The sequence below is a fragment of the Streptomyces sp. NPDC002520 genome (assembly GCF_053595235.1).
Window position 1 is genome coordinate 1 of record NZ_JBSFXG010000034.1, and the last position, 89,950, is coordinate 89,950.

At 67.8% G+C, this 89,950-nt stretch carries 99 protein-coding genes and 4 pseudogenes; 57 read left to right on the plus strand and 46 right to left on the minus strand.

The window, feature by feature from the left end; genetic code table 11:
- The 3 genes from ACWD5D_RS34055 to ACWD5D_RS34065 form a co-directional block, all read right to left on the minus strand.
- On the minus strand, positions 1–232 hold a 232-nt coding region (locus tag ACWD5D_RS34055), incomplete at its 3' end, for a hypothetical protein (RefSeq protein WP_451376662.1).
- Positions 225–626 (minus strand): hypothetical protein, encoded by a 402-nt coding sequence (locus ACWD5D_RS34060; protein WP_451376663.1) that lies wholly within the window; start codon positions 624–626, stop codon positions 225–227. The genes ACWD5D_RS34060 and ACWD5D_RS34055, both read right to left, overlap by 8 nt.
- A gap of 259 nt (positions 627–885) precedes the next feature.
- Positions 886–1,674, minus strand: coding sequence for a hypothetical protein (locus tag ACWD5D_RS34065; protein WP_451376758.1), 789 nt, complete (start codon positions 1,672–1,674; stop codon positions 886–888).
- Between the two features lie 345 nt (positions 1,675–2,019).
- Between ACWD5D_RS34065 and ACWD5D_RS34070 the strand changes: the two genes are divergently transcribed.
- The 16 genes and pseudogenes from ACWD5D_RS34070 (at position 2,020) to ACWD5D_RS34145 (ending at position 13,551) form a co-directional block, all read left to right on the plus strand.
- Positions 2,020–3,297 carry a hypothetical protein gene (locus ACWD5D_RS34070; RefSeq protein WP_451376664.1) on the plus strand — a complete coding sequence of 426 codons (1,278 nt, stop codon included), beginning with the start codon at positions 2,020–2,022 and terminating at the stop codon, positions 3,295–3,297.
- 416 nt (positions 3,298–3,713) lie between these two features.
- Positions 3,714–4,130, plus strand: coding sequence for a hypothetical protein (locus ACWD5D_RS34075; RefSeq protein WP_451376665.1), 417 nt, complete (start codon positions 3,714–3,716; stop codon positions 4,128–4,130).
- Positions 4,131–4,246: 116 nt separating this feature from the next.
- Positions 4,247–6,034, plus strand: coding sequence for a type IV secretory system conjugative DNA transfer family protein (locus tag ACWD5D_RS34080; RefSeq protein ID WP_451376666.1), 1,788 nt, complete (start codon positions 4,247–4,249; stop codon positions 6,032–6,034).
- Positions 6,035–6,276: 242 nt separating this feature from the next.
- Positions 6,277–6,522: a hypothetical protein gene (locus ACWD5D_RS34085; RefSeq protein WP_451376667.1), complete on the plus strand. Its 246-nt coding sequence runs from the start codon at positions 6,277–6,279 to the stop codon at positions 6,520–6,522.
- Positions 6,519–7,685, plus strand: coding sequence for a DnaB-like helicase N-terminal domain-containing protein (locus ACWD5D_RS34090; protein WP_451376668.1), 1,167 nt, complete (start codon positions 6,519–6,521; stop codon positions 7,683–7,685). The genes ACWD5D_RS34085 and ACWD5D_RS34090 overlap by 4 nt, the downstream gene beginning before the upstream one ends.
- Before the next feature lie 62 nt (positions 7,686–7,747).
- Positions 7,748–8,332 (plus strand): hypothetical protein, encoded by a 585-nt coding sequence (locus ACWD5D_RS34095; RefSeq protein ID WP_451376669.1) that lies wholly within the window; start codon positions 7,748–7,750, stop codon positions 8,330–8,332.
- Between the two features lies 1 nt (position 8,333).
- Positions 8,334–8,516, plus strand: a pseudogene (locus tag ACWD5D_RS34100) (DNA cytosine methyltransferase); the annotation flags it as partial.
- A gap of 121 nt (positions 8,517–8,637) precedes the next feature.
- Positions 8,638–8,910, plus strand: a pseudogene (locus ACWD5D_RS34105) (DNA cytosine methyltransferase); the annotation flags it as partial.
- Positions 8,855–9,382, plus strand: coding sequence for a hypothetical protein (locus tag ACWD5D_RS34110; RefSeq protein WP_451376759.1), 528 nt, complete (start codon positions 8,855–8,857; stop codon positions 9,380–9,382). The pseudogene ACWD5D_RS34105 and the gene ACWD5D_RS34110, both read left to right, overlap by 56 nt.
- Before the next feature lie 11 nt (positions 9,383–9,393).
- The gene (locus ACWD5D_RS34115; RefSeq protein WP_411147522.1) at positions 9,394–9,531 is read left to right on the plus strand and encodes a hypothetical protein; all 138 of its coding nucleotides are present in this window, start codon (positions 9,394–9,396) and stop codon (positions 9,529–9,531) included.
- Between the two features lie 153 nt (positions 9,532–9,684).
- Positions 9,685–10,281: a DUF4913 domain-containing protein gene (locus tag ACWD5D_RS34120; RefSeq protein ID WP_451376670.1), complete on the plus strand. Its 597-nt coding sequence runs from the start codon at positions 9,685–9,687 to the stop codon at positions 10,279–10,281.
- Complete coding sequence (locus tag ACWD5D_RS34125) at positions 10,278–11,045, plus strand: glycosyl hydrolase (RefSeq protein WP_451376671.1); 768 nt, start codon at positions 10,278–10,280, stop codon at positions 11,043–11,045. Before ACWD5D_RS34120 ends, ACWD5D_RS34125 begins: the two co-directional genes overlap by 4 nt.
- Positions 11,042–11,530, plus strand: a complete 489-nt coding sequence (locus ACWD5D_RS34130) for a hypothetical protein (protein ID WP_451376672.1) — start codon at positions 11,042–11,044, stop codon at positions 11,528–11,530. The genes ACWD5D_RS34125 and ACWD5D_RS34130 overlap by 4 nt, the downstream gene beginning before the upstream one ends.
- Entirely contained in the window at positions 11,527–12,195 is a 669-nt protein-coding gene (locus ACWD5D_RS34135; RefSeq protein WP_451376673.1) for a hypothetical protein, read from the plus strand. Before ACWD5D_RS34130 ends, ACWD5D_RS34135 begins: the two co-directional genes overlap by 4 nt.
- Before the next feature lie 170 nt (positions 12,196–12,365).
- Positions 12,366–12,671, plus strand: a complete 306-nt coding sequence (locus ACWD5D_RS34140; RefSeq protein WP_451376674.1) for a hypothetical protein — start codon at positions 12,366–12,368, stop codon at positions 12,669–12,671.
- A 19-nt stretch (positions 12,672–12,690) separates the two neighbouring features.
- A complete protein-coding gene (locus ACWD5D_RS34145) occupies positions 12,691–13,551 on the plus strand; it encodes a DUF317 domain-containing protein (protein WP_451376675.1) in 861 nt (286 codons plus the stop codon).
- Between the two features lie 527 nt (positions 13,552–14,078).
- On the opposite strand, the gene ACWD5D_RS34150 is transcribed toward ACWD5D_RS34145, so the two are convergent.
- The gene (locus ACWD5D_RS34150) at positions 14,079–14,345 is read right to left on the minus strand and encodes a hypothetical protein (protein ID WP_451376676.1); all 267 of its coding nucleotides are present in this window, start codon (positions 14,343–14,345) and stop codon (positions 14,079–14,081) included.
- Positions 14,346–14,562: 217 nt separating this feature from the next.
- On the opposite strand from ACWD5D_RS34150, the gene ACWD5D_RS34155 reads away from it, so the two are divergent.
- The 7 genes from ACWD5D_RS34155 (at position 14,563) to ACWD5D_RS34185 (ending at position 17,044) form a co-directional block, all read left to right on the plus strand.
- Complete coding sequence (locus ACWD5D_RS34155) at positions 14,563–14,904, plus strand: DUF317 domain-containing protein (protein ID WP_451376677.1); 342 nt, start codon at positions 14,563–14,565, stop codon at positions 14,902–14,904.
- A gap of 96 nt (positions 14,905–15,000) precedes the next feature.
- A complete protein-coding gene (locus tag ACWD5D_RS34160) occupies positions 15,001–15,213 on the plus strand; it encodes a hypothetical protein (protein ID WP_451376678.1) in 213 nt (70 codons plus the stop codon).
- Positions 15,214–15,304: 91 nt separating this feature from the next.
- The gene (locus tag ACWD5D_RS34165; RefSeq protein WP_451376679.1) at positions 15,305–15,634 is read left to right on the plus strand and encodes an esterase; all 330 of its coding nucleotides are present in this window, start codon (positions 15,305–15,307) and stop codon (positions 15,632–15,634) included.
- A 94-nt stretch (positions 15,635–15,728) separates the two neighbouring features.
- A complete protein-coding gene (locus ACWD5D_RS34170; protein ID WP_451376680.1) occupies positions 15,729–16,001 on the plus strand; it encodes a MarR family transcriptional regulator in 273 nt (90 codons plus the stop codon).
- Positions 15,998–16,150: a hypothetical protein gene (locus ACWD5D_RS34175; protein WP_451376681.1), complete on the plus strand. Its 153-nt coding sequence runs from the start codon at positions 15,998–16,000 to the stop codon at positions 16,148–16,150. The genes ACWD5D_RS34170 and ACWD5D_RS34175 overlap by 4 nt, the downstream gene beginning before the upstream one ends.
- Before the next feature lie 148 nt (positions 16,151–16,298).
- On the plus strand, positions 16,299–16,463 hold the full coding sequence (locus ACWD5D_RS34180; RefSeq protein WP_451376682.1) for a hypothetical protein: 165 nt from the start codon (positions 16,299–16,301) through the stop codon (positions 16,461–16,463).
- Between the two features lie 191 nt (positions 16,464–16,654).
- Positions 16,655–17,044 (plus strand): hypothetical protein, encoded by a 390-nt coding sequence (locus ACWD5D_RS34185; protein WP_451376683.1) that lies wholly within the window; start codon positions 16,655–16,657, stop codon positions 17,042–17,044.
- A 260-nt stretch (positions 17,045–17,304) separates the two neighbouring features.
- On the opposite strand, the gene ACWD5D_RS34190 is transcribed toward ACWD5D_RS34185, so the two are convergent.
- From ACWD5D_RS34190 to ACWD5D_RS34235, 10 genes are all read right to left on the minus strand, one after another.
- Positions 17,305–18,549: a DUF6236 family protein gene (locus ACWD5D_RS34190; protein WP_451376684.1), complete on the minus strand. Its 1,245-nt coding sequence runs from the start codon at positions 18,547–18,549 to the stop codon at positions 17,305–17,307.
- A gap of 109 nt (positions 18,550–18,658) precedes the next feature.
- The gene (locus ACWD5D_RS34195; RefSeq protein ID WP_451376685.1) at positions 18,659–19,063 is read right to left on the minus strand and encodes a hypothetical protein; all 405 of its coding nucleotides are present in this window, start codon (positions 19,061–19,063) and stop codon (positions 18,659–18,661) included.
- 105 nt (positions 19,064–19,168) lie between these two features.
- Entirely contained in the window at positions 19,169–20,938 is a 1,770-nt protein-coding gene (locus tag ACWD5D_RS34200) for a relaxase/mobilization nuclease domain-containing protein (RefSeq protein ID WP_451376686.1), read from the minus strand.
- Complete coding sequence (locus tag ACWD5D_RS34205) at positions 20,938–21,396, minus strand: plasmid mobilization protein (protein ID WP_451376687.1); 459 nt, start codon at positions 21,394–21,396, stop codon at positions 20,938–20,940. Before ACWD5D_RS34205 ends, ACWD5D_RS34200 begins: the two co-directional genes overlap by 1 nt.
- Before the next feature lie 203 nt (positions 21,397–21,599).
- Positions 21,600–21,824 (minus strand): hypothetical protein, encoded by a 225-nt coding sequence (locus ACWD5D_RS34210; RefSeq protein ID WP_451376688.1) that lies wholly within the window; start codon positions 21,822–21,824, stop codon positions 21,600–21,602.
- A 103-nt stretch (positions 21,825–21,927) separates the two neighbouring features.
- Positions 21,928–23,004 (minus strand): DUF2637 domain-containing protein, encoded by a 1,077-nt coding sequence (locus tag ACWD5D_RS34215; protein WP_451376689.1) that lies wholly within the window; start codon positions 23,002–23,004, stop codon positions 21,928–21,930.
- A complete protein-coding gene (locus tag ACWD5D_RS34220; protein ID WP_451376690.1) occupies positions 23,001–23,567 on the minus strand; it encodes a WhiB family transcriptional regulator in 567 nt (188 codons plus the stop codon). Before ACWD5D_RS34220 ends, ACWD5D_RS34215 begins: the two co-directional genes overlap by 4 nt.
- Before the next feature lie 117 nt (positions 23,568–23,684).
- Positions 23,685–24,392 (minus strand): ATP-binding protein, encoded by a 708-nt coding sequence (locus ACWD5D_RS34225; protein WP_451376691.1) that lies wholly within the window; start codon positions 24,390–24,392, stop codon positions 23,685–23,687.
- Complete coding sequence (locus tag ACWD5D_RS34230) at positions 24,392–25,411, minus strand: hypothetical protein (protein ID WP_451376692.1); 1,020 nt, start codon at positions 25,409–25,411, stop codon at positions 24,392–24,394. The genes ACWD5D_RS34225 and ACWD5D_RS34230 overlap by 1 nt, the downstream gene beginning before the upstream one ends.
- 1 nt (position 25,412) lies before the next feature.
- Positions 25,413–25,742, minus strand: a complete 330-nt coding sequence (locus ACWD5D_RS34235) for a transcriptional regulator (protein ID WP_451376693.1) — start codon at positions 25,740–25,742, stop codon at positions 25,413–25,415.
- A 348-nt stretch (positions 25,743–26,090) separates the two neighbouring features.
- On the opposite strand from ACWD5D_RS34235, the gene ACWD5D_RS34240 reads away from it, so the two are divergent.
- From ACWD5D_RS34240 to ACWD5D_RS34255, 4 genes are all read left to right on the plus strand, one after another.
- On the plus strand, positions 26,091–26,600 hold the full coding sequence (locus tag ACWD5D_RS34240; RefSeq protein ID WP_451376694.1) for a helix-turn-helix domain-containing protein: 510 nt from the start codon (positions 26,091–26,093) through the stop codon (positions 26,598–26,600).
- Positions 26,601–27,059: 459 nt separating this feature from the next.
- Positions 27,060–27,347: a hypothetical protein gene (locus tag ACWD5D_RS34245; protein WP_451376695.1), complete on the plus strand. Its 288-nt coding sequence runs from the start codon at positions 27,060–27,062 to the stop codon at positions 27,345–27,347.
- Complete coding sequence (locus ACWD5D_RS34250) at positions 27,344–28,540, plus strand: MAB_1171c family putative transporter (protein ID WP_451376696.1); 1,197 nt, start codon at positions 27,344–27,346, stop codon at positions 28,538–28,540. The genes ACWD5D_RS34245 and ACWD5D_RS34250 overlap by 4 nt, the downstream gene beginning before the upstream one ends.
- Positions 28,537–29,139 (plus strand): hypothetical protein, encoded by a 603-nt coding sequence (locus ACWD5D_RS34255; protein ID WP_451376697.1) that lies wholly within the window; start codon positions 28,537–28,539, stop codon positions 29,137–29,139. The genes ACWD5D_RS34250 and ACWD5D_RS34255 overlap by 4 nt, the downstream gene beginning before the upstream one ends.
- Positions 29,140–29,515: 376 nt before the next feature.
- Here the strand turns inward: ACWD5D_RS34255 and ACWD5D_RS34260 are convergent, their stop codons facing one another.
- The 8 genes from ACWD5D_RS34260 to ACWD5D_RS34295 all read right to left on the minus strand — a co-directional run bounded on the left by ACWD5D_RS34260 (position 29,516) and on the right by ACWD5D_RS34295 (position 38,944).
- Complete coding sequence (locus ACWD5D_RS34260; protein ID WP_451376698.1) at positions 29,516–30,004, minus strand: hypothetical protein; 489 nt, start codon at positions 30,002–30,004, stop codon at positions 29,516–29,518.
- 7 nt (positions 30,005–30,011) lie between these two features.
- Complete coding sequence (locus tag ACWD5D_RS34265; protein ID WP_451376753.1) at positions 30,012–32,114, minus strand: RNase A-like domain-containing protein; 2,103 nt, start codon at positions 32,112–32,114, stop codon at positions 30,012–30,014.
- A 318-nt stretch (positions 32,115–32,432) separates the two neighbouring features.
- A complete protein-coding gene (locus ACWD5D_RS34270; protein ID WP_451376699.1) occupies positions 32,433–33,086 on the minus strand; it encodes a hypothetical protein in 654 nt (217 codons plus the stop codon).
- Between the two features lie 279 nt (positions 33,087–33,365).
- Positions 33,366–35,327, minus strand: a complete 1,962-nt coding sequence (locus tag ACWD5D_RS34275) for an ABC transporter ATP-binding protein (protein WP_451376700.1) — start codon at positions 35,325–35,327, stop codon at positions 33,366–33,368.
- Positions 35,328–35,504: 177 nt separating this feature from the next.
- Positions 35,505–36,557 carry a phosphotransferase enzyme family protein gene (locus ACWD5D_RS34280; protein WP_451376701.1) on the minus strand — a complete coding sequence of 351 codons (1,053 nt, stop codon included), beginning with the start codon at positions 36,555–36,557 and terminating at the stop codon, positions 35,505–35,507.
- Complete coding sequence (locus tag ACWD5D_RS34285) at positions 36,548–37,360, minus strand: class I SAM-dependent methyltransferase (protein WP_451376702.1); 813 nt, start codon at positions 37,358–37,360, stop codon at positions 36,548–36,550. The genes ACWD5D_RS34280 and ACWD5D_RS34285 overlap by 10 nt, the downstream gene beginning before the upstream one ends.
- The gene (locus ACWD5D_RS34290) at positions 37,357–38,241 is read right to left on the minus strand and encodes an aminoglycoside phosphotransferase family protein (protein WP_451376703.1); all 885 of its coding nucleotides are present in this window, start codon (positions 38,239–38,241) and stop codon (positions 37,357–37,359) included. The genes ACWD5D_RS34285 and ACWD5D_RS34290 overlap by 4 nt, the downstream gene beginning before the upstream one ends.
- Before the next feature lie 508 nt (positions 38,242–38,749).
- Complete coding sequence (locus ACWD5D_RS34295) at positions 38,750–38,944, minus strand: hypothetical protein (protein ID WP_451376704.1); 195 nt, start codon at positions 38,942–38,944, stop codon at positions 38,750–38,752.
- 806 nt (positions 38,945–39,750) lie between these two features.
- Here ACWD5D_RS34295 and ACWD5D_RS34300 point away from each other — a divergent pair.
- From ACWD5D_RS34300 to ACWD5D_RS34320, 5 genes are all read left to right on the plus strand, one after another.
- A complete protein-coding gene (locus tag ACWD5D_RS34300; RefSeq protein ID WP_451376705.1) occupies positions 39,751–41,196 on the plus strand; it encodes a helix-turn-helix domain-containing protein in 1,446 nt (481 codons plus the stop codon).
- Positions 41,197–41,198: 2 nt separating this feature from the next.
- Complete coding sequence (locus ACWD5D_RS34305) at positions 41,199–41,918, plus strand: HAD family hydrolase (RefSeq protein WP_451376706.1); 720 nt, start codon at positions 41,199–41,201, stop codon at positions 41,916–41,918.
- A 96-nt stretch (positions 41,919–42,014) separates the two neighbouring features.
- Positions 42,015–43,487 carry a helix-turn-helix domain-containing protein gene (locus tag ACWD5D_RS34310; RefSeq protein WP_451376707.1) on the plus strand — a complete coding sequence of 491 codons (1,473 nt, stop codon included), beginning with the start codon at positions 42,015–42,017 and terminating at the stop codon, positions 43,485–43,487.
- Entirely contained in the window at positions 43,484–44,359 is an 876-nt protein-coding gene (locus ACWD5D_RS34315) for a phosphotransferase family protein (RefSeq protein ID WP_451376708.1), read from the plus strand. Before ACWD5D_RS34310 ends, ACWD5D_RS34315 begins: the two co-directional genes overlap by 4 nt.
- A 471-nt stretch (positions 44,360–44,830) precedes the next feature.
- Positions 44,831–45,331: an NUDIX hydrolase gene (locus ACWD5D_RS34320; RefSeq protein ID WP_451376709.1), complete on the plus strand. Its 501-nt coding sequence runs from the start codon at positions 44,831–44,833 to the stop codon at positions 45,329–45,331.
- A 52-nt stretch (positions 45,332–45,383) separates the two neighbouring features.
- Here the strand turns inward: ACWD5D_RS34320 and ACWD5D_RS34325 are convergent, their stop codons facing one another.
- The 6 genes from ACWD5D_RS34325 to ACWD5D_RS34350 all read right to left on the minus strand — a co-directional run bounded on the left by ACWD5D_RS34325 (position 45,384) and on the right by ACWD5D_RS34350 (position 49,835).
- Positions 45,384–45,935, minus strand: a complete 552-nt coding sequence (locus ACWD5D_RS34325; protein WP_451376710.1) for a class IV adenylate cyclase — start codon at positions 45,933–45,935, stop codon at positions 45,384–45,386.
- A complete protein-coding gene (locus tag ACWD5D_RS34330; protein WP_451376711.1) occupies positions 45,925–46,584 on the minus strand; it encodes a class I SAM-dependent methyltransferase in 660 nt (219 codons plus the stop codon). Before ACWD5D_RS34330 ends, ACWD5D_RS34325 begins: the two co-directional genes overlap by 11 nt.
- Position 46,585: 1 nt before the next feature.
- On the minus strand, positions 46,586–47,497 hold the full coding sequence (locus ACWD5D_RS34335; RefSeq protein WP_451376712.1) for a radical SAM protein: 912 nt from the start codon (positions 47,495–47,497) through the stop codon (positions 46,586–46,588).
- 65 nt (positions 47,498–47,562) lie between these two features.
- Positions 47,563–47,988 carry a hypothetical protein gene (locus ACWD5D_RS34340; protein ID WP_451376713.1) on the minus strand — a complete coding sequence of 142 codons (426 nt, stop codon included), beginning with the start codon at positions 47,986–47,988 and terminating at the stop codon, positions 47,563–47,565.
- The gene (locus ACWD5D_RS34345; RefSeq protein WP_451376714.1) at positions 47,963–49,288 is read right to left on the minus strand and encodes a diaminopimelate decarboxylase family protein; all 1,326 of its coding nucleotides are present in this window, start codon (positions 49,286–49,288) and stop codon (positions 47,963–47,965) included. Before ACWD5D_RS34345 ends, ACWD5D_RS34340 begins: the two co-directional genes overlap by 26 nt.
- The gene (locus ACWD5D_RS34350) at positions 49,281–49,835 is read right to left on the minus strand and encodes a hypothetical protein (protein ID WP_451376715.1); all 555 of its coding nucleotides are present in this window, start codon (positions 49,833–49,835) and stop codon (positions 49,281–49,283) included. Before ACWD5D_RS34350 ends, ACWD5D_RS34345 begins: the two co-directional genes overlap by 8 nt.
- A gap of 622 nt (positions 49,836–50,457) precedes the next feature.
- Here ACWD5D_RS34350 and ACWD5D_RS34355 point away from each other — a divergent pair.
- The 3 genes from ACWD5D_RS34355 (at position 50,458) to ACWD5D_RS34365 (ending at position 52,971) form a co-directional block, all read left to right on the plus strand.
- Entirely contained in the window at positions 50,458–51,690 is a 1,233-nt protein-coding gene (locus ACWD5D_RS34355) for a helix-turn-helix domain-containing protein (RefSeq protein ID WP_451376716.1), read from the plus strand.
- 5 nt (positions 51,691–51,695) lie between these two features.
- Positions 51,696–52,250: a flavoprotein gene (locus tag ACWD5D_RS34360; RefSeq protein ID WP_451376717.1), complete on the plus strand. Its 555-nt coding sequence runs from the start codon at positions 51,696–51,698 to the stop codon at positions 52,248–52,250.
- A gap of 202 nt (positions 52,251–52,452) precedes the next feature.
- Entirely contained in the window at positions 52,453–52,971 is a 519-nt protein-coding gene (locus ACWD5D_RS34365; protein ID WP_451376754.1) for a helix-turn-helix domain-containing protein, read from the plus strand.
- 378 nt (positions 52,972–53,349) lie between these two features.
- Here the strand turns inward: ACWD5D_RS34365 and ACWD5D_RS34370 are convergent, their stop codons facing one another.
- The gene (locus ACWD5D_RS34370) at positions 53,350–53,763 is read right to left on the minus strand and encodes an NUDIX hydrolase (RefSeq protein ID WP_451376718.1); all 414 of its coding nucleotides are present in this window, start codon (positions 53,761–53,763) and stop codon (positions 53,350–53,352) included.
- Between the two features lie 130 nt (positions 53,764–53,893).
- Between ACWD5D_RS34370 and ACWD5D_RS34375 the strand changes: the two genes are divergently transcribed.
- From ACWD5D_RS34375 to ACWD5D_RS34435, 13 genes are all read left to right on the plus strand, one after another.
- Positions 53,894–54,388 carry a DUF6415 family natural product biosynthesis protein gene (locus ACWD5D_RS34375; RefSeq protein WP_451376719.1) on the plus strand — a complete coding sequence of 165 codons (495 nt, stop codon included), beginning with the start codon at positions 53,894–53,896 and terminating at the stop codon, positions 54,386–54,388.
- A 337-nt stretch (positions 54,389–54,725) separates the two neighbouring features.
- Complete coding sequence (locus ACWD5D_RS34380; RefSeq protein WP_451376720.1) at positions 54,726–56,123, plus strand: sensor histidine kinase; 1,398 nt, start codon at positions 54,726–54,728, stop codon at positions 56,121–56,123.
- Between the two features lie 66 nt (positions 56,124–56,189).
- On the plus strand, positions 56,190–56,675 hold the full coding sequence (locus ACWD5D_RS34385) for a roadblock/LC7 domain-containing protein (RefSeq protein WP_451376721.1): 486 nt from the start codon (positions 56,190–56,192) through the stop codon (positions 56,673–56,675).
- A complete protein-coding gene (locus ACWD5D_RS34390) occupies positions 56,672–57,106 on the plus strand; it encodes a DUF742 domain-containing protein (RefSeq protein WP_451376722.1) in 435 nt (144 codons plus the stop codon). Before ACWD5D_RS34385 ends, ACWD5D_RS34390 begins: the two co-directional genes overlap by 4 nt.
- A gap of 55 nt (positions 57,107–57,161) precedes the next feature.
- A complete protein-coding gene (locus ACWD5D_RS34395) occupies positions 57,162–57,725 on the plus strand; it encodes a GTP-binding protein (protein WP_451376755.1) in 564 nt (187 codons plus the stop codon).
- Positions 57,722–58,360 (plus strand): GAF domain-containing protein, encoded by a 639-nt coding sequence (locus ACWD5D_RS34400; protein ID WP_451376723.1) that lies wholly within the window; start codon positions 57,722–57,724, stop codon positions 58,358–58,360. The genes ACWD5D_RS34395 and ACWD5D_RS34400 overlap by 4 nt, the downstream gene beginning before the upstream one ends.
- Before the next feature lie 83 nt (positions 58,361–58,443).
- Positions 58,444–59,700 (plus strand): acyl-CoA dehydrogenase family protein, encoded by a 1,257-nt coding sequence (locus ACWD5D_RS34405; protein WP_451376724.1) that lies wholly within the window; start codon positions 58,444–58,446, stop codon positions 59,698–59,700.
- A gap of 149 nt (positions 59,701–59,849) precedes the next feature.
- On the plus strand, positions 59,850–60,329 hold the full coding sequence (locus ACWD5D_RS34410; RefSeq protein WP_451376725.1) for a hypothetical protein: 480 nt from the start codon (positions 59,850–59,852) through the stop codon (positions 60,327–60,329).
- Complete coding sequence (locus ACWD5D_RS34415; protein ID WP_451376726.1) at positions 60,326–60,952, plus strand: hypothetical protein; 627 nt, start codon at positions 60,326–60,328, stop codon at positions 60,950–60,952. The genes ACWD5D_RS34410 and ACWD5D_RS34415 overlap by 4 nt, the downstream gene beginning before the upstream one ends.
- The gene (locus tag ACWD5D_RS34420) at positions 60,952–61,542 is read left to right on the plus strand and encodes a DUF6624 domain-containing protein (RefSeq protein ID WP_451376727.1); all 591 of its coding nucleotides are present in this window, start codon (positions 60,952–60,954) and stop codon (positions 61,540–61,542) included. Before ACWD5D_RS34415 ends, ACWD5D_RS34420 begins: the two co-directional genes overlap by 1 nt.
- A 1-nt stretch (position 61,543) precedes the next feature.
- Positions 61,544–62,182, plus strand: coding sequence for a response regulator transcription factor (locus tag ACWD5D_RS34425; RefSeq protein ID WP_451376728.1), 639 nt, complete (start codon positions 61,544–61,546; stop codon positions 62,180–62,182).
- A gap of 451 nt (positions 62,183–62,633) precedes the next feature.
- A complete protein-coding gene (locus ACWD5D_RS34430) occupies positions 62,634–62,843 on the plus strand; it encodes a hypothetical protein (protein WP_451376729.1) in 210 nt (69 codons plus the stop codon).
- 601 nt (positions 62,844–63,444) lie between these two features.
- Entirely contained in the window at positions 63,445–64,008 is a 564-nt protein-coding gene (locus ACWD5D_RS34435) for a dihydrofolate reductase family protein (RefSeq protein ID WP_451376730.1), read from the plus strand.
- Between the two features lie 41 nt (positions 64,009–64,049).
- On the opposite strand, the gene ACWD5D_RS34440 is transcribed toward ACWD5D_RS34435, so the two are convergent.
- The 4 genes and pseudogenes from ACWD5D_RS34440 to ACWD5D_RS34455 form a co-directional block, all read right to left on the minus strand.
- Positions 64,050–64,442, minus strand: coding sequence for a LysR family transcriptional regulator (locus ACWD5D_RS34440; RefSeq protein ID WP_451376731.1), 393 nt, complete (start codon positions 64,440–64,442; stop codon positions 64,050–64,052).
- A gap of 292 nt (positions 64,443–64,734) precedes the next feature.
- The gene (locus ACWD5D_RS34445; RefSeq protein ID WP_451376732.1) at positions 64,735–65,286 is read right to left on the minus strand and encodes an ATP-binding protein; all 552 of its coding nucleotides are present in this window, start codon (positions 65,284–65,286) and stop codon (positions 64,735–64,737) included.
- Positions 65,287–65,478: 192 nt separating this feature from the next.
- Complete coding sequence (locus ACWD5D_RS34450; protein WP_451376733.1) at positions 65,479–66,126, minus strand: non-canonical purine NTP pyrophosphatase; 648 nt, start codon at positions 66,124–66,126, stop codon at positions 65,479–65,481.
- An 80-nt stretch (positions 66,127–66,206) separates the two neighbouring features.
- A pseudogene (locus tag ACWD5D_RS34455) lies at positions 66,207–66,669 on the minus strand (glutamate--tRNA ligase); the annotation flags it as partial.
- A gap of 221 nt (positions 66,670–66,890) precedes the next feature.
- Here ACWD5D_RS34455 and ACWD5D_RS34460 point away from each other — a divergent pair.
- The 5 genes from ACWD5D_RS34460 (at position 66,891) to ACWD5D_RS34480 (ending at position 73,951) form a co-directional block, all read left to right on the plus strand.
- Complete coding sequence (locus ACWD5D_RS34460) at positions 66,891–67,382, plus strand: hypothetical protein (RefSeq protein WP_451376734.1); 492 nt, start codon at positions 66,891–66,893, stop codon at positions 67,380–67,382.
- Positions 67,379–68,038, plus strand: a complete 660-nt coding sequence (locus ACWD5D_RS34465) for a hypothetical protein (RefSeq protein WP_451376735.1) — start codon at positions 67,379–67,381, stop codon at positions 68,036–68,038. The genes ACWD5D_RS34460 and ACWD5D_RS34465 overlap by 4 nt, the downstream gene beginning before the upstream one ends.
- 14 nt (positions 68,039–68,052) lie before the next feature.
- Positions 68,053–72,762, plus strand: coding sequence for a putative T7SS-secreted protein (locus tag ACWD5D_RS34470; RefSeq protein WP_451376736.1), 4,710 nt, complete (start codon positions 68,053–68,055; stop codon positions 72,760–72,762).
- A 26-nt stretch (positions 72,763–72,788) separates the two neighbouring features.
- Entirely contained in the window at positions 72,789–73,226 is a 438-nt protein-coding gene (locus tag ACWD5D_RS34475) for an SMI1/KNR4 family protein (RefSeq protein ID WP_451376737.1), read from the plus strand.
- A gap of 266 nt (positions 73,227–73,492) precedes the next feature.
- Entirely contained in the window at positions 73,493–73,951 is a 459-nt protein-coding gene (locus tag ACWD5D_RS34480; RefSeq protein WP_451376738.1) for a helix-turn-helix domain-containing protein, read from the plus strand.
- A 45-nt stretch (positions 73,952–73,996) separates the two neighbouring features.
- Here ACWD5D_RS34480 and ACWD5D_RS34485 read toward each other — a convergent pair whose 3' ends face one another.
- The 6 genes from ACWD5D_RS34485 to ACWD5D_RS34510 form a co-directional block, all read right to left on the minus strand.
- Entirely contained in the window at positions 73,997–74,770 is a 774-nt protein-coding gene (locus tag ACWD5D_RS34485; protein WP_451376739.1) for a hypothetical protein, read from the minus strand.
- The gene (locus ACWD5D_RS34490) at positions 74,767–75,477 is read right to left on the minus strand and encodes an RNA polymerase sigma factor (protein ID WP_451376740.1); all 711 of its coding nucleotides are present in this window, start codon (positions 75,475–75,477) and stop codon (positions 74,767–74,769) included. Before ACWD5D_RS34490 ends, ACWD5D_RS34485 begins: the two co-directional genes overlap by 4 nt.
- A gap of 30 nt (positions 75,478–75,507) precedes the next feature.
- Positions 75,508–76,065 carry a hypothetical protein gene (locus ACWD5D_RS34495; RefSeq protein WP_451376741.1) on the minus strand — a complete coding sequence of 186 codons (558 nt, stop codon included), beginning with the start codon at positions 76,063–76,065 and terminating at the stop codon, positions 75,508–75,510.
- A 111-nt stretch (positions 76,066–76,176) separates the two neighbouring features.
- Positions 76,177–77,031 carry an SCO2400 family protein gene (locus ACWD5D_RS34500; protein ID WP_451376742.1) on the minus strand — a complete coding sequence of 285 codons (855 nt, stop codon included), beginning with the start codon at positions 77,029–77,031 and terminating at the stop codon, positions 76,177–76,179.
- A 378-nt stretch (positions 77,032–77,409) separates the two neighbouring features.
- A complete protein-coding gene (locus ACWD5D_RS34505) occupies positions 77,410–77,763 on the minus strand; it encodes a hypothetical protein (protein WP_451376743.1) in 354 nt (117 codons plus the stop codon).
- Positions 77,764–78,541: 778 nt separating this feature from the next.
- Positions 78,542–79,831 (minus strand): protein kinase domain-containing protein, encoded by a 1,290-nt coding sequence (locus ACWD5D_RS34510; RefSeq protein ID WP_451376744.1) that lies wholly within the window; start codon positions 79,829–79,831, stop codon positions 78,542–78,544.
- Between the two features lie 980 nt (positions 79,832–80,811).
- Here ACWD5D_RS34510 and ACWD5D_RS34515 point away from each other — a divergent pair.
- The gene (locus ACWD5D_RS34515) at positions 80,812–82,062 is read left to right on the plus strand and encodes an acyl-CoA dehydrogenase family protein (RefSeq protein ID WP_451376745.1); all 1,251 of its coding nucleotides are present in this window, start codon (positions 80,812–80,814) and stop codon (positions 82,060–82,062) included.
- 93 nt (positions 82,063–82,155) lie between these two features.
- Here ACWD5D_RS34515 and ACWD5D_RS34520 read toward each other — a convergent pair whose 3' ends face one another.
- The 5 genes from ACWD5D_RS34520 to ACWD5D_RS34540 are packed head-to-tail and all read right to left on the minus strand — an operon-like array spanning position 82,156 to position 85,758.
- The gene (locus ACWD5D_RS34520) at positions 82,156–82,737 is read right to left on the minus strand and encodes a GAF domain-containing protein (RefSeq protein WP_451376746.1); all 582 of its coding nucleotides are present in this window, start codon (positions 82,735–82,737) and stop codon (positions 82,156–82,158) included.
- A gap of 31 nt (positions 82,738–82,768) precedes the next feature.
- The gene (locus tag ACWD5D_RS34525) at positions 82,769–83,371 is read right to left on the minus strand and encodes a GTP-binding protein (RefSeq protein ID WP_451376747.1); all 603 of its coding nucleotides are present in this window, start codon (positions 83,369–83,371) and stop codon (positions 82,769–82,771) included.
- Positions 83,349–83,726: a DUF742 domain-containing protein gene (locus tag ACWD5D_RS34530; RefSeq protein ID WP_451376748.1), complete on the minus strand. Its 378-nt coding sequence runs from the start codon at positions 83,724–83,726 to the stop codon at positions 83,349–83,351. Before ACWD5D_RS34530 ends, ACWD5D_RS34525 begins: the two co-directional genes overlap by 23 nt.
- Positions 83,727–83,728: 2 nt before the next feature.
- Positions 83,729–84,157: a roadblock/LC7 domain-containing protein gene (locus ACWD5D_RS34535; RefSeq protein ID WP_451376756.1), complete on the minus strand. Its 429-nt coding sequence runs from the start codon at positions 84,155–84,157 to the stop codon at positions 83,729–83,731.
- 50 nt (positions 84,158–84,207) lie between these two features.
- On the minus strand, positions 84,208–85,758 hold the full coding sequence (locus ACWD5D_RS34540; protein WP_451376749.1) for a sensor histidine kinase: 1,551 nt from the start codon (positions 85,756–85,758) through the stop codon (positions 84,208–84,210).
- 373 nt (positions 85,759–86,131) lie between these two features.
- On the opposite strand from ACWD5D_RS34540, the gene ACWD5D_RS34545 reads away from it, so the two are divergent.
- Complete coding sequence (locus ACWD5D_RS34545) at positions 86,132–87,172, plus strand: FAD-dependent oxidoreductase (protein ID WP_451376750.1); 1,041 nt, start codon at positions 86,132–86,134, stop codon at positions 87,170–87,172.
- 114 nt (positions 87,173–87,286) lie between these two features.
- Here the strand turns inward: ACWD5D_RS34545 and ACWD5D_RS34550 are convergent.
- Together ACWD5D_RS34550 and ACWD5D_RS34555 are read right to left on the minus strand one after the other, a co-directional pair.
- Positions 87,287–87,490, minus strand: a pseudogene (locus ACWD5D_RS34550) (IS630 family transposase); the annotation flags it as partial.
- 85 nt (positions 87,491–87,575) lie between these two features.
- On the minus strand, positions 87,576–88,088 hold the full coding sequence (locus ACWD5D_RS34555; RefSeq protein WP_451376757.1) for a DinB family protein: 513 nt from the start codon (positions 88,086–88,088) through the stop codon (positions 87,576–87,578).
- A gap of 325 nt (positions 88,089–88,413) precedes the next feature.
- Between ACWD5D_RS34555 and ACWD5D_RS34560 the strand changes: the two genes are divergently transcribed.
- Complete coding sequence (locus tag ACWD5D_RS34560; protein WP_451376751.1) at positions 88,414–89,124, plus strand: hypothetical protein; 711 nt, start codon at positions 88,414–88,416, stop codon at positions 89,122–89,124.
- A 6-nt stretch (positions 89,125–89,130) separates the two neighbouring features.
- Positions 89,131–89,643, plus strand: coding sequence for a hypothetical protein (locus ACWD5D_RS34565; RefSeq protein ID WP_451376752.1), 513 nt, complete (start codon positions 89,131–89,133; stop codon positions 89,641–89,643).
- Positions 89,644–89,950 lie beyond the last annotated feature (307 nt).

The following is an 89,950-nucleotide window of genomic DNA, read 5'->3' on the forward strand; positions in this document are numbered from 1 at the left end:
ACATGTCGTTTCGCTCGACACTGTCCGCAGCCACCTCAAAGGCAGCAAGGAACTGCTCCCGGGTTACCACGCCATCTGACGCTCCGCCTAGACAGTCCAGCTGATCGAAGCCGCCAAGGCCATCCGCGCGCAGAACATTCTCGAAGGCCGCCACGTCATTCGGAGGGGCAGATAGATCCCCGAAATCCACACCGTACCGCCCCACACCAACCAGCAACCCCAGCTTACGCATTCCCCTCTCCGTCAGACGGTTCCCCCTCGCTTTCCTTAATCAGCCGTTCAATCATTGCTTGCTGATCAGCAGTAAGTGGACCATCGAATTCAAGCTCGATGTCGCGGACCTTTAGGGTGATGCGACTGACGTGGCGGCGCCTCATACTCAAGCCGATGATTTTGACCAACTCGACACCGACACGCGCATATGGGGAGAGACCGATCAGCAAACTCAGAGTCTCACCCCATCCACTCTTGGCGCCGACAGCTGTTTCGGCACCCTCAGCGCGCCTAACACTGTCGTTTCCTGCCGCGCGGGAAGCCATCTCCATGTTCGTCAGAACGCGGTCTGCTGTTTCCTCGTCGCCGTCAACAGGCATCACGGTGATGGTGAGGAGATCGGTTTTCGACATAACGTTACCCCCTAAGCGTGCAACTCATCCAAAGCTAAGCAATGACGGGTGAACCATCACGCTTCGATGCAATCTGACACGACTCACCGTAAGCGGATGATGTTCGCATGTTAGATATATTCGGGCGTTTTGGCTGAACCGATTGAGTGCCGAGGCCATGGGCACCCCCCTTCGTGGCAGCTGGCGTGCACTCCGACGCAGCCAACCGTCAAAAAGTACCCGAGGACGGGGATGATCCCCAACCTGCCTTGCCAGCTTGTCAGTTGATGTGCCGAGTGAATCGGCATTGCCGCTCCAGGGTGAGGATGGCCTTGGCGATTGCCGTCATGCGGTTGGGGCTGCACCGGGATCTGCGGAAGATCTGCCAGGACTTCAGACGGGCGACGCCGCGTTCGACGGGTGCCCGCGCCGCGGCCAGGGCACGGAATGTGACCAGCTCGGTGCCTGACAGCCCGTTGTTCTGGGTGTTGTTGACGCCCACCACGTTCGTGCCACCGTTGACGGTCACGTTGAACACCGGCGCCGCTGGAGGCGGAGTCAAGAATTCGGACACGGTCTTCCCACTCTCTGCGCAGTCAATGCCCTGCGCGGTCAGTCTCGGGTCGAAGAGCTGGCCGACACCCCAGTCCGTGAAGTCGATCAGACCTTTGCCGCCGAGGTAGTTGGCTGCCTCGCCTATCTCGACGGGGCGAAGACGCTCGCCGAGGTAGATGCTTCCGGGCACCTTGACGAAGTCGACGGACTGCATGGGCCTGGCTTTGTACAGCCAGCGGACGAACGCCGTGCGGGTGTAGTCCCGCCTGGGCTTCAGAGCCCGTCGGCGACTCCGAGCGCTGACGATCTCCGCCTCGCCGAGTTCGGTCAGGCTGACCTCCAAGCCCGATCCGGCCCGGGTGAGATGCCCTGTTTCGACGCGCAGGTCCACTACCTTCTGCGCAGCCCCCCGCGGCATTCTCTCCTCCGTCTCCCAACGCATGGCATCGAATGCGGTGTTCCCCTGTCTCTTCCCCCAGTCCAGGAGGAAGAGACCGATGTGGCCGACGGTCATGGCCTACAAGGTACAGGTGGAGAAAGGCGACGTCGGGGTGAGCCAACTTGGCCTTCAAGAGGGCGCTTGAACAGGACGGCAGTCGCTCGGCGTCCGACACTTTGCGCGTCGAGTTCACGCCGCCAACCTCTCGGCAGTCGCGAGCCCGCGCGCATTCAACGATCCGTACTTCGCGCGCTCCACCCGCGGGCTTCACCTCCACCGTCAGGGCCTCGACGAGCCGCAGTGACCTCAGGCGTCTATCACCCATCTCCGGCCGGGCCAAATCGCGGATTCTGCGGATCCTCTCTCCCCGACGGCCCGGCACCCGGGCTCCCGTTCGCCACTCCCTTCGAGGTAGACGCCGTGATCGCCCACCTGCAGCGCGCCAGCCACACCGTCAGCCTGCTTGAGTATCTGTACGGGCCGGGCGAGCGCGGCAATCACACCAACCCACGCCTGATCGCGGGGGACGGCCACGGCGCCCCGCTCGAGATGCCCACCCGGCCCGACGCGCCGACGTACCTGGCCCGCGTCCTCAACGCACCCGTCGAGCGCCTCGGGGCCCGAGCGCCCGAGCGGCCAGTGTGGGCCTGCTCGGTCCGCTCCGATCCCCAGCACCCCGACCTGACCGACTGGCAGTGGGCCGAGGTGGCCCGCCGGGTGGTGGCGGCCACCGGCATAGGCCCGGAGGGCGATCCGGACGCCTGCCGGTGGATCGCCGTGCGCAACCAGGCCCGTCTGGTGCACGTCGTGGCCACCCTCGCCCGCGAGGACGGCGGTGTCCACCACGCCTACCGCGACGCCTTCCATCTCCAGACCGAGTGCCACCGCATCGCCACCGAAATCGGCCACCTGCCCCCGGCCTCACGCCCAGCACCCCGCGCCCAGGAGACCCACGTGACTGCCCCCTACATCACCATCAGCAAAGAGCCCAGCGGCAGCGTCTTGGCGAAGGGCGCCAGCGACGACCTGTCCGCCACTCTTCTCAAGCACGCCGGCTTCCAGCAGATCGAGGACTGGTACGGCCGCCGCCACCGCTTGGCGACGACCACCCCGCAGGCTGAGCGCGTCGCCATCGCCTCTCACGCAGCCGAGATGCTGCGCGCCGCCCGATACAGCGTCGACCTGGACCCCGACCTCGACACGAGCCGGCTGACCACGCCGGCCAACCCTCTCGGGCTCTACACCGCCGGGGCCGAAGTCCTCCGGCTGACCGACCAGATCAGGGCTGCCGGGAACGGTGCTGGCCTCGCCCAGGCTGTCGATCACCTCCTTCATCCCGAGCACGGCGTCCTGGAACGCCTCCGGGAGGCTCTGGAGACGGCAGGGGAACAGGTCACCGACCTCGACGACGAGGCGTACGCGCTCGCCGACCGGTTCGGCTTCGCCGCGGAGTTCGTCAGCGCAGCGCAATCAGAACTCGTCGGAGTGGGACGCGAATTGCACCGTGCCAACGACTCGCGGCAGGACCACGCCGGGGCGCAGGCGCAGTCCCCCGCGCCACCCGACGCCCGAAGCGCGGCTCTCGCCACGTCGCCGGCGGCGGACAAGGTGAAGGCGTCTTCGGCGCTCGGAACTTCGTCTCAGGGGGTCGGTACAGCCGTGGGTCAGCCGCAGGTTTCCAGCTCTCGGGCCCGGTGATCCCGATGCTCTCTTCCCGTACCCCTCCGGCGGTCTGACACGCACCGACCTCATGTGGACAGCCATCGACGCGCTGGCCAGTGCATCTGCTGTCAGACCGACCAATGTCCGAGGGGTCTGTCCCACGCACCCGGCACCGACCCAACACCGCGCCCAAGGAGGAACAGTGCCCGAGTTCTACCCGAGCATCGGCGAGGCCATCGGCGCCGCGATGCAGCACAACATCCGGCTTGCCTACGGCGGCAAGGCGTCCGGCCCCGACGCACCCCTGCAGGCCCGGCGCCTGCCCCACCCGTCGGCCGACCCGTACTCCGTCTCCTGGATGATCGCCCGGCTCACCGAGACGGCAACTCCCCATGAGGTCGCCGGAATCATCGAGGAGGTCAACGGAGCGCTGGTCGGAGCTGACCGAACTCGTGGCCGCAGCGGCCGACTGGACCCGAGCCCGTCTGAACTTCGAGAACCCGCACCACAACCCGACCTTCGAGACGTGGACACGGCTGGCCGCCGTCACCCGCATGCTGCGGGACGTCCAGGAGGAGCTGGAGGTCGCCGAGGACATGATCGCCGCGTGCCCTGCGGAGCTCGGCGACCCCAGGTACCGCGACGAGGTGCCTGCCCTGCGGACCAGGGAAGTGCTCAGCGACGGCCTCGGCGACGACGCTGTCGCGGACAACCAACCGTCCGCCGCCCCGAGCCCGGAAGCGGGCCGGCAGCGGGCCGACCGCGCCTCCTCACCGCACGCCGCCATCCAGCGGACCGCGCCCTCCGCCGGCGCGGCATCCGAGCCACCCACCAGCGCCTCACCGCCCCGGCCGCCGCGCTCCCGGTGACCTCGTCCTGATCCCCGACCGCTGTCCTCTGCCCCAACAGGAGCTGCCCCGATGACCAGAAGAAGCGCGCCGCGCGCCCCGCCTCGCCTTGTCCGCTCTCCCTCCTTGGACCCGCCATGCCCACCCCGCGTACCAGCGCGCCCTCGACCACCACCGGCTCCGACGCGCTTCTCTACCTCCTGTTCGGCGTCGTCGGCGCCGCCATCGCCTTGGGCTCCCTCGCCTGGCTGACCGGCAACCTCACCAACGCTCTTGTCAGCACCGGTCCTTGGGCACCGTTCGAGGCCACCACCGCGCTGCTGCACCCCGCCGTGCTGTGGCCGCACCTGAGCCCCACCGCTCTGCTGGTCGGCGCGCGGCTCGTCCCCGGGCTGCTCTCCGTCTGCCTCACCATCACCGGCCTGGTTGCGTGGCTGCGGCTGCGCGGCGGTGCGAAGAACGGCCTCGCCCGCAAGCAGGATCTCGCCCCTTTGATGGGCAAGGAGATAACCGCCAAGGCGAAGAGCCTGCGTCCGAGCCTGTCCGGTCTCAAACCGAAGGAGGTCGCTCCCGCTGACCGCGGAATACTCGTCGGCACGCACTCCCCGGGCCGAGCCGAGGTCCGCGCCTCCTGGGAGGACGTGATCGTCGCGATCATGGCCCCGCGCTCCGGCAAGACGTCCGGGCTGGCGATCCCCGCGATCCTCGCCGCTCCAGGCCCGGTACTGCTGACCTCGAACAAGGCGGCGAACGACGCCTTCACCGCGACAGTGGACGCCCGCGCCGAGGTCGGTACGATCTGGACGCTCGACCCGCAGCAGATCGCCCACCACCCGCGCGAGATGTGGTGGGACATCCTGGCCGACGCCCGCGACCTGGCCGGGGCGAAACGCCTTGCCGGGCACTTCGTCGCCGCCAGCGTCGACGAATCCAGCGGCGCCGACTTCTGGTCCACCGCCGCGAGCAACACGCTGGGCGCGCTGTTCCTGGCCGCCGCCAGCCACCGGCGCCCGATCACCGATGTTCTGGCCTGGCTCGCCTCCCCTGCCGACCGCACGCCGGTGGACCTGCTCACCGAGGCCGGCCACGAGGCGGTCGCCGCCCAGCTCCAGGGCACCGTCAGCGGGGCCACGGAAACGCGGGACGGCATCTACGAGACCGCGCGGCAGTACGCGAGCTGCCTGCTCGACCCGGACGTCGCCGCCTGGGTCACCCCCGACAAGCAGCTTCCCGAGTTCAAGCCCTCCGCGTTCGCCTCCTCCCACGACACGTTGTACCTGCTCAGCAAGGACGGCGGCGGCTCGGCATCGGCGATCATCGCGGCGGCGGCCGACGCGGTGATGCGCGCGGCCGTGGTCGTCGCCGAGCGCTCCGGAGGGCGGCTCGACCCGCCCGCCCTGTGCGTCCTCGACGAGGCTGCCAACGTCTGCAAGATCTCCGATCTCCCGGACCTGTACAGCCACCTCGGCTCACGAGGCGTGATCCCGATGACGATCCTCCAGTCCTACCGACAGGGCCAGCGGTGCTGGGGCGAGGCCGGCATGGACGCACTCTGGTCCGCCGCCACGATCAAGATCATCGGAAGTGGCATCGACGACGCCGACTTCGCCGACCGTCTGAGCAGGCAGATCGGTGACCACGACGTACAGACCACGTCGGTGTCGACCAGCGACGGCGGCAAGTCCACCTCGGTGAGCATGCGCACCGAGCGGATCCTGCCCCCCGACGCGATCCGCGCGCTCCCCAAAGGGAAGGCGCTGCTGCTCGCCACCGGCATCCGGGTGGCAATGCTCGACCTGCGGCCCTGGTACAAGGAGCCCGCCGCCAAGGTGGTCGGTCCGGCCTCGGCCCGCGCGACGAAGGCCATCACCGAGCGGGCCATTGCCAAATCCCTGGGCCGCGACGGTTACGGGCTGTCGGCATGAGCGCTGCAACGCGTAACTGCACCTCAGTCGCCGGCCTCTGGACCAGGCACCGATCGACCGGGTCACCGCCCACGAGTGGTCCGGACGTCAGGGCGACATCTTCGACGCGCTCGCGGACGCCGAACTGGAGAACGGCGATCCGGACGGCTGCTCGCCCTGGTCCTGCCCCTCCGGCACCTCCGTCCAGGCCGACGTCGACCTCACGGCCTGCCCCTCCCCTCTACCTGCTCAGGAGTCCCCTCGTGTCCTCGCGTACTCCGTCCCTTCCTCTGGCGCGTTCCGAACGCCTCGCCCGGTCACCGGTCGTCCGACAGGGTGGCCTGTGGTGGCTGGTCACCGGTTCCGGATCGATCCTCGCCACCGATCCGACGTTCACCGGCGAGCTGGACCGCTTCGCCGACGCGATGACCGCCGCCGACCAGGCCGTCGCCGATCTCCGCTCGCGGCAGGACGACCCGCCGACTCCCCGCCCCGGGTGGCAGCGATGAACCCGCTGCTGAGTGCCGAGCAGGCGGTGCTCGGCTCGGTGCTGCTCGACCCCGGCCAGCTCGCGCACCTGGACTGGCTCGCGCCCGATCACTTCTACCGGCCCATCCACCAGGCGCTGTTCGCCGCCTTGCGCAAGCTCCGGACCGAGAGCCATCCCGCCGTGGCGACCGGAGAACGTGTGCCGCTGTCCTGGGTGACGGACGCCGTCGCCGAGGCCAGCAAGCATGTCCGAGGGCTGACCGCCGCGTATCCCCACATCCTGATCTCGGCCTGCCCGCGACCCGAGCACGCCCCGGTGTACGGCCGGATGGTGCTGGAGGGAGCGATCCACCGCAGCGTGACCGCGCACGCGATCCGCCTCCATCAGGCAGCCCGCGCCGCCGCCCTCCAAGGTGAGGTGGAAGGAGCGTTGCACCATGCGGACGTCCTGGCCGGGGTGCTGGAAGACCTCGCGCGCCGCTGGGGGTCCGAACCGCGCCCGGTCGCCCCGGCGACACCGCCCCCCACAGCTCCCGTCGCGCCGCCGGCACGAGCGGACCAGGTCGCCGAGGACGAGCAGTTCCTGCTGGCGGTCCTGGTCGAACAACCGAAGGCGATGGACGAAGTCGTCGGCTGGCTGCGACCCAGCGACTTCGCCGACCCCGCCCACGGCCAGCTCTACCGCTGCGTGGGAGCGCTGCACCACCGCGGCGAACCCATCGACCGGATAACCGTGCTGTGGGAAGCCCAGCGGCGCGGTCTGCTCGCCGACGGCACGCTGACCACCGAACAGCTCACCGCCATCTGCGACGGCGCCGGCGCCGGCAGCGCCGAGTGGCTCGGCGAACAGATCATGCGCTCCTCCGTCGCCCGTACGGCCGCCGCCTCCGCCCGCGCCATCCGCGCCCTGGCCGAGAACGAGACCCTGGCCCCCGGACGGCTCATCAGCCACGCCCTGCACGCGCTCGGGCCGCTCGACAACGTGCGCGCCCGCTGGCAGACCGCGAACGGCCACCCCGCTCCGGCGCCGCCCCCCGCGCCACCGACCGAGGGGCCCCCGGCGGCGCAGGTCCACGCCGCCCTCGCCCGCAGCACGGCGCGACCGGCCGCACGGCCCTCGGAATGCCCAGGCTCTGCCTCCACGTCATCAGCCGCACGACCGCCCTCGCGCGCCCACGGCTGAGCCGTCCTCACCCACCCACCCACCAACCCAGCCCATCCGACCGTCCCCCCTTGGAACGCCCCGTGGACAACACCCCACTCTCCGACGCCCTGGCCCTGCGCGCCACGGCCTTCGCCTTCGACGCCCAGCGCGGCAAGCTGCCTGTGCTGGGAGACCCCCACCGCTCACCCGACGTCGTCGCCGTCGCACGCCAGATCTCCGAGCTCGGAAAGCTGGTCACCGATCTGGGCGACGAGGTCCTCTTCCGTGTCACCGACCAGGACCAGGCACCCCACACCGCTCGCGTGATCACCAACTTCGCCGCCGCCGTCGAGCCCGCGGGCGAAGCGGCTTCCGCCCTGGGAGCGGTGGCCCACCAGCTCGCCTTCCTGAACCAGACCGAGAGTCTGCGCGGCCAGCCCGACGCCAGGGATGCCCGGAAGGCAGCAGTACGGGTGCTGGAGGAAGCACTCACCACCGCCGACGCGGCCCTGCACGACGGGGCCAACTCGCTGCACGCCGCATCGGCAACCGTCTCTCCCCCGTCCGCACGGCACCAGGCAGCCCACAGCCGGTCCGCGACCACCGCGCGTTCTCCGGGGCCTCCGCCGCCCAACGTCACCACGGCGGTGGCGGCCCCCTCGGACCGAATCGCACGTGGCCGGTGACATGGAACCCACCACCTTGCGAACGCCGTTGATCGGCTCGCTCTGCTCGGGTTACGGCGGTCTGGACCTCGGGGTCCAGGCCGCGCTCGGCGGCACTCTGGCCTGGCACGCCGAGATCAACCCCGACGCCGCGCGCATCCTGGCCCGGCACTGGCCCGGCGTGCCCAATCTGGGAGACATCACGGCCGTCAACTGGGCCTATGTGCCTCGGGTGTGTGTCCTGACGGCCGGTTTCCCTTGTCAAAGACGTCTCCGTCGCCGGCCGCCGGGCCGGACTCAACCCCCACACCCGCTCGGGGCTGTGGCTGCACGTCGCCCGTGCGGTCGAAGCCCTCCGCCCCTGCTTGGTGGTGATCGAGAATGTCCGAGGTCTCCTCACCTCGCCCGCCGGTTCCCCTGGCGACGTGGAATTCTGCCCGTGGTGTCTGGGAGACGACCCAACCCAGCCTCCTGTGCGGGCACTTGGTGCCGTACTCGGCTCCCTGGCCGACCTCCGGTACGACGCAAGGTGGCTCGTGCTTCGTGCCTCCGACGTCGGAGCACCCCATCGTCGAGAGCGCACCTTCCTCACTGCTTGGCCCGCCGAGCACCCTGCTCAAGACCCCGACGAGCAACATCGGCAAGAACGGCGGCTCCCAGCACCCGTCGAAGAGGAAGAGCGGCGGCCACGGCCCGAACCTGGCCGACGAGGTGGAGTGGCTGCTGCCCACACCGAAGGCGTCGGACGGGATCAAGGGCTCGCCGAACCAGCGGCACGGCAACGGGGACATGACGCTGCCGAGTGCGGCAGCGTCGCTGCTGCCCACCCCGAGGGCGAGCGACACCGGCACCCCGGGCCGCCGTCCGGGCAAGGGCTGGCGCCCGCCCCTGTCGGCAGTGCTCCTGCCGCTGTGGGCGGAGGCGGCCCCGGAAGCGGAGGAACCGACGGGCGATGGGGAGCGTACGCCGCCGCCATCGCCCGATGGGAGAACCTCACCCGTCCCGCGCCGCCGCCCACCGACGCCGCCGGACGTCTGCGCGCCGACTTCGTCGAGTGGATGCAGGGCCTAGCCTCCGGCTGGGTGACCGCCACTCCGGGACTCGGCCGACCGGCTCAGCTCACCGCGCTCGGCAACGGCGTGGTCCCCCAACAGGCCGCCCGAGCCGTGCAGTTGCTGGCACCGCCCTTCCCAGGCTGCCCCCGCTGCACCGCGCCGTAGCGCCCCACTACCCGGTTTCCCCGGCCGCACCAAATCGCGGAATCTCCGCATCCTCCTACCCATGCCGACCTGCGAAGGGAGCACCGCCATGACCTCCAGAAGAGCGCGCCGCACTTCGCCCCCGCCCTGCTCGCTCACTCCCTTGGATCCGCCATGTCCGACCCCAGCAAGGCCACCACCGAGCCCGAGCCGTTCCGCGTTCCCGACGGCGACCTCGACGATCTCGCCAGCACCCTCGCCAAGACCATGGCGGAGGTACGCCAGCACGGCGTCATCCTGGACCGCCTCGGCTCCGAGCCCGTCTCCACCCCTCAGCCCACCGCGGGCACCTCCACCGCAGGTGCCGCCGGCGCCGACCAGGCCGACGCCCCGGCCTCGGTGTTCATCCCCGCCCTGGGCGGCGAGGCGTACGCCGTCGAGCTGGCCGCGCTCAGCGACTGGGTGAACTACCTGTTCCTTCCCGTCTACGGACGGGAGATCAGCACTACCCGACCGTGGTGCGACCAGTGGCACGAGCACCCCGAGGCCGTTGCCCGGCTGCACGCGCTCTGGCTCGCGTGGCAGCAGCTCACCGACGCCGAGGCCGGCCTTTCCGGTCCCTCGACGTGGCACCGCGACCACCTCGACCAGGCCCTGGTTCATCTCCGTGCCCCCGACGGCCCCTTCGCCGCATGCACGACGAGCCCGACCCGGCCCAACCACCGCGTGCTGGCCACCCCGGCGCCCGAGCTGACGGGAGCCACCCAGTGATCGCCGAACCCGACTTCCGCCTCGCCGACTTCGAGCCTGCCGACGCCGCCTCCGAACTCGCCGAGAGCAGCATCTGGGCCGGAGACCTGACCGTGCTGGCCGAGCACCACACCACCCCAGCGGGGACGCACAGCTACCTCGTCGCCCACGACAGGTCGATGACCTGGGGCGTCCCCGGTGATCCGGCGCTCGTTGCCATCAAGATCACGCGGGACCTACGCGAGCGCACGTTCACCTTCGAGACCGCGAACCACGCCAGCCTGGCGTTCGCCCAGAACTGGCTGATCGAGCACGGCTGCCCGCCCGATCGGATCGCCCAGGCCAAGGGGGACTCCCTGAAGCCCGCCGACGATCTCACCCTCTGGGTCGAGCGGCAGATCCGGGAGTCAGGCTCTCGTTACAAGGTCCTCGACAGCTGGACCTCGGACTACGCCCCGTCCGAGACCTGGACGTTGACCCGTGACTCCAGCGCCGCTCAGGCACCGATTCGTGTCTTTCTCGAAGAGGGGAACCCCGACGCCCACACGTACACGATGCGCGAGGGCGCCTTCGCCGACGAGGCCGCCGCCCGCCACTGGCTGGAAGACCGCGGCAGTCCGCTGCCGCAGCCTCCGGACTATCGCGGTGAGGCCGCCGCCCGGCTGACCCGCGCCGCCCTCACCCGGTCATCGGGTGCCTCCGCAGTCCCGAAAGCCGGCATCGACACGGGCAACGCGCCGTCGGCAGGAACGGGTCAGCGTCCGAAGCCTCGGAGGCCGATGTGAGCCGCGCCCGCTTCGCCTTCGCCGCCCACCCGGACGCCATCGCGGACCTGCGCCAACTCCCCGACGAGATTCGCGACCTGGCGCTGCTGGAACTGCAGAACCTGGTCCACGGCAGCGACGACTGCCTGCCGCTGACCGGCCGCCTCGCTGGCTTCCACAAGGTCTACGTCGACCCGGCCGTCTCCTACCGGATGGTCATCCAGTTCCGCCCGGCCCCGCCCACCTCGACCCACAAGCGCGAGATCTACCTCGTCGCGGCCGGTGCCCGGGAGGACTACGCGGTCTACCGCACGGCCCAGCTCCGCACCAACCGCACCGGCCTCAACCGGCACGAGGGCACCAACGCGGCGGCCGAGGCCCGAGTCCAGGCGGCCCGGTCCCGATCCCCCCACGCGATCGACCCGACCGCGTCCCTCCCGGCCACCGCACCGGCGGCAGCCAGCCCCGCCGCCCCGGCCGCCTCCCGAAAGGCCTCCATGCGATGACCGCCGCCCGTGCGTCCCTCGACCGCACCGAACTGGCCGGGCTGCTCACCGACGCCGCGCGGAGCGTCTCGGAGGTCCTGACGACCGAGTACCCCACCTCCGCCAGCCGCTCCTACCTGCATCCCGTCCTCGGTGCGCTGTCCGCCGGTCCCCGGGTGGTCCGCGAACTGAACGACCGGCTCGAAGAGTTCGTTGTCGAGGAGCCGCTGCCTTCCACCCCCGCCGGTCTGTTCACCCTGGCGTCCTACGCTTCCGCGCTCGGCTGGCTCACCGAGTCCCTCGCCGAGCTGACCGCATCCGTGGACCAGATCTGCACGCGCGTCGGCCTCCCGGCCGAGCCGCCGGACCCGGCCTTCGTCGCGCCCTCGCCGACGGACCAGGACTACGAGTTCGACTTCGCGTTCAGCGCGCTGGAGTTGGCCGCCATCCGCACAGCCGCCGAAGCTGCCGACCTCAGCCCCGGCGACTACGTCGAGGTGCTCTCGCGGTCCCTGCTCGCCGCTTCCCGGATCACCGACGCCTGCATGGAGATCTCCAGCGGCCTCCTCGAAGACGCCGCGTACGTCCTCGGCGAGGCAACCGATCATGTCTGCATCGGCGAGGGCCCCGACAGCCTGCCCACTCTGGTGCGCTCCCTGCTCGCCCGGATGGACGCTGCCGAATGAACCCCCATGACATGGCGATGCGGCCCGGCGTGCACCTGGTCGCCGAGGAGTTCTGCGACGAGGACCCCTTGCGTTGAGCGACGACCATCCACCCCGCGGCCCGCGTTCCCCCGCTGGCACGACCGCCAAGCCCTCCCGCTCCCGCTGAAATCCCCAGGAGGAAGACACCCATGTCCACCGTGATCTACACCCGCCACCTGGTCGAGCACCGGTACGGCCGCCCGCTGGAGGACCTCCAGCGCCACAGCGTGCATGGCGGATCGGTAGATCCTGCTCTGCCGATCGCGCTGCGGCGGCTCAACGGCCTGGCCTCGACGAACGCCCATGCCCGTGCTGCCCGCCGCAATCTCGACGCGGCCTGGCAGCGCTGCCGCTCCGGCGAACACGCGCTCGACGACCTCGTGCTGCGGTACGCGGCGCCCGTTGCCTCGGCCGCCGCCAGCATGCCCGCTCCTGGCTCCTCCCGCCGCCGCTGACCACGCCCTTGGAGGAGCCGTGCCGTACAACCCGAAAGACGAGCAGGGGCGCGAGTACCACGTCACCCCCCGATACCTGGCCGGATCGACCTTCACCGGCGATCCCGCCCTCCAGCCCCTCCTCGACGCGGGCTGGAACCTGACTCACGACGAGATGGGCAACGCGTACGTCAACGCACCCGACCAGACGGTCCGCCTGGGCTACCTGCCCGAAGGCGACGACGACGCGCTGTGGAAGATCACGGCGTACTCCGACCCTTTCGCGATGCCCCGCTGGCTCGTCACCTTCCAGGACAGCACCCCCACCGAGATCGTCCAGGACTTCTCCACCGCGCTCGCCGCCGCCTACGTTGAGGGCCCCGACTCCTACCTCTACTACGGCAACAGCGAGCTGGCGGCCTTGGACGTCGGCACACCTCTTGCGGCAGCAGGCTGGAGCCACCGCTACGGCGCGACCGACATCTCCTTCGAATCCCCGGACGGCCTGGCCAAGGTCCACCTACGCCGCAACCGCCTCGACCACGCCGCCGAGATGACAGGCCATCAAGAGCGCTGGCTCATGCTGGCCGGACTGCCCGGCAGCCAGTGGTACGCCACCGCCTCGTCCTTCACCCCGGAGGGCCTCGTGGCCGCGATGAACACCGCTCTCACCGACCCGGCACCGGTCATCCGTTACGGCGACGACCTACGCCGCCTTCCCCCGCAGGCCACCGCGACCCCGGTGAGGCCCCCGGTACCGACGCCGCTGGACGTACGCCGCGCCCAGGCTGCCAACGCTCGCTCCACCGTGGCGCCCTCCCCCGCCAACGCGCGGCCGTTCATCCCGGCACCGCGCCCGCCGTCGGCTCCGCAGGTCCCGCGCCCGGGGCAGAGCCGCTGACCACCGTTCCCTTTCTCACCCTCCGGAGCCACCCTTGTCCGACGCCACTGCCCTCGACCAGGCCGACGCGATGATCGAGAAAGCCTGGGGCCGTCCCATCGACGCGCTGGAAACCCTCGCGGTTCGCCGCCCCGTCGAGGATCCGCTCCTGCGCTCGACGATGCATATCCGTTCGAGCCTCGTCGTCTCGAACAACGCGGTCGCCGTCCACCAGGACCGTCTGCACGCCCTCACGCGGCCTGGTCATGTGCCGGCCTTCTACGACCTGGAGCGGATCACCAGCTCGGCGGTGGACCTGCGCGTCGCGCAGGCCGAGAGCCGCATAGCCCTGCAGGCGATCAGCCACGTGATCGAGGCCCGCGAAGCCGCCGTGACCGCGGACCGGGCACCGTCGCTCAGCCTGGCCCAGGCCGCTGTCGCCCGCTCCGCGCACGCGTCGCGTGCCCTGGGCCAACCACCGGACCAGCCTGCCCCGTCGGCCGCTGTCCGCCCCACGGTGGCCACGGCCGGGCCCGGACGGTACCCGGTCAGCGGGAGTCTTCGTCGCGATGGGCCGCGCCGAACCGGGAGTCCATCGCGCCGGCCAGCTCCACCAACGTCAGCTCGACGCGCCGCCCGTCCGCGATCCGACGCTCCACCACGGCTTCCCCGTCACGCTGCCTCCGAGCCTGGGTGCCCACGGCCCACTGCCCGTCGGCCACCATCGCTATGTCGCCCACTGTCCACGGCCGCCCGGCGCCACGGATCTTGCGCTCCAGCCCGGCACCGTCCCAGTGTCTGCTCGACTCCGCCACGGCCTGTCCCTTCTGCTCTGTACGGCCCTGTGCCGCAACCGGGTTACGACAACCGGTCGCGCCGATCCATTCCCCGGCCTGCCGGCCTCCTCCCCCTCGCCGGCCAGTTCGCCCACGGCAGACCTCACCTTCCCGGAAACGACTACGTACTTCGGCACACCGCATGTCAACGTACGGACGTCGGAAAACCGCAGGTCAACGAAGGGACCACCCACTCGTGAACGCCTCCAGCACCCTCCTGCCAGCCGTCGTCCGCCCCGCCGTGGAGGAACGCGCCTGGCTCTCCAGCGACCACTGTGCGAGCCCGGTACTCGAACTGCTCGGCGGGCTCGGTTGGGCGATCGTCGACACCCCGGAGGCCAATGTGTACTGCACCAGCCCGGACGGCCGCGTCTACGTTGGCTGGCTCCCCGAGGACACCACCGCCTGGAAGCGCGGCATCGTCTGGCAGGTCCGGGTCCTCCCCGCCGACGCCGAGCCCTGGATCCAAGAGTTCGGCCCCGACACCCCCTCCGAGGCCGTGGCCGGTTTCCTCGCGGCGCTCATCGCAAGCCGCTGAACCACCCAGCAACCGGTCTTGCGCGACCAACTCTGCCTCGAGACCCCTGACGCTCTATCACCACACCGCTTCACCCTCGATCCCGGAGGCTCCCCGTTGCCCCAGCACCTGACCGTCGGCCACCTGCTCCGCCAACTTCAGGACCTCGACCCCGACCTGCCGATCCGCCTGGCCGTCAACCCCGACTGGCCCTTTGCCCACTACCTCGGCACCGACGTCGTCGTGGGCGACGGCATGGCGTTCATCGCCGAGGACGGCCAAGAGGGCTACCTCCCGGCTTCGGTCCGCAACGCCCTCGCCTGGGCCTGACCCGCCGTACGGACCTGTCCAGGAGGCCCCGATCTCACCGCGACCCCAACCTTCCACCGCCTACCCGCTGCACACCCTCGCCGTGCGGCCCATGCCGCCGGGAGTGCGCGGCGCACTGGTCCAGCGCGTCTCCGCCCTCCCGGAGGGACCGCTCGACGTCTCCTGGCTCCCGGCGGGCACCCCTGAACTCCCGGTCGGCCGTCTCCGCCTGCACTGGGAGCCCGCCTCCCGCGCGGGCTGGGACGTCACCGCCCACCTCGGCCTGGCCACCACCGAGGTCCTCCTCGCCTCCTGGCCCGCCGCCCCCGACGACTGGCCGCGCCTAGTCCACCCCACCATCCACGAGGTGACCGGCCTGTGCGCCGCCCTCGCGGTCGCCACCGTCGCCCTCGACCTCTCCAACCGCCTCGCCGAAGTCTGACCGCAACCGCAGAAGGCCGCCCCTCGCCGAACCAGCAGGGGCGGCCTTGCCGTACGCCCGCCCACGCTCATCACCGACGAACGAGGAGGACACGATGGCCGACGACCAGCAGCTCTGGGGGTATCCGGAGGTCGCCGCCCACCTGGGCATCAGCGTCCGGGCCGCCCGCAGCCGCAAGAGCCGGGGCACTCTGCCGGAGCCCGACGACACCAGACTGCCGGACCGGCCGCGCCGGAGGCCCGCCACCTTGCAGGGCTGGCAGCCGGTCGGCCGAGGGTTCCGCAGCGACCTGCACGGCACCGCCCGACCCGACGGCACCGCATCCGGCCGACCGGCAGTCGGTCCCACCCATAGGCTGCGGCCATGACGACCGACTCGCCGATGCCGTCCCCGCCGTTCCCCTCGCCCGACAGCGCCGTGCTCCGGCTGATTGTCGGCAACGCCATCGCGTCGGTCCGCAGCGGCGAAGCCTCGGTGGAGGAGGCGATCCTCCACGCAGCCGTCCACGTCTGGTAAGAGGGCCATGTCCAGGGCGAGGACGAGTGCTCCGGCTGCGACTTCCGGGGCGAGCTGCCCAAGCACGGCAACCGCGGATGAGCGCGGCTAGATCCGTTCACTCCCGTCTTCGTGCAGGACAACAAGAGGGTCGCCGCACTGGTGACGGGTGATCTGCCTGGCCCTGTTCGTGTTCTGCCATCTCTCCGGCCTGCGGCTGCGCGTCGTCGGCGCCACCGACCCGCCCATCATCGTCATCAGCAGCGACGTCCAGCTCCATCTCCTCGACCTCCTCGGCCTGGAACCGACGCATCCCCGCTGGCCAGAGACCTGAACGAGCTACCCGTGGCGCACCATGGGCCCTCCTGGAGCGTTGACGGCATAGCCCAGAACCAGCCGGCGCGCACGCCCGTGTAGGTACGTGTCGTTCCCTCAGCGTCGGTGGGCGTGCGAAGGATGACCAAGTGGGCGCCGGAGGCACGTGACCTGTGGCAAGCTCATCTCCCTGGGGGAGAGGAACGACTGATGACCCATTACCAATGCGGATCGTGCTCGTTTCAGAGCGACCATCTCGGCGAGGCTCAACAGCACTCGCAGCAGACGGGCCACGTTTGCATCGGCAAGGAGGGTGCCGGGCCGGCCGGAGGTAAGTTCGGCAAAGCCAGGGTCGTGGTTAAGGCCGGCGCCAGCGTTCTGGCCGCCACCACCATCGGGGTCCTCGCCTGGAAGTACAAGGGGCTTCAGGAAGAGCACGAGGAGCTCCAGACGAAGCACGAGGGGCTCCTGTCCATGGCTGCCGGACTGGTCACGCAGTTGGCGGAGTCGACGGCGGAGAACGAGAGCCTGAAGTCGGAGAACGACTACCTGAAGTCGGCCACCGGTGCCTCGAAGACGCTCAAGAGCTACGACTGCTGAGTGAGGGCTTTCTGCGGGTAGTGCCACTGGTGAGCAGGTGCCCCGGCGCTCGATGCCGTTGGAAGGGCGAGCGGGCGCCGGTGCCCAGCCCGGCGCTAGCCCGTTCTCCACAGGTCACCCATTCGAAGATCAACTGATCGCGGCGGGTCAGCCATCGGTCAGCGCGGCGGTCCGAGTTGCAGCACCCGCCGAAGCACGATCACCTGAGGACCGTGATCAAGCTCGGAAACTGTGCAAAAGAGTGACCGGCGAAGTACGAGCTAGATTCCGGAGCCGGCAGCTCGGCCAAGCGTTCGCGCCACCCGCCGTACCAGTGTGGTGGGCTTCAGGTTCCGTTCCACCCTGAGCAGGTAGCTGACCGGAGAGCCAGCGAGCTGAGCGTCGCGTGCCTCCGCCGTGGCCTGGCGCAGGGTCGCGGCGGCGATCGCAAGACTTCCTCCGGCGATCGGCACGTTGCCTGCCCAGCCGCTTGCCGCCGCAGCGAGGGCGGGCACTTCGAACTTGTAGTTCAGCGCGCTGTAGAAGGTTTTGAGGTTGAGGCTGCTCATAGCCTTGCGCAGGTCCTCAAGTGGCTGGGCGATGCTCTCGTCGAATGTCATCCGAAGGTGGTGTTCGAAGGCTGCGCGGTCTTCGATGCCGCCCACCTGCTCTCGCAGGTCTGCCGCAGCCTTGTCGACTGCTTGCGTGAAGGCACTGAATTCTGCCCGGTAGTCGTTCCGAAGTTGGATGACCTTCCCCACCGGCACCGAGCGCAGGCCGTCCGGGAGGACGCACTGCACGGCCATCAGCCCGAGTCGTGTTGTCTCGTCGGAGCTTGCCGGTCGGGGCGGCTCGCCCAACATGGCGGCAGCGATCCGGTCGCTGTCCCAGCCGTCCGTGGCGCTGTGGGCAGCGACCTGGTCGGTGATCGGCGCGTACCGCGTACGGCGGGCCAGCTCCTCGGTGAGCACACACTTGTAGATCCAGGCCAGGACCGGGTCCATGGCCAGCCACGTCACGTCCGCGGATCTGGCGATGCGCGACCGCATGGCCGACACGGCGAGACCGGCACCGCGTAGGGCGTCGGCAAGCCCTGGGGCTACCTCGTGCGGGTAGAGGCCGGCGAGGGGGCGTTCGTCGCGCGGAAGCGTTCGCAGGTCGTCGGGCGAGGTCGGCTCGGCGTTGATGATGCGCTGTCCCATCATCAACGGCTCGGGCCGATTCCCCTGTTGCGTGTGGAAGGGTCGGGTGTCGGCAGTGGCCAGAAAGCGCTGCCGCAGTTCGCCGCCGTGGTCCTCGACAGCCTTCAGGAAGGCGGGGGCGACAGCGGCTGCCGCTTCCCTGGGGTCCACGTCGGTGAGGAAGTTGTCCAGCCCGTCGCGCAGGGCCTTGACCAGGTCCGGGTCGCTGACAGGAAATCCGCGTGGGACGACTCGGGCCAGGCCCGGCCAGTAGAGGGCGGCGGCCTTGATCCACTGCTCCTTGCGGAAGTGCACGTACGGGTAGTAGAGGCCGATCCGCTGCACTGCTGCCCTTTCACCGCGTCCTGTCGGCCTCGCCGGATGCGTCCGGGGGCCGACAGCATGCTACGCAAGCGGTGTTCGCTGCTGGTGCATAGAACGGAACCGCGCTGCTCTACTCCAGGTAGGTGCCGGCGAAGGCGCCGTCGAAGCCGAGTGCGATCAAGCCCTGTTCGACGCTGGGGTAGGTCGTCCCGTCCGGGATGGCGATCATGGCGTCGAAGAGGCCGCGGCTGATCTCGGGCTCGAGCCACTGGTTGCTGCAGCGGCAGCGGACCCAGACGTCACGGCCGTGGTTGATGAGCAGCCAGTCGCGCCGGGCCCGGCAGGCCGAGCACATCACGGGGATCCCGCGGAGGGACAGCTCCGATGGGTGGCTGAGGCAGCGCGTTGCGCCGGGTCCGCTGGGCGGCTGCGTCTCGTACCGGAGTTGCGGCAGCGGATAGCTTTCGGCGGGGGCGGCGGGCAGGACGGGGATCAGCTCTACGTGGTGGTCGGTCGTTCTGAGCACGAGCGTCATCTCCCGGTCGAGGGCCTTCTCTTCATCCGTAACAGCCGGTGGAGCCGGTTGTCCAGGTGTTTCGCGCAGTCCGGCAGGCCGGTGGCGGGCCTGCCGGACTGCTGGTCAGCGGTGCGGCGGGCGGCTGCGCGGATCCGGTGCGGCGGGCCTCGGCGAGGCCGGGGGCGTGGTCCGGACGCCGGTCCGGTTGGCCGGAGGCGTGGCGCGACTGGTGCCGACGTGCGGGCGTCGAGCGGCTTCGCCCGGGTGGGCGGGGAGCTGGGCGAGGCGGCGCAGTCGCCAGACCAGGACGTCGTTCACGTCCTCGGCCGTGTCGAGTTCGCGCATGGCGATGGCCTCCTGCAGGAGGGCCTTCGGGTCGTGGCCTGCCTGCTCGGCCTGGGCCAGGGTGGCTGCCAGGGCGTCGTTCTTCGTGTTCGTGTTGGATCGCGTGCCGTTCTCGGGCAGGGCGGCGCGGATGGTGGTCTCGTAGGTACGGCGCTGGGCTTCGGGCAAGGCTCGGCCCTGGTCGCGCAGGGCCTGCATGGGTGCGGCGGCGGCCTGGCGGTAGGCGGCGCGAAGGTGCTCGGCGGCCTGCCAGGACGCTTCGGCCTGCTGGGCGTGACCGCGTGCGGAGTGCCAGCGTGCTGCGGCCAGCGCCACCAGGACGAGGGTGGAGACGAGCATGGCGGTGGTGCCGCCGTCTTCTCCTCGGCCGAGCGCGCCTCCGGCCTGGATGATGCCCCGGGCCGCCGAGCGGATCGCCCGGGTGTCGGCGCGTTCGGCTCGGACGTGGCTGCGGGTGGCGCGTTCGAAGGAGCGTGCGGCGGCGCCAAGTTCGGCGCGGGTGGCGGCCGGGGAGGTCTGGGCGACGGCGTCCAGGAGTTCGCCGACTCCGACGAGTTGGGCTGCGGCTTCGTCGTCGTCGCTGTCCAGGAGGACTGCGGCGCGCTCGGCGATCCCGGTCGCGGTGCGTCGCCCCCGTGCGGGAGGCGACCAGTTCAACCGGCCGCTGTCTGCTTCCGGCAGCGGGGCCTCGTCGGGGGTTCCGTCGGCGAGGCGGCGCTGGATCTTCGGATAGGAAAGGTCGGGGGCCAGGGTCGAGCCCGCGAACCAGACCGGCTCGCGGTCACGGTTGCGGTCCCCGGGCAGCGCGACCGTGTAGCCGAGGACGTCACCGAAGGGGGCGTGCCGGAGCTTGACGCGCAGGCCCGCCTCACGAAGGCGGGTAAAGAACTCGGCTTCGCTGGCGGCTCCGGCGACGGCCTGGCGGACGGCTTCGCGCAGCGTCTCGCGCGGTGTCTCGGGTCGGCCGACCCGCTCCGCTTTGAAGCGCTCGGCGCTGGTGGGCGTCTTGGCTCCGGTGCCGTCGCCCGGCTTGAGCCGACGCAGGCCCATCTCCTGTTCGATGCGGCGGCATTCGGCCTGGGCCTTCTTGAAGTCGTAGTTCATCCTCGGGCGGCGCAGGTCGCCTCGGACCATGGTGGCGAGGATGTGGATGTGGTCGTCAGCGTGGCGCACCGCGACCCAGCGGCAGCCGTCAGGATCGCCTTCGGGGGCGAGGTTGACCGCGTGGACCAGGCGGCGGGCGACCATGTTCCACTCGTCGTCGGTCAGGGTCCGGTCGCCCGGGTCGGTACGCACCGAGCAGTGCCAGACGTGCTGGGCCGGCGCCTTGTCGCCGGCCTGCTTGACCCGCAGGTCCAGAGCGGCGGCAAGCCGGGCCAAGGTGACCTTGGGGTCGGGGTCGGGGCTGGTGTCACGGCCGGGGTCAGGGGCGAAGCCGTCCCAACTGCCGACGAGATGGGGGTCGGTGTGCTCGTCGCGCTTCCCGGGGCCGTACAGGTAGACGAGCAGCCCATGGGTGCGCGAGCCGCGTCGGATCTTGGGGACCATCAGAGGCGCTTCTTCACCAGGATGTCGGCCGCGTCGTCCACGCGGGTCAGGACGCGGTTCACGGTCGTCAGGGCGCGGTCGAGTTCGCCGGGAAGGGGCTTCCCTCCGGCGTTGTAGACGAAGGCGATCTGGTTGATGTTGTTGCCGACACGGGAGATGGCGGTGCGCAGGGCGACCAGCTCGTCGATGGCGGCGTCGAGCTGTTCGTTGGTGTGCACGGTGGTCGAACCGCGGGCGACAGCGAGGCCGGCGGCGGCGAGGAATCGGGCGACGGTGACGGCGCGCTGCTTGGCGGCGGCGGTGATCTCGGTCTTCTCGGTGTCGGAGAGCCGAGTCGTCGTCTTGTGGGTGCGCTGGCTCGGGTTGCGGGTGCGGCGGCGTGGCTTTCGGTCGGGGAACGCAGGTTGGCTCGGGCTCGGCTGCTCGCGCGGGGCGCGGTCGTCTGCTTCTCCTTCCACGACCGGCGCCCCCTGGTGCCGGGAGTCCGGCTGGTCCCCGTGCGCCCTCGCTCGGGGACCAGCCGGACTTCGCCCGCCCCCCTGGGCGGGGGCAAGTGCATACGACGGGCCGTAGGACCGTCGTATGCGACAACTTGCTCCGCCAGGAGCCGTCGTGGGGTCACGCTGCTGTCCGGACGTGGTGGCTGCCGGGTCGTCGGAGGTCACGGGCTCGTCTCCGGGTCGTGCTGGTGGACGTCGCGGACGACTTCCTCGATCCAGTCCATGGCGAGGACCGGGTGGTGGAGGGTCCAGGGGCGGGTGTGTGGGCGTCGTTGCACGGTCCAGGTGTTGTCGGGTCCGGCTTCGGCGCGGTGGAGGTGGCCGAGCTGGTGCAGGACCGTCAGCCAGGAGTCGACCTCGGCCGGTGTGGCAGGGTTCGTGCGCATGGCGGTGCTCTCCGGTTCGCTTCAGGAAGTCGTGGGGCGCGTGACCGAGGTCGGGTGACCGGCCGAGGTGTCCGGCTCGGTCACCCGACCCCGTGCTGTCCGGTCAGCTCCGGGAGGAGGAGGCGGGCTGTCCGTGCTGTTGGCGGAGCTGGACCATCAGGGCGGTCAGCGTGTCGCTGGACAGCGGGATCTGCTGACCTCGGATCGCCTGGGCGACCACCTTGCGGGTCAGTTTGTCCTCGGCCCTGACCGCTGACCGGGCGATCTCCAGCAGCGCCTCGGTGTCCGGGTCAGATCGCCGGCCACCAGTCGTCCGGGTGTCCGGGTCAGTTACCGGCGAGGGGGTGACCGACCGGTCAGTGGCCGGCGGGAGCCTGTCCGGGTGACCTGTGACCGGCTCGGTGCCAGCCGGTCGGTCGCTGACCGCCGGGACGGTGTCCGGCTGTCCGGCCAGGTCAGCGGCCTTGGTCCCCCTGTCGAGGCGACCGATGTCCGGGCGGGTGGTGTCCGCCGGGGCGCGGTCCACGGTCGATGTCCGGGCTGCCGGGTGACCCTTGTCCAGGGACAGCCGGGGCCTGTCGGTCAGGGCGCTGACCGGCTGTCCGGCGCTGACCTGACCGGGGTGGGTCTGCGGCTGACCGGCCCGGTCAGTCCGAGTGACCGGGATGCGCTCGGCCTGACCGCGCTGACCGGCCTGACCGAGGTCATCGCGGTCACCTCGGCCACCTCGGCCACTGTCCTTGACCGGCCCCCGTGCGATGAGGATGTAGAGGTGGACCGCTCCGGCCAGGGCGAGCGGGGCGATGGTGGACAGCACCGCGACCACTGTGTCCCCGAGCCTCAACCCGGTGACCGAGGAGGATTCCTCGTTGAGCCTGACCGCGTGCAGCGCGTTGGCCCAGATGCTGGCGGCGGTGGCCGTACCGAAGAGCGTCCAGACGTAGAGCCGGGCGCGCAGGGACGCTTCTCGCAGGACCAGCAGGGCCCGGACGCCGTAGGCGATGAACCCGTCGATCACCAGCGGGAAGAGGTAGGTCAGGAGACCGCGAACGTGGATGGCAACGGCCATCTGCTGGAGAGCGTCGTAGCTCAGGGCACATCCCGCGCCGCCGAGGGCGATGACGACCGCGCGGTCCCATCCGGTGATGTGCGCCGTCTTGGGCGTGCTCGCGATGGTCACGCCGCCGTCCCGAAGTCGTCGCGGCCCAAGCGCTCGCCGTCGGTCTCGGGGGGCGCGGTGGCCTTCGTGGAATTCTTCAGGTCTCGGTTGCGAAGGGCTCGGCGGGTCTCGCGGTACAGCTTCTGGGCGTGTTCCTCGGTGATCTTCAGGAGCCAGGCCAGGCGCTGTTCGGACAGGCCGTGCCGGTAGGCGGCGTGGACCACCGCGCGGCGTTCGGACTTGGTGAGGTGGACGTCGCGCCCGGCGACGGTGGCGTTGACGCGGCTGTAGTCGAGGCGGCTGGCGAGCTTCTCGTGCAGCGGCGCGCGTTCCTCCTCCGTCATTCCTCCCCGGATGCCGTGGGTGTCGCCGCCTTCGAGAGCGGCGTCGAGGCAGGTGCGGCGGACCGGGCACTGGCCGCACAGTGACTTCGCAGTGGTGATCTTGGCGGTCTCGTCGGGCTCGGGGAAGAAGATTTCGGGGTCCACCGGGTTGTACTCGGTGCTTTGGCAGACGGCCTGGTCCTGCCAGGTGTGGTCGCCGAGCAACCGGTGGCGGGCAGGGGGGATCGTCGTGGGGGTCATGCGGATTGCTCCGATCGCTCTCCGCGCGCAGGGGCGTCGGCGGAGGGGTGCGCTGGGTCGGGAGGTGCGAGGGGCGGCGCGTTGGGGCGCGGCCCGGCGTGGCGGCCTGCGGCCAGGTCAGGCGGCCGTGCGGTGGCGTCTGCGGTCGACCGGCTCGAACTCGACCCGGGTGGTCATCTGCGCGAGTCGGGAGGTGACGCGGTCGCCAAGGTAGGCCCGGAGGTCTTTGATCGCCAGGTTGGTGGTGATCAGCGTCGGGAGCATGTGGTTGTACCGGCGGTTGATCAGCCGGTACGTCACTTCCTCGACCCATTCGCTGGCCTTCGCCGCGCCGAGGTCGTCGATGATCAGCAGCGGGCAGCGGCTGACGGCCGCCAGCTCCCGCTCGCTGTCCACCCCGGCACGGGGGCGCAGGTCGGCGTACAGGTCAGCGGCGGTGGTCGCGCGCCAGCGCACGCCGACGCCGCTCTGCACCAGTCGTCGGACCGCGCCGTACGCCTGGTGGGTCTTGCCGACGCCGACCACCCCGGCCATCAGCAGGCTCGGGCCGGTGGTCACCTGCCGCCGGGCTCCCAGGCTGGGAGCCGCAGCCTGCCGGGCGACGTCGCGGACCCAAGCCAGGACCTGCGGATGGTCGGCCACCGCGCCCTGGTAGCGCGGCGGCATCCCGGCCAACAGGGCGTCCAGCGGGGAGAAGGGTTCAGGTTCGTCTGCCAGCGCAGCGATGGCGGCCGGGTCGATGTCTCGGGCGGCCAGGATTCGGGCCATCCGGTCCAGGGTGCCGGCGTTGCCGAGGGTCTGCGGGTCGCGGGTTTGGGTGCGCATCACAGCTCCTCGGCGTAGGCGGCGACAGCGTCGATCGGGTTGGTCCACGCCTGGTGAGCGGGCACGGTAGGCCGGATTCCCGGCCGCGCCAAACCGGCGGAGCGTGAGTTCATGGCCTCGTTGACCATGCTGGCCAGCACGCTCGGGTGCTTGGGGTTGGCGGCGAAGTTCTGCAGCCCTGCCCTGATGTACTCCGGGGCGATCCCCTCTGCCAGGAGCTTCTTCGCGATCCGCCCGAGGTGACCGATCACCTCGCTGGGTGGGCGCTCGTCGCAGGCGGCGATGTACTCGCCGACGAGCTGGTTGGCTGAGACGGGGGTGGCGGGCGCTGTGCGCCCCGTAGGGAATGAAGATCCAGGATCCAAGATCCTAGATCCAGGCGCCAAGCCCTCTCCGAGGTTTCGGGGAGCCTTCAGGGAGTCTTCGGGGAATGCCGTCTGACCTCCGGTTTTCTTGCCGATGTGGTCAGGGGTGCCGGCTGGGCCGACGACGGCGTCCTGTTGGGCTGTCGGGGCCTCGCTTCGGGGGACGGGCGGCATGGGAGCGGGATGTGCGGGCAGATCGAGGGCTCGGGGAGTACTCGGCGAAGTCTCGGCGAGCCCTCGGGTAGGGATCGGCGACGCCTCGGTGCGCTTGGCGCAGGTCCCCTTGCAGGGGCCGCAGCGGTCCGCCGTGTGATGCTGTGGGCAGGAGGGCAGTCGCGACTGACTGGGCTTGTCGATCTTCTGATGCTCGGACCAGGTCACGACGTGGAGGTAGCGCCTTCCGTCGCAGCCGGTGTACCGGCAGAGCAGTCCGGCATTGGCGAGCTGCTGAAGGTCATCCTCGACGTGGACCGAGGTGTGCTCGGCCCGCAGGGGCCAGAGCAAGCCCGCGACGATCGCGGCGTTGTCGCGATGGCGGCCCTGGTCGTCGGCCTGGGTGAGGAGGCCGAAGAAGGTCCGTTCGGCCTCGACGCTCACCTCAGCGAGCGACTCGGAGAAGAATGCCTCCGGCTTGATGGTTCGGATCCGCGCCATGTCAGCAACCCCGGCCGACGGCGGCGACGAGGTCGCTGCGGGTGAGAGGCGCGGCGGCGAGGTCGAAGGTGCGGGGCCGGCTCCAGTCCACGCCCGGCCACACCCGCAGGACCCAGCGGGCCGCGACCCTGGCCGTCGTCCGGCTCAGCTCGATCGCGTCCCCGTCCACGTCCTTCACGATGGCGTTCAGGTGGGGCCACGCTTGCCTGGGTTCGGTGAGGCTGACGCGGACGGTGGCCGCTCCAGGGATCATGTCGGCGAGCTGGGCCGCGAGGCGGTGCTGGCGGGCTGCGTCCGGGCATGCCGGGATTCCGCTCGGCATGACGTGCATGCGATACTCCGTTGTTCGTAGGAGCGCGGTGCGGCGGTTCTCGTGCAAAAGCCCCGCCGCCCGCGAGATGTGAATCGGTGTCCTTCGGGGTGCCGGTCCGGCGCCCAGGAGTCGCAAGCTCCCGGGCGCCGGTCACACGAGCACCCCTATGGGCGTCAGCCCGATCGGGCACTAAGCGCCATCGATACCCCCCTCTTCCATCACTGAAGTGTCCGACAGGGAGAACATACACTCCAGTGATCGAACCAACCAACCACTAAAGTGCAACCAACACAGTGGCTGGGGTGCATCATGGAATACACTTCAGTGCCGAAGCTTCGGCATCAACGCGACAGAGGACCTACAGGCATGGCGAGAACCCACAGCAGCGCCGGGCGCTCCTCGGTGGCCGCCAAGCTGAACCACCTCATCGCAACCAGGCTCTCACCGAGCGGCAAGCCCTACACCAACCCGCAAATCGTCCAGGGGGTCGCCGACGCGGCCGGCCCCGAGGGAACCACGATCTCGCTCAGCGCCATCGCGCAGTTGCGATCGGGCGCCAAGCCCAATCCGACGGTCAACACACTCAAGGCGCTGGCCCGGTTCTTCAAAGTGCCTGCCACCTACTTCCTGGACGACGAAGGCGAAGCCGCCAGTCAGCGGCACGACATGGAGGACAGCCCCGCCGCTTCGGTGGCCAGCGACGAGAACGATCACCTTCAGGCGGCCCAGGAGCTGCTGACCGCGATCAAGGACAACGACGTACGCGGCATCGCTTTCCGAGCGAATGGCCTGTCGGCCGACAGTCTCCGAATGATCAAGACCGTCATCGAGCAGGCCAGAAAACTGGAAGGGCTGGACAGCCAACAGTCCGAGTAATTTGCCCACTTGGGAAAGATGATCATTTCCCGAACCCTCAGCAACGAGGGGGCGATTGGCATATGAAACCATCTGTCGTGTTCACTACTCCTGGCACCCAGGGATAGCCCTGGGTGCCAGCTTCGTGTGCGATTTTACGAACCTGCCTTCTTGATCATGCTGCTCAGAGGGCAGCGGCGGCAGGATAAGGAACGACCCATGTTCAGAAGGCGCCGAGCCCGGCACGAGGAACAGCTGCGGGCAATATGCGAAACGCAGCTCAGGGGAATGATCTTCCCCAAGCCGTTCGACATCGATGAATTCCTCCGGCGCCTCTCAGTGCACCGCAAGCGCCCCCTTCACGTGCATGAGCTACCTGACGTGGACGTAACAGGCGCCCCGTGCGGAGTGTGGCTGGCTTTCGAGAGCGAGGACCACCTTTTCCACCTCCGAGGCATCAGCCGGCGTCATCGCGCTCAGGTGCTCAAGCACGAGACCGCGCATATCCTGCTCGGCCACCGCATGAGCATGGACATCCAGGCGTTCGCCGACGTTCTGCCGAGCGAGATCGACCGCGAGGCGGTCCAGAGCGCGTTCGGCCGCACCAGTTACGACACGGCCCAGGAACGCGATGCCGAACTCGCCGCCTCCCTCCTCGACGAACTCATCGAGGACCTCTCCCCTGATCCATACGCGAGCGGCCGGAACGACGTGCTGGCCCGCCTTGACGACGCTCTCGGTCACCCCGTGAAGGACCGCCGCTCATGAACCTGTCACACCAGACCGCGACCGCCGGTCTGCTCTGGGTGGTGGCTATTTGGCGCCTTCCTTCCGCGACCAACTCACGGAAGCAGCGCACGCTGTGGGGCGCCTTCGCGGCCCTCGCGGTTGCCATGACGTTCGCGATTCCCGCGCTGGCCCATGCCGTGGACAGCGCCACGGGGGTGAACAGTCTGGCTACCTTGATTAAGCACCTCTTCGGTGTAGTGGCCTCCAGCGCCGTCCTGGAATTCGTCATCGCAGTGGTTCGCCCGCGCGGCTTCCTACCCGGGAGCGTGCGGCGCAGCATGACACTCAGCGCCATGGCCGCCATGATCGTTTTCTTCGCGTTGTCCCCGCGTATGCACGAATCCATGGACTTCTTCGAGGAGAGCAGCGGTTCCGCTTCCCCCACGATCTACATGACCGTCTTCGTCCTGTACATCGGTACAGCCATGACGGTAGCGACATGGCTCTTTCTCAGTGCGAGCCGAATCGCTCCATCAGGATGGCTGCGTAGTGGGCTCCGCATCCTGGGAGCGGGAACTGCCGTCGGTATCGCCTACTCCGCCCAACGCGCCGTCTTCCTGGTTCTTCTGGCCCTCGGCCACGACCAAACCGACAGCAAGAACACGGAAAACGCTCTTTCGACGGTGCTGAAGACGGTCGCCATCCTGCTCATCCTTCTCGGTAGTTGCCTCCCACCCATTCCAGTCATGCTGCAGACCCTCCACAACGTGTGTGCCCTGCGCCGCCTCGCGCCTCTGTGGCAGGGCCTCTCCGCGAGCACCCCCCACGTTGTACTCAAGGCCCCGATCCAAAGGCACCGCATCAGCCTTCGCCTACACCGCCGGATCATCGAGATCAACGACGCTTCCGTCACCTTGCGGGAGTACGTTCCCACCGCGCTCAAAACCGAGGCCCGCAAAAAGGCCGCGGCATCCGGGCTAGCCGATGAGGCTATGGAGGCAGTCGCTGAAGCGTGCTGGCTCGCCGCCGCGTCCAAGCGAGCGCAGCTGGGTTACGGCCCACTCAAGGGGCTACCCCACCCCACCCCCGGTGCCGTCGACCTCGATCCGGACAACGAGCTGCGCTGGCTCTCCCAGGTCAGCGCGGCGTACCACACACACCCACTCGTCCAAGCTTTCGCGGATGCGCACGCCCACGCCACGCCGCACCCCCAGCACCAGGAAGCAGCATGACCAGCGCCACCGCCCCCCGCACCACCGCCGAGTCCCGCATAGCGCGGGTGCTCACCGATGGGCTCGAACCGAAGAACTGGATCATCGCGGTCACCGTGTTGATCGGATGGCATGCCGGACGCTTCGCCGGAGTCGGCTGGGGACTTCTCGGCGCCGTGTTCTGCGGCGTCATCCCCATCCTCTTTATCAAGTTCGGCGAGCGCCGAGGGTATTGGGGCGACAGGCACGTACGCAGAAGGCAGGACCGCCTGATCGTCATCCCCGGCATTATGGCCTCGGTCATCATCGGCATGACGCTGATGATCGTCTTCAGCGCCCCGCAGGAGATGATCGCCCTGACAGCAGCGATGCTCGCTACTCTGGTGGCCATCCTCGCCATCACCACCGCCTGGAAGATCAGCGTGCACGGCGCCGTCTCCGCCGGAGCCGTGATCATGCTCGCGCAGGCATACGGCCCCTGGATGCTTCTCGGGTACGCCCCTGTGGCACTCGTCGGCTGGTCGCGCATCGAACTGCGCGACCACACCCCCGCGCAAGTCATCGCCGGTACCGCCCTCGGAACCCTGGTCGCCGCCACCACCTTCGCGACACTGCGCTGACAAGAGCACGAGTCCACGGACCGTACACGGAGAGGATGACGGGCGCGCGGGGGAACTCGGCGCTGATGCGGGCCTACGTGAAGGCCGCTACAAAAACCCCGTCCAGTGCCACGGACGCAATCCGCTGTGACCGCGGAGGCAGTCAACGCGGTGCTGAGCCTCGGCTTGCCACTGCTGGTTGCTGGCCGCGTGCTGGGCGGCATAGGTCACCATGCGCAACTCCCGGGCACCCGCCAGGGGTTTCGTAGCCGGCCCACGTGGTCACGTCGTGCCCGTAGATGTCGCAGCCAGGGAGCTTGCGGCCATCGTTTCGTCCATGGTGGCGACGCCGCTGGCGGCCAGGAGGCTCGCCGTTTTCAACTTGCCGTCCGGCAGATCAAGAACGGTCGCGTCGGATCAGTGCATCGTAAGCACCGAAGTTGGGAACTGACTCCCAGTTGCTGGCGACGTCAATGCCCTGACGGCTTTCCTTTGATTCCTCGCCATCGACCTCTACAGTGCGCCGCATGATTCCGTCGGTGGTGAACTCGTAGGATTCCGTGCGTTCCGCGTCCGCATATCCGCCTCGCTCCGGCGAATCGCCGTAGCCGTATGAGGTTGCTGTTTCCAGGAAGAGAGAGCCGTTGACGAGAGTGAACGTGTAGTCGAGGGAGTCGCGGCCCTGCTCATCCATGAAAATGACCGAGGTGTACCCCGTTTCCAGGCGGACTTCCACGCGCAACGTCGCGACGGGGTGATCGTCGGGGAAGGCAACAGCGGTGTACAACTGGCCGGACGCATGCCTGGCTTGCGCCTGTTCGGGCGTCAGCGGGTTCATGGGCGCCTCGGTGAGGTTGTTCCACTGCTCGCAGTAGGTCCAGTTCATTGCTGATTCAGCCCGTGCCCTTCGGTAGCCGGTAGACGAAGCCCTGCACGTCCCGGATTATCACGTTATGGTCCACCGCTTCCTTGAGTGCCCATTCTGGCACAGGCTGGGACTGAACCGGGACTTCCAGATAGTACTTACCCTTCAGGGGTTTTCCGATCAGCTGCGGGTATTCCCTGCGCGCCTTTGGCGTGTCCGGGATCTTTGTTCCCGCCTTGTACTTCTGGTTGATCTCACGCAGATAGTTCCTGAACGTGTCCGGCTTGATCTTCCATATCTGTGTCTGCTTGCGCGATACGATCTCCTTTCCGGGCCGGTACGAGTCCAGGACTTTCCCGTTTTCCAGGTAGACCTCGTTTGCCGGGTAGCGCGGCCAGTTGTCTTCGTTGAACTGCCGTCCCTCGTTCCACTTGTCACGCAGCCACTGCGGGACTTCGCCGCGCTTCCCTCCGCTCGACTCACCAGGACCGGCTTCCCCTGCCCCGACCGCCATCAGCACGACACCGGCCGTCCCGAGGACGCCGGCGTTGAGGATGGCTTCGGCCGTGACTGCACCGGCAACTCCGCCCCCAGCAAGCGCGAGGCCCGCGGGAGGGAACAGGGCGAGCAGGGAGAGCAGGAGGAGGGCGAAGCCGAGGTAGACCAGGAACGTGTTCAGCGCATCGAGGAGATGGAACGTGTGGATCGCCCTGCCGCCGGGGCCCGCGCTGCCGAACCCCCGCCACAGCAATAGCGCGCCGGTGGTCGCCGCCCCCAGCGCGGTCGCGACACGGAAGCGGTGCGCCGCCAACAGCTCCCCCATCGGCTGGACCGACGCTGTCCGCCAGGTCCGCAACAGGGTGATGAGCTGGTAGGCGATCCAGGCCAGGGCGATGATGCCGAAGCCCATGAGAATCTTCGGCCCTGGACCGGTGCTGAAGAACTTCTGAAGGCCGGCAGTCGGGGTGAACGAACCGACAACCAGGAACAGAACCGAGGGAAGCACGAGCACGCACGGAATCAGCAGCAGCCATCGTCGTCGAGAACCGCGGACCGCTCGGATGCCCTTCTGCAGTTCCCGGATGTCCACCCTCTGCCAGGCACGTTGGTTGTCGGACGCGTCCATCCGGGCAGTGATCCCGGCGACCGCGCGGCGGAGTTCCTCGGTGGCGTCGGGCGGCGCCGACGCGGCTGCATACAGCAATGAACGCCGGACCCTGACATAGCGCAGTGCGATCAGCGCGCTCCACGGCAGACGCCAGGCCGCGTACCGCAGCAGTGCTCCCGCGCTGTCGCCGTCAGCTCTTTCAGAAGCAAGAAGTACGCCCGGCATGGTGCGCTTCCCGCGGTAGATCTGACGCAGGTCGACGACCATGGCGATGGCCAGGCACACGAGCGGCGCCGCCCACGCCCTCGTGTCCAGGGTTTCGAGCCACTGCGTGGCGTGACTGGTGGGCTTCTGGGCCGCGTAGTTGTTCACCGTGTGAGGGATGACAGCGGCCGTGATCGGGAGTATCGAGAACAGACGCGTCCAACCCCGTCCGCGCCACAGAAGCCCAACCCCGAAGCCGGCCAGCGCCGTCCACACCAGGTGAGAGAAGGTCTGAGTGCCGGGAGGTCCCGTCAAGTCCGCCTGGCTGAACGGCGCCGGGAGCCAGGCCGTGAACACCTGTCCTGGGCCCGGCACATAGGGCGGGGACAGACTGTCGGGGATGATCCAGCCCCCATCACGGACCAACGCCCTGTGTGCGTCCAGGCCGTACCGCAGTACCGACTCCAGCAGCCCGAACCCGCCGCCGAGAGCCGCGCCCAACACCACGAAGTCGGTCAGCCCCCACTGGCGGCGAAGCTTCGGACTCAACCCGACCAGCAGCAGCGGGGAGACCTTGATCAGTTCCTCCACCCAGGGAGCCACCGTGTAGCTGGTGGTGTTCACCACCGTCGCCAGGGACTGTCCCGACTGGTCCGCGTAGAGGCGGGTGTAGGCAAGTTGCACCAACGCTGTCGCCACGCCGCACCCGTACACGCCCACCGCGAGTGCCAGCAGCACGGTCGATAATCGCACCGAACGCGTCGGCCCGGAAACGGCGAACAGCTGCAGCACACCCCAGACGGCTGCCACCGCCATCATCAACGTCACGCCAGGCCCCCGATGCGCCGAAGCAACATTAAGTTCGCGATAGTGAATGAGATGCTATTCATGTGACTGCTTTGGCGGCAAGCGAGTTGCCTCGCCGGACAGGATGGTTACAAGCAAGATGCAAACGACCCCTCTGTGGAGATAAGCCATGAGGGCGAGGTGCCCGCCGCCGACACGACGTTGACCGTCCGCGAGTACGTCTGGCACTCCTACGGCGCTTCCGGGCCAGGGGCGCGAGGTCCAGCCGAACAACGCGATCCACTGTCGACCTGTTGCGACACCGACGTACCAGCGCACTTCGAGTCACCGCTACTGCACCTCAACAGGGGCCGCCGAAGCGTTGCCGAGCCCGATCCCGGTTTGGTCGACGGCCTGGCGGAGGGAAGCAGCCGCTGCTGCGATCAACTCGCGGTCACGCAAATGGATCGCGTGAACCAGGTCCTCGCCCGCAGCCAGCACCGACATGTGCTCGAGAACAAGCAGCTCGGACTCCGAGAGCACCCGACAGTACCCCTTGAAGAACCAGTCACGCAGGTTTGGCTGCCGGGCCCACAACAGTGCCGGCCGCGCGAAATCGATGACGGCAGCCATGATCTGCGACCGGCCGAACCCTGTGAGGGACAGGGCCTGGGACTGGCTTCTCCACTCCCAGGCTGCGGGACCGAACGTGCCATGGCAGAAGGCGGCCGGCAACTCCCGAACGTGTTCCAGCACCATGGACGCGGAACTCTCAACGGCGCTGGCTTGTGCCATGGTCGGCATTCCACTGATTTGGCGGACCATGGCACGGATGCGCTGCACGTACAGCTCGGTCGCCCGTCTCGCTTGGATGCACGCTTTCTGAGTGCGACCAGCACTGTCGTGCAGCACTCGCAGTAGCTGACCTGCGTCCTCGTGAACTCGCGGCAGTTGCTGGAGCTTTGCGTTCTCGACACGCCATCCCCTGGGCTGCACGGTCAGCAAGCTCCTGAGTCTGGGCTCGCCAGCGAGCAGGCGTGAGCTGTGGCTGGGACCGAGACGACGGATGGCGTGCCGGTGTGCGTAGATCTCCCGACGGAAGTCGTTGTCCGTGCGCGTGAGCCGGAGGTCGATGAGGCCCTGTGGCGAGGACATGCGCCACGTCCGAGCCCCGCTCAGATCGGTCGGCAGCGGCCAGGCGGCGTGCCTTCCCACATAGCCTCGGGCCCAGTCCGCGGCCTCAGCCGGTATGACGGTCGATGTCATTGCACTCTTCCAGAAGGGTCAAAATAGGACGTGCTGGTTGGGCGCCACAGTGCGTTCCGGAGACGTCGGGGCAGGGACCTGTCCCGTTCGCTCGTTCTGCAGCTCCCACAACTCGCGGAACAGGCCGCCGTGGTCCGCCAGGAGTTCGGCGAACGTGCCGCTCTGGACGACCCGCCCCTTGTTGAGGACCACGATGCGGTCGGCGACGGCCACATTGGTGAGGCGATGGGTGACGAGGACGACGGCGCGGTCTGCGGCGTGACTGCGTAGGCCGGAGAAGATGCGGTGTTCGGCTCTCGGGTCCAGTGCCGCGGTCGGCTCGTCCAGGACAAGCAGGCCGGCCGGGCGGTGGAAGGCTCGCGCGATCGCGATGCGTTGCCACTGTCCGCCGGACAGTTCCTGCCCGCCCCACCACTCCTTGGCTAGTAGCGTGTTCAGGCCGCTGCGGAGATCGTCAATGACCTCGTCGGCGCCAGCCGCCCGAGCAGCGTTGAGGACACGCTCGTCCCCCTCGTCCGTAGGCTGACCCAGGTTGATGTTCTCCCGCGCGGAGAGTGGCCAGCATGCGAAGTTCTGCGGCACTACGGCGACCCGTGACCAGGCGGCGTGTGCGTCGATGGTCCTGGTGTCGGTGCCGTCCCAGGCGATCAGTCCGTGATCGGGAAGGTACAGCGCCGACAGGAGTTTGCTGAGGGTGGTCTTGCCTGATCCGTTCTCGCCCACGAGCGCCAGGACCTCGCCACGTCGGACTTCCAGGGAGACCCCGTCGAGGGCGGGCCGGTCGGCGCTGGGGTATCGGAAGGTGATGTTCTCGGCGCGTACGACCGTGGGGCCGGTGGGGGTCTCGGTACCACGGTTGATGCGGTGGCCGCCGGCTTCGTCGATGAAGTCGGCCCAGTCATCCAGGTACATACCGGTGCGGAAGAGTTGGGCGCCGTAGCCGATGACCCCGTCGAGGCTGGTACTGACGCGGCCCAGGGCGAGGAACGCGGTGCCCAGGGCAGCCACGGTGATATGTCCAGTGACCACGAGCAGGCCGAGGGCCGCCCAGACCACTGCGCTGGCGAAGCCGCCCGCGGCGCCGCCAAGCAGCGAGATCTTGGCGCTGTGCAGGGCGGCCTCGTCGGTGGTCTTGTCGATCTCCTCTCCGGTGGCGCGGTATCTGCCGATCAGGAAGTCGGCCATCGTCCCGGACCGGATCTGGTCCGAGGTCTGCTTGTCGACGAGGTACCAGCGCAGCATCCCCAGCAGCCGACGGTCCTTCGCGGTGGTACGCGACGCGATGTACGTGACGCGTGCTGCCCGGACACTCGCCAAGCCCTTGGGAAGCGCCGCGAGGATGAGCAACGGCAGCAGGATCGGATGCACAGCCGTCAGGGCACAGAAGGACGCGATCAGCGAAGCGGCCGCTCCGAGGATGTACTGACACTGTGTGAGCAGATCACGGGATACCTCCACGCCACGGTCAGCGGCATCCCAGCGGTCGTTGTACCCCGGGTTGTCGTACGCGGACAGCTCCGCATGCGTCGCGGCATCCAACAACTTCAGTTCGGCTTCGCGGGAGATCCTGGGAGCGAGTCGTGCCGAGAGCGCCGTGCTCGCGATACCAAGCAGAGCACGCAGTCCAATGGCTCCGACCACCACAGCCAGCGAGGGAGCCGCAGCCCGAAGTTGGTCCGCAGACAGGTGCCCGGACGCGATCACGGGCTTGATCACGCCAGTAGTGGCGACCAGCCCGAAGGCTTCCAATACCCCGGAAGCCACCTCACAGAGAAGCAAAGCGATCACGGAGTTGCGATCCACCTGCCAGCCGAGTCCCAAGGCTCGCCGCATCAGTTGCGGCATACGGCGGGCCATGGCACGCGTCGTGATCGCGTTGGCCACCTCGAGGCGACGGTCCCCTTGTCCGAAGAACTTCAGCTGCTCATCCGGTTGTTCTGTCTCTGTCACGGATGGGGTGTCTTCCATCGACTGTGTCATCAGCGCCTTCCCTCCTGCACCTTGGCGCTCTGCGGCATGGGCATGGCGTGCACGCCGACGGTTGAGGACGATTGGCGTAGACCGATCACTGCGTGGTCCAAGACGTCTCCGTGAGGGTGGGTAGGGGTAAGCCGACCTTTGGCGTGCATGTGGACGTGGCTGAGGTGAGGGAGTTCGTCACGAGCCGCTTCCGCCCGCTGAGAGGTCGGATAGAGCGTCTTCGAGTTCGTCGAGGTGGTTCAGCAGCAGCCGGATCGTGGTCTGCCGCTCCCGCCAGTGCTGCTTCAGGTCAGCCTCGGCGGCTGGCGGGAGCCCGTATTCGGCGGTCGTGGCGCCGTAGAAGCTGAACAGCATGTACAGCAGCGCGATCCGTGCACAGGACCGCACCTCCCCCACGGGGAGGCCCGGGTTCTCGGCGAGATATGCGCGGACCATCGCCAGCGCGCAGGCGATCCACTCCGGGCTGTTGGCCACAGTGCGGGGGTCGAAAGCGGCCCTGCCCAGTTCCCAGGCCGGCATGGCACGTGTGCCACGGAAGTCGATGACACCGGTGACGGCATCGGCGAGGACGATCAGATTGGTTCGGGAGAGGTCCGCGTGCAGGGCCTGCTCCACCAGCTCGTTCGGCAGCCGCTCCCGCAACCGGTGCGCATGCTCGTACAGGTCTTCTCGCCGCTGATCGAGGTCCATCTGTAATTGGTCAAGATCACCGTGCCCCTGTCCGAGCGCCGTGGTCAGCACACCGCTGCACCTCTTCGCGGCGTCTTCCACGCTGCCCGTCCGCCAACGGGAGTGCTGCACCTTCTGCGGCATCGGGTAGGCAGCGAGCGCACGGTGCATACGCCCCATCACGACACCGAGGTGTTCAGCCAGGGCAACTGACATCGCGGAACTTGACACCCCTCCGGGCGCCTCCTCGGTCACCGCCCAGGCACAGCCCTCGGCGATCGTGACGAGATCACCGTCCACGTCCGGCCATACGCGTGGGACGGGGATCCCGGCGGCCCGACAGTACTCCGACATGTCCCAGGCGTTCCGTGCCGCAACCAGGACTGACGTGGGTCGGTACTCCTTGACGTACAGCCGCCGTCCGTCCTCGGTCAGGACCCACCGGTTGATCGTGTCAGTGCCCATGTGCACCGGCTCGACCACGCCGACAACGAGCCCGTACCTGTCCTCCAGCACATCAGCCATCAGTGCCGCGCCGAAGTCGGGGTCGTTCACGTCCATTGCCGATCCTTGGTAGATGAAGGTCGACGAGCGGTGAGCACCGTGAAGGCGTTGTCCTCCAACAGGTGCCCGTCGTCCGTGAGCGGGGTGAGCCTCTCGGTGAGGCCCGCCTCGAACGCGCGGCGGTCGTTGCCGAACAGGCGCGGTGATGCGAACGAGGTCGAGTACAGGTAGCCGATGACCTGCGTGATCGTCCATAGTCGGCGCACAGGGATGACCGTGCTGGTCACGTCCGAGAAGGCGGAACTGCGCAGCACCTCCTCGTACGGTGGGCCAGGTGAGCCGAAGGTGCCGTCACCTGCGCGCCGTTCCTCGCCGAGGAACTCCTGGACGACATCCCGTGCGGCCCGTTGCCAGGTACTGCCGGCGGTCCACAGACTGCGGTCGCTGAACACGGCGACAGCGCCGTCCGGGGCAACGTACTCATCGAGCCGTTCGAGCAAACGGGGCTGGTCCAGCCAGTGGAAGACACGTCCGCAGGTCACGAGTTGCGGAAGCCATCCGCCCGGAGGCGCGAAGTCCTCGGCAAGGCCGTGCCAGAGGCGCAGCCGATGTGTCGGGGGGAGGCAGGGGCGGAGCACTCCTTCGGCCTCGGCGAGCATCGCGGCGTCCGCGTCGATCGCGAAGACGTCATCGAAGTAGGGCATGAGAGCGTAGGCGACGGTGCCCGGACCGGTACCGATGTCCAGCAGGCGTCGCGGCGAGGTCTCGGGAGCCGCCTCATCGAGCAGCCGTGCCAGTTCTTCTGGGATCACGGGGCGGAAGCGCCGGTAGTAAGAGGCAGTTCCGGAGAAGGCGTTCATGCCCGCCACCCACTCCACACGCGGCCGGGATGCTCAAGGCGCAGGTTGTCCAGCATGGTGTGCGCTTCGTCGACGAGACCACGGTCGTGGTGTTGGACGCCCCAGGTCAGCGAGTCGACCGCATCCAGGGCTCCGTACACCCGGCACGCGGCCAACTCCTCCTCGCTGAGAGGCCGGCCGTATCCGTGGTGAAACGCGGCATCGAGATCAGGGTGCTGAACGAGGACCCGGTAGCGGAGACGGCTGAGGTCCCGACGACATGCGGGCTGCATTTCGGCTCGCTCGAAATCGATGATCCGCAGCAGTTGCTCCGCCTCGTCCCACATCCAGTTCTTGGGCATGTAGTCGCCGTGTCCGGCGACCTGCGGCAGGCGCGGCGGAGCCTCTCCGAGGAGCGCACGTGCCACCGAGCTCTCGTGCTCCGGCATGTACGGGGCCGCAGAGTGCAGCAGGCGTGCGACGGTCTCGTCCCACTGCTCTTGAGGCACGTCTGCGCCAGGTTCGGCAGCCGCCGCAGCATGTTGCCGGGAGAGGAGCTCGCCCGCCTGCCCATAGGCCTTCCGCTCCTGCTCGGTCGGCAGTCGGAGCGTGTCGAGGCTGTGCCCGGCCACCGCGGTGAGGAGGACGGTGCGTGACTCGGCGTCCGAGGCGAGGAGCTCGGGCGCCCGGCCCGTCTTGAGAGAGACTGTCCACTTGCGGTAGGCGTTGACCTCCCTGGCGTGCAGTTTCGGCCCCGCATGCACCTTGGCGAACCACCTCTCGCCGCCTGGCGCGTGGATCTCCCATACGGACGGACGAATATCCCCCGGCCTGGGATGTTCCCGCGCCACGGTGTAGGTGTCGGTTACCGACCCCACCAAACGGTGGAGTGCGTCAGGCATATCGGTCACCTTGATGCCCTTTCACTCGCCGAGCCACTCATCCCGTAGTAACCCACTGTGATCACCTGCATGCCGTGGGTGCTCATCAGTGCTCGCGTAGCTTGCCAGGGACCACTGACAACGGGCGCTGAGCTGGGCATATGGGAACCAGATCAGCGCAGCACCGGCTCAGCGGCACCGGCCCGAATCAGCTCGGCCGACGCCGGGGTTCCAGATGGACGGGCAGCGTCCGGCTCCCGTTGATCAGGAGGCCCCGGCGAAAGTTCAGGCCGCGGGGGTCGATGTGGTGCAGGGCCTGATCCCGTGCGGCGACCTCTTTGTTGCCAGTGGGCGGCACGGGCTCGGAAGCACGCGGCCAGTCCGACGACGGCGACGGACACAGCGGCCCAGACCAAGGGCACCGCGACGGCTATCTCGTGTCTCATCAGTTCTTTCACTGAGATCGAAGGAGTTGCGAAGCAGAGTGGGGGCGGCCTGCCAGCGTGGGGCTCACCGATGGGGGGGCCGACTAGACCTTGATCGAGCTGATCATCTGGGCGAGGCTCGCCACGACCTTCGAGACCGTCGGCGCAAGCGAGGAACTGGCGAGGTAGAAGCCGAACATCGTGCAGACGACGGCATGCCCGCCCTTCAACCCGCCCTTCTTGACGAGCAAGAACGTGATGATCCCCAGAAGGACGACCGCCGAGACGCTAACTGCCACGCCGCTCTCCGAAGCTGCGGACGCCGGCGGACCGCGTCAAGGACAGCCAATGCAGGAGGGTGGGAGCGTCCGTGCACGCACGACGGTTGTCGGGCGGGAACAACCAGACCCCTGAGCAGCGTGAATACGTCATCGTCGGGCCCACAGCCGTGCACTCCCACGCGCCTGCACGACATACGGTCTGGGGTGCGTGCCAACGGTATGCCGTATCCGATTCGACCGGGATGTGAATCCGGGCGTGTGAGATGCAGCAGAGAACCGGGCCCACGGGCCGTCCCCCCTTGCGGACGGCCTCTACCGCCCGAAGCCCAACACCGAGCCCTGCCTGCACGACATCCACAGCACCCAGCTGCGGCAGTGGACGCGTGGCGAGTTGGATCCCCCACGACAGTTCGGCCTGTACAGGGGACAACTGCCTCATCCACGGTAAGAGGGGCTGGGATTGCGGCTGATTCCAGCCATGCAACGACGCAACGGAAGCGGCCGGCCACTGAGGAGTGCAAGGATCAGGGGCAGCGTCAGCTCGCCCTTGAGTGACAATCACCGGGTCTCCTGTACGTCCGAAAGCACCGACTGAGCCACTTGACCAAGCAACTTGTGTCACAAGGACGTTGGCTGGACCCCAAGACTGTTCACTGAACGGCGGTTACGCACATTCCGAGGGTGATATCACTCACGTGATTCCGGCTCTCAGAAGAGGCCGGTGCACCGCATGCGCTCGCTCAAGGGAGGCAAGAGTGCTTCAGCAGACCCAGCGACGCTGCGATCGATGCGGCTGCTCCCTGAGCCAGTACAACACGGACTCCGTGTGCGCCGCCTGCACTCGCTCCCGGACAACCTGGCAAGTTCACGCCCCGACTGTTCCCGAGCACGTCTGGCTCGACCCAGAAGTCAGAAGCGCGCTCGCGGGCTTGGACTTCGGCCGGGCCAGCCGCCTCATCCGACTTCGCGGCGGCCTTCGCCAAGAAGACATGGCCCAGGTCACGGGCCTGAGCCAGGCGTTCCTGTCCATGCTGGAGTCAGGCAGTCGCCGCCTCACCAACATCGACAAGATCGTCGAGTTCCTGACAGGTCTCGGTGTGCCCGCCCAACTCGTCGCACTGCCACTTCCGCACGCTCCTGGGCCGACCGTCCAGGAGCCGGCTGTCCAGTTCGTCGGCGACGCTGATCCGAGCCTGCCCTGGACTGCAACTCGTATGGTGGCAGCACTGGACACCGCGGTAGGAGGCAGCGCGATGGACCGTCGGCGATTCCTCACCGCAAGCGGTGTCGCGCTCACCGCGTTCGTCAACGCCTGGGACCTGGCCGAGGCCGAACCCCTCCGAAGGGCGGCAGAGGGAAGCCGCCTCACCAACGACTTGCTCGATGGACTGCAACGCACCACCGACAGCCTGCGGACCATGGACGCCAGCGACGGCAGCGGCACCCTCACGGCTCTCGGGGACCGCCACCTCCAGTTCCTGAAGCATCTGCTGGAGGAAACGTCGTACGACGAGGCGACAGGCCGTCGGCTCGCCGCGATCATCGCCGACACCGCCACGCAGACCGGCTGGTTCGTCTTCGACTCCGGCGACCGGGACCGCCCACTCAGCTACCTTTTCGCCGCGCTCCGCGCAGCGAAAGCCTCCCAGGACACACGCCTCGGTGCCGGCGCCCTCTCCTACATCGCGATCCACGCGTACTCCACCGGCGCTCCGCACCATGCCGTGACAGCGGCGCAGCGTGCCCGGGACAAGATCAGGAAGCTCGGCATGCCGGCGCTGGAGGCAATGCTCCTGACTCGGCAGGCACGAGGGCACGCCAAACTCGGCGAGCGTCAAGCGGCCCTGGCCGCACTCGGCCGAGCTGCTGATCTCTGCGCCCAGGGCCGCTCCGAACACGATCCGCACTGGCTGTACTGGATCAATGAGGGCGAGATCCATGGACAGACTGGCAGTTGCTTCCTCGACCTCGGGGATCCGAGCAGCGCCGTCGCCAGCTTCACGAAGGCCCGGAAAGCACTCAATCCAGCAGACCATCGAACCCGGGGCCTGTTCCTGTCACGTGCCGCAACCGCCCACATCGAGCAAGGTGATGTCGAAGCCGGGTGTGCCGCGGCCCACGAGGCACTTGACCTCGCATCGAAACTCCGGTCGGCACGGCTCGACAACCACATCGTGAGCATGGTCGACCAGCTCGGCTCCGTTGGACACAGCCCGTACGCTCAGGACGTACTGGAGCGGCGTGCCGCCATGCTGGCAACAGGGAGCTGACCTTGACCGACGCAACGCGGACCCTCGTGCTGTGGGACATCGACCGCACCCTGCTGTATGTCGGTGACATTGACCGCCAGGTCTACCGAGAGACCTTCGCCGAAATCGTCGGCCGGCCCGCAGAGCGTCTCCCGGCCCGAGGCACTGGCGTCACCATGCCCCTCGCGATCCGATCGCTCCTCATCGACAACGGCGTCCCCGAACCGCAGGTCCCCCACCTGCTCCCGCGCATGGTGGAACTCCTGCCACAGCGGCTCGCCGCACACACAGAGGACCTCCGTCAGCATGGCGTCCTTCTTCCCGGTGCCGTTGCCGCTCTCAAAAGCGTGCACGCGAAACCGGGATACGTGTCGACCGTCCTCACGGGAAACCTCAAGCCCAACGCGCTCCTGAAACTCCAGGCATTCGACCTCACCGGATTCGTGGACACAGAGATCGGCGGCTACTCCTCCGACAACGACCACCGTCCGGCTCTCGTCGCCGTCGCGCAGAACCGCGCTCAGGCCAAACACGATGCAGCCTTCACCCGCGCCAACACCGTCATCATCGGCGACTCCCTCGAAGACGTCCGTACGGGTCTCGAAGGCGGAGCACCCGTGATCGGAGTCGCCTCGGGAAAGACCTCCGCTGCCGAGTTGTCCTCCGCTGGTGCCGAGCTCGTACTCGAAAGTCTCGAAGATGTGCCAAAGCTGATGGAGGCGATCATCGAAGTGACCAGCTGACCACCTCCGGAAGCACCTGCTCGTATCACCACAGTGATACCGGCACCTCCGCGTCCGCACGTACGCTGCCATCCGCATACGAGAAACGGGGGTCCGATGCCGAAGAACCCTCGCGCATGCGCCGACTGCGGATGCCGACTGAGCCAGTACAACCTGGACGAGCGGTGTGCAGCATGCGCTCGGGGCAGGAGACTCGAAGTCCTCCCCGGCCCCAGCATCCCCGCCAGTGCCCTGGCGGACGTCCAGGTCCAGGCTGCTATCGCGGACCGGGACTTCGGCCGTGCGAGCCGCCTCATCCGGGCAAAGGCCGGAATCCGGCAGGACGACATGGCGTCCATGACCGGACTCAGCCAGAGCTTTCTGTCGATGCTCGAGGCCGGCAGACGACGCTTAACCAACCTCGACAAGGCCGCCCGCTTCCTCAAGGGCATCGGGGTATCGGACGCTCCGCTGACCCCGTCCCTCCACGAACACGAACCACATTCCGTACCCGCCCACGCGCAAAAGGGGCCTGGGCACGTCGAAAACCGCGACGTGGCGAGTGACACCACGGACCTGAACCAGCTCGCGGCCCAAGTAGCAGTGCAGTCCCTTCACTTCACTGGTGACATCACGACGAGCAACGTCAGTGACGTCGAACTCGAAGGGCTTGAGGGCGCCCTCACCCAGATCGCCAGCGACTACGTCCACGCCCCCCTGCACCAGATCTTCACTGACCTCGTCACGACACGAGATCGCCTCTTCTCTCTGCTGAACGGCCGCCAGCCACTGGCCCAGACCCGGGAACTGCTGCTCCTCGCTGGTACGAGTTGTCTGCTCCTCGCGCACGCATCGCAGAACCTCGGCGACGAAGGCGCCGCCGTCGCTCAACTCCAATCGGCCTGGACTTTCGCGGAACAGTGCGACCACAACGACCTACGGGCGTGGGTGAAGGGCACAGCCGCCCTCATCGCGGAGTGGTCATCGCGGCGGCAGACCGCGCTCGACTACACGCGACAGGCAATCCACCTTGCTTCCGGCGGAGAGACACGCGTCCGGATAGCGGCAATCGAAGCCCGTGCAGCAGCGCGTATAGGCGACCGCCGCACGGCCATGGCCTCCCTTGAGGAACTGAAACGTGCCCGAGAGCAGACCGCGGCCCCCGATACGCTCACCCGATTCGGCGGCCTGCTCACGTTTCCCGAAGCGAAGCAGCACTACTACATCGGCGGAACCTTCGCGCTTCTCGGGGAATACCAGCCTGCCGAACAGCACGCTCTGGCAGCCATCGAACTCTACGAGAACGGCCCGCAGGAGCACAGGTCGTACGGCGACGAGGCCCTGGCACGCCTCGACATCGTGACAGCGCGAATCGCCGGCGGAGAGCTCGAAGGCGCCGAAGAGCAACTCCGGCCCATCCTGGACCTTCCGCCGGACCGGAGGATCAGACAGCTCGGTGACGCCATGCACACAGTGGCTAGGCTGCTGGAAGAACCCAGGCTCGCTCGCAGCCCCGTCGCACGAGAACTCGCGGACGCGACCCGCGGTTACCAGGCGCTCGACACCCGAACGAAAGTCATTGTTCCATGACCATGACGGTCTCCCCCGAGTCCGCCGCCCGCACGGCCTGCCAGGCGTCAGGCCTGGCAGACCTGTCTCTCATCCAACTCCACCAGCACGCCACGTCGGTGTTTCTACTCGTTGACGCAGGTGTCGTCGTCCGGGTCAGTCCAGCCTCCCAGAAGCGGCGTCTCGAAACCGCCGTGACCCTGACCCGCTGGCTCGTCGCGAACGGCTTTCCGGCGACCGAACCCGCAGAGATTCCGCAGCCGCTGACATGCGACGCGTACGTGGTGACGTTCTGGCGCCACTATCCGCAACCGAAGGGCGGTGCGCCGTCGGCAGGTCGGCTGGGCGGTCTGCTACGGGCCCTCCACTCCCTGCCAGCGCCGCCGATCGCGCTCCCGCAATTTCAGCCCCTTTCGTCGTTCAAGAGCACAGTGGAGTCGAGTATCCGCCTGGAGCCGACTCAGCGGAATTGGCTGGCTGAACGGCGAGAGGAACTCCTGGACGCGTACAAAGGGCTAGACTTCCCGCTGGGACACGGACACATCCATGGTGACGCATATCCGGGCAACACTCTTTGGGATGATCACAGTGTGAAACTCGGTGACTGGGACGAAGCTGCCTTCGGCCCTCGCGAGATCGACCTGGCTAACACCTTTCAAGGGGTGCGTTTCGGGCGCACTGCGGAAGAACTTGAAGAATTCAGTCACCAGTACGGATACGACATCAGGCAGTGGCCTGGACTCCGCGTCCTCTGTGAAATCCGAGACCTCCATACCCTCGGCTCCTACATTCGACGCGCAGACCGGGGAGATTCCGCTGCGACGCAGCAGTTGAAGCATCGAATCGAAACGCTCAGGAACCATGATGTTCAAGCCCGATGGAACGCTGCCTGACACACCGGACGCCAGACGCGTGACCTCCGCTCACGACGCAGCCGTAGTCGCCGACAACTCGACGACCTCACCGGCGCAACCCCACGACAGAGTGACGTCATCGCCTCGTGCCCAAGTTGTGGAGCACCGTGACCCCGTTCTCTCGGTGCTCCACCTCGACCCAAGCTTCAGAACGGGTCGGCCTGGCTCCCACTCGGTGCACGATCACCGGCGCGTGCTCCAACGCGGGCGTGATATACGCGCACCGATCCACAATGGCTCGAGCCGCTTGGGATCGACTTTGAGATCCCCCTCGCAGTCGACCGTGGGGCCGCCAAGCACCATGGTGTCGCCGTGCGGGTAGATGCACAGCGGGTTGAAGGGCAAGCCCGTGAGCTTTGACCCCGAATCCGGGCGATTTGGCCACCTGGACTGCTGAAGGCAGGGCAGGCTGTGAACTGGTCAGGTCTTTCTCGTGCTCAAGGACACTTCATGGCATACAGCCCGCTCGTTGCTTCCACGGCGGTCACCTACACCGACGGCTGCTACCGGTCAGTGATCGGGGTCCATCTGATCTTGCAGCGCGAAGACAAGGTCCTGCTCGGGCTCAGAGCGGGTACGGGCTGGCGAGATGGGCACTACCACGTGCCTGCCGGCCATCTTGAGGCCGGCGAGACAGCCACGGCCGGCGCGGTGCGTGAAGCAGAAGAGGAACTCGGCTTGAGCCTGCGGGAGCAGGATCTGGAACTGGTGCACACCGTCCACCACTGGACAGCCGACGACGATCCGCGGCTCCAGTTGTTCTTCGTAGTGAACTCTTGGGACGGGGAACCAGTCAATATGGAGCCGCACAAGTGTGCCCATCTCGGCTGGTATCCCCTACGCGATCTTCCTGAACCCATGGTCGACTTCACTGCCGCCGCCCTGAAGGCGTTTCCCCAGGGGATCACCTTCTCTTGTGTCGGCTGGCCCGCAGCGCCCAGCGACGCCTAGTTCCGTCGGTACGGGCGGGGCGCTCCTTGAGGTGTGGCCCGCCCGAGATCGTCTACCCGGTGAAGACGAGTTCTGACTCGGCCAGGATGTCCCGGCCTAGGACCGCCAGGTAGACCTCGTCGACGCTGCCATAGGAGGCCTGAGCGATGTCGAGGCCCATGGATGTGGCCGCCTCGCGTACAGCGTTCTCGTCCGGTCCTTCGATCTCAAGGAAGGTTGGAAGGTCGGGCCAGGTGTCGATGTCGAAGGTGACGCCGTTGAGCTTCCACTCTTCGCGGTAGTTCTCCTGGTAGCGCAGAGCGATAAATCCCATTGCCTCCAGCAGCGTCTTCGTCGCGTCGAACTCGCCGACCTCCACCTCGGCCTCAAGGGTCGTGTCGATTGCGGAGACCTCCGACGTGACCTGCTTGTAGGTAAGGAACGTCTTCGCGCCCTGCTGCCGTAGGCGCAGCCAACCACCGCGGGCCTCGATGTCGTCGTTCTTGAACACGATCCGCCGCATGAGGGTGCGGGGCATGGCGCATGTCGCGGAGCGTGACGTCAGATGCTCGGTGATCTTCGTGACGTCGACTTCGAGGAACCGTGCTTCGAATTCAGTCTGCATCGTTCTCTTCCTGCTGATGGGTCGCGATGATCAGGCCCATGCGGTGGACATGGTGGCGGAGTTGCTCGACGTGGGGTGCTTCGAGGAACGGCGGCGTGTACGTCTCCCAGTCGATCGACCAGCCGGGGAAGTAGCGCCTCATTCCTCCTTCCTCCGGATAGTGCTCCAAGGCCAGGTGGTGTGGCTCGACGGGCATCATGTATTCGGCACCGAACACGCCCCCGTGTGACTGGCACAGGCTCTTCATCGTGGCGACGAACTCGCCCAGCGGACGGCGATGGTTGATGCTGTAGTGCCATGAGCAGCTAGTCCAGACGGCGTCCGACGGTTCCAGCTCGGCCGTCAGGTCGAGGATATCGGCCTCGACGATCTCGACAAGGTTCGAGAAACCTTCTTGAGCCAGCCGCTTACGCAGACCAGGCATCTCGGACTCCACACCCCCGGGCAAGACGACTGGGCCGCCATTGAGCGCAGTCGTATTGCGCTCTACGGCAACGACTCGGAACCCGCGCCGGACCAAGGGCAGCACGAACTTGCCATCAGAGGCACCGACAACGCACACCGATTCGGCCCCGCGCTGCTCGATCAGATTGAGGAACAGCGGGAAGAAGGTCCGGGTCTCCTGCCAGAGACTGCCCGTGACCGCCATCTCAACGCACCTTCGCCGTCTCGTACACCACGTCCGGGATGCCGACCGCGAACTCGTCGTCAGCTCGCGGCTCGTACCTGATCACCTGCTCGGCCTTGTCCCAGCGGAAGGCGTTCACGTCACGACCGACTGCCTTGCAAGACACGGTCAGAGCGCCGCGGGGGTCCGATTCGATACGGTCAAGCCACCCGCCGGCCACCAGGTTGGAGCACTGCTCACCCGCAGGCTCAGGGGACAGATCCGAGTCGTAAATGACTCGGATTCGTAGGCCAGCATCCCTGACCTGCCGGTGGAGGTCGGCGTACCGGTCGATGTTGACGACCTCGAGGTCCGGGTTCTTGGCCGCGTTGCCCACGAGCCGCAGTGCGTGGAGCTTCAGCTCCGTCACCCCATGCTGTTCGAGCATCGTTGCGAGTGGCGCCACGTCGTCGAGAGTGCTGTCCGTCACGGTCATGGTGACGCCAGTGGTCAGTCCGAGGCCGACGGCAAGGTCGATCATCTCGATGGCGCCCTCGAAGCTGCCACGCTGTCGGATGAGGTCGTGGTGGCGCTTGAGGCCGTCGAGGGATACGCGGAACTTGTCTATCGAGGGGGCGATCGCCTCGATCCTTGACCGGAAGCCGCGGTGTCCGTTCGTGCAGATCTCGACGTCTAGCCCGATCTGCTTGGCGTACGCACTCACCTCCCCGATGTGCGGGTACAGCAGGGGCTCCCCGCCCAGGAGCGTCACCGCATCGAGCCGGTACACCTCGCGGAAATGGTCCAGGATGCTGCGGGCCTCGTCGAGTTCGAAATGGTCCGGCTCCTTGAGCAGCTCACCGTGGAAGCAGTGCTTGCACGTGTAGTTGCAGCGGTAGAGAAGCTGCAGGTAGAGCATCCGAACGCGGTTGATCCCTGCGACCTGGTCGAGCATGGTCCTCAACTCCTTGATGAGGGGGACGGCACAGCGCCCTACAGCCAACTGTCAGCGACTGCGGGCTATGGCCAGGGAAGAAGTTCGTCGGGAGTCACGGTGACGAGGCCTCCGTCCGGAGTGCGGGACACGATGACCTGTGCGACTCCGTGATCGCGCAGCAGCTCTCGGCAGCCGCCACACGGCGACCACACCCGGAAGGCATCGTTGCGGCGTACGACGGAGACGGCTGCGACGAGGCTTACTGTGCCTGCGGTCACCGCCATGCCGATCGCTACGGCCTCGGCGCACACGGAACAGTGGCTGCAGTTGCGCGACCGGACATGCAACGCGGTGAAGACGCGTCCGTCATCAGCGAGCACTGCGGCCGCCACGATCGCCCGCTCGGGATTGGTGCGCCGCAAGAGCGACTCGCACGAGTCCGCCAATCCGCGAAGCACGCTCGGCGATGCCGGGAAGGCGGTGTCAGCCCTCATGGTCGACCTCGGCATCCAACGGCGTTGCGCTGGTCAGCCCATGACTGGGCGGCTGCCACAGCAACTGCCCGCCCTCGCTGTACACCGGCGGACGGGGCCACGCGTTGGCCACCCAGTCACCGAGGGAGTAGGCCCCGACCGCGTCGAAACAGACCACGTCGCCGGCCCGCAGCGGGGCGGGTGTGGTGACCTTGCCGAAGGAGTCACTACGGTGACACAGCGGCCCGACGAGCTGTATGGCCTCGGCAGGCCCTTCATCTGCGGTAGCGAAAACGATGGGGCGGGTCTCATTACGTCGCCAGCAGTGCAGCCCATTCGTGCCGAGATCCAGTACTGCGTGCCGCCGGTCCCCGTCACGCCGCACTGCAATCACCCTGGCGACCGCGACCATTGACGGCTCTGCGAGGAACCGGCCTGGCTCGAAGATCAGCTTCGTCACGCCAAGGTCGGCCAGGCGGGCAGCGTGACGGTGAAAGACGGCTGCGATCCCTTCAAGGTCCGGCGCCTTCTGCTGGCTCTTCGGGGTCGGGAGGCCCATAAGCTTCAACAGATCGAACAGTGGCCCAGTACGCTGCTTCGTCACCCAGCCAGACGCGATGCCACCCCCGAGATCCAGCGTCGTAACCGGCATGCCGGAATTCTTCAATCGCTCAACGAGATCGCCGAGCCTGCGTAGGGCGACGTCGTAGCGTGCCGCCGACACCAGCTGGCTGCCGAAGTGCAGGTGAAGGGCCTCCAGCCGGACCGGTTCGCTGCCGGCGAGCTTGCGGCACGCGTCCAGGACCGCGGTCCCGTCGATGGCCCAGCCGAACTTCGTCACACCGCGGTTCCAATGCTCGGAGGGATCACGGCCGAGCTCCCCGGAAACCTCGGGAATGGTCACCCGTACACCTACGGACAACGGCTGAGAGCCGACAGCACGCTGCGAGACGACGTCGATCTCGGTGTCGGTCTCCATGTTGACCAGCCGCGGTGTCGAGATGGGGTCGTCGACGATTTCTTGCAGAAGCCCATCGGCGCACTTCCCGACACCGTTCACCACGATGCGCTCAGCCTGGTGCAGCTGGCGTGCGGACCTCCACTCCGCAGGAGACGTCACCTCTGCCCCAATGCCAGCGTCGGCCAACTCGCCACACAATGAAGGTAGGTAGTTGGTCTTGTACGAGTAGTACACCTCAGCCGGGATCGGCAGGCTGGCCGTGAAGCTGTGGAACCGGTCTAGCGCGGCCGACAGCCGGGACGGTGAGAACACGTAAAACGGAGTGGGATGCTGCTGCCCCAGGCCGAAGGCCCGCTCGTGCAGCGGGCTAGCCACGGATTGCCTCCCCTTGGGTAGTCAGCCCGGCAAGCTTGTCGGCGACTTCGGCAGCATTCAGCCCTGTCGTGTCGAAGGAAGTGAGGCCGAAGGACTCGTATGTGCGACGAGTAACTTCGACGTTGGCCTCCTCGCGGCGCGACCAGTAGCTCAATCCGTGTTGCCGATCTCGGTCAACGAGCCGCCGCTGCCGAACTGGTTCGTCGACGGTCAGGAGGACGGTGACGTCTGGCGCGAGGGCGTGATCCCAGTTGATCTCGGGAAGTTGAGAGGTCCCCAGTGCCGCGTGCGTGGCGAGAGTTCGATAGAAGTAGCTCTCCACGACGACGTCCTGGCCGCTGTGGATGCACTCGCGGACCGTCTCGGACACCGCATAGTTCGTCATCATCCAGAAATGCAGCCGCGGCATGACGAGCCGAGTACTGTCGACGCCCTTGCGGACGGTCTCGAATTCCGGGAGGAGGGTCGGGATGAGGGTCGCATCGAGTCGTTCCGCCAGGAGCGGTGACACAGTGCTCTTGCCGACCGCGCTTAGGCCTTCGAGCACAATGAACCGACCATGTGGTTGGCCGCTCCGGTCAGAGCCTGCTCTCTGCTCGTGTCGTGAAGATGGGACTCGCGTCGGCTCCAGCACCTACCGTGCTCCCCTCGGGCTCGATTCCCTCAGGACCCCGGAGAGAAAAGTCTTCCTGTGCCGGCAGTTGTGGTTCAGCGCGCATGCGCAGTCCGGGCAACCGAACGGTCCTGAGTGCTCACCAAGCGTGACGACTGAGCGCGCCGACCGCACATTCCGACAGTGATATCACTGGAGTGATGCCGGGATTCCAGCCAGCTTCGACGCACGGTGGACGTGTGTCGGCGAGGCCTGTGCCTCGAGCGAGTGGAGCGCCCTGCGGCAGGAAACCTGGCCTTGCTGACGTCCTTGGGACAGCCTTTTCGGTGATGATTGAGGCAGGTGTATGCAGGCTGAGTCACCTGAACAAGATCGTGCCGCCACTCAGCTCTGGCACCTCCCTGACTCGTGGGTGCAGCCGGACAAATTGTCCGGCCTGTTCTAGGCGCGAGAGTGGATGTTGAACATGGCACCGCAGCCCGAATCGCTGCCTGATCTCGCGGCCTGACCGGCCGCCACCGTGTATGACGGACCAAAGTGGGGGGAGGCGGCGCGCATGCGTGGTCTTGGTGATCACCTCAGCGTCGGGCAGCGGATCGCGTTCTACCGCGAGCGCCGGGGCTACACGCAGCCCGTCCTCGCCGGCCTCGTCGGGCACAGCACCGACTGGCTGTCGAAGATCGAACGAGGAGTACGAAAGCCGCCGAGAATCGACAAGCTGGCTGAACTCGCTCGCGTACTGCACGTCCCTCTCGGCGACTTGATGGGGCAGCCCGTCCTCCTGGAGGACGAGGAAAAGCACATGGACGACGTGCCAGCAGTCCGTGATGCGCTGATGAGCCCTCGACGGCTCTCCAAGCTGCTGTTCGGCCCCACGGCGGAGCGGCAGTTGCCGAGGCCGGAGCAAGCGCAGGTCTTCGTCGAGCGTAGCTGGGGCGACTATCAGGCTGGCGTTCTTGGTGACGTCATCGCCGCCCTGCCCGGCCTGCTGAGGACTGCCCAGGAGCTGGAAGACCTTCCGCCTGGCGATCGGCGGCGACGCGGCCTCGCCGTCTCGGCCCGTACGCATCACCTGGCGGCAACCACCCTCGCCAAGGTCGGCGAGTCCGACCTGTCGTGGCTCGCGGCCGAGCGCGCCATGCGTGCCGCCGACGAGTCCGAGGACCCGCTGTCGCTCGTCTCCGCTGCTCGCTCCGGTACGCACGCACTGCTGGCCAACGGGCGATACGAGGACGCCCTCGAACTGGGCGATACCGCCGCGGCCTGGCTCACCAGTCAGATTCGCGACGACGACCCGGCCGCCTTGAGCCTGCTTGGCATGATTCATCTGCGAGCTGCTGTGGCCGCCGCACGGCACCAGGATCGGCACACCGCCAACTCCCTGTTGGGAAAGGCGAAGGTGCTCGCCGACCGACTCGGATCCGACGAGAACCACTGGCAGACGTGCTTCGGTCCGACTAACGTCGAGCTGCACCGCCTGTCGATCGAGCTGGACCTGGAGAACATCCCGTACATCGTCGAACACGGCGGCATCGACGTCTCGCACATGCCGGCGGAACGCGCAGTGTCACATCGCATCGACTACGCACGCGGCCTCTGCCTCAGGGGCCGCGTCGACGAGTCCTTCAGAGAACTACGGGAGGCCGAACGCACCTCGCCTCAGCTCGTGCGGAACAATCCACGTGTCCGCGAGACCCTTCGCGACCTGAGGAAGCAGTCCCCGGTCACGGGTGGCAGCCACTCGTCCGAGCTGCTGGCCATGGCCCAACGATGCAGGGCGGTGCGGTGAGTTCGATGCAGGGCAAGGTGCTGGGAGTCGTCGGATCGAGCGCCGGTGGGGTTGAGGAACTGGGTACAGGGCTTGTGATCCCGGCACTCGAACAGGGCTGGACGGTGGCGGTCACACTCACACCAACCGCAGGTCAGTGGCTCCGCACGAGTGGGAAGGCGGCGGAGCTCGAGGGGCTAACCGGCCTTCCCGTACGGTCCGAACCACGTCTGCCGGGTGACATGCGGCCGCATCCACCTGTGGACTGCTACGTCGTGGCCCCGGCAAGCGCCAACACCGTCGCCAAGCTCGCCCTCGGTATCTCAGACAACCAGGCGTTGACACAGGTCAACGAAGCCATCGGAACACTGGACCTCCCGGTAGTCGTCTGGCCCCGGGTGAACGCCGCGCATGCTCGCCACCCCGCGTGGAACGGGCACATCAAAGCTCTTCACGATTCAGGGGTGCGGTTGATCTACGGAGACGAGGTATGGCCGCTCGCCGAGCCACGGGCTGGGTTGCCGGGGCGCAGGTACCCATGGGATGCCGTACTAGACGCCACCTTTGAGGCACTAGCCTGACGGTCTATCAAGTTTCCTGAGAGTAGAAGAATTTGGTCCCGGACAGTCTGTCCGGGACCTCCGTCCAGACTGGCGCCAGTCTGAGGGCATCACCGGCTAACGGAGGGACCGGATGCCCGATCAGGGATTGGACGCGGTGCTACCCGGCGCAACGACCCGGGGCGTCGCATCCAAGAGCCGCCCGAACGCACGAACGGATGCGATGGGTGGCAATAACTACTCATCTCGGCGCTCGTCCGATGCCGCCCCAACTCCGTCGGGTACGGAGTGCATCGCCCTGAGCACGACAACGAGCACCCCCGCACCAACCAACCGCACCCGGCTGTGCAGCCTCTGCCGATGCCGCCTGAGTCAGTACAACAGGGAAGACGTCTGTTCCGGCTGCGCTCGCAGCGGGATAGCCGTACCCCCTGTGCGCCCCTTCGTTCCACCCCATGTATGGGCTCGACCGGACGTCAGAGACGCCCTGTTAGAAAGGGACTTCGGCAAGCTTTGCCATCTCGTACGAAAACACGGCCACCTCCGTCAGGAGGACATGGCCCTCCTCACGGGCCTGAGCCAGGCCTTTCTGTCGATGCTGGAATCTGGGCAGCGACGTCTCACCAACATCGACCGAATCATCGTGCTCCTAGGCGGCTTGAACGCGCCCGTCGACATCACGGGGCCGATGCTCCGCCCCGTAGCTACCGTTCCGGGCCCACCTCTGCGGACAGTCTCCTGATGCTTCACCTCGGATCACGGTTGAGGTGGCGCTTCCCCGCCGTAGTCGATCAGCAGTGGTGGCGGCCTTAAGACCGGTCACGAAGTGGTGTACGAGTTCGACAGTCGGTGCCCGTGAGCTGGTCCGGATCACCTCAGCGATATCACCAACGTGATGTGCGAAGCCGCGGCGCCCATAGCAGGTTAGACATCGGTAGATGCAGCACCGAGCACACCCGGTGCTGTGCGGCGCTGCCGTTAGTCCTAGTTGCTGATGTTCAGCATCGCCAGATTGCGGCGGTGGCCGCTCCGTGCCGCAAGCCCTTCGGCAGAGCCCACCAGGCCCGGGGAGAACAGAGGGGAAGAAGTGGACGGTGAACGGACACGACGCCGGCAGGTGCTACCGACTCAACTCGGCGTCAAGGTGCTGCTGTACAGGGTCGAACAGGCCGTAGGGAACGTACTCGGGAATCTGCGCATGCTGGACCCACGCGATCTCAGCCAGCTCCTCGGCGTCCGCGACGTATGGCGTCCCGGACTCCACTGCGCAGGCAACATAGGACATCTGCCGACCGGTCTTGGGGTGCACTCGTTCGCCGAGGAGCTTGAGCGAGGTCACGACCAGGTCGACCTCTTCCCGGGTCTCGCGCACGGCCGCCTGCTCAGGGGTCTCGGATGCCTCGATCTCGCCAGCGGGGAACTGCCAGGAAAGCTGTCCTTCCGCAATCCGGCGTCGAACCATGAGCACGGCACCGTCCTTGACCACGATCGCTGCTGCGATGCCCGGTCGCTCATCTGTCGTCTGGTTGGTCATGCGTCTGCCTCCAGGGCGACGGTGCCGTGAGTTCCAGTACGCGAAGGCCCGCGGCTTGACATGCACGTAGCCGTCGGGCCCCTTCTGCAATCTTCGCTCAACTTGGCCTGATCTCAACAGGAGCTGTGTCATGCGCCTCTCGCTGGCTTCCCGCCGGGATGCCTGTAACCGCCTTGCCCCGAGCAGTATGGGGCGCATCGCGATTAGGCCTGGTTCGCGGCAAAACCAGGTGGTGGCCGCGGCAGAGACGGTGGCGCTCGTGCTGGACGAAGAGTCACCGCTGCCGGATGATTCCGCCGCCGTGGAGGAACTCGCGAGGCGCTTGCGTGGTCACGTCAGTGAACTCGGAGTCGTGGTGTCGCCGGGAGCGCCGGCGCTGCGCCGAGCGCAGCAGCTCGGCTCGGCGGGCGTTCCGAACGGCTACGTGCCCAGCATGGTGTATCTCGTCAGGCTGGCCGAGGCGACTCAGGAACTCGTGGCGAGCGTGCACACCCACGGCGTCAGTCTTGCGAGGCCGCAGCGGGGTCGGCGTTGGCGCAAGCGGGGAATCAACCTGCTGCGCGGCACGGTCCTCGCGGTCGCCTTCTTCTGCCTGGTTCCGGCCGCGTCGGTGCCTCGTACGTGACTGGGACCGTCACCGGGGCGGTCCTGCCGGCCATCGATCCTAGGGCGCGGCTGGTCCTTTGCCGTGATCGCGCAACCGGCTCCACGCCACCGGGCGAGGCGTCCACCCGACGTGGATCAAGCTACCTGTACCCCGGTGACCACAGGAGTGCGACCGCGGACCTGGACAGCGCGCAGTTCCTCGCACCCGCCTGATCTTTCCTTCTTGCCGACCTACTTGATCACCGAGGTTTGTCATGTCCGACCGCGCGTCCCCCATTCGTCCGGTCATACGAGGGCACCACAAACGGCGCCCCGTCCGTGTCCACACGTCAACGCTGGACCGTGTCCTCAAGTCCGTGGCTGGGCCCGCGATGCCGGTCGCGGTGCTGCTGGGGATTGCCTCCGTCCTCTGGTGGACGACGGCCATACCCAGCGTGCCGCTCCTGGCAGGACTGGCAGGCGCGCTGGGCGTGGCCGCGATCGTCTCGGCGTACGGCGCACGCGCTCACAGCGCTGCGAGACAGGCCCGGGCGGCGGACCTTGAGGAGATCGCGGCCGCGGTGGCGGCGGTGGAGAAGTCGCTGCTGTGGTCGGCTGAGGAGCTATGCCGGGGTGGCCGTCCTCCGCTACCGGACGGTGAGATGCCTCGGCTGTCGGGCAAGGCCGCGGAGATCGCGGCGGCGTTGGGGGAGCTGCAGGTCCGGGTAGTGGAGTCACTGTGCCGGGTGCACGACGAGTCCCAGTCGGTGGTTCTGCTGGAGGTGCTGCGCCGGCTGGCCCAGCGCGAACACGCCTTGGTGGGCAGGGCGTTGACGGCGCTGACCGCGCTGGAGAAGCTGACCGATGACCCGGCTCTGCTGACACGCATTTTCGCGATCGACCACCTGGTGACGCGCCTGCGCCGGCATGTCGAGAGTACGGCGGTGCTGGGCGGCGATTCGCTGCGCAGCGAGCGTCGCCCAGTGTCCGTGCTGACCGTGATACGCGGTGCCATCAGCGAGGTGCTGCAGTATCCCCGGGTCACGGCGGTGTCGGGCCCACTGGGCACCGAGCTGGGGCTTCCGGGACACGTGGGCCCGGACGTGACGCACATTCTGGCCGAGCTGATCGAGAATGCCACTGACTGCTCCGACCCGGCCACCCGGGTGATCGTGAGGGCGCAGCGGGTATCGGCGGGCCTGGCGATCGATGTCGAAGACCGAGCCATCCCCATGCATGCCGAGACGCGCCGGCGGATGAACGACCTGCTCGCGGACCCGGGTTCCGTAGACGTGAGCAGTCAGGTGCGCGCCGGGCAGCTGGGTCTGCTGACGGCGGCGACCATCGCCCAGCGGCACGGGATTTCGATCGAGCTGCAGGAGAACGTGGTGGGCGGCACGACCGCGCTGGTCGTCGTCCCCGACCGGCTCCTCGTGGCGATCCCCCCGGTCGACCGCGCAGACAGCCGACATGGCCTGCAGCCCCGGCAGCCGGGTCCCCCGCCGCGGAAGGCGGTGACAGTCCCCTCCGGCCGGACCGCGCAGGCCCCACGGCGGGCCGCTCTGTCCCAGGCCCCGCCCTCGGACCGTGGGAGTCAGCCGGATGAGGTGCGTCCACTGCCCCGGCGCCCCCGCGGCGACAGCGCGTTCCGTCCCCCCGCCGAGCGGCAGCAGGCCCCAGCCACTGCTCCGACTCCCGGATTGGCAGCCGCCTTCCGTGAGGGCGCGCATGCCGGCGACAACAACGCCCCTGCGCCGGACCCACACCGGTCCTGACCCCCTTCACCCTCGATGGCCCGACTTCGGGACCACCACCCTCATCCCCCCTCTGGAGCGATCCAAATGGCTGCCAACCCCACAACGTCCGGTGGGACCTCGACCTCGACGCAGGAACTGGAGTGGCTGCTACGGCAGTTCGCCGCCGATGTCTCGGACGTCACCCACGCGGTGCTGTTGTCGCGAGAAGGGCTGCGGCTGCTGGACAGCGACGTCCCGCGGGACTGGGCCGACAAACTGTCCGCCGCCGTCAGCGGGATCGCCTCGCTCGCCACCAACATCACCGGCCCCACCGGCAAGAAGATGCCGCCCAAGCTGAACTTCTTCGAACGCGACGACTGCCTCTTCCTCATCCAGAGCGCCGGCCGCACCGCCGCGTTCCCGAACATGCCCGGCACCAAGCACGGCATGGTGGACACCGTCCTGGCCGTCATCGCCGCGCCGAACGCCAACGTCGGCACTGTCTCCTACGAGATGACACGCCTGATCGGCCGGTTCGCCCCGCACATGGAAGCCCCGGTACGCGTGGCTGCGGGCGATGACGCCCCGTGAATGCCCTCGACGACACGGACCCCGAGCCGTCAGCGGACTCCTCGTTCGTACGGACCTACACTCTCACCGGCGGCAGAACCCGGCCGAAGCGCGTACTGGCCCTTGACACCGTGCTCGCGGCCGGCGCCGGGCGGCTCGGCCCCGGCAGACCCGAGGAGTGCCACCGAATCGTCGCCCTGTGCCACGAACACCAGCGATCGGTGGCGGAACTGGCGGGCCGACTCGCCCGGCCCGCCCCAGCGGTCAAGATCCTCATCTCGGACCTCCTCGATGACGACGCACTCGTCGTCCCGATCACCAGCGCCTACACCACGTCCGACGAATCCGACGACGCGCGCGGCGACCGGCCCAGCAACCAGCTGCTCGCCGCCGTCCTCACGGGCCTGAGAAAGAAATTCACCGATGCCACCTCCCATGTCCAGGCCAGCTGACCCCGCCGCCCCGTACCCGATGCAGCAGGCTTGGCACGCCCCCGCACCGGTCGGGATGAAGATCCTGATCGCTGGAGGCTTCGGCGTCGGCAAGACCACCGCTGTGGGCGCCGTCAGCGAGATCGAGCCCCTGACCACGGAGGAGTACCTCACCGAGGCCAGTACCACGGTGGACAGCCTGACGGGAGTCGAGGCCAAGACCACCACCACCGTCGCCTTCGACTTCGGCCGCCTCAGCCTCCCCCAGGCCCCCATCCCGGTGGAACTGTTCCTGTTCGGCACGCCTGGCCAGGACCGGTTCCTAGACCTCTGGTACGAGCTGGCCCGGGGAGCGATCGGTGCCGTCGTCCTGATCGACACCCGCCGGCTGGAGGAGAGCTTCACCGCCGTCAGCTTCTTCGAAGACCTCCATCTGCCGTTCGTCGTCGCCCTCAACCAGTTCGACAACACCCACCGCTACCACCCAGAAGACGTCCGCAGTGCTCTGGATCTGGCCCCCGACGTGCCGGTGCTCGCCTTCGACGCCCGCGTGCAGCACCAGGTCGCCAGCGTGTTGCTGACCTTGACCGAACACGCCATGACGACCGTTCCGCCTACGGCCTTACAGGACACCCGATGACCTACCTCCCCCGCACCACCCCGAACTCGCCCGCGCCCGAACCGCGTTTCCCGGGCATGACGCCGCTGCCCCGCCGCCCCGCCCCGGACCTGGAGCCACCCCGCCTCGAGCCCACCACGGCGCAGCACGCCGGCCCGTTGTCCGAACTGGAGGAGCGCGAGGACCTGATCCGGCGACTGGGTCTTCCTACCTGGGCGGATCCCGTCTTCGACCATTTCGCCGACGAGATGGCCGAGCGCACCGGCCTTCTGTACGGCTTCGTGAACTTCTTCCTTGCGGAGCAGACCTTCGTCGGCCTGCACCAGCCGCCCGCCGACAGCGGATACCCCATCGTCGGCCGCACCATGAGCCGAGAGCACGGCTACTGCCCCGAGGTCATGGAACGCGAGAAGGCCCTCCCTCTGCCCGACGTGCATGCCAGCCCACGCTTCGCCAGCAACCACGTCGTCGACGCCATCGGCATCCTCGCGTATTTCGGCAGCCCGCTCATCCACAAGAGCGGGATCAGGCTCGGAACGGTGTGCGTCACCGACCCGGAAAGGCGGTCCGACCGTGACGCTCGCCGCATCAGGGACCTCGTGATCGACACCGGCAATGAGGTGATGCACCACGCCGAGAACCTGAACCTGCGCTGACCGCGCATCGCCGCCCCGCCCGGAAGCCCGCCCGGCTGATCCGGCCGCAGTCCACCGTGCGACCTTCACTCAGGGAGAGGGACATGACCACGACGGTACCGCCCACCCCACCCCCACCAGCGCTCAGCCCCTACCTCACCGACGGGCACGAGCTGCTGTGGCGGGAGGCCGAGGAATTCGCGGCCGAGCACGTCGCCCCGCGCGTGGAACACATGGAGTCGGCGCCGGACAGAGTGGAACGCAAGACCGCCCAACTCATGGCCGCGCGCCGGTGGTTCGCAGTGACCATCCCGCGCAGGTTCGGTGGTCTGGCAGCCGCGCACGTCGCCAGGACCATCCTGATCCACCGGATCGCCCGCGTGTCGGCGGCTGCCGGGGCCATCCTCCAAGCCACCCTGATCCCGGTCGGCGCGCTCCTGCACTTCGCCACCTGGGAGCAGAAGAAACTCTGGCTGCCGCAGGTCGCGGACGGTTCGATGCTGCTGTCGATCGCATCCACCGAACCCGAGGCGGGCGGGCACATCGGGGGCATCGAGACCACCGCCGAACGCCAGGGCCGGGAGTGGGTGATCACCGGGAGCAAAGCCCATGTCGGCAACAGCCATCTCGCCGGCGGGCACATCGTTCTGGCCCGCACGGCGGAGCCCGGCGTCCCGACGACCCTCGCGCTGACGGCGTTCTTCGTCGAGTCCGACCGCAAGGGGCTGACCGTAGCCCGTCACCGGCCCGGGCTCGGCCTGCACGGTTTCTCTTTCGGCCGGCTCGACCTCGACCGCGTCCGCGTCCCCGCAGACAACGTGATCGGCGAGGTCGGCCAAGGCGCGGCAGTAGGCCAGAGCAGCAGCATTCTGTACGGTCGGCCCAACCTGACCGCGGTCAGCCTCGGGGTCCACGAGGCCCTCGTCGACACCACCACGCGATTCCTCAAGACCCGCCCCCGCTACGGCCGTCAGCTCTCAGACGTCCCCGTGCTCCGCGACCGGGTCGGCGAGATGGAAGGTCGCCTGCGCGCAGCCCGCGGCCTGGCCTATGAGGCCGTGCACCTGCTCGATCACGGCCACAGCTGCGACCCGGAGCTGATCAACGCTAAGTACCAGAGCCACAGGCTGATGATCCGATCGGCTCAGGACGCCATGGAGCTTCACGGCGCACACGCGTTCTCCGACCCCGTCCTCCGGCGCCTGTGGCGCGATACCCCTTACACCTACGCGCCGGCCGGGACCGGCGAGGTTCAACGCATCCGCCTCGCGGACGCGGCCCTGAACGAGGACCCCATCAGCTGGTCCGAGCGCCTGGCGGCCGAGAAGCCCTGGGCAAGCCGCGACCCCGCTCCCGCATAAGCCCCCGTGCGCGGCGGCCGCTTCCTGACGTCACACCACCGCGCACGGGCCCTACCCCTGCCGCTGGTCCCCTCCCCCCGTCGGGGACCGGCGGCAGGCCCCGATCCGATTCCGCCTCACTTCCGATACGGAAAGCCGAAAGCGCCCCCATGATTGCCAACAACTCCGCCGCTCAGCTCTCGCCCACCGAGCTTCGCGTCGCCGAACTTCTCGCACGCGGTGTCCCGACACGCAACGTCGGCCCCCGGCTGTCGATGTCGCCGAACGCGGTCAAAAATCAGCTGCGGGCCGTACGCCAACGATTCAGCTGCATCGGCGCTTCCCAGGCGGCGCTCGCACATGCCCTGCTGAGCACACGGACGTGCGCACCTCCCCCCGCTCCGCAAGGGCCGGCCCCCACTCTCAGTGAGAGGCAGCAGACGCTGCTGCTGGCGATCGCCTCCCAGCCCACGCTGAAAGACATCGCGCGGGAGATGAACATCAGCCCCGACAGCCTCCAAGGCGAAATAAGCCAGCTACTCCTCGCAACCGGAAGCGTCAACGCGCTCGGCCTCGTTGTCCGGGCGCATGCCTGGGGACTGCTTGGCACTGTCGGCCAGGCCACCGCGACCGCCGCAGCAGGCCAGTGAACACGCAGACTGCCCGCATTCCGGTCCCTGCGAGCCCGACCGGCGCCGTGTACGAGATGCGACTCCTGCGCACCGACGCCGAGCGGGACGAGGCCGCCGCACTTGTGACCGACCGGCTCAATTGGCTCGCCCGCAAGCACCTGACGGTCCCCGGTGGTCAGGGCGTCCCAAAGTTCTTCCGCGACGCACAGAACCTGCCCCTGGGCCTGTTCGACGACGGGGTCCTGATCTGCTGCCTCATCCTCAACCGAGAACCGGACCTCAGGCACTGGGGCACCGCCGGAGACGGCCCGACTCTCTCCCTTAGGCACGTCTACACCCTCCCCGGCCACGCGGGCATCGGTATCGCCCGGCGGCTGACGCTGTGGGCGTCCGACTACGCCGTCCGTACCGACCGGCCCTGGGTACGCCTAGAGGCTCTGCTGGCCCGGGACACCCTCCTCGCAGAGCCCGTCACCCACATCTTCTCTTGTGTACGTTCCCTGGGCTGGACCAGTGCAGGAAACGGGCCCGGGACCAACGGCGCACGAGCCGTCAACCTGCAGATGCCCGCGGAACTCCGCCCGAGCCTGCCCGAGGTCATCCGCTGCACCGTCCCCCTCAACTTTGAGTGGAACGCCTGATGACAGCCACCGCGCCGCCCCAGCCGGACCTCGCCCGCGAACTGTCAGCCCGGGCCAACCAGGCCGCTGATCGTTGGCTCTGGCACGTCCGCACCCAGCTCGACGGCATTCGCCTTGGCCAGGGCCGCCACGCCGACTACGCCAACGCCAAGATCCTGAGCCGCATCGTCTCCGAGTACGGCTGCCCTGGCCACCGCCTCGTCGGCCCCGAAGCCGCACGTGCCGCATGGCGCATCGCCCTGCACGCCGACGACCACCCGTCCTTCCAGCTCGCTGCCTCCCGCCCGCTACGCGAAGCCGTCGAAGCCGACGACGCCCCCGTCCAGCAATGGGCCCACCTCCACGACCGAGCCCTGCTCAACTCAGGCACACCCCAGGAATTCGGTACCCAGTACCGCGTCGGCGCGGACGGACCGGAGATGTGCCTCGTACGCGATTCGGACGGCCTCGAAGCCCGCCGCGCGGAAGTCGGGCTGCCGGCGGCCGCCACCGTGCTGAGGGAACTCCGCGAACGCCTCGTCACGTCGCCTGACGCCGAGACCGCGGGCGACACGATCGTTCTCCTTCAGTCGCCGAAAGAGGCGGAGTGACGTGTTGCAGACGAGCGCAGAACGCATCCCGGTGGCGCTACGCGCCCAGGACCCAGTGTCGCAGGCCGGAGTGGCCAGCCAGCTACGCACCCGACCCGAAGTCAAGGTCGTCGAATGGGGTGGGGAGGACGCGCCGCGGGTGGTGGTCGTCGTCCTCGACGTCATCGATGACGACGCGTTACGACTGTTACGCCAGATCCACCGGACCAGTACCGCGCGGGGGGTACTGGTCACCACCCACGTCGACGAACAGCAACTGGTCAACGCCGCCGAATGCGGTTTCCTCGGCGTCGTCCGGCGCTCCGAGGCCACGCCGGAACGCCTGGCGCAGGTGATCGGCTCCGTGGCCAAGGGCGAGGGCCGGGTGCCACCCGACCTGCTCGGAAGCCTGCTCGAACAGGTCGGGCGGCTCCAGGGACAGGTGCTCGCACCGCACGGGCTCAGCTTCACCGGTCTGTCGCCTCGCGAGATCGAGGTACTGCGACTGGTGGCCGACGGGTACGACACCGCCGACATCGCCGCAAAGCTTTCCTACTCCGAACGCACGATCAAAAACATCCTGCACGCCGTCATGTCCCGTCTGTGTCTGCGTAACCGCTCGCACGCGGTGGCGTACGCCCTGCGCCAGGGGTTGATTTGAGGCATTGCACGCGCAGATAGCCGCCTGCAATGCCTCATGGGGCAGCCGGCTGTTCCTGAAAGGCTGGCTCGTACCCTGCTGCACTCACCACCGCGGATCCCTCATGACCCGATCGACCGAAAGGCCGGCTGTAACGACGCCTCCCACCACCGAACTCGCCGAAATGGGCGGGCTCCGCCACCATCTGGCCGGCACGCTCGGGCCCAATCGGCACGCGACCGCGCTGTACTACGGCCCCGAGGTATTCGTCGGCCGGCTGGGAAGACAGCCAGGGTGCCCCTGGCCCCTGGGGCGAGCGCCGGACCGGCCTGGTTCTAATGCCCCGGCCCGTCACTCCCGTCCTGACCGAGCAGCGCGTCCTCGGCGGCGAGGACGCTCTGGCCGGTTCCGATCGCCAGATCACCTGTCCCACCCTCGAATCCACTGGGGTCACTGCACCGGAGGTCGACCGATGAGACGGTTCATCAGCGGGACGCAGCTATGGGCCGCAGAGGGCGGGCCCGAGGAAGACCGGGTCCGGCCTCACGTGCTGTGGCTGCCGCACGACCAGCCCGAGGTGCTGCCGTACTTCGCCCGCATGCGCAAAATACTCTCCCGCTACCCCGACGTGATCACCCCGGTGGCTGAGGCCAACCTGCTTCCCATCTTCAACGCGCACTGAGCGACCGCTCCTATCGATCTCGAAATCGGCCCGCCCCGCACCTCGGCGTACGGCGCGGTGGTCGATGCGTGGCCGGAGACGGGCCTGCCGGAGTTCTATCTCCGTGTGCGCCGCGGCCTGCTCGCGGCGGGCCTGACCCTGCCGCCCACCGCTCGTCACTTCTGGGGACACATAAGCGGGGGCTACGGTCTACAGGACACCGACACCCCCGAACTCGCCGCGCAATCGGACCGCTTCGCCTCCGAACTCGGCCGGGGCCCGCGCCCGAGTAGCAGCGTTTCGGCAACCATCTCCTCGGTGTGGCTCGTCATGGAGCGACAGGACCCCCGGTCTGTAGCGTCTCGCCGCTCATGACATGTCGATCTCGCGTGACCTGGGCGTTCTTCGCTGTCTCACGGCCTTGTCACCCGTGATCAGTCTCAAATCCGTGGCATCTCCTGGCGAGGGCGAGGTCGAGATCAGGCGGCTTGTCCGAGTCGGCCGAGTACACCACGTTGAGCCCCGAGCACGAGGACTACCGGCGAGCCCAGATCGCGCACCGATGAGTTTCCCGCGCCGCGCTGGTCTATACGCCGGACACCCACGGACGGAAGGCTGGGCCATGCGGAAACTGATCTACGGCATGAACCTGACCCTGGACGGCTACATCGCCGCGCCCGGCGACGACATCGGCTGGAGCGTGCCGAGCGACGAGCTGTTCCAGTTTTGGTCCGACCAGTTGCAGGCGACCGACCTGACACTGTACGGGCGCAAGCTGTGGGAGACGATGAGCTCCTACTGGCCGACCGGCGACCAGCAGCCCAACGGCACTCCGGCGGAGATCGAGTTCGCGCGCCGCTGGCGGGACATGTCGAAGGTGGTGTTCTCCTCGACGATCGACAAGGTCGACTGGAACACCCGCCTGGTCACCGGCGACGCGGTCGCCGAGATCACCCGGCTCAAGGCCGAGGGCGGCGGCCCGATGGACATCGGCGGCGCGACGCTCACCGGGGCGGCCATGCTCGCCGGGCTGATCGACGAGTACGTGATCGCCGCCCATCCGGTCCTGGTGGGCGGCGGCACGCCGTTCTTCACCGCGCTGGACAACTGGGTGAACCTGAACCTGGTGGAGACGCGGACGCTTCCCGGCGGCGTGATCCTGACCAGGTACGAGACGAGGCGCTGAGCAGCTTCCCGCTGTCTCACGGCTTGGATGGGTGTTTCCTCTCACCGTCGTGGCATTTCCTCAGCCGGGATCGTCTGGGCGGCTGCGGCGACGCGTTTCCCGAATCGGGTCAGTTTCATAGCCCTGCCGCGCTCTGCCCGCTCGAAGAGGGGCTGTCCGAGGTCCTCTTCGAGACGGTTGATCTGGGTCACCAGAGCGGACTGGCGGATGCCGAGGTCTCGGGCTCCTTCGGTGAGCGTGGGGTAGGACCGGGCGGCCAGGAACCGCGAGAGCTGCTGCCGTGCGAATGAACCGGTGAGGGCTTTGCGAAGGACTGCTGGAAGTACCTCGGCTTCGTCGGCGGTGCGGAGGGCGGTGTGGTGGCTGGCTCCGCCCCGTGGCCGGAGGGGGATGTTGTGGGTGTGGGCCCAGCGGGCCATGTTCGCGGTGCTCATGCCGGTTTCGCGGGCGAGGTCCGGCAGGGTTCGGCGGCGGTGGACGTACTGCTCGATGAGCCAGTCCCGATCGACACTGCCGCGACGCTTGTAGTCCTGAAGGCCCTCGCGGAGCGGGAAGTCCTACTCCTTGGCGAGGTCGGTCAGCACTCTGCGGGAGAAGCCGGAAGGCTAGCGGACGCGCCCGCCCTGACATTTCCGCCGAAGGATTTGGTAAGAATCGGCAGTAGAAAAGCTCCGGAACTTTGACATCGACAGCCCGCCCCTCCGAGTTTCCGGCATCGAGGGGCCTTCAGGCCGCCTGGTACTCGGCTCGTGCTCGTGCACCGACTGCTGGCAGGGACTTGGCCAGCACCGGAAGGGCGTCGCCCGCGCAACTGGCCATCGTCTGCTCAGCCGACACTTCACCACGCGGTGTCGCCGTCGTCGTGGTCATCTCTACTGAGGACGCCACTTCGAGTTCGAACCAGATCGTTTTCCCCACTGCACAGGGTTCTGATCCCCAATCTGTTGCCAGTGCGGCAACGAGGAAGAGACCACGACCGTGCTCGTCCATGGGCAGAGCTTGAGAGAGATCCACCGGCATGGGATCGATATCGGTGACTTCGACACGGAGCCGTTCTCCGGTCCATCGTACGCACACAACGCACGCAGCTTTCGTGTACGTGACCGAGTTCGCGACCAGTTCTCCGGTAAGCAGCTTCAAGTCGTGGGTCAGCTCCTCGCCCAGACCCAGCCCAAGCCGCCGAGCACGGTCCGCGACGCGGTCCCGTGCCGCCGGCACTGCCTCGACCAGAGGCGGGACAGTGAAGGCGTAGGGCGATTCTTCGAACGGGCGCGGCATAGCTGGAACCTCTCGACGGGCAGGAGGTGGGGCGTCAACGCGATCTCCCAAGTGAGCGGATCGCTCGCCGACCTCACCGGGCAACCCGCAGGGCAACCGGGATATCCGGTAACGCCCGGCACTGTCGGATGACCACCATGAGCCACAGACCCCCCGACTCGCTATTCCTCGGGTGATATCACCGTCGCAATGTCAATGTGACTGCGCCAGCCACTCGCCCAGGGCCGCGACGACCGAGCTCTTTCCCCGCTCGGCGAACACGCGGTTCTGCTCGTCCTCCGGTAGCGCGGCCAGCGTCGTGGCTGCGCCTTCCGGCACGAAGATCGACCACAAGTCGGACGACGACCGTGGACTGTTTCCGCGGACGGGAGCAGCCGCAATCGTTCCCGGGCTACGTGTGTCCTCCGCGAAGGTCTTCAACCGGCCGTCAGCGTCCGCGTAGACAGCGGCGCTCGCGAAACGGCAGGTCCGGTTCTTCGTGAGATCTGCGAGATGCGTCAGCCCGCCGGGTCCGAAATCCTCAAGAGCCTGCTTCACCATAGGCCCCGGCCAACCGCCGAACTCCTCGATGTAGAAGCCTGAGTCCTCGACGAACAACGGCCGCCCGAGAAGCGCATAAGCCTGTCGAGCCTTGTGTTGCGCAATCTCGACGACTGATGTCGTCTGAATCTCGTCCAGCTCCAATGGCACCTGCTCCACTTTGATGCCCCATGGCGCGAGATGCTCCTGTGCCGTACGGAACTTCCCGGCATTCCCCGTACACATTGCCACTTCGATGCCCGACATGAGCAGAAAGACCCCTTTCAAGAGCGTTTCGCGGACAGCGCGGCCCAGAGACATGCGAGCCGTCCGCACCGTTTCGTGACATCGCGTCAGTCTCTTCCCGCCTCCGCTCGGACGGGACCTTGACCACGATGTGGTCAGCCAGCGAGCTTCGCCAGAGCCGCGTCGATCCGGGCCAGTTGTGCGGTCCGTGCCCAAGATCTCCAGGGACTCGAAGAGGGGCAGACCGACCATGCGGCCCGTGACCGCGACGCACACCGGTGCCTGGGCCTTGCCCAGGTTCAGACCGTGTTCCTCGCCGGCGCCCAGCACCGCCTCCTTGAAGGGCTCGGTGCCGGTCCAGTCGGCAGTCTCCAGCTTGGTGCGTGCTGCGGTCAGGAGGGCCACCGGATCGCCCTTCATCGCTTTGCTCCAGGAGGCCTGGTCTTCCACCGACTCCTTCAAGAACAGAAAGGCAACGTTGGCCGTGATGTACGACAGGACGGCCACGCCGGTCTGGGCATGCGGGGCGATCGCCGCCCATGTGGCTTGGTCGAAGTCCTCAGGCTCCCAGTTGGCGTACGGTGCGCGCGGCCACGGCCCGCAGGCCTCGACAAACGTCTCCAGCGGCTGGGCACGGATGTACTCGCCGCTGAACGCGGTCATGGACCGACACGAATGCGACGTCTCCTCCGTCGGCCGTTTGCGGCTCACCGTGTGCAGTTGTGATGATGTGTTTTATGTCTGAGTACGGGGGTGCGGTCGACGGACCGCAGCGGGTTCCACGGTCGCGGATTTCGGACTACGTCGAGATGGAGGAGACGCCGGATTCTCGGGATCCGATGACGTCTTCGCCTGAGCACCGGCAGCGGGACACGCACCAGGGTGACCAGCCGCCTGCTTTCGAGCCTGTTCGAGTACCGGCACTCGATGGTCCCGAAGTAGTTGCTCGCAGGCGCGAGTTCGCGGCCCTCCTCGGCGAGTTCCGCCGTACCCCCGTGCTGGTCCCGCTGGGCGACGGCCCCGGATCGGACTGGGAACGCGGGCTGCTGACCGTCGACTTCAACGGCATTCGCTTCATCCTCGCCTTCTCGGACGAGCAGGCACTGGCCCGATACGCCGTCGCACGCGGCGAGGCGGCCCGCGAGTGGACGTACCAGACCGTTCTCGGCGCACGCCTGCTGGACGTCGCCGTGCCTGCGGCCGGGGTGCCCTGCGGGGTGGCGCTGGACTGCGCGGACGGGGAGGGCGGCATGGTCTTCCCGCCCGTGCGCGGGATTGTGCCGGACGAGGCGGCACTGGACTTCGACGCAGACACGGGAGACATGACGTGACCGAGGGCGGCATGGACCTGAAGACCGAGGGGCTCGGTCTGATCGCCAAGGGCCTGACCGAGGCGCTGGGCGAGCTGAAGGAACTGGGCATGGTGGGCGAGGCCGGGGCCGGGCGCGGCTTCGGCGACATCGCCCTCTCCGGGCTGGAACTCGGCCACGAGGGGCTGACGGGCGAGTTCAAGTCCTTCTGCGAGCGCTGGGAGTGGGGCGTTCGCTCGCTGATCAACGAGGGCAACGCGTTCGCCGAGAAAACGGGTCTGTCCGCAGGCACCTACTACGAGACCGAGCACTACATCGAGGGCACCTTCAAGGTCGTCACCAACGCCGCCATCGGCAATCCGTACGCCTCCGAGGAGCAGGTCGAGAAGATGGGCTGGGGCGACATCGCCACGTCCGGGGTGTACGGCGGCAACGTGGACTACAGCAAGGAGTCCTTCGACCATGCCATGGCCAACAGCGGGCAGGCCTGGAAGGACGCGGGCCGGGACGTCATGACCTCGCACACCATCGGACCGGTGCCGGGCCTGAACCCGGAGAACCTGCACAGTGCGCTGGGGGTGTCCAACGAGGAGTACAACCAGTACCTGGACGACACCTTCGGCCCCTCCCCCGAGGCCCGCGCCAAGGCCGCCGAGCAGCAGGGCGGTGAGGGTTGATGGGGCTCGGCGATGTGACCAACTCTCTCCTCGGTGGCGCGGAAAACCTTTATGACAAGGGCAAGAAGAAGCTCGGTGAGGCTGTCGACTACGGCACCGACAAGCTGGGCGGGGCCCTGGACCATGCCGGTCTGCACGACTGGGCGGACGGGGTGGAGGACTGGGGCGACGAGGTCGCCTCCGACCTGGGCGCCACACCCGGAGAGCAGCAACTCGGGCAGACGGAGGAGGCCGATGAGCTCGTCCACGGCAATCCGGACAGGATCCGTGAGAGTGCCAAGCACCTGAGGGACTTCCACGGTGCCTTCGACAAGGTGAGTTCGGGGTTGAGGAAGGTCGACTCCTCCGGCTGGCAGGGCGAGGGCGGTGACGCGTTCCGGGAGAAGTTCGGCGTCCATCCCACCAAATGGGCACAGGCGGCCGAGGCCTGCGCATCGGCGGCAGGGGCACTGGAGTCGTACGCCGACACCGTCAAGTGGGCGCAGGGCCAAGCCAAGGAGGCCGTCGAGCTCTACAAGAAGGGCGTGAAGGCAGCCCAGGACGCGGCCACCGCCTATCAGACCAAGGCCGAGGCCTACAACGCCAAACTCCGGGCGGACGAGGACCCGGGACCGAAGCCGGAGCAGGACCGCAACGCGGGGAAGGCCGACGCCAAGGCCGCTGTCGACAAGCTCCGCGAGGCCCGCAAGCAGCGCAACATGGTCGCCTCCGAGGCGCAGGGCAAGGTGAAGGAGGCCCTCGCGCACGCGCCGGCCGAGCCTCCGCCACTGTCGCGCCTCGGCAACGACTTCAAGGACGGCTACCAGGCCGTCAACACCGAACTCACACATGTCGTCGGCGGAGCTCTCAAGGGCACTGCGGGGCTGCTCAACTTCGCACGTGGCCTCAACCCCATGGACCCCTACAGCCTGACCCACCCGGCCGCCTACGCGCAGAACCTCAACATGACGCTGGCCGGCCTGGTCTCCACAGCCTCCCATCCCGAACGGGTCGTCCAGGCCGCCGTGGACGGCTTCAAGAAGGATCCCTCCGAGTTCCTCGGCCGCCTCATCCCGGAACTCATCGGCACCAAGGGCGCGGGGCTCGCGCGAGGCGGGCTGCGGCTCGCGCTGAAGGAGGGAGTCGAAACGGGTGCCGAGAACGCCCTGCGCCGTGAGGCCCGCCAAGCAGCCGAACAGCGTCCCCATGCCACATCCCGGCAGCCCCCCGAGATCACCTGCGAAGAAGACCCGGTCGATATCGCCACCGGCAGCGTGCTGCTCTCTCAAACAGACGTCAGCCTTCCGGCCGGGCTTCCACTCGTCTTCAAGCGCGAGTTCTCCTCCACCTACCGCTCGGGACGGTGGTTCGGCCCCACCTGGTCCTCGACCATCGACCAGCGCCTGGAGATCGACACCGAAGGCGTTGTCTTCGTCGGCGAAGACGGGCTGCTGCTGACCTACCCCCACCCTGCTCCGGGCGTGCCGACCCTGCCTCGGCACGGCAGCACCCGCTGGTCACTGGATCGGACGGACGACGGTTACCTGATCATCGAGCCTGACAGCGGCCGCCGACTGCACTTCGCCGACGCACGCAATGACATCGCACTGCTGGAACAGGTCGACGACCGCAACGGCAACTGGATCCAATTCGAATACGACGAGCAGGGAGCCCCGCGAGCGGTCACACACAGCAGCGGCTACCGCCTCCAGCTCACCTGCTCGTCCGGACGCATCTGCACGCTTGCCCTGGTCGGCGCCGCAGCAGACGGCGGCGACCAGGAAATAGTCCGCTACGGCTACTCCGCCGACGGACATCTGACCGACGTCATCAACTCCAGCGGCCGACCGACCCGGTTCGGCTACGACGAGCGCGGACGGATCGTGTCCTGGAGGGACACCAACCAACGCTCCTTCGCCTACACCTACGACGAGCACGACCGCTGCACCTATCAGGCGGGAGAAGCCGGACACCAGCGTTCGGTCTTCACCTACAGTGCCGCGGACGACCCATCCGGGCAGCACACGACAACGATCACCGACTCGTTCGGCCACGACACACGCTTCGTCATGAACGAACGCGACCAAGTGATCGCCCGCATCGATCCCCTGGGCAACGTCACCCGCTTCGTACGCGACCGTCACAACCGCCTGCGGCAGCACACTGACCCGCTCGGCCACACGATGACCCTCGAGTACGACGCGACCGGCCAACTCATCACCGTGAACCGCCCCGACGGGCGTGCGGCACGCGCCGAATACAACCACCTCGGCCTCCCCGTAAAGGTGGTCAACCCGGACGGCACCGTCATCCGGCGAACCTACGACGAACGCGGCAACTGCACGTCGGACACCGACCCGTCAGGACAGACCACCCACTACGCCTACGACGTGGCAGGCCGGCTCACCTCCGTCACCGACCCCATGGGCAACACCACGACCATCGCCCCCGACCCGGCCGGCCTGCCCTTGGCTGTGACCGACCCGCTCGGCGCAGTAACCCGCTACGAGCTCGACGCATTCGGACGCATCACCACAGTCACCGACCCGGTCGGGGCCGTGGCCCAGATGGACTGGACACTCGAAGGCCATCTAGCCCGCTACACCGCCCCCGACGGCACCGTCGAATCCTGGACATACGACGGCGAAGGCAACTGCACCAGCCACACCGACCCGCTCGGCGGCGAATCGCGCTACGAATACACCCACTTCGACCTGATCGCCGCCCGCACCGGGCCAGACGGAGCCCGCCACGAGTTCGTCCATGACACCGAGCTGCGCCTGACCGGGGTCATCAACCCACTCGGCCTGACGTGGAGCTACGAGTACGACGCCGCAGGGAACCTGGCAGCTGAATCCGACTTCGACGGCCGCCGTCTTGCCTACACCCACAATGCGGCGGGCCACCTGACTTCACGCACCGACCAGACCGGCCAGGTGATCCGTTACCAACGGAATTTCCTGGGCCAGGTGACCCGCAAGCAGGCCGAGGGCCTCGTCACCGAGTACGCCTACGACCTCACCGACCAACTGGCCCAGGCAACCAGCCCCGACTGCACGCTGGTCCTGCTGCGCGATCAATTCGGCCGCCTCCGATCCGAAACCGTCAACGGCCGCAGCCTCACTTACACCTACGACCGGTGGGGACGACTGAGCAGCCGGACCACACCGACCGGGGCCGTCACCACCTGGCGCTACGACGCGGCCGGACGCCCAGCACAGATCGTTGCCGCAGGCCGAACCATCGACTTCGCCTACGACGCGGCGGGCCGCGAACTCTCCCGTCGCATCGACAACAGCCTCACCTGGGACAACCAGTTCGACATAGCCGGCCGGCTCACTGCCGAGACCATCACGGCAAACACCCGACGCCAGCCGATCCGCCAACGCGGCTACTCCTACCGAGCCGATGGAAACCTCGTCCAGATCGACGACCCCGCCGCTGGACCACGCCACATAACTCTGGACCCTGCTGGCCGCGTCACCGCAGTACAAGCCGCCAACTGGGACGAAACCTACGCCTACGACGAGGCGGGCAACCAGGTCTTCGCGTCCTGGCCCTCGAACCACCCCGGACACGAAGCAACCGGCCCCCGCACCTACACCGGCACCCGCCTTACCGGCGCCGGCACGGTCCGCTACGAGTACGACGCCCTGGGCCGCGTCACCCTGCGGCAGAAGACCCGGCTGTCCCGCAAGCCCGACACCTGGCGCTACAAATGGGACACCGAAGACCGCCTGACCTCGGTGGTCACTCCGCACGGCACCCGCTGGCACTACACCTACGATCCGCTCGGCCGGCGCACCAGCAAGTCCCGTCTGGCCGACGACGGCGAAACCGTCCTCGAACGCACCGACTTCACCTGGGACGGCACCACCCTGTGCGAACAGACCACTGTCTCAGCGCAGGCCCCACACCCCGTCACACTCACCTGGGACCACCACGGGCTGCACCCGATCACCCAGACCGAACGAATAACCAGCGCGGACGCCCCCCAGAGCGAGATCGACGCCCGCTTCTTCGCCATCATCACCGACCTCGTCGGCACCCCCGGCGCCCTCGTCGACGAACGCGGTGACATCGCCTGGCAGATGCAGCGCACGCTGTGGGGAACGACCGCATGGGCTGTCAACAGCTCCGCCTACACCCCTCTGCGATTCCCAGGCCAGTACTACGACCCGGAAACCGGCCTCCACTACAACCACTTCCGGCACTACGACCCGGAAACAGCCCGCTACCTCACCCTCGACCCTCTGGGCCTGGCACCCGCCCCCAACCCGTCTTCCTACGTCCACAACCCGCACCTATGGGCCGACCCGCTGGGCCTCACCCCCTGCCAGACCGCAGCGCAAAACGCCAAGGATAAAAAAACCACCCCACTCGGCAAAGAGATCCCCACCCGAGAAGAAGGCTCCGTCGGCAGCACCAAAAACCACAACTACAAACAGACGTTCTTCAACGAACACCCAGAACTCAAAGGCAAGGTGGTCGTCCACCATGCTATCGAGCAGCAAGTCCTCAAGAAATATCCCGGCCTGTTCAAGGCGGATGAAATCCACTCCCTCGAAAACCTGCGCGGAATTCCCAAGGGTGACATTAACAGCAGGATCCACCTCAGCGAGATACGCGTCTCATGGAATGAGTTCTACCGAACCCACCCCACTGCCACCCGGCAGCAGATCCTTGATCACGTTACCAAGGTGGATGATATGCTGGGGCACTGGTTCAGCCCCCGCATCAGGTAATCCGAACGAAATGGAGAAAGTGCCTCATGTGGCGAGAACTCGCCTCGGAATTCCCCGACGTGGACCTGCAGGACCCGGCGACCTCCGACGCCCTGACCGCGATCGAGGAGCAGCTTGGACAACCGCTTCCCGAGTCCTTGCGTGAACTCCTGGCGGAGACGGACGGGATCGAAGCCAACTACGGGACCGAGGTGGTGTGGACGGCCGAGAAGATCCTCGAGGAGAACCAGGCCTTCCGTGCCAACGAGCAGTTCCGCAACCTGTACATGCCGTTCGACGCCCTCATGTTCTTCGGGGACAACGGTGGCGGCGACCAATTCGCTTTCGTGCGCACCCCGGCCCGCGATGAAATTTTCGTATGGGATCACGAAACGGACAGCCGCACCTGGATCGCATCTTCCTTGGAGAGCTACCTACGCAACACGCTCGGCAGTAACGGCGAAGACTGGTACCGCACTCCGTGAGCAGTGTGAGCGGTCGTTCGAGTTCCACTGCCGAGGTCGTACCGGATGCGATACCGATGACGGGGACTGGTGGGCTCGCCTTCGACAGCCGCCAGTTCCTCGTGTGGTCCAGCCTGATGGTGACCGTGTTTGTCGCCAGCGACTGAGCTCCACGTTCCTACGGCCTCGGACGTGAGGCGAGTCGTGGTGACGTGGTACTAGTGTCTCGTGATCCTGTCGGCGTTACTTGATCTTGCATGTCTCGTTCTATTGGCATGGAGCTCTCTGTGGAACAGGCCGCCAAGCTGCGGGAGTTGGTGAGCAGTCGGGAAGTTCCTGCGGATATAGCCACGCGGGGCCGGATCGTGCTCTGGTCCGCTGAGGGGCGTCGACGCAAGGACATCGCCGAGCTGCTGGGAGTGTCGCTGCCGACGGTGGACCGCTGGAAGCGCCGTTATGCCGAGCACGGCCTGGCCGGGCTGGAAGGCGATCGGCCGGGCGGGGCCCGGGAACAAGTGCCGGCACGGGTGCGGGCCCGAGCGATTGCGCTGACGCGTATGACGCCGCCGGACGGCACGGGTCTTTCGCACTGGTCCACCCGGGAGCTGAAGCGATGGCGCTTGCGTGGCGGCACTGACTCTGACCTGGTTATTCGCGCTGTGGGCGTGGTTCGGAGGAGCGGATTCGCACCCCCTGCTGACCGGGTTATCCGCTCGGAAGGGCACGCTATGGGCACGGCACCGTGAGGTGGACGAGTGTCGTACCCAGCCCCGCCTCGGATCCGGCGCCGCCTAGGGCCGGTTGGACGGCCCCTTCGACAGCTTGCGCCCGGCGCTCGGCCTGCCCTGGCCCTTCCCGGTCTTCCCGGCCTTCGCCGTCTTCGCGGTCTTGTTCGTCTTCGTCGGTGCCGGGGTGGCGTCGTCCGCCGATCCGGTCAACTGGGCGCAGTAGCCCGGGATCCGTTGTTCGCCGCCCGCGGCGCGGACTAGGCGTTGCCATGCGGTGGCGTTCAGCGCATGGCCACGGCCTTTGATCTTTTCGTAGGCACGGCAATGGGCCTCGGTGTCCTTTGCGGTGCCGGGGTGGGAGGGGGAGGTGGTCGGCGCCGTCCCTGGTCCGGTGGACGGGGAGCCCTGTTCGCCAGGGGTGGGTGTGGGCGGCGGAAGCGTGCGGTTACTGGTGCCGGCCTTGGGAGCGTGGTGTTGTGTGCTGTCGACAACGCCGATGGAGGCGACGGCGATACCTCCCAGCAGGGTAGTGGCCGCGAGGGCCAGGGCGCTGCCACGTGCCCAGCGTTGTGTCCGCGTCCTCGGGCGCCAGTCGTCCCTGCGCCGGGTGCGCACGGGCCCGTCGCTCGCCGTAAGTGCGCTGTGGAAGGCGGTAAGGGCGGCCTGTTCCTCACGGTCGTCCACGGGCTGCTGACGCAGCGCCTCACCGATCCGCTCGGCGACGTTGTCCAGGTCGAACACACCGTCACGTTCGGTCGCGGAGCCGAGGGGTGAGGCAGTTTCGGGCCGGTGAGCCTCGCCGCTCAACTCTTCGTCTCCGTTTCGGTGGGTGCTCATCCCGGTTCCCCCGGCGTGCGCACGACAATGTGTGTCACATCGCTGGTGTCCAGCAGACGGGCGAGGCTCCTCAGGCCACGACGCTCCAGGACCCGTACGACAAGGACGAACCTGCCCATGACCCGGGCGACCGCCGGTTCGTCGAGGCGTACGACATAGCGGAGGAGGACCGCCTCAGCCTGAGCTTGAGGCAGCCGGGCGACTAGGGCCTGGGCCGTCTCGGCGGACAGCACGGCTCCGGGCGGGGGATGGCCGGTGTGGTCTCCGGTCGGAGGCGTCCTGGTGTTTGCCGAGTTGAGTGGTGTGCCGCGGCGCCGGAGGTGGCCGCGCGTGTGGCGCCGGGCGATGCTCGCCGTCCAGCCGCGGAACCCGTGCCCATCGCCACGAAACCCTGGCAACTCGCGGGCGATCTCCCGCCAGACAGCGGCGGCCACGTCCTCGGCACCTTCTCCCAGGAGCCCACGCAGGTAAGCGTTCAAGCCGGGCTGGACCGATCGGAACAGCACCGAGAACGCCGCCTCGTCACCATCCTGGGCCCGTGCAACTGCCGTGCTCAACGCCAGATCATCGGCCGACACGCGCTGAACGCGCCTTTCCTTTCGCACGATCGATCCGTTTCCCACTGGCCGAGCAACGCTCCGGAGCGTACGACACGTCACACCGGCCTCCCAAATAATGAGAGGCCACTCCACACAACGGTCCCGCACAAGCGCGCCCGTGCCCGCCGAAGCCCCCTGTCAGCCTCGGCGTTCAGTGTCGTCGTCAGGCTTGGCCCAGGAGGGCCGGGCTGGGGAGGTCGCCGGCCGTGGCCGCCGCGCGGGGCCGGGGTGCGAGCGGAGCGCAGGGGTGGCGGCCGGTCGCGGCGGACCGGATTCGGGCGGGGGCGTGAGTTGCTTTGGGCCGGCGGGTGACGAGCCGCGTGGTGGCGTGAAGTGGGCCACCTCGCTCGGGGGCATGCCGAGCAGGCGCCCGGTGTCACCCTGGCTCACGTGGAGCTTGTCCACGAGCTCGTGAACAGCGGCGGCGATCGCCTGATTCTCGGCGTCGACCGCGGCTGCCCGGCGGCGCCGCGCTTCGGCCACCGAGCCAAGCATGGGTGCGAGTTCGGGCACCAGAATGTCCAGCACGATCACGTCCGGAGGGACCCCGACGGCTTCGGAGACGAGGCCACGCGCCAGGTCCTCCACCTTTTCAAGGGTCCGGCACTGGCTGTGGAGGTCGAGGTGGGGGATGTCGACGGCCCACCATCGGCCGATGCGGTGCAGCAGGACTTGGAATTCGTAGCGGGCGTTCATGGGCTCTGCGTCCTCTCCCTTCCGTCGGCCGGGGCCGTTGCTCACGGGCTGACACACGGCTCGCGAACTCCTTTCCCTCGTCCCACCGGGAACGGCCGGGTGCAGGCGTGGTCAGCCGAGGCACAACCCGAGCAGGCAGACCTTCGTCGGCGACGTCGACGCCCGTGAGGGGCTGGTGGTCTGGGACGTGCCCTGCTTCGTGCCGTCGCCTGTCGCGGGCGCCGGCTGCTGGTGCGCCGTCGCACCGGAGCGGTCGGGGGTCGTGTCGCCGGCGGCCGGGGCGGTGCTCTGCGACTGCGGGGGCGCCGTCGCGGCCGGGTGGTCTGGAGCTGCGGTGTCCGGCCGGGCGATCGGCGACGGCGTGGGGGGCGGTGCCACGAGGGACTGCTGACGCGGTGCGTTGGTCGTCGGCGGCTGCGGCTGGGAGGGGGTGTGTGCCGGCCGGTGGGAGTGTTGAGCGGTCGCTGGTGGGGCGGCCGGATGGTCCTGCTGGGGTGTCTGCTCATGGACGGTGCTCGTCCTCGGGTCGTCCGGTGCCACGGTTGCCTGCGCCCGGTCGGTGGAGTGCCGGTCCATCATGGCGATGCTCAGGCCGCCTCCGACGAGTGCGACCGCGCTCGCGACCGCTGCCCGGCGCTTGTTCTTCCTCCAGTGGGCCAGTCGGCGACGGCGTGCCGCACGCCCCTGGCGTGCGGGCGGCAGGTGCTCGGTGTCGGCGGCGACGTGCGGGGCCACGTCCATTGCGGTCTTGGACTCCGCCTCGTCCTCCAGAAGGCTGTCGTGCCACGTGACGGAGGCCGCGGGGTCCCGGTGGGCCGTTGTGACCGGTCCGGAGCTTGTCATCGCCGGGGCCGAGCCGCCGTGGCCGTTGGCGGCGTGCGGGGCGATGTCCGGGGCGTAGGCGCCGCACCCGGGGCACACCAGTGCGCCGTTGAGGTGCCGACGGCATGAGGAGCAGTAATCCATCTGTGCTTTCCGGTCTTCCTGGTTCGATGTGCCGTCGGCCCGCCTGGGCCACGGCTTGGTCCTTGGGTGAGGACGGGACACACGGACGTACCCGCGCCGAGGCCCATCCCTATGGCGGCGACCCGAACCACTTCGGCTGAGCCCCCGCAGCGGCTCCGGTGCTGTCGCCCCAACGACGAGCTTGCTGACCCGCATCCCATCCGGTCAGCAATTCCGCTGCCTGGTGCTGCGTGCGTTCCGCGGCCAGTTGAGCTTCCGCGACGACATCACCCCGCTCGCGTATCAGGTCCTCATAGATCGGCGAGCGATCGTTTCCAGTGGAGCTGCGTGTCATGGTCGGCCCACTTTCATGTCGATCAATAAGATGCCGGTCCACTGTCAGACTCGGTTGAGCCGGGCAGCGATCCCGTGACCGATCAACAAATAGATGACGGCCGGGAGACCGTAGTTGAGAACAACGCGCAGCCCTTCTGTGTCCATCGTGAAAATGTTCTGTGACCACGAGGACAGCCAGGCCGCCGTGCCCCGCACGAATTCGACGAACACATTCGCGCGGTTCGCGTCGAGCAGGAACAACAGGATCCACAGGCCCAACAGCCCCGCCGCAATGTCGGCGATCATGCAGATGGTGATGGCCGTACGCCGCGTGGTGGCCTGATGGTGCAGAGAGCGGTCCGGGCCCGGCGGCTCGTTGTATGCCCGGTATCCGGGAACCGGGTCGATGTTTCTCACAGGGATATCCGATCTGACGTAGTGCCGTGTCTGCGCGCTCGCGCCAGGGCACCAAGATTCAGCCGGTCGGCACCCCGCTTCTCCCTGCTTCTGCGTTCCGCATGCACTGCAGCGTTACACCGACGTCCGAGATGTCACGAATATGGCAGCCTATATTGGCACTTGCCTATATGTTCATACGCCAGGGCAATTTTCCGGACGGAACGGAGGGGTGTGATTCGGATGCCGCCGCACCCCCCGGCCGCCGGCCTTCGCGTAATTCGTGACCAGATTATGAAGGAAACCAGGGTTTTCCTTCACGGAGTTGTCGGTCTCGCAATCATTCCCGTCCCCCCGTGACACTCCTGACCTGCGCCGCGCTGTTGGAAGTGATCCCGGGCGGGGTCATGGCGCCCATCCTCCGGGGGGAGGTCTGCAGGCGCCGACGTGCTGGGGCAGGTTCGGTTCCCCCCGTGCCGGGCCTGCCCCTGCTCTCCCAGAGCGGAGAGCCGTGCGGCGTTGGGCACCCCAGGGGTGTGACGGTCCGGCACTCCGCTGCGCTGCAGGGGTGGGCCCAGGGACCCAGGACCACCTGGTCAGAGGACGTCCGTGGCAATACGTAGTTCAGCTCGTGCCGTATACCGTCCGCTCACGCAACACTCACGCACGAAGCGCGGTTGACCAGCAGGTTTGCCCCTGCTGGTCATGCTCATCCTTCTGGCTAGTACGCATTCGCCTTCCGACAGGTGGGGCGACAGGAGCCAGACGACGCAGACCGTGCGAGGGCCCCGGACCCCTGTCAGTGCTTGCCCTTGCCGTGCCCGTCGGCCTCCTTGGGGCCCGGCTTGCCTTCGGGCTCCCTGTCCGGCTTCTGCTTGGCAGGCTCTTCCGGGGGCGAGGAAGCAGTCTCGTACGACGTCGAGGGGGACGGCGTGGCGGAGTTCGCGCTCGTGGACGGGTTAATCTGCGGCTCCTGCGCCGAGCCGGTGCCGGGCGAGAACCACACCATGCCCACCAGCAAGGCAACGATGAAGAGGCCGGCGCCGCTCAGCACGGCCACCAACCGGGAACGGCGCAGGAACGGCAGGTGCGAGGGGCGGGTCGCGGCCCGGTGCACGCTCGTCTGCCACGCGGTGTCCGCCGCCGGGACGAAGGCACCCCTGGAGTGGGCCGTGGGGGCAGAGACGGAGTTTGCGGGGGCGGTGGCGCTCGAGCCGGTGACGTGCGACCGGTCCGGGTGGCTGTGATCCTGGTGTTCACTCGGCAGCGGTTCCGGTGCACCGCGCCAGGCTCCGCGCCCGAACCAGTCCGCCACCTCCTCGGCCGTGGGCCGGCTCTCGGGCTCCTTGGCCAGCAGGCCGAGCAGATAGCTCTCGAAGGCGGGCGGTAGATCGGCGCCGAGTTGCCGGGGCGGGACCGGGGCGGAGTCGAGATGCTGGTGAAGCACCGCGAGCGCGCTGTCCGCCTGGAACGGCGGGCGTCCGGTGAGGAGTTGGTAGAGCACGCAGCCCAGGGAGTACACGTCCGAGGCCGGGCCGGCGGTGCGGCCCAGGGCCCGCTCGGGCGCGAGGTAGAGGCTGGTGCCGACGATCTGTCCGGTGGCGGTGAGCGCGGCGCCGGGGTCGTCGAGGAAGCGGGCGATGCCGAAGTCGCCGATCTTCAGGGTGCCGTCGGCGTCCATCAGGAGGTTGGCCGGCTTGATGTCCCGGTGCACGATGCCCTGCCGGTGCGCGGTGGCCAGCCCGGCGGCGGCCTGTGCGGCGATACGGGCCACCCGCTCGGCGGGCAACGGTCCGTAGTCGGTGAGCAGCCGGGCGAGGCTGTCTCCGTCGACGAGTTCCATGACCAGGAACAGGCGGCCCTCGTGCTCGCCGAAGTCCATGACGCCGACCACGTGCGGGTGGCTGAGGCGGCCGGCGGTCTGCGCCTCCAGCCGGAAGCGTGAGGGCGCGGTGGGGTCGGAGTCGTGGGGGAGCAGGAGTTTCACGGCAACCGGTCTGCCGAGCGTCTCGTCGAAGGCCCGCCAGACCTCCCCCATCGCGCCCCGCCCGATGGCATCCCGAAGCCGGTACCGGCCCGCTATCAGCACGTGTTCTTCACCCTCATACCCAAAGACGTCTCGATCGCCGCAGGCCATCGCTCGCCGCGGGGGCGCGGATCAAGGTGGGGGGTGCCGCAGCGGCCCCAGCGTACCGGCCCTGCAACCCTGCCTTTTCCGTCGGCGCTGAGCCCGGCCACTACGGGCAGCCCCGCCGGAGGACGAGGATGTATGCATGGTTCTCGGCTGAGTCGTGACGGTTCCAAGTCACTCCCTTCACAAGAGCGTCGGATTCGTGACCATCTCCCGCCACCAGTGACATTCCAGGGGCGCGGTACGCAGGAAGGAGTGACCCGATCATGCGGGTCGAGGCGCTCGCTCTCCTGGGGAAGACCAGCGGACCCCATGTGGACCATCTTCTCGCCCGATGACTGATCCCACCTGCTGTTACCCGCTCCGTCGATGTGCACGGCCTCTGGTCGCGCGGATCGCCCACACCGTTAGAGGCCGTTCTCACAAATCGCGCAAGTGTCCCAGCGCCTAGCTCGCTCGTCAGCGTCTGGGGGCTGAACTGGCCGTATGGCCTGATCGGGGCCTCTTTCGTGCAGGTGCCATCCCTCACCACCCCCGGCTGTCCCGGCGACCATGGCCGATCTGCGCCGGTGGACCACGGTGGCGACCAGGAGCGGGTCCTTATCGGTCAGGCGTGGCGTGGCTGGTTTGGTCATGGTGCGCTGCGGTCAATTCGCCAGGCAATTGCCTGGCGAGTGGGCCGGCGTCGGTATGTGGCGGGTGCTGTTCGGGGCTGGGCGGTTTCTGATCCGGATGTGGTGCGAGCGAGTAAACGCAGTACCACATCGCACAGTTGGAGACGGGAGGCAAGAGTGTCAGTTTTGGCCAAACCTATGCGGTGATCTTGGCCGAGATGGATCGACAAGTAGACACTGTGCGAGGCGAGTCAGCCAGAAGGCGATGAAGCCCGACGGACGACCTCTGACTCCGGACGGACGGGGTAGCAATCAGGAGGGGTTGTGGAACGCTACTTCACCAGCAGGTGGCATGAGGATCTCCGGCATCGTGTGCGTGAGTTCGCCGAGTACAAAGTGCGGCCCCGGATCGCGGAGATGGAGGCTTCGCGGAAGGTGGCCCACGAGCTGTCCCGGCTCATCGCGCGGCAGGAATGGATCGGGGTGACCATCGGCAAGGAGTACGGAGGCATGGGGGCCGGACACCTGGCCAAGACGATCATCATCGAGGAACTCGCCCGAGTCAGTGGGGCCATGGGCGCCATGGTGCAGGCATCCCAGCTCGGCGTCGCCAAGATCGTCCATTTCGGCAACGAGAGGCAGAAACGGACCTGGCTGCCGCGCATCGCCGCGGGCGACTGCCTGCCCACGATCGCTGTCACCGAGCCGGAGTCCGGCGGCTACGTCCTGGGCATGGGCAGCACCGCCGTCCGCGACGGCGACGAATACGTTCTCAACGGCCGCAAGGTCTTCGTCGGCAACAGCCACGTCGGGGATCTGCACGGCGTGGTCGTCCGTACGGGAGAGGGATCGAAGGGACTGTCGGCGTTCCTCATCGAGGCCGACCGCCCCGGTTTCTCCCTGGCGCCGCACAAGCCCGCCATGGGACTGCACGGTTTCAGCTTCGGCGAGCTGATCTTCAACGACTGCCGGGTGCCGGCGGAGAATCGGCTCGGCTCGGAGGGCCAGGGCCTTGCTGTCGCCTACTCCTCCAGCGTGCTCTACGGCCGGCCCAACCTGACAGCCGTCTCCCTCGGGATCCACCAGGCCGTCTTCGAGGAGACAACTGCCCTGTGCATCGAGCGTGAGCGGTACGGCGCGCCGCTCGGCGCACTCAACAACATCAAACTCAAGCTGGGCAGGTTGAAGTCCCGTCTGATGACGGCCAGACTGGCCGCATACCACGCGGTGCACCTGCTCGACCAGGGGCTGCCGTGTGACGCGGAGTTGATGAGCGCCAAGTTCCTCAACGTCGAGTCCGCCATCGAATCGGCGAAGGACGGCATGGACATCCACGCCGCAGCCGGCCTGTTCACCGATCGTCCGATGGAGCGATACCTGCGCGACGCCCACCACATATACGCGCCTGCGGGCACCTCCGACATCCAGCTGCTGCGCCTCGGGGAAATGGCGCTCGGCGAGGCCAAGGGCCAGTGGTCCGAGCGTCTGGCCGACCTGGTGCGGACGGCACCGGCGGAGGGCCGACAAGAGCAGTCCGAACCCTTGCCGCTGGAAACGGTTGGCCGCACGGGCTGAAACCCACAGGGAGCCGCCGGCACAGTGCCGTGCCCGCGGCTCCCCAACCACGAATCATGGGGCCGGTTGTAGCCGACTGCCCCTCACACGTGCTCAGATCCCGCCCCGGCGTTCCATTTCGGCGATGCGGTCGGTCAGCTGCTGCGCCATCGACTTGATGGTCTCCAGGCCCGCCCGTCCCCACGGGCGGGTGTCGGTGTCCACCACGCAGATCGTCCCGAGGGCCATCCCGGTCTGCTGGTCGATCAGCGGCGCACCCATGTAGGAGCGGATGCCGATCTCGTCAACGACCGGATTCCCGGCGAACCGCGGATAGTCGCAGACGTCCTCCAGTACCAGTGCCTTGCGCCGCACGACAACGTGTGGGCAGTAGCCATGGTCGCGGGCCATCACCCGGCCCACCTGCGGCCCCGGCTGCAGCTCCATCCCGGGCCGGCCGGCCGCGTAGAGGCCGGCGAAGTACTGGCGGTTCTCGTCGATGAAGTTGACCATCGAGAATGGCGCGTTGGTGACGCGCGCAAGATCGGCGGCGAAGTCGTCGAATTCCTCGACCGGACTGTCTCCGATGCCGATGTCGCGCAGCCTGGCGACGCGGGCGGGGGCGTCCCTGTCCTCGGGGGTCAGAAGCAGGTGGGAGGTCGGGTCGTACTGGATGTAGGGAACCGGGGCGGACATGCAGGCTCCAATCGGCTGCTCTGAGCGTGTGTCAGCGCAGCGGGTCAAGCTCCGCGGACGTTACTCCGGGAGTCGAGGTGAGCAAGTGCTGTACGAGTGCGACCAACACGCTGGTGCTGGAGGAGCACTGCCGCGCGTCGCACATCACGACGGGTATGTGGGGCTTGAGGTCGAGGGCCGCACGGACCTCGTCGGGCGTGTAGCGGTAGGCGCCGTCGAACTCGTTGACGCCCACGACGAAATCGATGCCGCGACGTTCGAAGAAGTCGACGGCCGCGAAGCAGTGGTCCAGTCGGCGGGTGTCGGCGAGGACCACGGCGCCCAGAGCCCCGTTGGACAACTCGTCCCACATGAACCAGAACCGTTCCTGTCCGGGGGTTCCGAACAGGTACAGGATGTGTTGATCGTCCAGAGTGATGCGGCCGAAGTCCATCGCCACGGTGGTGGTCGACTTGTCCTCGATGCCGACCAGGCTGTCCGTGCGGGCACTGATCTGAGTCAGCAGTTCCTCGGTGCTCATCGGCTCGATCTCGCTGACTGCCCCGACGAAGGTGGTCTTACCCACTCCGAAGCCTCCGGCAACGAGGATCTTCAGGGCGGTACGGAAGGGGTCAGAGCCGCTTACGAAGGCCATTCAGCACCGCCTCCAGGAGAGTTCGGTCGGTTGGGGAGCCCGCCCTCATGGCGTGCGGCGCCCGCGTGGTGAGCGCGTCGTGCTGCACGAGGTCGGACAGAAGAACTTTGGTGATGACGGCCGGCAGCCGCATGTGAGCGGCCACCTCGGCAACCGACAGGGGCACGCCGCACAGATTCAGGACCTGTTCGTAGTCGGGACCCAGATAGAGGTTCGGCCGGACGCCGGTGGCCACCACTTGGGTGAGCAGGTCGAAGTGCGCCGAGGGACGGGTGCGCCCGTTGCTGACCGTGTACGGGCGCACCAACCGCCCGGCGTCGTCGTCGAGCCACGCCTCGTCCTGCTCGTCCGTCATCCTCAGCGCCTCGGATCATGGGCCGCGGTAGGCGCCTGTTGACGGGCGGGGGTGGCGAGATACGTGCGGACGCTCTTGACCAGCTTGGCCATCTCGTAGCCGAGCACGGCGACGTCAGCTTCCCGCCCGGCCAGGACCGCCAGACAGGCCCCGGAGCCCGCCGCGCACACGAACAGCAGCGCGGTGTCCAGCTCTACGACCACCTGACGCACGTCCGCACCGTCGGCGAACCGCACGCCCGCGCTGCGCGCGAGGGAGTGCAGACCGGACGCCACAGCCGCCAGGTGTTCTGCTTCGTCGATGGTCTCCAGACCATCGAAAGCCTTCGCCAGTCCGTCCGAGGACAGCAACAGGGCGCTGCGGGCGTGGGGGACCCTTTGGACGAGTCCGGTCAGGAGCCAGTCGAGATTCTGGTTCTGGACGGTAGGCATGTCGCTCACGGTGGCGTTCTTCTCCTCAGGGGTGGTGTGAAGCCTGCGGGTCAGTGAGAGCTCTCAGCGGAACTGTCGGCGGGTTCGTTCTCGGCGAGGCCGAATCCTCGCTGGAACGTGGCCATCAGCCCCGGATCGTGCTCCACCTCTTGCTCGTTCCCCCTGTGCGTGCCGGGAGCGTCCCGGAGCTGCGGCACGAGGTGCTCCTGCGCACGGCGCTGCGGCAGCGCCGGCCGCTCGTCGTCGGCCGGCCCGCTGGTGTGCGAGGGCCCTCGGTCGTACGGCTGCGCGCCGTCCACCGGTCCTGCGTGCTGCGACGCCATGGGTATCGGCGCGGTTTGAGGCAGCGGCTGCGCCGCGCGCAGCGCAGCCACGGGTCGGGCAGTCGGCTGCGGCGCGGGCGGCGGGGCCACAGACCGTGCAGCCGGCTGCGGCTGCGGGCCCGCGAGCTGGGCGGCCGGCTGCGGCGTGGCGGCAGCCTGGATCGGCCGGGGCCTGTCAGCAGCCTGGTCCGGCGTTTCGTCCGGTTCGTCACCGATCAGTCTGCGCGGGATGATCAAGATGGCCTGGATGCCGCCGAAGATGTTGTTCTGCAGCCGGACGGCGAGGCCGTGGCGGCGGGCCAGCGCGGAAACCACGTACAAACCGATGCGGCCGTCCGCGAGCAGCTTGCTGATGTCGATGCGGTCGGGCTCGGCAAGCAGCTGGTTGTACCGGGCCTGCTCCTGCAGCGGCATGCCGAGACCGCGGTCCTCGACCTCGACGGCCAGCCCAGCGGCCACTCGCTGGGAACGCAGCAGTACCTGGCTGTGCGGATCCGAGAAGGCCGTGGCGTTCTCGACCAGCTCGGCCAGCAGGTGGATGACGTCGGCGACGGCGTGACCGCGTACCGTTCCCTCGATCGGCGGCACCAGCTTGACCCGGGAGTAGTGCTCGACCTCGGCGATCGATGAACGCAGTACCTCGGTCAGGGTCACCGGGCGGGTCCACTGGCGGCGGGAGACGGAGCCGCCGAGCACAGCGACGTTCTCCGCGTGCCGCCGGATGCGGGTGGCCAGGTGGTCGACGTGGAAGAGGCCCTTGAGCAGCTCCGGGTCCTCCACCTCGTTCTCGAGCTGGTCCAGCATGCTGATCGCACGGTGCACAAGGGACTGCAGGCGCCTGGCGAGGTTGACGAAGACCTCGACCCTCTCCTCGCTGTCCTGCGTGCCGTCCCCGGACGGCTTCGCGGCCTGCGCGGCCTGGGCAACGGCCGTCTTGGCCTGCCACAGCAAGACGTTGATCTCGTAGGTCAGACGGCCCTGTACGTCCACCTCGGGCGGCGCGTGATGGGTGAACGAAAGCTGCTCGACGCTCTCCCCCCGGCCCAGTCTCTCCAGCATGTCCTGCAGTTCCGCCTGGCCCGCGGCGACCGTGCGACGCAGTATCTCGTACTGCTGCAATGCGTTGCGGGCCTCGGCACGGCCGGCGAACACGGCCCCGACCAGAACGCCGGTGCCGAGTACGGCGCCCGCGACGAGCACGCCCCAGGTCGCGGCGTCGGCGGCGCCGGCCTGAGCAAGCAGTACGTAGACGATCAGGGCCGCCGCCAGGACCGCCATGAGGACTGCCGGCCACAGTGCCAGACGTACCGTGCGGGACCGGGTAGCCACATCGGCTGGCCGATTCCGGACTGTCAGCCTGGCATGCCTGCTGCGTCCCGGGCCTGCCGCGGTCGTTGTCCGACCGGCATCCGAACGCACTGTGAATGTCGGGGAATCGGGCATCGAAGTCCTCTCGATCAGCCAGTTCGGACACCTGGCGGCGCAGCACAGACCAACCGTCAACTCGGTTTCGCGATGGGAGGGTTATTCGGTCGGCACCCTACGCCAGTCTCATCCATATGGCGTAATCACATGGGTACTGCCTGGCCACAAAGAGGATTCCCGGACTGCTGAAACGATTGGTCTGCCATCGGCGGCGGCACGCCACACGGTGCCCGAGCAGGGCACTGACCGCGGAGCGCGACTGGATGCAGCCGAACCCGCGGAGTGCTCGAACGACTACGGTCGGACCATGACAACGAACGAGACGATCGTCGTCGTGGGTGGCGGGGTCTCCGGCCTCACCACCGGAGTCGTACTGCTCGAGGCAGGGCTGTCCGTGCGGTTGATCGCCAAGGAGATCCCCGCCCCCACCTCGCCCGCGGCCAGCGCGATCTGGAGCCCGTACTTTGTCGAGCCCTGGGCGGATGTCCGGGAATGGAGTCTCACATCGCTCGACGCCTTCCGGCGTCTCGCCAAGGAGGGCGCGGCCGGTGTCCGCATGACAAGCGGCATCAAGGCTGCCCGGCAACCCGTCGACGCACCACCGTGGAGCGAGCTGCTCCCCGATTTCCGGGAGGCTGACGCCTCCGAGCTTCCTCACGGCTTCCTTTCCGGCCACCGTGTCACCGTCCCGCTCGTCGACATGGCGGTCTATCTCGACCATCTGCGTCGCCGCTTCCGTGATCTCGGCGGAGCGGTCGAGCAGCGCGTGGTCCGCTCACTCGACGAGTTCGATGATGTGTCCGCCGTCGTCAACTGCGCCGGCATGGGCGCCGCCGAGCTGGCCGGAGACGTTACAGTGCAGCCAACGCCCGTACGACAACTGGTGGTTGAGAATCCGGGGGTCGCGGAGTTCTTCTCCGAGTCCACAGGATCGTCGTCCGACCTCGTCCACTTCTATCCGCACGGGGACAAAGTCGTTCTGGGCGGTACCGCGCTCGAGGATGACGGTGACCTGTCCGAGGACGCGGCCGCGGCGCACGGCATCGTCGCGCGTTGCGCCGCGGTCGAGCCCAGGCTGGCGGATGCCCGGGTCATCGAGCATCGAGTGGACGTCCGACCGACGCGCTTCGAGGTGCGGGTCGAGCCCGACCGTCGTGAAGACGGCATCCCCGTGATTCACAACTACGGGCACGGGGGAGCCGGAGTGACGTTGTCGTGGGGCTGTGCTCGGGAGGTCGCGCAGTTGCTCGCCGAGGGCATTTGGTGACGCGGCACCAGCGCGACCAAGGCGCCCAGCACGACCAGAGGGGGCGCCGAACGTGACACAACCAAGCGCGACTCACGTGGCAGAGGCGGAGCGCATCATCGGTACGCCGGACACTCCGGACGACTTGAAGTTGTGGATCACGTCGCGGACCCGGTCGGCGCTGGTGAACGTGACCTCGGCGATCTTCACCACGTCCATGAGCAGCACCATCTGGGCCCGGCGCCAGGCCACCACCGCCCCGGTGCCTCTGCGGATGATCCGCAGCAGCCGCTGCCCCTCGTCGTCATCGATCTCGCGCACGCGCACACGTTCAGCCACCCGGGCACCCTGGCACGACGCGCCGCCCGGCACGGAACCCGGCGGCGCGTCACTCACCGTAGGGCGGAAGCGACCTGATCTGGCGTCATACGCCAGTGGTGCCGTCGATGCGCTCCCGGACCAGGTCGGCGTGGCCGTTGTGGCGGGCGTACTCCTCGATCATGTGGACGTAGATCCAGCGGAGGTTGACGTCCTGCTCCATGAAGCGGCCTGCGTCGGTCAGAGCACGGTCGGCGCAGAGCTCGCGGGCGCGGGCGATCTCCGCCTGCCAGGTGGCGAGGGCGTCGTGCAGTGTGGCGCCCTCGGCCAGTTCGAAGCCGCCGTCGGGGGCAGACGGATCGGCCTGCGGGTCGTAGATGGGCGGGGCCTGTTCTCCGGCGAACACTCGGCGGAACCAGTTCCGCTCCACCTCTGCCATGTGCTGGACGAGACCGGTCAATGTGAAGCCGGACGGTGGCACGGACGCGACGGCGGCCTGCCCGTCGTCCAGGCCCTCGCACTTCATGGCGAGGGTGGCGCGGTGAAAGTCAAGCCAGCTATCGAGCGTAGTGCGCTCGTCGGCGTTCAGGGGCGGCAAAGGGCGTTCGATGGCGCTCATCGGTCGATTATCACCAGCGGCCGAAACCGTCGACAGGCAGGGCCTTCGACCGGGCGAACGTTGCCTGATGCGGCACCAGCGCGCCACGCGGTAGAGGAGGTAGACGATTTGCGAGCTGAAGGTGCGAGACTCGACGAGTTCGAGATCCACCCCGGCGCTTGCGCCGGGGAAGGAAAAGAATGGAATGCCACCGCCCACCAGTACCAGGTAGACCCTGGCCCGGCACTTGTCGATCAGACCCAACGCGGCCGCCACGGGGGCTCAGTACCGTCCTGGGGGGGACCTCGGAACAACCGCGCACGCGATCATCGCCGTCCTCGCCGCCATGCTCACCGCATGCAGCAGCGACAAGCCTGACAGCCAGGCCGCTCACACCGCCGGCGACGGCGAGCCCGTAGCCAACCAGCCGAGCGGAACCGGCGCCGACGTGCGCCTCGTGTGGAGCCACACCGGGAAGGACGACAGCAGCGACACGGGCGTCAGGTACGTCGCCCGGGTGACGAACCCCGGCAGCTCCCTGGCGTCCGTGGCCATCGACGCCCGGGCCCTGGACAAGGCGGGCGCCATCGTCGGCTCGGACCAGGAGGCTATGCCGAACATCCCCGCCCACACCACGTTCGACTTCCTCGGCACGCTCGGCGGCGGCTTCACCCAGCTCACCGGAACCCCCGCGAAGATCGACGTCACGCAGGCGAAGGACGCCTTCGGCATGGCCGGATCCGTCGAGCAGCCCATGCTCGCCACCAGCAAGCTGAAGCTCACTCAGGGCAGCCGCGACGACCTGTTCACGAACGACCCCTACTCGTACAACCTGACGGTGAAGGTCATCAACAGCACGCACGGTGACCTGCGGGGCATGGTCACCCAGCAGGTCATCCTCTACAACGCGGCCGGTCAGATCGTCGGCGGCGACAGAGGTTCGTCCGACAATGCGCCCAACAACCTTCCCGCCGGGATGAGCTACCGCGAGCAGTGGACCGGCATCCCCGCCCATGGCAAGGCGACCCGCGCCGTATACACCGTGTGGGAAGGCTGATCAGGCATGCACGCCAGAACCGCACTGATCACCATCGCCGTCCTCGCTGCCACGCTCACCGCATGCGGCAGCAACGCGCCCTCGCCCAGCAAGGCAGAACGCGCCACCACCGCCAACTCGCCTACCTCTGCCGCACCGAGCACCGCCGCACCGAACCTCTCCACCGCCTGGGTCCCGAAGTTGGACAAGGCCACCACCAGCGACGTCCAAGGCCTCTGCGAGCACGTCGGAAGCCAGCAGTGCGCCGACCATCTCACCGGCATCGTCACTGTCGGTGTTGACCTCCAAGACGCGATCACAGAAGCCGGTGCGAAACGGATGTATCCGCGGTCCATGGACCAGCTCGACAAGATGATGCGCGCCTCAGACGGCTACACCAACGATGGCTGCCTGAACGATCCGCTCGCGGACATGGATGGGTCGCCATGTTTCAAGCACTCGCTGGACATCATGGGAGCTGGCACGAGTCTCCAGTTCACGATGCAGGCGGATGAGATCCGGTGGGGGCTGGACGGCTGACGGCATCAGGTCCGGGAAGGGTAGTATCCCGGCCCGCCCGCAAAGACTCCCGCCTCAGCTGGGACCGTAGCGGTGCGCGTTGTCGCCCACCCACGTACCGAACCGCCCGAACGCCCGGTAATCACAGGTCCCCGGGCCGTCACGGCTCTGCAACAACCACGGCAGCCCGGCGGCCGCATGGACATCCTGAGCCGGTGCACATCGACATCAATTCCCTGATCAACACGGCTGGCACGCTCGCCGCCGTCGCACTCGGTGCCGGGCTGACCGCCCGCATCAACTCCCGCGCGACCGCCCGGGCCGAAGC

What these genes read in the sequence shown, in the direction of transcription:
- ACWD5D_RS34285 (WP_451376702.1), bottom strand. Translation starts at nt 37,360, where the DNA reads ATGAACGCCTTCTCCGGAACTGCCTCTTACTACCGGCGCTTCCGCCCC.
- ACWD5D_RS34275 (WP_451376700.1), bottom strand. Translation starts at nt 35,327, where the DNA reads ATGACACAGTCGATGGAAGACACCCCATCCGTGACAGAGACAGAACAA.
- ACWD5D_RS34240 (WP_451376694.1), top strand. Translation starts at nt 26,091, where the DNA reads ATGGCGAGAACCCACAGCAGCGCCGGGCGCTCCTCGGTGGCCGCCAAG.
- ACWD5D_RS34260 (WP_451376698.1), bottom strand. Translation starts at nt 30,004, where the DNA reads ATGAACTGGACCTACTGCGAGCAGTGGAACAACCTCACCGAGGCGCCC.
- ACWD5D_RS34535 (WP_451376756.1), bottom strand. Translation starts at nt 84,157, where the DNA reads ATGCCTACCGTCCAGAACCAGAATCTCGACTGGCTCCTGACCGGACTC.
- ACWD5D_RS34140 (WP_451376674.1), top strand. Translation starts at nt 12,366, where the DNA reads ATGTCCACCGTGATCTACACCCGCCACCTGGTCGAGCACCGGTACGGC.
- ACWD5D_RS34440 (WP_451376731.1), bottom strand. Translation starts at nt 64,442, where the DNA reads ATGAGCACCGCGAACATGGCCCGCTGGGCCCACACCCACAACATCCCC.
- ACWD5D_RS34395 (WP_451376755.1), top strand. Translation starts at nt 57,162, where the DNA reads ATGAAGATCCTGATCGCTGGAGGCTTCGGCGTCGGCAAGACCACCGCT.
- ACWD5D_RS34400 (WP_451376723.1), top strand. Translation starts at nt 57,722, where the DNA reads ATGACCTACCTCCCCCGCACCACCCCGAACTCGCCCGCGCCCGAACCG.
- ACWD5D_RS34405 (WP_451376724.1), top strand. Translation starts at nt 58,444, where the DNA reads ATGACCACGACGGTACCGCCCACCCCACCCCCACCAGCGCTCAGCCCC.
- ACWD5D_RS34555 (WP_451376757.1), bottom strand. Translation starts at nt 88,088, where the DNA reads ATGAGCGCCATCGAACGCCCTTTGCCGCCCCTGAACGCCGACGAGCGC.
- ACWD5D_RS34225 (WP_451376691.1), bottom strand. Translation starts at nt 24,392, where the DNA reads ATGCGCACCCAAACCCGCGACCCGCAGACCCTCGGCAACGCCGGCACC.
- ACWD5D_RS34430 (WP_451376729.1), top strand. Translation starts at nt 62,634, where the DNA reads ATGAGACGGTTCATCAGCGGGACGCAGCTATGGGCCGCAGAGGGCGGG.
- ACWD5D_RS34355 (WP_451376716.1), top strand. Translation starts at nt 50,458, where the DNA reads ATGCGTGGTCTTGGTGATCACCTCAGCGTCGGGCAGCGGATCGCGTTC.
- ACWD5D_RS34185 (WP_451376683.1), top strand. Translation starts at nt 16,655, where the DNA reads ATGACCCATTACCAATGCGGATCGTGCTCGTTTCAGAGCGACCATCTC.
- ACWD5D_RS34265 (WP_451376753.1), bottom strand. Translation starts at nt 32,114, where the DNA reads ATGATGGCGGTGGCAGCCGTCTGGGGTGTGCTGCAGCTGTTCGCCGTT.
- ACWD5D_RS34280 (WP_451376701.1), bottom strand. Translation starts at nt 36,557, where the DNA reads ATGGACGTGAACGACCCCGACTTCGGCGCGGCACTGATGGCTGATGTG.
- ACWD5D_RS34525 (WP_451376747.1), bottom strand. Translation starts at nt 83,371, where the DNA reads ATGGCCTTCGTAAGCGGCTCTGACCCCTTCCGTACCGCCCTGAAGATC.
- ACWD5D_RS34060 (WP_451376663.1), bottom strand. Translation starts at nt 626, where the DNA reads ATGTCGAAAACCGATCTCCTCACCATCACCGTGATGCCTGTTGACGGC.
- ACWD5D_RS34365 (WP_451376754.1), top strand. Translation starts at nt 52,453, where the DNA reads ATGGGTGGCAATAACTACTCATCTCGGCGCTCGTCCGATGCCGCCCCA.
- ACWD5D_RS34135 (WP_451376673.1), top strand. Translation starts at nt 11,527, where the DNA reads ATGACCGCCGCCCGTGCGTCCCTCGACCGCACCGAACTGGCCGGGCTG.
- ACWD5D_RS34445 (WP_451376732.1), bottom strand. Translation starts at nt 65,286, where the DNA reads ATGCCGCGCCCGTTCGAAGAATCGCCCTACGCCTTCACTGTCCCGCCT.
- ACWD5D_RS34290 (WP_451376703.1), bottom strand. Translation starts at nt 38,241, where the DNA reads ATGCCTGACGCACTCCACCGTTTGGTGGGGTCGGTAACCGACACCTAC.
- ACWD5D_RS34565 (WP_451376752.1), top strand. Translation starts at nt 89,131, where the DNA reads ATGCACGCCAGAACCGCACTGATCACCATCGCCGTCCTCGCTGCCACG.
- ACWD5D_RS34530 (WP_451376748.1), bottom strand. Translation starts at nt 83,726, where the DNA reads ATGACGGACGAGCAGGACGAGGCGTGGCTCGACGACGACGCCGGGCGG.
- ACWD5D_RS34385 (WP_451376721.1), top strand. Translation starts at nt 56,190, where the DNA reads ATGGCTGCCAACCCCACAACGTCCGGTGGGACCTCGACCTCGACGCAG.
- ACWD5D_RS34235 (WP_451376693.1), bottom strand. Translation starts at nt 25,742, where the DNA reads ATGCACGTCATGCCGAGCGGAATCCCGGCATGCCCGGACGCAGCCCGC.
- ACWD5D_RS34560 (WP_451376751.1), top strand. Translation starts at nt 88,414, where the DNA reads ATGCTCACCGCATGCAGCAGCGACAAGCCTGACAGCCAGGCCGCTCAC.
- ACWD5D_RS34370 (WP_451376718.1), bottom strand. Translation starts at nt 53,763, where the DNA reads ATGACCAACCAGACGACAGATGAGCGACCGGGCATCGCAGCAGCGATC.
- ACWD5D_RS34475 (WP_451376737.1), top strand. Translation starts at nt 72,789, where the DNA reads ATGTGGCGAGAACTCGCCTCGGAATTCCCCGACGTGGACCTGCAGGAC.
- ACWD5D_RS34330 (WP_451376711.1), bottom strand. Translation starts at nt 46,584, where the DNA reads ATGGCGGTCACGGGCAGTCTCTGGCAGGAGACCCGGACCTTCTTCCCG.
- ACWD5D_RS34255 (WP_451376697.1), top strand. Translation starts at nt 28,537, where the DNA reads ATGACCAGCGCCACCGCCCCCCGCACCACCGCCGAGTCCCGCATAGCG.
- ACWD5D_RS34195 (WP_451376685.1), bottom strand. Translation starts at nt 19,063, where the DNA reads ATGACGCTCGTGCTCAGAACGACCGACCACCACGTAGAGCTGATCCCC.
- ACWD5D_RS34435 (WP_451376730.1), top strand. Translation starts at nt 63,445, where the DNA reads ATGCGGAAACTGATCTACGGCATGAACCTGACCCTGGACGGCTACATC.
- ACWD5D_RS34090 (WP_451376668.1), top strand. Translation starts at nt 6,519, where the DNA reads ATGAACCCGCTGCTGAGTGCCGAGCAGGCGGTGCTCGGCTCGGTGCTG.
- ACWD5D_RS34220 (WP_451376690.1), bottom strand. Translation starts at nt 23,567, where the DNA reads ATGACCCCCACGACGATCCCCCCTGCCCGCCACCGGTTGCTCGGCGAC.
- ACWD5D_RS34170 (WP_451376680.1), top strand. Translation starts at nt 15,729, where the DNA reads ATGGCCGACGACCAGCAGCTCTGGGGGTATCCGGAGGTCGCCGCCCAC.
- ACWD5D_RS34450 (WP_451376733.1), bottom strand. Translation starts at nt 66,126, where the DNA reads ATGTCTCTGGGCCGCGCTGTCCGCGAAACGCTCTTGAAAGGGGTCTTT.
- ACWD5D_RS34065 (WP_451376758.1), bottom strand. Translation starts at nt 1,674, where the DNA reads ATGACCGTCGGCCACATCGGTCTCTTCCTCCTGGACTGGGGGAAGAGA.
- ACWD5D_RS34165 (WP_451376679.1), top strand. Translation starts at nt 15,305, where the DNA reads ATGCCGCCGGGAGTGCGCGGCGCACTGGTCCAGCGCGTCTCCGCCCTC.
- ACWD5D_RS34420 (WP_451376727.1), top strand. Translation starts at nt 60,952, where the DNA reads ATGACAGCCACCGCGCCGCCCCAGCCGGACCTCGCCCGCGAACTGTCA.
- ACWD5D_RS34375 (WP_451376719.1), top strand. Translation starts at nt 53,894, where the DNA reads ATGCGCCTCTCGCTGGCTTCCCGCCGGGATGCCTGTAACCGCCTTGCC.
- ACWD5D_RS34325 (WP_451376710.1), bottom strand. Translation starts at nt 45,935, where the DNA reads ATGCAGACTGAATTCGAAGCACGGTTCCTCGAAGTCGACGTCACGAAG.
- ACWD5D_RS34320 (WP_451376709.1), top strand. Translation starts at nt 44,831, where the DNA reads ATGGCATACAGCCCGCTCGTTGCTTCCACGGCGGTCACCTACACCGAC.
- ACWD5D_RS34315 (WP_451376708.1), top strand. Translation starts at nt 43,484, where the DNA reads ATGACCATGACGGTCTCCCCCGAGTCCGCCGCCCGCACGGCCTGCCAG.
- ACWD5D_RS34360 (WP_451376717.1), top strand. Translation starts at nt 51,696, where the DNA reads ATGCAGGGCAAGGTGCTGGGAGTCGTCGGATCGAGCGCCGGTGGGGTT.
- ACWD5D_RS34230 (WP_451376692.1), bottom strand. Translation starts at nt 25,411, where the DNA reads ATGGCGCGGATCCGAACCATCAAGCCGGAGGCATTCTTCTCCGAGTCG.
- ACWD5D_RS34200 (WP_451376686.1), bottom strand. Translation starts at nt 20,938, where the DNA reads ATGGTCCCCAAGATCCGACGCGGCTCGCGCACCCATGGGCTGCTCGTC.
- ACWD5D_RS34250 (WP_451376696.1), top strand. Translation starts at nt 27,344, where the DNA reads ATGAACCTGTCACACCAGACCGCGACCGCCGGTCTGCTCTGGGTGGTG.
- ACWD5D_RS34495 (WP_451376741.1), bottom strand. Translation starts at nt 76,065, where the DNA reads ATGAACGCCCGCTACGAATTCCAAGTCCTGCTGCACCGCATCGGCCGA.
- ACWD5D_RS34210 (WP_451376688.1), bottom strand. Translation starts at nt 21,824, where the DNA reads ATGCGCACGAACCCTGCCACACCGGCCGAGGTCGACTCCTGGCTGACG.
- ACWD5D_RS34120 (WP_451376670.1), top strand. Translation starts at nt 9,685, where the DNA reads ATGTCCGACCCCAGCAAGGCCACCACCGAGCCCGAGCCGTTCCGCGTT.
- ACWD5D_RS34500 (WP_451376742.1), bottom strand. Translation starts at nt 77,031, where the DNA reads ATGGATTACTGCTCCTCATGCCGTCGGCACCTCAACGGCGCACTGGTG.
- ACWD5D_RS34340 (WP_451376713.1), bottom strand. Translation starts at nt 47,988, where the DNA reads ATGCCGAGGTCGACCATGAGGGCTGACACCGCCTTCCCGGCATCGCCG.
- ACWD5D_RS34335 (WP_451376712.1), bottom strand. Translation starts at nt 47,497, where the DNA reads ATGCTCGACCAGGTCGCAGGGATCAACCGCGTTCGGATGCTCTACCTG.
- ACWD5D_RS34080 (WP_451376666.1), top strand. Translation starts at nt 4,247, where the DNA reads ATGCCCACCCCGCGTACCAGCGCGCCCTCGACCACCACCGGCTCCGAC.
- ACWD5D_RS34540 (WP_451376749.1), bottom strand. Translation starts at nt 85,758, where the DNA reads ATGGCGGTCCTGGCGGCGGCCCTGATCGTCTACGTACTGCTTGCTCAG.
- ACWD5D_RS34485 (WP_451376739.1), bottom strand. Translation starts at nt 74,770, where the DNA reads ATGAGCACCCACCGAAACGGAGACGAAGAGTTGAGCGGCGAGGCTCAC.
- ACWD5D_RS34175 (WP_451376681.1), top strand. Translation starts at nt 15,998, where the DNA reads ATGACGACCGACTCGCCGATGCCGTCCCCGCCGTTCCCCTCGCCCGAC.
- ACWD5D_RS34520 (WP_451376746.1), bottom strand. Translation starts at nt 82,737, where the DNA reads ATGTCCGCCCCGGTTCCCTACATCCAGTACGACCCGACCTCCCACCTG.
- ACWD5D_RS34310 (WP_451376707.1), top strand. Translation starts at nt 42,015, where the DNA reads ATGCCGAAGAACCCTCGCGCATGCGCCGACTGCGGATGCCGACTGAGC.
- ACWD5D_RS34460 (WP_451376734.1), top strand. Translation starts at nt 66,891, where the DNA reads ATGACGTCTTCGCCTGAGCACCGGCAGCGGGACACGCACCAGGGTGAC.
- ACWD5D_RS34410 (WP_451376725.1), top strand. Translation starts at nt 59,850, where the DNA reads ATGATTGCCAACAACTCCGCCGCTCAGCTCTCGCCCACCGAGCTTCGC.